The organism is Collinsella aerofaciens (assembly GCF_020709435.1).
Taxonomy (GTDB): Bacteria; Actinomycetota; Coriobacteriia; order Coriobacteriales; family Coriobacteriaceae; genus Collinsella; species Collinsella aerofaciens_AU.
Genome location: NZ_JAJFDP010000008.1, coordinates 1 through 106064, shown reverse-complemented (window position 1 = coordinate 106064; position 106064 = coordinate 1). Strand labels below are relative to the sequence as shown.

86 protein-coding genes and 1 pseudogene are annotated in these 106064 nt (G+C 59.8%); 58 read left to right on the top strand and 29 right to left on the bottom strand.

Annotated elements, in window-relative coordinates; all coding sequences use genetic code 11:
* Positions 1 to 209: 209 nt before the first annotated feature.
* The 4 genes from LK493_RS06585 to LK493_RS06570 form a co-directional block, all read right to left on the bottom strand.
* A complete protein-coding gene (locus tag LK493_RS06585) occupies positions 210 to 668 on the bottom strand; it encodes a hypothetical protein (protein ID WP_227790518.1) in 459 nt (152 codons plus the stop codon).
* A gap of 57 nt (positions 669 to 725) precedes the next feature.
* Positions 726 to 1190, bottom strand: coding sequence for a hypothetical protein (locus tag LK493_RS06580; protein ID WP_138113700.1), 465 nt, complete (start codon positions 1188 to 1190; stop codon positions 726 to 728).
* Positions 1191 to 1274: 84 nt separating this feature from the next.
* Entirely contained in the window at positions 1275 to 1907 is a 633-nt protein-coding gene (locus LK493_RS06575; protein WP_227790517.1) for a hypothetical protein, read from the bottom strand.
* Position 1908: 1 nt separating this feature from the next.
* Positions 1909 to 2115 carry a hypothetical protein gene (locus LK493_RS06570; protein WP_138113704.1) on the bottom strand — a complete coding sequence of 69 codons (207 nt, stop codon included), beginning with the start codon at positions 2113 to 2115 and terminating at the stop codon, positions 1909 to 1911.
* A gap of 116 nt (positions 2116 to 2231) precedes the next feature.
* Between LK493_RS06570 and LK493_RS06565 the strand changes: the two genes are divergently transcribed.
* Positions 2232 to 3662: a DUF2256 domain-containing protein gene (locus LK493_RS06565; RefSeq protein ID WP_227790516.1), complete on the top strand. Its 1431-nt coding sequence runs from the start codon at positions 2232 to 2234 to the stop codon at positions 3660 to 3662.
* Position 3663: 1 nt separating this feature from the next.
* Here the strand turns inward: LK493_RS06565 and LK493_RS06560 are convergent, their stop codons facing one another.
* Positions 3664 to 4956, bottom strand: a complete 1293-nt coding sequence (locus LK493_RS06560; RefSeq protein ID WP_227790515.1) for a tyrosine-type recombinase/integrase — start codon at positions 4954 to 4956, stop codon at positions 3664 to 3666.
* A gap of 863 nt (positions 4957 to 5819) precedes the next feature.
* Between LK493_RS06560 and bilR the strand changes: the two genes are divergently transcribed.
* From bilR to LK493_RS06515, 9 genes are all read left to right on the top strand, one after another.
* Positions 5820 to 7850, top strand: a complete 2031-nt coding sequence (gene bilR, locus LK493_RS06555) for a bilirubin reductase, long form (protein ID WP_227790514.1) — start codon at positions 5820 to 5822, stop codon at positions 7848 to 7850.
* 449 nt (positions 7851 to 8299) lie between these two features.
* The gene (locus LK493_RS06550) at positions 8300 to 8695 is read left to right on the top strand and encodes a transposase (RefSeq protein WP_006235758.1); all 396 of its coding nucleotides are present in this window, start codon (positions 8300 to 8302) and stop codon (positions 8693 to 8695) included.
* Positions 8696 to 8876: 181 nt separating this feature from the next.
* Positions 8877 to 11759: a proton-conducting transporter transmembrane domain-containing protein gene (locus tag LK493_RS06545; protein WP_227790513.1), complete on the top strand. Its 2883-nt coding sequence runs from the start codon at positions 8877 to 8879 to the stop codon at positions 11757 to 11759.
* A 12-nt stretch (positions 11760 to 11771) separates the two neighbouring features.
* Complete coding sequence (locus tag LK493_RS06540; RefSeq protein ID WP_227790512.1) at positions 11772 to 12389, top strand: NADH-quinone oxidoreductase subunit B family protein; 618 nt, start codon at positions 11772 to 11774, stop codon at positions 12387 to 12389.
* Entirely contained in the window at positions 12389 to 13108 is a 720-nt protein-coding gene (locus tag LK493_RS06535) for an NADH-quinone oxidoreductase subunit C (protein WP_227790511.1), read from the top strand. Before LK493_RS06540 ends, LK493_RS06535 begins: the two co-directional genes overlap by 1 nt.
* Before the next feature lie 5 nt (positions 13109 to 13113).
* The gene (locus LK493_RS06530) at positions 13114 to 14202 is read left to right on the top strand and encodes a hydrogenase large subunit (RefSeq protein WP_227790510.1); all 1089 of its coding nucleotides are present in this window, start codon (positions 13114 to 13116) and stop codon (positions 14200 to 14202) included.
* A gap of 7 nt (positions 14203 to 14209) precedes the next feature.
* Positions 14210 to 14551 (top strand): 4Fe-4S dicluster domain-containing protein, encoded by a 342-nt coding sequence (locus LK493_RS06525; RefSeq protein WP_195621573.1) that lies wholly within the window; start codon positions 14210 to 14212, stop codon positions 14549 to 14551.
* A 543-nt stretch (positions 14552 to 15094) separates the two neighbouring features.
* A complete protein-coding gene (locus tag LK493_RS06520) occupies positions 15095 to 16534 on the top strand; it encodes a vWA domain-containing protein (RefSeq protein ID WP_227790509.1) in 1440 nt (479 codons plus the stop codon).
* Positions 16535 to 16594: 60 nt separating this feature from the next.
* Positions 16595 to 22483 (top strand): Spy0128 family protein, encoded by a 5889-nt coding sequence (locus LK493_RS06515; RefSeq protein ID WP_227790508.1) that lies wholly within the window; start codon positions 16595 to 16597, stop codon positions 22481 to 22483.
* A 605-nt stretch (positions 22484 to 23088) separates the two neighbouring features.
* On the opposite strand, the gene LK493_RS06510 is transcribed toward LK493_RS06515, so the two are convergent.
* Together LK493_RS06510 and LK493_RS06505 are read right to left on the bottom strand one after the other, a co-directional pair.
* Entirely contained in the window at positions 23089 to 23718 is a 630-nt protein-coding gene (locus LK493_RS06510; RefSeq protein ID WP_227790507.1) for a response regulator, read from the bottom strand.
* Positions 23715 to 24860 carry a sensor histidine kinase gene (locus tag LK493_RS06505; protein WP_227790506.1) on the bottom strand — a complete coding sequence of 382 codons (1146 nt, stop codon included), beginning with the start codon at positions 24858 to 24860 and terminating at the stop codon, positions 23715 to 23717. Before LK493_RS06505 ends, LK493_RS06510 begins: the two co-directional genes overlap by 4 nt.
* Positions 24861 to 25059: 199 nt before the next feature.
* On the opposite strand from LK493_RS06505, the gene LK493_RS06500 reads away from it, so the two are divergent.
* The 7 genes and pseudogenes from LK493_RS06500 to LK493_RS06470 all read left to right on the top strand — a co-directional run bounded on the left by LK493_RS06500 (position 25060) and on the right by LK493_RS06470 (position 33513).
* Positions 25060 to 25998, top strand: a complete 939-nt coding sequence (locus tag LK493_RS06500; RefSeq protein WP_227790505.1) for an ABC transporter ATP-binding protein — start codon at positions 25060 to 25062, stop codon at positions 25996 to 25998.
* Between the two features lie 9 nt (positions 25999 to 26007).
* Complete coding sequence (locus LK493_RS06495) at positions 26008 to 27195, top strand: ABC transporter permease (protein WP_227790504.1); 1188 nt, start codon at positions 26008 to 26010, stop codon at positions 27193 to 27195.
* Positions 27182 to 28387 (top strand): ABC transporter permease, encoded by a 1206-nt coding sequence (locus LK493_RS06490; RefSeq protein WP_227790503.1) that lies wholly within the window; start codon positions 27182 to 27184, stop codon positions 28385 to 28387. Before LK493_RS06495 ends, LK493_RS06490 begins: the two co-directional genes overlap by 14 nt.
* Before the next feature lie 241 nt (positions 28388 to 28628).
* Positions 28629 to 29089, top strand: a pseudogene (locus tag LK493_RS10415) (ABC transporter ATP-binding protein); the annotation flags it as partial.
* A 102-nt stretch (positions 29090 to 29191) separates the two neighbouring features.
* Entirely contained in the window at positions 29192 to 29353 is a 162-nt protein-coding gene (locus LK493_RS10410) for a hypothetical protein (protein ID WP_227790519.1), read from the top strand.
* 8 nt (positions 29354 to 29361) lie between these two features.
* Positions 29362 to 32028 (top strand): ABC transporter permease, encoded by a 2667-nt coding sequence (locus LK493_RS06475; protein ID WP_227790502.1) that lies wholly within the window; start codon positions 29362 to 29364, stop codon positions 32026 to 32028.
* 279 nt (positions 32029 to 32307) lie between these two features.
* Complete coding sequence (locus tag LK493_RS06470; protein WP_227790501.1) at positions 32308 to 33513, top strand: DUF362 domain-containing protein; 1206 nt, start codon at positions 32308 to 32310, stop codon at positions 33511 to 33513.
* Positions 33514 to 33646: 133 nt separating this feature from the next.
* On the opposite strand, the gene LK493_RS06465 is transcribed toward LK493_RS06470, so the two are convergent.
* Positions 33647 to 34612 (bottom strand): alpha/beta hydrolase, encoded by a 966-nt coding sequence (locus tag LK493_RS06465; RefSeq protein ID WP_227790500.1) that lies wholly within the window; start codon positions 34610 to 34612, stop codon positions 33647 to 33649.
* 186 nt (positions 34613 to 34798) lie between these two features.
* Here LK493_RS06465 and trhA point away from each other — a divergent pair, with 186 nt between their 5' ends.
* From trhA to LK493_RS06425, 8 genes are all read left to right on the top strand, one after another.
* Positions 34799 to 35482 (top strand): PAQR family membrane homeostasis protein TrhA, encoded by a 684-nt coding sequence (trhA, locus tag LK493_RS06460; RefSeq protein ID WP_227790499.1) that lies wholly within the window; start codon positions 34799 to 34801, stop codon positions 35480 to 35482.
* A 113-nt stretch (positions 35483 to 35595) separates the two neighbouring features.
* Entirely contained in the window at positions 35596 to 36969 is a 1374-nt protein-coding gene (locus tag LK493_RS06455; RefSeq protein ID WP_055285343.1) for a hemolysin family protein, read from the top strand.
* 24 nt (positions 36970 to 36993) lie between these two features.
* On the top strand, positions 36994 to 37803 hold the full coding sequence (locus tag LK493_RS06450; protein ID WP_227790498.1) for a cyanophycin synthetase family protein: 810 nt from the start codon (positions 36994 to 36996) through the stop codon (positions 37801 to 37803).
* A gap of 136 nt (positions 37804 to 37939) precedes the next feature.
* Positions 37940 to 38329: a YtxH domain-containing protein gene (locus tag LK493_RS06445; protein ID WP_161160630.1), complete on the top strand. Its 390-nt coding sequence runs from the start codon at positions 37940 to 37942 to the stop codon at positions 38327 to 38329.
* Positions 38329 to 39084, top strand: a complete 756-nt coding sequence (locus LK493_RS06440; protein ID WP_006235736.1) for a PRC-barrel domain-containing protein — start codon at positions 38329 to 38331, stop codon at positions 39082 to 39084. Before LK493_RS06445 ends, LK493_RS06440 begins: the two co-directional genes overlap by 1 nt.
* A 72-nt stretch (positions 39085 to 39156) precedes the next feature.
* Positions 39157 to 40563 carry a polysaccharide deacetylase family protein gene (locus LK493_RS06435; protein WP_227790497.1) on the top strand — a complete coding sequence of 469 codons (1407 nt, stop codon included), beginning with the start codon at positions 39157 to 39159 and terminating at the stop codon, positions 40561 to 40563.
* A gap of 346 nt (positions 40564 to 40909) precedes the next feature.
* Positions 40910 to 42736 carry a magnesium transporter gene (locus tag LK493_RS06430; protein ID WP_425458738.1) on the top strand — a complete coding sequence of 609 codons (1827 nt, stop codon included), beginning with the start codon at positions 40910 to 40912 and terminating at the stop codon, positions 42734 to 42736.
* Between the two features lie 74 nt (positions 42737 to 42810).
* Positions 42811 to 44007, top strand: coding sequence for an Nramp family divalent metal transporter (locus LK493_RS06425; protein WP_006235731.1), 1197 nt, complete (start codon positions 42811 to 42813; stop codon positions 44005 to 44007).
* Between the two features lie 517 nt (positions 44008 to 44524).
* Here the strand turns inward: LK493_RS06425 and LK493_RS06420 are convergent.
* Entirely contained in the window at positions 44525 to 46741 is a 2217-nt protein-coding gene (locus tag LK493_RS06420; RefSeq protein ID WP_227790496.1) for an acyltransferase family protein, read from the bottom strand.
* Positions 46742 to 46928: 187 nt separating this feature from the next.
* Here LK493_RS06420 and LK493_RS06415 point away from each other — a divergent pair, with 187 nt between their 5' ends.
* From LK493_RS06415 to LK493_RS06380, 8 genes are all read left to right on the top strand, one after another.
* Positions 46929 to 47891, top strand: coding sequence for a ribokinase (locus LK493_RS06415; RefSeq protein ID WP_227790495.1), 963 nt, complete (start codon positions 46929 to 46931; stop codon positions 47889 to 47891).
* 30 nt (positions 47892 to 47921) lie between these two features.
* Entirely contained in the window at positions 47922 to 48896 is a 975-nt protein-coding gene (locus tag LK493_RS06410; RefSeq protein ID WP_227790494.1) for a nucleoside hydrolase, read from the top strand.
* Positions 48897 to 49156: 260 nt separating this feature from the next.
* The gene (locus LK493_RS06405; RefSeq protein ID WP_227790493.1) at positions 49157 to 49996 is read left to right on the top strand and encodes a PRD domain-containing protein; all 840 of its coding nucleotides are present in this window, start codon (positions 49157 to 49159) and stop codon (positions 49994 to 49996) included.
* Between the two features lie 70 nt (positions 49997 to 50066).
* Positions 50067 to 51515 carry a PTS transporter subunit EIIC gene (locus LK493_RS06400; protein ID WP_227790492.1) on the top strand — a complete coding sequence of 483 codons (1449 nt, stop codon included), beginning with the start codon at positions 50067 to 50069 and terminating at the stop codon, positions 51513 to 51515.
* 146 nt (positions 51516 to 51661) lie between these two features.
* Complete coding sequence (locus LK493_RS06395) at positions 51662 to 53080, top strand: 6-phospho-beta-glucosidase (RefSeq protein WP_227790491.1); 1419 nt, start codon at positions 51662 to 51664, stop codon at positions 53078 to 53080.
* A gap of 182 nt (positions 53081 to 53262) precedes the next feature.
* Positions 53263 to 54273 (top strand): LacI family DNA-binding transcriptional regulator, encoded by a 1011-nt coding sequence (locus LK493_RS06390; protein WP_227790490.1) that lies wholly within the window; start codon positions 53263 to 53265, stop codon positions 54271 to 54273.
* Between the two features lie 202 nt (positions 54274 to 54475).
* Positions 54476 to 54964 (top strand): S-ribosylhomocysteine lyase, encoded by a 489-nt coding sequence (locus tag LK493_RS06385; RefSeq protein WP_099432485.1) that lies wholly within the window; start codon positions 54476 to 54478, stop codon positions 54962 to 54964.
* 134 nt (positions 54965 to 55098) lie between these two features.
* On the top strand, positions 55099 to 55743 hold the full coding sequence (locus tag LK493_RS06380) for a DUF4867 family protein (protein WP_227790489.1): 645 nt from the start codon (positions 55099 to 55101) through the stop codon (positions 55741 to 55743).
* A 196-nt stretch (positions 55744 to 55939) separates the two neighbouring features.
* On the opposite strand, the gene LK493_RS06375 is transcribed toward LK493_RS06380, so the two are convergent.
* Entirely contained in the window at positions 55940 to 57046 is a 1107-nt protein-coding gene (locus LK493_RS06375; RefSeq protein WP_227790488.1) for an ATP-binding protein, read from the bottom strand.
* 391 nt (positions 57047 to 57437) lie between these two features.
* Here LK493_RS06375 and LK493_RS06370 point away from each other — a divergent pair, with 391 nt between their 5' ends.
* The 5 genes from LK493_RS06370 to LK493_RS06350 all read left to right on the top strand — a co-directional run bounded on the left by LK493_RS06370 (position 57438) and on the right by LK493_RS06350 (position 62999).
* The gene (locus LK493_RS06370; RefSeq protein ID WP_227790487.1) at positions 57438 to 58868 is read left to right on the top strand and encodes a 6-phospho-beta-glucosidase; all 1431 of its coding nucleotides are present in this window, start codon (positions 57438 to 57440) and stop codon (positions 58866 to 58868) included.
* 135 nt (positions 58869 to 59003) lie between these two features.
* Positions 59004 to 60887, top strand: coding sequence for a histidine kinase N-terminal 7TM domain-containing protein (locus LK493_RS06365; protein WP_227790486.1), 1884 nt, complete (start codon positions 59004 to 59006; stop codon positions 60885 to 60887).
* Between the two features lie 2 nt (positions 60888 to 60889).
* The gene (locus LK493_RS06360) at positions 60890 to 61333 is read left to right on the top strand and encodes a hypothetical protein (RefSeq protein WP_227790485.1); all 444 of its coding nucleotides are present in this window, start codon (positions 60890 to 60892) and stop codon (positions 61331 to 61333) included.
* Complete coding sequence (locus tag LK493_RS06355) at positions 61333 to 62382, top strand: sensor histidine kinase (RefSeq protein ID WP_227790484.1); 1050 nt, start codon at positions 61333 to 61335, stop codon at positions 62380 to 62382. The genes LK493_RS06360 and LK493_RS06355 overlap by 1 nt, the downstream gene beginning before the upstream one ends.
* Positions 62379 to 62999, top strand: coding sequence for a response regulator transcription factor (locus LK493_RS06350; RefSeq protein WP_227790483.1), 621 nt, complete (start codon positions 62379 to 62381; stop codon positions 62997 to 62999). Before LK493_RS06355 ends, LK493_RS06350 begins: the two co-directional genes overlap by 4 nt.
* A gap of 108 nt (positions 63000 to 63107) precedes the next feature.
* Here the strand turns inward: LK493_RS06350 and LK493_RS06345 are convergent, their stop codons facing one another.
* From LK493_RS06345 to mgtA, 5 genes are all read right to left on the bottom strand, one after another.
* Positions 63108 to 63950 carry a hypothetical protein gene (locus tag LK493_RS06345; RefSeq protein ID WP_227790482.1) on the bottom strand — a complete coding sequence of 281 codons (843 nt, stop codon included), beginning with the start codon at positions 63948 to 63950 and terminating at the stop codon, positions 63108 to 63110.
* Positions 63951 to 64029: 79 nt separating this feature from the next.
* On the bottom strand, positions 64030 to 65271 hold the full coding sequence (locus tag LK493_RS06340; protein ID WP_227790481.1) for an SPFH domain-containing protein: 1242 nt from the start codon (positions 65269 to 65271) through the stop codon (positions 64030 to 64032).
* Between the two features lie 48 nt (positions 65272 to 65319).
* Positions 65320 to 66642 carry a hypothetical protein gene (locus LK493_RS06335; protein ID WP_227790480.1) on the bottom strand — a complete coding sequence of 441 codons (1323 nt, stop codon included), beginning with the start codon at positions 66640 to 66642 and terminating at the stop codon, positions 65320 to 65322.
* A gap of 24 nt (positions 66643 to 66666) precedes the next feature.
* Positions 66667 to 67404 (bottom strand): DUF4428 domain-containing protein, encoded by a 738-nt coding sequence (locus LK493_RS06330; RefSeq protein WP_227790479.1) that lies wholly within the window; start codon positions 67402 to 67404, stop codon positions 66667 to 66669.
* A 549-nt stretch (positions 67405 to 67953) separates the two neighbouring features.
* Positions 67954 to 70722, bottom strand: coding sequence for a magnesium-translocating P-type ATPase (gene mgtA / locus LK493_RS06325; RefSeq protein ID WP_227790478.1), 2769 nt, complete (start codon positions 70720 to 70722; stop codon positions 67954 to 67956).
* 437 nt (positions 70723 to 71159) lie between these two features.
* On the opposite strand from mgtA, the gene pyrE reads away from it, so the two are divergent.
* Entirely contained in the window at positions 71160 to 71840 is a 681-nt protein-coding gene (gene pyrE, locus LK493_RS06320; RefSeq protein WP_148332521.1) for an orotate phosphoribosyltransferase, read from the top strand.
* A gap of 353 nt (positions 71841 to 72193) precedes the next feature.
* Here pyrE and LK493_RS06315 read toward each other — a convergent pair whose 3' ends face one another.
* Entirely contained in the window at positions 72194 to 73366 is a 1173-nt protein-coding gene (locus LK493_RS06315; RefSeq protein WP_227790477.1) for a Fic family protein, read from the bottom strand.
* A gap of 577 nt (positions 73367 to 73943) precedes the next feature.
* On the opposite strand from LK493_RS06315, the gene LK493_RS06310 reads away from it, so the two are divergent.
* The gene (locus LK493_RS06310) at positions 73944 to 74480 is read left to right on the top strand and encodes a PTS sugar transporter subunit IIA (RefSeq protein ID WP_035136613.1); all 537 of its coding nucleotides are present in this window, start codon (positions 73944 to 73946) and stop codon (positions 74478 to 74480) included.
* A 236-nt stretch (positions 74481 to 74716) separates the two neighbouring features.
* On the top strand, positions 74717 to 75274 hold the full coding sequence (locus LK493_RS06305) for a hypothetical protein (RefSeq protein WP_035136614.1): 558 nt from the start codon (positions 74717 to 74719) through the stop codon (positions 75272 to 75274).
* 478 nt (positions 75275 to 75752) lie between these two features.
* On the opposite strand, the gene LK493_RS06300 is transcribed toward LK493_RS06305, so the two are convergent.
* The 9 genes from LK493_RS06300 to LK493_RS06260 all read right to left on the bottom strand — a co-directional run bounded on the left by LK493_RS06300 (position 75753) and on the right by LK493_RS06260 (position 84305).
* Positions 75753 to 76421, bottom strand: a complete 669-nt coding sequence (locus LK493_RS06300; RefSeq protein WP_227790476.1) for an HAD family hydrolase — start codon at positions 76419 to 76421, stop codon at positions 75753 to 75755.
* Positions 76422 to 76525: 104 nt separating this feature from the next.
* Positions 76526 to 77560: a hydrogenase expression/formation protein HypE gene (gene hypE, locus LK493_RS06295; RefSeq protein WP_227790475.1), complete on the bottom strand. Its 1035-nt coding sequence runs from the start codon at positions 77558 to 77560 to the stop codon at positions 76526 to 76528.
* A gap of 48 nt (positions 77561 to 77608) precedes the next feature.
* Positions 77609 to 78721: a hydrogenase formation protein HypD gene (gene hypD / locus LK493_RS06290; RefSeq protein WP_227790474.1), complete on the bottom strand. Its 1113-nt coding sequence runs from the start codon at positions 78719 to 78721 to the stop codon at positions 77609 to 77611.
* A complete protein-coding gene (locus tag LK493_RS06285) occupies positions 78721 to 78981 on the bottom strand; it encodes a HypC/HybG/HupF family hydrogenase formation chaperone (protein ID WP_006235228.1) in 261 nt (86 codons plus the stop codon). The genes hypD and LK493_RS06285 overlap by 1 nt, the downstream gene beginning before the upstream one ends.
* A 134-nt stretch (positions 78982 to 79115) precedes the next feature.
* Positions 79116 to 81584 carry a carbamoyltransferase HypF gene (gene hypF / locus LK493_RS06280; protein ID WP_227790473.1) on the bottom strand — a complete coding sequence of 823 codons (2469 nt, stop codon included), beginning with the start codon at positions 81582 to 81584 and terminating at the stop codon, positions 79116 to 79118.
* Positions 81585 to 81701: 117 nt separating this feature from the next.
* On the bottom strand, positions 81702 to 82214 hold the full coding sequence (gene nikR / locus LK493_RS06275; protein WP_022094795.1) for a nickel-responsive transcriptional regulator NikR: 513 nt from the start codon (positions 82212 to 82214) through the stop codon (positions 81702 to 81704).
* Position 82215: 1 nt separating this feature from the next.
* Complete coding sequence (locus tag LK493_RS06270; RefSeq protein WP_006235225.1) at positions 82216 to 82464, bottom strand: hypothetical protein; 249 nt, start codon at positions 82462 to 82464, stop codon at positions 82216 to 82218.
* Positions 82465 to 82550: 86 nt separating this feature from the next.
* On the bottom strand, positions 82551 to 83825 hold the full coding sequence (locus tag LK493_RS06265; RefSeq protein ID WP_227790472.1) for an ATP-binding protein: 1275 nt from the start codon (positions 83823 to 83825) through the stop codon (positions 82551 to 82553).
* A gap of 138 nt (positions 83826 to 83963) precedes the next feature.
* The gene (locus LK493_RS06260; protein WP_195192678.1) at positions 83964 to 84305 is read right to left on the bottom strand and encodes a helix-turn-helix transcriptional regulator; all 342 of its coding nucleotides are present in this window, start codon (positions 84303 to 84305) and stop codon (positions 83964 to 83966) included.
* Between the two features lie 149 nt (positions 84306 to 84454).
* Between LK493_RS06260 and LK493_RS06255 the strand changes: the two genes are divergently transcribed.
* The 8 genes from LK493_RS06255 (at position 84455) to LK493_RS06220 (ending at position 93012) form a co-directional block, all read left to right on the top strand.
* The gene (locus LK493_RS06255) at positions 84455 to 86014 is read left to right on the top strand and encodes an Hsp70 family protein (protein WP_227790471.1); all 1560 of its coding nucleotides are present in this window, start codon (positions 84455 to 84457) and stop codon (positions 86012 to 86014) included.
* 9 nt (positions 86015 to 86023) lie between these two features.
* Complete coding sequence (locus LK493_RS06250; protein WP_227790470.1) at positions 86024 to 87133, top strand: J domain-containing protein; 1110 nt, start codon at positions 86024 to 86026, stop codon at positions 87131 to 87133.
* Positions 87133 to 87579, top strand: coding sequence for a nucleotide exchange factor GrpE (locus tag LK493_RS06245; RefSeq protein ID WP_227790469.1), 447 nt, complete (start codon positions 87133 to 87135; stop codon positions 87577 to 87579). Before LK493_RS06250 ends, LK493_RS06245 begins: the two co-directional genes overlap by 1 nt.
* Positions 87579 to 90284, top strand: a complete 2706-nt coding sequence (locus LK493_RS06240) for an FtsK/SpoIIIE domain-containing protein (protein WP_227790468.1) — start codon at positions 87579 to 87581, stop codon at positions 90282 to 90284. Before LK493_RS06245 ends, LK493_RS06240 begins: the two co-directional genes overlap by 1 nt.
* The gene (locus LK493_RS06235) at positions 90271 to 90858 is read left to right on the top strand and encodes a hypothetical protein (protein ID WP_227790467.1); all 588 of its coding nucleotides are present in this window, start codon (positions 90271 to 90273) and stop codon (positions 90856 to 90858) included. The genes LK493_RS06240 and LK493_RS06235 overlap by 14 nt, the downstream gene beginning before the upstream one ends.
* Before the next feature lie 18 nt (positions 90859 to 90876).
* Positions 90877 to 91140 carry a hypothetical protein gene (locus tag LK493_RS06230; protein ID WP_195362198.1) on the top strand — a complete coding sequence of 88 codons (264 nt, stop codon included), beginning with the start codon at positions 90877 to 90879 and terminating at the stop codon, positions 91138 to 91140.
* 10 nt (positions 91141 to 91150) lie between these two features.
* Positions 91151 to 91957 carry an N-acetylmuramoyl-L-alanine amidase gene (locus tag LK493_RS06225; RefSeq protein WP_227790466.1) on the top strand — a complete coding sequence of 269 codons (807 nt, stop codon included), beginning with the start codon at positions 91151 to 91153 and terminating at the stop codon, positions 91955 to 91957.
* A gap of 134 nt (positions 91958 to 92091) precedes the next feature.
* Entirely contained in the window at positions 92092 to 93012 is a 921-nt protein-coding gene (locus LK493_RS06220) for a YARHG domain-containing protein (RefSeq protein ID WP_227790465.1), read from the top strand.
* A 178-nt stretch (positions 93013 to 93190) separates the two neighbouring features.
* Here LK493_RS06220 and trxA read toward each other — a convergent pair whose 3' ends face one another.
* Complete coding sequence (trxA, locus tag LK493_RS06215) at positions 93191 to 93511, bottom strand: thioredoxin (RefSeq protein WP_022093990.1); 321 nt, start codon at positions 93509 to 93511, stop codon at positions 93191 to 93193.
* Between the two features lie 136 nt (positions 93512 to 93647).
* On the opposite strand from trxA, the gene LK493_RS06210 reads away from it, so the two are divergent.
* Positions 93648 to 94223 carry a hypothetical protein gene (locus tag LK493_RS06210; protein WP_227790464.1) on the top strand — a complete coding sequence of 192 codons (576 nt, stop codon included), beginning with the start codon at positions 93648 to 93650 and terminating at the stop codon, positions 94221 to 94223.
* Positions 94224 to 94287: 64 nt separating this feature from the next.
* Here LK493_RS06210 and LK493_RS06205 read toward each other — a convergent pair whose 3' ends face one another.
* The gene (locus tag LK493_RS06205) at positions 94288 to 95565 is read right to left on the bottom strand and encodes a sensor histidine kinase (RefSeq protein WP_227790463.1); all 1278 of its coding nucleotides are present in this window, start codon (positions 95563 to 95565) and stop codon (positions 94288 to 94290) included.
* A complete protein-coding gene (locus LK493_RS06200) occupies positions 95565 to 96287 on the bottom strand; it encodes a LytR/AlgR family response regulator transcription factor (RefSeq protein WP_006235221.1) in 723 nt (240 codons plus the stop codon). The genes LK493_RS06205 and LK493_RS06200 overlap by 1 nt, the downstream gene beginning before the upstream one ends.
* A 292-nt stretch (positions 96288 to 96579) precedes the next feature.
* Between LK493_RS06200 and nadA the strand changes: the two genes are divergently transcribed.
* From nadA to LK493_RS06180, 4 genes are read left to right on the top strand one after another with little or no spacing between them, the layout of a single operon-like run.
* Positions 96580 to 97605, top strand: coding sequence for a quinolinate synthase NadA (gene nadA, locus LK493_RS06195; protein ID WP_227790462.1), 1026 nt, complete (start codon positions 96580 to 96582; stop codon positions 97603 to 97605).
* A 56-nt stretch (positions 97606 to 97661) separates the two neighbouring features.
* Positions 97662 to 99038 carry an L-aspartate oxidase gene (locus tag LK493_RS06190; protein WP_227790461.1) on the top strand — a complete coding sequence of 459 codons (1377 nt, stop codon included), beginning with the start codon at positions 97662 to 97664 and terminating at the stop codon, positions 99036 to 99038.
* Between the two features lie 3 nt (positions 99039 to 99041).
* A complete protein-coding gene (gene nadC, locus LK493_RS06185) occupies positions 99042 to 99902 on the top strand; it encodes a carboxylating nicotinate-nucleotide diphosphorylase (protein ID WP_227790460.1) in 861 nt (286 codons plus the stop codon).
* Entirely contained in the window at positions 99902 to 100447 is a 546-nt protein-coding gene (locus tag LK493_RS06180) for a transcription repressor NadR (protein ID WP_227790459.1), read from the top strand. The genes nadC and LK493_RS06180 overlap by 1 nt, the downstream gene beginning before the upstream one ends.
* Positions 100448 to 100686: 239 nt before the next feature.
* On the opposite strand, the gene LK493_RS06175 is transcribed toward LK493_RS06180, so the two are convergent.
* Entirely contained in the window at positions 100687 to 100938 is a 252-nt protein-coding gene (locus LK493_RS06175; protein WP_227790458.1) for an indolepyruvate ferredoxin oxidoreductase subunit alpha, read from the bottom strand.
* A 530-nt stretch (positions 100939 to 101468) separates the two neighbouring features.
* Here LK493_RS06175 and dnaK point away from each other — a divergent pair.
* The 4 genes from dnaK to LK493_RS06155 all read left to right on the top strand — a co-directional run bounded on the left by dnaK (position 101469) and on the right by LK493_RS06155 (position 105768).
* Positions 101469 to 103361 carry a molecular chaperone DnaK gene (dnaK, locus tag LK493_RS06170; RefSeq protein ID WP_117564548.1) on the top strand — a complete coding sequence of 631 codons (1893 nt, stop codon included), beginning with the start codon at positions 101469 to 101471 and terminating at the stop codon, positions 103359 to 103361.
* 2 nt (positions 103362 to 103363) lie between these two features.
* Positions 103364 to 104206 (top strand): nucleotide exchange factor GrpE, encoded by an 843-nt coding sequence (locus LK493_RS06165; protein ID WP_227790457.1) that lies wholly within the window; start codon positions 103364 to 103366, stop codon positions 104204 to 104206.
* A gap of 107 nt (positions 104207 to 104313) precedes the next feature.
* Positions 104314 to 105279 carry a DnaJ C-terminal domain-containing protein gene (locus tag LK493_RS06160; protein WP_022094000.1) on the top strand — a complete coding sequence of 322 codons (966 nt, stop codon included), beginning with the start codon at positions 104314 to 104316 and terminating at the stop codon, positions 105277 to 105279.
* A gap of 72 nt (positions 105280 to 105351) precedes the next feature.
* Positions 105352 to 105768 (top strand): heat shock protein transcriptional repressor HspR, encoded by a 417-nt coding sequence (locus LK493_RS06155; RefSeq protein ID WP_006235210.1) that lies wholly within the window; start codon positions 105352 to 105354, stop codon positions 105766 to 105768.
* The last annotated feature ends 296 nt before the right edge of the window (positions 105769 to 106064 follow it).

The window sequence follows — 106064 nt, the reverse complement described above, 5'->3', positions numbered from 1 at the left end:
GCGCCGAGCGCAGGAGCGAGCGGATCTCGTCGCTGACGTTGGAACCGTTGAGCTCTGCCCGCGTCTTGAGGGCGGTGTAGAGCTTTGAGTCGAGCTTCACGCTGACGTTCTTTGTTGCTGCTGTCATTCGATCCTCTCTTCGATGCGCGGTGATCGTCGGCCCGAAAGCAGGGGCGGACCGACCGTTGTCGATCCGCCCCGCTTGAGGCCTACTCGTCTTCGAGAAGGACGTTGGGATAGCCCTCGGGCGCCTGGTCTGCCGGGAGGGGAGGATAGGCGACAAGCTTGTTCACGACTCCCAACGTATCGAGGTCCAGGATGCAGTCGATACCGCGGAGGACGCTGTCCGGGGTGTAAGAGCGATCGCCGCTGCGGGCGACCCCGACGATGACCCTGGCGAGCTCGCGGGGGTCGATGCCGGACCAGCGCCTGGCGATTTCCGCGACGATGGCGGGCGCGACGTAAGGGATATTGGGGACGGAGGAGTGGGACGCGATGACGAAGGCGCCGGGGATGCCCTCGATCTTCTCTGCGGGCTCGATAACGATGGGCTGGACGCCGAAGGTGCTCCAGCCGTCGAGCAGGCATTCGGCGTCCGAGGGGATGCGGAAGGAGTGGCCGTTGAGGGTGAGGGGCTTGTGGTTCTTATCGACACTTTTCTTGGGCATGGTTTTCCTTTCGATGTGAGATGGCCGCCGCCCGCTCGGGCGGCGGCGTACGATGGGCTAGTCGTCGATGTCTTCGACGGTGAAGATAGGCCAAGGGGCGCGATCGGCGAGTTCAATGGGGACTGCGCCGAAGACACCGAGTTCCTGAGTAATATTCTCGAGTCGAGCTGCGAAGCGTTTGACGAACGCGTCGTGCGTCGCGCCAGTGCCGTTGACGACATAGGCGCGAGCTGCGATCTTGACGAGCTCGTGGTCGGGGATGCCATAGCACTCGTCGATGGCAGCGAGACAATCCACCGCGTCGGGGGCCTCGTCGGTGGGGCTAAACGCCATGAGGGTGCGGGGAACGTTCGCAATCGCGTGCTTGAACTGCAGGATCCAGGCGCTCTGGGCGTTTTCGGTGTGCTCGAGGTTGAGGACGGGGGTGTCCTGGCCGCCATGGTAGACATAGCGCTTCTTAGCGATGTCGAAGACGAGGGCCGGACCGCTGTCCGTCTGGACTACGACAGTCTGATGCCGCATAAGTACCTCCTAGATGTTGGGATGTATAGAAAAGTTGCCAATGGCGAATGCCGCTGAAAGGCGGAGCCCTCGCCCTCGCGCCGGTCACGACCTCCTCCCCTCGCGCACTCCGGCGCTAATCAGTTCGATGAGCTTGCGCACCTGATCGGAGTTCGATCCGGCCGCCTCCAGCGCCCTGGCGATGCTCTTGCCGGTAAAGGTCGACGCGAACAATGTCGAGCGCTTGTGGCGCCGACGATCTCCGAGCAACTCGATCAGCGCGAGTGCCTCCTCGCGCATACCGCTCGCGCCAAGATCCGCGATGACGAGCACGGGCAGATCGCGATAGCGATCGACGGTGTGGGCCTTCGAGTTGGGGCCGTAAAGTTCGCCGCCGTTCCATGCCGTTGCAAGCTCACATGCCGAGATGAATACAGCGCGCTCGTGGGAGGCCATGGCGGCCGCCGTAGCCACCGCTGCCGCTTCGTCGGCATCGTCGTGCGCGTACCAGATCCATGCGCCGATAGAGAGGCGAGCAGCCTCCTTCTCTTTAGCGTTTCCGGTCTTTGCCGCGAAGATGGCCGAGGCGCGCTCGGCGATGAGCCTGGGAGTGTGCTCGGGAACGCGATGAGCGCGGTTGCCGGGCCCGCGCAACGCCCGCCACGCCTCGGGCGTGATGACGGTGCCGATGGCGCCGTAGTACTCCTTCGAGGCGGGCAGGCCGTCGTAGTCAATCATCCTATTCGCCGCCTTTGCCGCGCAGAGCGCTGAGGTAGACGTCGAGATCGCGCTCATAGATGTACGTGCGGCGACAGAGGTAGATGCCCTTGCCGGTGCGGGCAATCAGCTGGCCGGCGGTGTCGGCGGTGAGGTGAAGCTTGTCAGCGACCTCGTCGCGAGTGAGAAGCGGGCCCGTCTGGATGCCAGGCGTGTCGTTGTCGTCCATGTGTATGCCTCCTTCGGTGTATGTGTTACGGGGCGGGAGCTGCTCCGTGACTACACAATGCCGTCGGCGGGCATAAATCGAGGTATTACATCACCTATTACGGGGGTTTACCTGCGATGATGCTTATCGATAAATTGATAAATAAGATTGAATTGCTGTTGACCGATGCCAAGGGCGGTGAATCGGACTCAAAGGTTATCGATGTTGTGGAGGAGGGGGAGCCGTCTTTGCCGCCTGAAGATGAACGTCGATATTGGCCGATCATGCCGCTTGATCCCGCGACCGGTCAGGTTCAGGTCGGCTATAAGACGAAGGACGGGCTTGAATTTCACGAGAACGGTCGTCTCGTTCCGGACGTAGCGGGCGAGAGTGCAGGCGACCACATGAACTTCACTTATCGCGAAGAATCAATCGGTATGCCGAACAGGCCGTCAAGCGTTGAAACAGACGCACCGGGGGCGGACAAGGACCTTGCTTTCGGCCTGATTCGCTCCGTGGCCCTTGACGGTCTTCTGGAAGGCGTTCTGCCGTCTTGTAAATTGGAAGATTACGGAAGCGTTGATGCGATGCTGCTCGCCCTGTCAGAAGTGCCGGCACCGGCTTGTCGCGTCGACGACGCGCCGCATCCCGGTGACAAGGCCTCCGGCGTCGACCCTCGGGAGAGGTTCGCTGCCGCGGCGCGCGTAACCGGTCCTTTGTTTGGCTTTGTGGGGAGAGTCGGCCCCTATGAAATCGACGAACCGCTTGACGCCTGGCTTTCGGTCGCCGGGGCAATGAAGATCTCTTCCCTGGCTTCATCGGTCGAGATGGGTTCGCCGTCTTCGCTGGGGGTTTTGGATCCCTATTGGCGCGTGTATTGCTTCGGCAACGTTGAGGCAAATAAAACCGCGTACGTGGTTCTCACCAACCTGCAAATCCCTAGCGATCATGAGTTTAGGGATAGCTTCGTGGGCGGGCTTGAGCGCGGTGGCAAGTGGGCGGTGATCAATGAAAGGATTGAGCCCGGGACTGCCATGGTCGAGCGTTCGTTTGTCAGGTGGTGCAAGAACGATACATTGTCCTTTATGGAGACAGTTGGAGAAGCTGACTTTCCAGGTCCGTCTTTTGTTGCAAGGGTGCCTGGTGATACTCTCAGGGGGTTCGACGAGTCTTCCGAGCGCGTTCTCAAGACCGAGGAATCCCTTGCCTCGCATCTGGTGCAGGACATGACGGAGTGGTTCTCGCGCTGCGCGGGTTATGGGTGGAGGAGAATCCTCGAGCCCAAGCGGCAGACTCCGACGCAGATGGCTAATGGCGTCATCGATTATGGCCGCGGCTCTTCTTTCGACCTTTGCGTTCCCGATGCTGCTACGCGCCTTTGGGTCGCGCTTGCAAAGAGTTATTCGGTTGATGTCGTCAAAATATGCGAGCACTGCGGCCGGCCGTTCGCCGACACCGCAAACGGCAAATCGCGATGCTGTTCAGAGGAATGCACGAGAGCGAAGAACGCCAGGAACAGTAGGAAGAGGGCGAACGCGAGGCGAAGCGCATCGAAAGCGAAGAGCTGATTTAATTTGAAAGCAAGTTGCCGATCGTGTTGGCGGCTGCCTGGTCCTTGGCGGCAATTGCGTGTGCATAGGTGTCTAGCGTGAGCTTGACGGTGCTGTGCCCGAGGCGGCTGCTGACGGTTTTGATGTCGACGTTCTCTCCGATCAGCAACGTCGCCTGCGTGTGCCTGAGCATATGCGGGGTCAGGCCGGAGTACTTTGTACCTCGAGCGTACATCTTTCCGTCTCGCTCGATGTAGTGCGTGATTTCTCTGAACTGCCCAAAGCCATAGTCCGAGCACCATTCGCGGAACCATCGCGAAAAGCAGTTTGGGTCCATGTGCGCGATGGCGATTGGCCCCCTCTTTCCTTTTTCGTCATCTTTAGTTTTTGCCCTCGTGTTTCTTTGGGGATCGACTAATGTGTGCACAATCGGGGTGCTGGAAGCCTGTTCGAGGTCGACTTCGGCGAGAAGCGTGCGCTGAAGCTCGCGCCAGGCGGCGAGCCTCTCGAGTGCAAGCGGGCTCAAAGAGACGGATCTTTTCCCCGTTGAGCTCTTTGGGTCTCTGACCAGCTTGTCGGCGGCATACTGTCCGTCGATGCGGACATAGCCGTCGCCAAAATGGACGTCGCCCCATCTGAGTCCGAGCATCTCTCCGCGGCGCATGCCGGTATCGAGCAACAAGAGGGTGCCTATTCTGTGGGAGTCCATCTCCTGTGAAAGGAGGAGGGAGAGAAGCCTCCGGGCTTCATCGAGGGAAAGAGCCTGCCTCTCTTTTCCTTTGGGCCGCGGGATGACGGTGCCGGCGCAGGGGTTCTTGACAATCAGGTCGTCAAGCATGGCGGCCTTCATAATCTGATTCAGTTTTACGCTGATTTTATGCAGCTCAGATTCGGAGAATCTTCCACTTTTGCGGGCTTCAGCATAGCCGGCGTTTATTATGTGGGGCCTCAGGTCTTTTACGGGATAATTGCCGAAAAGCTCCTGTATTTCCTTAACTTCAAGCTCTTCGCGGTCAAGGGCAAGCGGGCTGATGGTCTCGGCGTCCACGCGATCTTTGTGGAACTCTTTGGTGTACTGATAAACGGTCTTATCGGGGTCTTTGATGGTGAGTCCGCTATTGAGCTCAGCCTTATATGCTTCGAGCTCGGCTCTCAATTCCGACTTGTTCTTTGCGTAGACCTTTCGGCGAGGTGAGTACCTATATTTGCCGGTAATGGGGTCTTTGCCCATGTTGTGCCTGATATAGTACACGTTTTTCTGCGTCTTGCTTTTAAGGGCGCTTCCCTTACCAACGACAAGAGGCCTGCTCATGCGCCGATCCTTTGGTCAAATGAATACGAATGTGACTCCATGGCTGCGTGGCATACGCTCGGAGCAGCACGCCCGTGCGGCCCGTGAAGCGGGCGCTTCGGGTGCGCTGCTCCGAGCGTATGCCACGCAGTGGCGAAAGTCAAGATTTCAGTGGTCGAATTTTGGTCGAAATCGAACAGAACCGCTATTTGGTGTTTTTGAAAGAAATGTATATCTACCTGCCTATATAGCGGTGTCAAACAGTCTCAAAGAGTGTCAACAAGTTTAGAAACTACGGGCTCATAACCCGGAGGTCGTAGGTTCAAATCCTGCCCCCGCGACCAAGAACTTGCAGCTCGTCGGCCTAGCCGGCGAGCTTTTTTGTTATTCCGGGATCGTTTCTTCGGTTCAATTCTCGGCCTCTCAAACAAAATCTCGATCTGTAACATCTAGACCCGATTTGGGCGGCTAGGTGTTACAGATCGAGATATACCGGTGGGTTGGGTCGTGTTTGTCTAAATCTGTAACACGAGGGACGGATTTTGCCGAGTTGTTGTTACAGATTTAGATTTTCTAGCAGGCGGGTTTGGTTTGTCTCGATCTGTAACAGGTAGGGGTCAAAAGTGGGCCTAGCTGTTACAGATCTAGATTGTTGAGGATGGGCCGAGAGGAATGTCTCGATCTGTAACAGTAAGACCCGGTTTTGCCGCGCAACTGTTACAGATTGAGATAAACCGGCGGGCAAACCGACGGGCCGCCCCGCCCCATCCACCTGCCGCTACCTGCTGTCCGCCGATTTCCGTTGCGCTGCTGTATTCCCATGCCATATCCTCTAGACAACTACGCGGCATCATCGCCGCCGCGCCTACAAGAGAGGAATGTCCATGACCACACCTGCATCCAAGCTGATCCAGCCCATTACGGTTGGCCCCCTTGAGCTCAAGAACCGCATTATGTTTCCGCCGCTGACCACCGGCTACGAGGAGCGTGACGGTTCCATCGGCGAGCGCAGCCTGGCTTTTTACGAGCGCTTGGCCCGTGGCGGCGTGAGCTACATCGTCATCGGCGACGTCGCTCCCGTCATGACCGCAAGCCCCACGCCCAAGCTGGCAACCGACGCCCAGATCCCCACGTTTAAGGCGCTGGCCGACGCCGTCCACAAGCACGGCGCCAAGGTCGCGCTGCAGCTGTTCCACCCCGAGTACGATGTGCCCGGTGTCGGCCGCATGGTCATGGGATCCATGGCCGCCGCCAAGGCCGCGCAGGAGGCCAAGGCCGCCGGCGACGAGGAGACCTTTGCCGCCAAGATGGCCGAGTCCAACGAGATCCGCAACCAGGCCTACGCCAAGCTGCATCACGACATGCAGCACTTTGTGAACGAGGCGAGCGTAGAGCAGCTCACCCAGATCAAGGAGGCCATCGCTGCCTCGGCCGCTCGCGCGCAGCAGGCCGGGATCGATGCCATCGAGGTCCACGGCGACCGTCTGGTGGGTTCGCTGTGCTCGGCAATCCTCAACCAGCGTACCGACGAGTACGGTGGCTCGTTCGAGAACCGCGTTCGCTATGCGCTCGAGGTCGTCGCCGCCATTAAGGAGGCCGCGCCGCAGCTGATGGTGGAGTACAAACTGCCCGTGATCATGGAGAACCCCGACGGCACGCCGCGCGGCAAGGGCGGCCTGCTGCCCGACGAGGCCTGCGAGTTTGCCAAGCTGCTCGAGGGTGCGGGCATCGACATGATCCAGGTCGCGCAGGCCAACCATACCGGCAACATGGGCGACACCATTCCGCCCATGGGCGCCATGCCCTACAACTGGACGCTGCCGGTGGCCGAGCGCGTCAAGGCCCTGGTCTCCGTGCCGGTGGCAACCGTCGGCCGCGTGGTTTCGGTCGAGGCCGGCGAGAAGATTCTTGAGGACGGCGCGGCCGACATTATCGCCTATGGCCGCTCGCTCATGTGCGACCCCGACATTGCGCTGAAGGCCGCCACGGGCGAGCCCATCCGCGAGTGCCTCAACTGCAACAAGGGCTGCGTCGATGCGATTCAAAACCGCAAGTACATCTCGTGCGTGCTCAACGCCGAGAACGGCGACGAGGCGACCATCGCCATCAAGCCGGGCGAGGGCGACAAGAAGATCGCCGTGGTGGGCGGCGGTATTGCCGGCCTGGAGGCTGCGCGCGTGGCGGCCAAGCGCGGCTACGACGTGACCGTCTATGAGGCGAGCGATCATCTGGGCGGCCAGATTGTGCTGGCAGCCGCGCCTCCGCGCAAGGACGAGATCATGCGCTCGGTTGAGTACTACGAGAAGATTCTGCCCGGCCTGGGCGTGAAGGTTGAGCTCAACCATGCCGCTAGCCCCGCGGACCTCAACGCCGCCGACGCCGCGATTGTGGCCGTGGGCGCGCATGACGTGGTCATCCCCGTTCCGGGCGCCGATTCGGACAAGGTCGTCTCGAGCTGGGACGTGCTGGCCGGCAAGGTGGAGCTCGGCGGCCGCGTCGCCGTCATTGGCGGTGGCCTGGTGGGCACTGAGACTGCCGAGTACCTGCTGCAACACGGCTGCGAGGTGGCGATCGTGGAGATGCTCGACAAGATTGCCGCAGGCGAGTCCGAGACCATTCTGCCGCTGATTATGAGCGACTTTGCCGCCCACAACGTGGAGCAGCACGTTAAGACCCGCCTGACCGCCATTACCGACGAGGGCGTGGAGGCCGTTCGTACCACCGAGGACGGCGCCGAGGAGCCGGTGAAGATCGCCTGCGATTACGTGGTGATGGCCGTGGGCTCCAAGGCCAACGCGTTTGACCTGGATGGCGTGACGGTGCCCGTGACCTGCGTGGGAGACTGCTCGGGCGAGCGCACCGCTGACATCGCGAGCGCCATTCGCACGGCGTATCACGCGGCCAACGAGCTGTAGTTGAACATCGCGGCTAGGCGGGGCGGTAGCACGGATCCGCCTCGCCCGGCTGTGTCCCGTCGGGTGTCAACCGGTGCGGGGCCTGCAAGCGCAGCAGGCCCCGCCCTTTTTGTTTTGCTCCGATGGATAGCAATGCGCGGTAATCATGAGGAGTGAGGACGTCTACTGCCTTGCAGATCACTTAAAATTATTGAGGGAGGGGTTAATAACTATATCCTCTATACCAAAGGACATAAAGAGATGCCAATTTTGTTGACAAGCGAATGACGATTAGCTGCGAGTCAGCTACCAGCGTAAATAATCGATAAAGAAATGTCGTAATTTGGTGCCAAATGCCCAGATAACGCCGCGTCTGTTTTAATTAACTGCTTTGAGCAAACAGTAAAATGCTACTATCTAACTTGCACGTAAGAAAGCAGATTAACGGTTAAGGCTAAGAAGTGGCAGGTATGTCGGAAGCAACTAGGACTCGCACGCATGCGCCCGAGGTTAGGCAGCGCGCCGTCGAGATCCTTCAAGAGGGGGTCGGCCATCGCGCCCTCGCCGCGGAGCTTGGCATTCCCCAGGCCACGGCTCGTCAGTGGGCCCGCGCGTATGCCGTGGGCGGTGCCGACGCCGTTCTCAATGCCGGTTCGCATCATCACACCTATTCGTACGACGTAAAGCTCGCTGTGGTTAAGGACCGTCTGGAAAACGGCTTGACGGTTCGCGAGGCCATGATCAAGCACAAGATTCCCAGCGAGTCTTCGGTCAAGGCTTGGTGCCGTCAGTACCGCGAGAGCGGTGAGTCCGCACTGGTCGATAAGCCGCGCGGTCGCAAGCCGCGCGTTAAAAAGGCGGAATAGCAAACGGGATGGTGCGCCCACAGGGGCGCATTTTTCTTGCCGCCCCTCTGCTCCAATGCAGACAGACTCCTTACCCCGTACACCTAAAACTCCCCAGTTGACCGAAAACCTGCCGCTGCTGCTCCTCAATTGAGCTATAACGTTAAACAATTGCAGCGTTTTTGCATGGGGGAGTGATGGTATGACGCTACTGTATTTCCTTACCCTGTTTCCGCTGGTACCGGCGCTGGGCATGCTGCTCGCGCGCGGTGACCGCGCCCGCGATGCGGTGGGACTCATAGGCTCCGGCATTATTATGGCGGTGACAGTTGTAGTCGCCGTCATGTTTTTTGGCACGGGTCCGCAGAGCTTTGAGGTTGCCCCCGACACCTCGCATGTGCTCTCGATCATCAGCTCCGTCATCGACGTCATCCTGTGCGCCGTAATCCTGTACAACGCGTACAAATATAGGAACGCGCTCACCACGGTGCTCGGCATAGTCCAGCTGGTGGGTTCGCTCGCCTTTGCGGCCATGACGTTGCCCGCGGCCGAGGCCGTCACGGCGACACCGCTCTACCTGGACTACATGAGCGTGATCATGGTCCTCGCCGTCGGCATCGTCGGCAGCCTAATCTGCGTGTATGCCTTGGGTTATATGAAGGACTTCCAGGCCCATGACGAGCACGAGGCCGCGCTGTGCGGGCAGACCGCGCCCGACCGTCGCCCGCAGTTCCTGGCGCTTATGTTCCTGTTCCTCTCGGCCATGTTCGTCATCGTGACGAGCGACAACCTTGAGTGGCTGTTCTGCGGCTGGGAAATCACCACCGTGTGCTCGTTCCTTATGATTGGCTACACGCGCACGCCCGAGGCCATCAAGAACGCCTTTACCCAGATCATTCTCAACATGCTGGGCGGCATCGCGTTTTTGGCCGGACTCATGTATCTGCACGTTAACGGCATGCCGCTGACCATCTCGGGCATGATCGAGCTTGCCGGCGCCGGAACCGCGCAATCCGCGCTGCTGGTGATGCCGGTCGTCCTGCTGTCGCTCGCCGCACTCACCAAGGCCGCACAGATGCCGTTCCACACGTGGCTGTTGGGTGCCATGGTTGCCCCCACGCCCACGAGCGCCCTGCTGCACTCGTCAACCATGGTCAAAGCCGGCGTGTTCCTGATGGTCAAGCTGAGCCCGCTCTATGCCATCTATCCTGTGACCGGCTTTATGGTCACGAGTGTGGGTGCCATCACGTTTTTGCTCGCTGCCCTCATGGCCATCTCGCAGAGCAACGCCAAACGCGTGCTCGCGTACTCCACCATTTCCAACTTGGGCCTCATCAGTGCCTGCTTGGGTGTCGGCGCGCCCGAGGCCGTATGGGCGGCCATCTTCCTGATCCTGTTCCACACGGTGGCAAAGTCGCTGCTGTTCCTGTGCGTGGGCACGGCCGAGCATCATATCGGCAGCCGCGATATCGAGGACATGGACGGCATGTTCAGCCGCATGCCGCACCTGACGCGCCTGATGATGCTGGGCATCATGGGCATGTTTGTGGCGCCGTTTGGCATGCTCGTGTCCAAGTGGGGCGCCCTGGTGGCGTTCGCGCAGACCGGCAACGTGCTCATGATCATGGTGCTTGCCTTTGGCTCGGCCGCGACGTTCTTCTTCTGGGGCAAGTGGCTTGCCAAGCTTTCGGGCGTCGACCCCACGGCTCAAAACGTTGAGGTCAATGTCCATAAGACCGAATGGATGGCCCTCAACACCATCGCCGCGCTGCTGATTCTGTGTTGCGTGGCGTTCCCGGTTATCTCGAGCGGTCTGGTGTCGCCTTACTTGGCCATGGTGTTTGGCCGCGTGCCGTACGTTATTGGCAAGGACGCCATGTATCTGATGGTGGTTATCGTGGCTTTTATTGCCGTGGTGTTGCTGACTTCATTCCGCGTGAGCAACAAACCGCATGTAAACGTATATCTTTCGGGTGTGGGAACCGACAAATATCGCCATTTCCGCGGCTCGATGGGACACGAGGTAAAGGCCGAAAAGCGCAATTGGTACTCGGAGGACGCCCTTGGCGAGAAGCGTATTGGCCCCGCGGGTAGCGTCGTGTGCTGCAGCATTATCTTGTTTGCGCTGCTGTGTTGCGCATGGATTGGGCCCGAGAGACTTGCCATGAGTGCGCCCTCGGTGCTGCGCGGCAAGTATTTTGAAGGTTCGGGTGTCGTGGGCATTTTTATTGGCACCGTGGCGTTTGCCCTGCTGGCGCCGCTTGTGGGCGGCCTGATCGACGGCCTCGACCGCAAACTTTCGGCCCGCATGCAGGGCCGCGTGGGCCCGCGCCTGCTCCAGCCATTCTACGACGTTGCCAAGCTGCTGCGCAAAGCCCCTGCCAGCGTAAACACCATGGACGATACCTATATGGCGTGCGCGCTCATCTTTACCGTGGTGGGCGGTGGCATCTTTGTGTCGGGCTCCAACACGCTGCTGTGCGCTTTTATGGTGACGCTCGCCGCGATCTTTGTGGTGCTGGCGTCCGCCTCGACGCAAAGCCCGTTTGCCCAGGTTGGCGCCGATCGTGAGTTGCTGCAGGTTATGAGCTACGAGCCCGCCGTTCTGCTGATGAGCGTGGGCCTGTATCTTGCCACTGACAGCTTCGATTCCATTGCCGTGACGGGGCAGTCGGCCCCCATCATCGTGTACAGCGCACCCATTTTCCTCGCGCTGCTCGCGGTGCTTACCATCAAGCTGCGCAAGTCGCCGTTTGACCTTTCGTACTCGCATCACGCGCATCAGGAGATTGTCCAGGGCGTCGCCACCGAGATGAGCGGCGGCACGCTGGTCAAGATGACCCTTATGCACTGGTGCGAGACCGTGCTGTTTTTGATGTGGGTGGGCATGTTCTTTGTTTGGGACAACCCGGTGAGCTGGGTGGTCGCCCTGGTCGTGATGGCTGCGACGTACTTTGTCGAGGTGCTGATCGACAACACCTTCGCCCGTAGCACCTGGCGCAGCTGCTTTAGGCTCGGATGGGGCGTGGCGCTGGTGTTTGGCCTGCTCAACCTTATGCCCATCCTCGTCGACGTGTTTATTTAGGAGGCGGCATCCATGGATCATAAAATGTCGCGCTCGCCGTGGGTCATTCATTACGACGGCTCGAGCTGCAACGGATGCGATATCGAGGTGCTGGCCTCGCTCACGCCGCTGTTCGATGCGGAGCGCTTTGGCGTGGTCAACACCGGCAACCCCAAGCATGCGGATATCTTTTTGGTGACGGGGTCGGTCAATGCCCAGAACCTGCCCGTCGTGCGCCAGATCTACAGCCAGATGCTCGAGCCCAAGTGCGTGGTGGCGTGCGGCATTTGCGCGTGTTCGGGCGGCGTATTCCGCGATGCCTATAACGTGATCGGCGGCGTGGACCGCGCGATTCCCGTGGACGTGTATGCGCCCGGGTGCGCCATTCGTCCCGAGACCGTGATCGATGCCATCGTGGAGGCGTGCGGCATCCTTGATCAGAAGGAGGCCGTGATGCGCGCCGGCGGTGACCCGCTTACCGTGGGCGGCGCTGCTACCTGGGATGGCGGCGTCGAGTTGGGCGAGGACGGGTTTGTGGCTGCGGGGACCGGGGCTGACGGTGCCGGTGACGCGCCTGCCGGGAAGTCCGCTGCGCTCGTCGCTGGCGACGCACCTGTTGAGATGCCCGCCGCTGCAAAGGAGGCCGAGTAATGCAAAAGGCTATCTATACCACCGTCGGGATCGATGAGCTCCTGGCGCATGTCCAGGCGCTCAAGGGCGTCGGCGCGCGCTTTGTGCAGATGCACGCCGAGCGCAATGTCGACGACGGCTCGTATCGCTTGGTCTATACGTTTATCAACGTTCGTGCTGCTCAGGAGCGGATCGCTCAGGACGGCAGCTATGCGATCGAGAACCTGGCGGTCGAGGGAATTGATCAGTACCAGGAGATTCCGTCCATCAGCTCGTACTATCCGGCGGTATTCCCGTTTGAGAACGAGGCACACGATCTGTTTGGGCTTGCCATTACCGACATGCAGATCGACTTCAACGGCTTTTTCTACCAGGTCTCGACTGCCGAGCCCATGAGCGTTATCACGCCCGAGGTGAAGGCCGCGCGCGAGAAGGCCATGAAGGTCCGCGCCGCCGCCGAGGCCAAGGCGCGCAAGGCCGCGGCCGAGAAGGCCGCCGCGGCTGCGGCTGCTGCGGGGGAGGGCGCTGCGGGCGCCGACGATGCTGCGGGCGCTGCCGTCGCTCAGCCCGCTGCAGCTGCCGGCTCCGATGCTCAGCATGGCGAGGCTGCCGCAAAGGCGGCGCTCAAAGCCGCCGAGCTGGAAGCGAAGCTCGCCGCCATGGATCCCGAGAAAGCGGCCAGGGTCCGCGCGGCGCTTGCTGCCAAGGCCGCCCGTGACAAGCAGAAAAAGGAGGCGTAAGGTCCATGGCACGTCGCTCCGTTATTCCGTTTGGCCCGCAGCACCCGGTGCTGCCCGAGCCGCTTCATCTGGACCTAGTGATCGAGGACGACCGCGTTATCGAGGCAATTCCGCAGATCGGTTTTGTGCACCGCGGGCTCGAGAAGCTCACCGAAAAGCGCGACATGCATCAGTTTGGCTACATCGCCGAGCGCATCTGTGGCATCTGCGCCGTGGGCCATAGCTGCGGCTACGCCAGCGCCTGCGAGCGCATGCTCGACATCGAGGTGCCTGGACGCGTGCAGTATATCCGCACCATTTTGCACGAGCTGTCGCGTATCCACTCGCATTTGCTGTGGCTGGGCCTGCTCGCCGATGCCTTTGGCTTTGAGGCGCTGTTCTATCGTTCGTGGACCCTGCGCGAGCAGATTCTCAAGATCTTTGAGAGCACTTGCGGCGGCCGCGTGATTCTGTCGATTAATGAGATCGGCGGCCTTAAGCACGATATCGAGGACTCCGAGCTGGCGGGCATTGTCGAGACGCTTGACGCCATGCGCCCCGACTACGAGGCTCTGGTGCATACGTTTTTGGACGATGCCAGCTGCGGCGAGCGCCTGCATGGCGTGGGCGTGATTAGTGAGAAGGATGCGCTGAATCTGTCGATGGTCGGCCCGTTCGGTCGCGCCTCGGGCGTGGATTACGACGTGCGCATGTTCGGCGACGGCGCCTATGCGGATCTGGCTGCGTTTGAGCCCATCGTTGCTACCGATGGCGATTGCTATGCCCGCTGCCAGGTGCGCTGTGCCGAGGTCACGCAGGCCATGGACATCATCGAGGAGCTTGTGGGCAAGATCCCGCACGACGGCATCGGCGGGCGCACCAAGCTCACGCCGGTCGACGGCGCGCGTGGCGAGGTTGTGATTGAGCAGCCGCGTGGCGAGGCGTATTACTATGTGCGCGGCAACGGCACCAAGAACCTGGATCGCTTCCGCGTGCGCACGCCGACGTCGCAGAACCTGGCGGGTCTGACACATGCGCTGCAGGGCGTGCTCCTTGCCAACGTGCCCATGATTATCCTGACCATCGACCCCTGTATTAGCTGCACGGAAAGGTAGGCGCGGCATGAGTTTACTGACATTTGCCAAGACGGCCTTGGGTTCTATGGTCAAGCAGCCGGTAACGGTGTGCTATCCGCAGGAGAAGCTCGCGGCACCCGAGCGTCTGCGCGGACATATCGTCAACGACATGGACGTGTGCATCTGCTGCGGCATGTGCGCGCGCCGTTGCCCGGCGGGCGCACTCTCGGTCGATCGCAAGGGCGGTACCTGGTCGATCGATCCGTACGCCTGCGTGGTGTGCGGCGAGTGCATCGAGAGCTGCCCCAAACACTGCCTGACTATGGACACCGCCCGCACCCCAGTCGCGGCGGACAAGACTCCCACGGTAGAAACCAAGCCGGAGTAGCGCGAAGACGGGGCCGGTGGGGCAAAAATGCCCCACCTGCCCCGCGCTTAAACGCGCGGTTGTGCCGTCGCGAACAAAACTATGCCGGATTACGGGGCTGGATAGCGAATCTCCGACCATACAGAAAATCGCAAAAACAAAACCGCAGGTAGACTGCTTGCCGTTTTTCAAAAAAAGGCTGTATGGATGAGGACTCCGACTTTAGCCCCGTAATCCGGCATAGTTTTGAAATAGCACCATATCCGTAGCAGCCCTTGATCTCCCGTGGACAGAGGGAAACGGATCATTTTTGCCTTGTGAGGGCTGCCGCGTGACCCGTCTGCCACGAAATAGGCCCCCGGAGACGGAGGAAAACGGATCATTTTGGCCTGTCGGCTCCGAGTCGCACCCGTTTTCCTGCGAAAACTCTCGTGTCTCAACTTTGGTGAGACATTTGTCTCACGCCAAAAACCGAATCTGGAACATGTGTCACCTGCCCAAATTGTGTCTCATTTCGTAACTTTAGGCTGTTGCAAGGTCTGAGACCGCGAGAAGGGAGACGCGATGAGTAAGTACACGAGGGGTCTCTTGGCGGTGATACTGGCCGTGGTGCTGGTGTTGCCGGCTGCAGCATTTGCCATGCTGCCCGAGGCCAACGCCAGGTCCAGCACCGGAATGGACGGACCGACGGTGAGCGGAAAGATAGTCGACCCTGACACCACCGGCCGCTGGCAGTACTGGGCGTCGGGCGGCGAGCAGGACCTGACGACACGTTATGTAGGCCGAATCTGGACGGACAAGACGGTCGAGCCAGCGCAGGACGAAAAGTCCGACTTTGTGACGACGCTCTCCACGATGTCTTCGACTTCTGACACAACGTCGCTGGTCACTAAACCGATCGATATCGTGATGGTGCTTGATGCCTCCGGGTCGATGGATAATGACATGGGTGACAGCGATTCGACCAAACGCATCGACGCACTCAAGGCAGCTGCCAGTTCCTTTATCGACACCATCGCCGAGCAAAACAAGAGCATTAAAGATACGAATAAGCGGCATCAGGTTGCCATCGTTAAGTTTTCGGGTGCAAAGAAAAACGAGATCGGCAACGATACGTATCGCGATCGTCAGGGATACACGCACAACTACTCGCAGACCATGAAGAGCCTGACGCCGTGTGTTGATAGCGCTGCGACGGAACTTAAGAATACGGTCGGCTACATCGAACCTGCCGGTGCCACGCGGGCTGATTACGGCCTTGAACTTGCTCGCGACATGTCGGGCCGCGAGGATGCCCAGAAGGTAGTTGTGTTCTTTACGGACGGCACGCCCACAGACGTCAGGAACTTTAACCCTACGGTTGCCAATAATGCCATAGTCGCCGCCAAGAAAATGAAGGGGAAAGGCGCTACGGTCTACACCATCGGCATCTTTGATGATGCGAATCCCGCTGACGAGCCTACGAACTACTGGACGAGCGACGAAAACAAGTTCATGCACGCCGTGTCGAGCAACTATCCAAACGCCACGTCCTACACAACCAATGAGCTTGGTAAGCGCACCGAGAATTCCGATTTCTACAAGGCTGCGTCGAATGCCGATGAGCTCAAGAAGGTGTTTGATGATATCTCGAGCTCTATCACCTCGGGCAAGGGCTCTCCCACTCAGATCGAGGATGGTTACGACGAGAGCAAGTCCGGCTACATCACCTTCAGTGATGAGCTGGGCGACTTTATGCAGGTCGATACGTTTGTCAGCGCTCAGATTAATGGCGTCCCCTTTGATGAAGTGACCAAGACAACCAAGGGCAATACGGACACGTACGAGTTTTCGGGCGTGGCCAAGGACCTGGTCATCACCGTCGAGCGCTCTGCCAATGCGCAGCAGGGCGATATCGTGACGGTTAAGATCCCCGCATCGCTGATTCCGCTGATCCGCTATCACGTGGACATGGAAAACGGGATCTTTGAGCGCACGTCGCTCAATGACATCAAGCCTATTTAGATTAAATACACCTCGAGCGTCAAGGACGAAGCACACAACAACCTGTTTACGCCCGATAAGGTGCTCAAGAAGTATATCGATGACCACAAGGACGCCGACAACCAGACGGTCTACTTCCTGGCCAACAAGTGGTCGGGCGGCGAGCTGGGCGATGTTGTCGCCGAGTTTGAGTCCGCCGATACCAACAGCTACTATTACTTCCAAAAAATCACGCCTATCTACACGGACAAGGAATGCACCCAGCGCGCGACGGTAAAGCCGCAGGGCAACGACGTCTATTACTACAAGGACGAGTTTGTGGCGATGGGCGCAAACGGCAAGCCGAAGGACGACTATGCCGTTGTGGAGTTTGAGGGGCACGAGATCGCCAGCTACGACGGCGCTCTGGTCAAAGATGACGGCTATTGGTCCTTTAATAAGGGAACCGCGCGCTTGGCCTATATCGACCAGCTGCATACCACCAAGGACGATGTGGAGGTGAATGGTAACAAGACCGAGACCGCGCGCGACGTGCTTAACCCCAGGTGGAATGACCTTTCCTCCGTTGCGACTTCCACGCACGTGCATTCGCACCTGGGCAACAACGGCAAGATTATCTTTAGCCTTGCAACCAAGCCGACAACGGTGGATACCAAGACTGACTTTGGTCTGACCAAGGTGCTCGAGGGCCGCAAGTGGGCGGATACGGATGCGTTTGAGTTTGAGCTCTCCGCGACGTCCGACAACAATGCCCCGATGCCCGACCCCGCGACCGTAACTGTGACCAATGCCGATCTCGACAAGGGCAAGGCAGCCATTAACTTTGGCAAGATTACTTATGCCGAGCCGGGCGAGTACACCTATGAGGTCCGCGAGGTCAAGGGCGACGCCGGTGGCATTACCTACAGCAAGAACGTTGCCACGTTCAAGGTGGCTGTGACGGTTAACGCCAAGGGTGAGCTTAAGGCCGACGTTGAAAAGACCTCGGGTGAGACTAAGTTCACGAACATCTATAGCGCCAAGACGGAAACCCCGCTGACTCTTGAGGCTACCAAGACGCTCACGGGGCGCCTGATGGCCGATGACGAATTTAAGTTTGCGCTGAGCTATGCGGGGCACGACGAGGTTCTGCTGGATGCAACCAACAAGGGTGGCAAGGTTGAGTTCGGTCCGCTGACGTACACGACCGAGTCGCTTGCCAAGCTGGTCGAGGAAGACAAGGCGTCGTTTGACGCTAGCTCAGACAAGCCCACGTGGACCATTCGCTACATTGCTGCCGAGCAGACCGGCGAGCTGCCTGCGGGCGTGAGCACTACCACGGCGGCAATTGACGCATATGTGACCGTTGTCGACAACGGCGATGGTACCCTGACGGCGACGGCTGTCTACGGCGATGCCGGCAACGAGTTTGTGAACGCCTACACTGCCGCGCCTGTCGAGGTATCGCTTGTGGGCAAGAAGAATCTGCAGGTTCCTGATGGCCTGACCCCGGCTGACATTGCCGGCAAGTTCACCTTTACCGTGACCGGTGAAGAGGGCGCACCCATGCCCACGAACGCGAGCGCGACCAATGATGCCAAGGGCAAGGTCGACTTTGGCAAGATTACCTTTACGCTCGACGACCTTAACAAGGCTCTGGGCGAGAAGCCCGAGAAGCGCGAGCACACCTTTACCTACACCGTGACTGAGTCCGGCGAGGTCGCTGGCGTGACCAACGACGCCAACGCCACGCGCAAGGTTTCCTACACCGTGACCGATGACGGCAAGGGTAATTTGAGCGTATCCCACAAGCCAGACGGCGATGTGGCATTTACGTTCACCAATGCCTATAACGTGAAGCCTGTCGAGGATCGGATTACCGCGACCAAGGTCCTGACCGGCCGCGACATGGCTGAGGGCGAGTTCTCCTTCGAGCTCGTCGAGGGCGAGGGCAAGGACGTCAAGGTCGTTGCCACCGGCAAGAACGCCGCCGATGGCAAGATCACGATGAGCCCCATCGAGTACACCAAGGCCGGAACGCACGCCTATACGCTGCGCGAGGTCAAGGGCGGAACCACCAGCAAGGGCATCACCTACAGTGACGCCAAGTACACCATCGAGACCACCATCACGGACAACGGCGACGGTACGCTCAGCGCCACGCATGTTCTGAAGGACGTCAAGGTTGCCGAGTTCAAGAACTCCTACAACGTGACCCCCAAGAGCTCCAGCGTCACCGACCTGATCACCGCGGACAAGGTCCTGGACGGGCGCGACCTCAAGGCTGGCGATTTCCGTTTCGAGCTCGTCGAGGGCAATAACGTGGTCGCCACCGGTACCAACAATGCCGACGGCAAGATCGTAATGGATCCCGTCACCTACACTGCGGCTGGCGAGCACACCTACATACTGCGCGAGACCAAGGCCGGCACCACCGAAAACGGCATTACTTACAGCACCGCTGAGTACACTATTGTGACCACCGTCAAGGATAACAACGATGGCACCCTCAGCGTGGAGCACAAGCTGCAGAATGTTGACAAGGCGACCTTCGAGAACGCCTACACCGTAACCCCCAAGAGCTTCAGTGTTACTGATCAGATCACGGCGACCAAGGTCCTGACCGGGCGCGATCTCAAGGAAGGCGAGTTCTCCTTCGAGCTCGTCGAGGGCAACGATGTTGTCGCCACCGGCAAGAATGACGACCGCGGCAAGATCAAGATGAGCCCCATCGAGTACACCGCTGCCGGCAAGCATACCTACACGCTGTGCGAGGTCCCGGGCGACGCCAACAACGGCATCACCTACGACGGCAAGACCTACACCATTGAGACGACCATCACCGACAAGGGCGACGGCACGCTCGAGGCGAAGCATGTCCTGAATGGAGCCGACGAGGCGAAGTTCAACAACAGCTACAAGCCGAATCCTGACGAGTTCAGCGTCACCGACCAGATCACCGCGAATAAGGTCCTGACCGGACGCGAGCTTGCTGCCGGCGAGTTCTCCTTTGAGCTCGTCGAGGGCGACAAGGTCGTCGCCACCGGCACCAACGACGCCAGCGGCAACATCACGATGGGCGCCGTGAAGTACGCCAAGCCCGGCAAGTACCCCTACACGCTGCGCGAGGTCAACGGCGGAACCACCAGCAAGGGCATCACGTACAGCGACGCCAAGTACACCATCGAGACCACCATTACCGACAACGGTGACGGTACCCTCAGCGCTACGCACGAGCTGAAGAGCGCCACGCCTGCGACCTTCGAGAACACTTACAGCGTGACCCCGACCGATGCAGACCTCGACTTTGACCTGAGCAAGGTCATCAGCGGCCGCGACTGGACGGATGGGGACGAGTTCAGCTTTACCATCACCGCCCCCGAAGACGCCCCACTGCCCGATCCCGCAACCGTAACCGTGAGCAAGAAGGACGCGAAGGACGGCATTGCCGCCATCAAGTTCGGCAAGATTCACTACGCTGCCGCCGGAACCTATAAGTACGAGATTCGCGAGAACGCGGGCAGCACGGTCGGCATGACGTATGACGCGCATGTCGCAACCGCCGAAGTGACCGTGACCGAGAACGGCGATGGCAGCCTGACCGCCAACGTCACCAAGAAGGAAAACGGACGCTTTACCAACACGTACCGCACTGAGCTTAACTACACCGCTGCCGGCGGTCTGTGGCTCAGCAAGTATCTGGATGGCCGCCCCATGACCGAGGGTCAGTTCACCTTTACCGTGACACCTGCTGACGACGCTTCGGCTCGCGCGCTCGGTCTGCTGCCCGGGGCTAATAGCTTCAAGTCCCCCGCAGCGGCAGAGGCAACGGTCGGACTGATCGACATTCTGGCTGGTCATGAGGTTATATTTACGCAGGCTGACGCCGGCAAGACCTTTACGTACACCGTGGCCGAGAAGAACGACGGCCAGCCCGGTTACACCTACGACGACGCCGTGCGTACGGTGACGATCGCCATCGCCGACGACACCGCCGGCACGCTCACTGCTACGACGACCGTTTCCGGCGGTCCCGAGGGCACGCATGAGACGATCCACAAGAGTGGCGAGAACAAGGTCGAGAAGGCCCTGGTGCCGTTCCACAACAGTTACAGCGCTACGACCAACACGCCTGGCGGCACCGCCGCTCAGGTCGTTGCCACCAAGACTCTGACCGGCCGCCCGATGGCCGACGGCGAGTTCTGGTTCGGCATCGCCTATCAGGGTGAGCTTGTGGCATACGAAAACCTCAAGCCCAATATCGGCGGGCACGTGAGCTTTGATACGCTGCACTACGACACTAAGATGCTTGCTAATCTTGAGGCTGCTGGGCTTGCTTATCGTACCGATAAGGACGGTAAGCTTGCCTGGACCATTAACTACACGGCCTACGAAGATTTATTCGGGCTGCCGAATGGCGTTTCCGCTACAACGTGGAGCTTTGGCTTTAAGGTTATCGTCGTCGACAACGGTGACGGTACCCTGACGGCAACGGTCGACTACGGCGGCGTCGAGCCCTTGTTCGAGAACGTCTACGGCGCCGAAGCCGTCGATGCCGCGCTCACCGGCACTAAGAAGCTCCAAGCTGCCGAGGGCCTGACCCCGGCTGACATCACGGGCAAGTTCACCTTTACCGTGACCGCCGACGAGGCTGGTGCCCCGATGCCCGAGCGCACGACCACAGCCAACGACGCGGCTGGCAACGTGGACTTTGGCAAGATCCACTTTACGCTCGAGGACCTCAACCGCGCTCTGGGCGTGACGGACGATGCGACCGATAAGGCCGAGGCAGACGAAGCTGACGAAGCCGAGGCCGACGAGGCAGAGGCCGACGAGGCAGAGGCTGAAGAGGCCGACGCCGATGCCAACGCCGACGAGCCCAGCGACGAGCCCGAGCCCGCAGCCCCCACCGCTCCGCGCTCGCACACCTTTACTTACACGGTGACCGAGTCCGGTAGTGCCCCTGGCGTGACCAATGACACCAACGCCACGCGCAAGGTTTCCTACACCGTGTCTGACGACGGTGCCGGGCATCTGAGCGTCAAGCGCGAAGGCGACGACGGTGCTGCCTTCACGTTTACCAACACCTACGGCGTGGCACCTACCGATTCGTCCGTGACCGATCAGGTCAAGACAGTCAAGCGCCTGACTGGACGCGACCTTGCAGCAGGTGAGTTCACGTTTGAGCTGCTCGAGGACGACGTGGTTGTCGCTAACGGCACCAACGACGCTAACGGCACCGTGACGCTGAGCCCGATTCGCTACGAGGCACCCGGCACGCACACGTACACGCTGCGCGAGGCTTGCCCCAACGCGCTCGGCCTGTACAAGGGCGTCACCTATGACGGCACGACCTACACCGTCGTGACCACCGTCTCCGACAACGGCGACGGCACGCTGACCGCGACGCACAAGCTCGAGGGAACCACCGAGTCGGCTGGCTTTACCAACAAGTATCACGCCATGCCTACGCAGGTTTCCATCGGCGCTATCAAGGTGCTCGAGGGACGCGAACTCAAGAAGGACGAGTTTAGCTTTAAGCTCGTTGGCGAGGACATCGAGTCTACGGTTACCAACGATGCCGACGGCAAGATCAACTTTGACAAGTTTGAGTACGACGAGCCCGGTACGCACGCCTACACCATCAGCGAGGTCAAGGGCGACGAGGTCGGTATGACCTACGACAAGTCCGTCTTTACCGTGACCGTCAACGTGGTCGATGACGGCGAGGGCAACCTCAAGGCGAACGTCGCCTTTACCAAGGGCGACAAGAGCGTCGAGGGTATCGTGTTCAACAACACGTACAAGAAGCCCGAGACGCCCGTGCCGACGCCCGATCCCGGCACGCCTAAGACCGTGACGAACATCGTCAAGACGGTCAAGGGTTTCCTGCCCACCACAGGCGACCAGCAGGCTGCCGCTCTACTTATGGCATTTGTCATCGCCATGGCCGGCGTCGGAGCCCTGGTCTGGGGTATCCGTAAGCGCTAGGCACGCTGGCGGCGCCCGGGGCCAAACGGCCCCGGGCGGCTAGCGGGGAGCCAAAACACAGCCCCCACCCCACCCCTGGCCGCCACGGAGGTATCTCCCTCCTCCGTGGCGGCACTTTTGTGTGCCGGGGGAGGAGGGTGCGCCACGAAATCGGCCCATCTACTACGTTTGGCCCCTTACCCCCAACCATGCCGAAAAACGCGAAAACAAAACCGCAGGTAGAACGCCTGCGGTTTTGCTCAAAACGAAGGCATGGTCAGGGGTACCGAGTCAAACGTAGTAGATGGGCCGATTTCGTGGCGGGCACCGTCAAATGATCCCCCGGGGACTGAGGGAAACGGGTCATCTTGGTTTCACGAGGCTTGCGGAGGCGCTCGTACAGGGCCGTCCGAAAAAACTATGCCGGTTTACGGGGCTGAATCACGAGTCCCCAACCATGCCGATATTCGTGAAAATAAAACCGCAGGTAGACGAGCCGTCATCTTGCAGAAAACGCAAGTATGGATGGGGCCCTGAGTTTAGCCCCGTAATCCGGCATGGTTTTGAAATGGCATTAAATCGATAACAGCCATTTTGCTATGCCGGGGCGGTCGGTCGTTGGGTAATTACCCTCGCAGATAGGCGATGGCGATCTGCGTGCGGTTGCGTAGGCCCATCTTTGCCAGGATCGAGCTGATGTGGTTGCGCACGGTGCCTTCGCCCATATAGGCGGTGGCAGCGATCTCCTTGTTGTCGAGACCGCGGGCGATGAGCTCGGCGACTTCGAACTCGCGGTCGGTCAGGCTGGCGAAGGCTGCGGGCCGGCGGGGCGCGCCCGCCTCGACGCCCGTTCCGTCAAAATCGATGTCCTCGATCGCCTTGCCCTCGAGTATGCGTTTGCCGTCCATGACCTGCGCCAACGCTGGCGGAATGGCGGCGACATCGGTCTTGATCAGGTAGCCGCGGGCGCCGAGCTTGAGCGCCGACACAATGTACTCGTCATCCGAGAATGTCGTCAGAAACACCACGCGCGCCGAAGGGTCGCGCTCGAGGATCTCGCGTGCCGCCGAAAGTCCGTCACGCCCCGGCATCTGGATGTCGAGCAGCGCGATATCGGGTGCGTGCTCGGCGTAGAGCGCCACCGCATCGTCGCCGTTGGCACCGGTACCCACCACTTCGATCTGCGGCTGGGCGCCCAGGATAATCTTGAGCGAATCGACCACCAAGCGGTCGTCGTCGACAACTATGAGCCTCATCGGGCGTCATCTCCTTGCTGTTTGGGGACGGTGGCAAACACGCGCCAGCCGGGGGCGCCGGCGCGCAGGCCGGCGGTGAAGGTTCCGCCAAGCGCTTCGACGCGCTCGCGCATGGAGGCGAGCCCCATGCCTTCTACGACGTTGCTGCTGCTCGCCGGGGTCGCGTCCGCGCCATCATCGGTAACGATGAGCTGGTAAAACGACGGATGCTCCATGCACCGCACGGTAATGGTTTTGGCATGGGCGTGGCGCACGGCGTTGGAAAGCGCCTCGCGCAGCACCGCCGCAAAGCAGTTGGCGACGTTGGCGGGCGCATGCTCGGCCAAAACCTCAAGCTCAATCTGCGGACCGCTGTCCGAGCGTGCGCCTTCAACGATGCGCTCGAGCTGCACGGAGAGGTCAGTCGCATTGTCGTTGAGCGCGTGGACGCTGGCGCGCACGAGCTGGAGCGCCTCGTCAACCGTGCGTTTGACGTCGGCGAAATCGGCGGCGACGTCGGGCTCATCGGCATGGACCACGCGCAAGGCCTCGGCTTGAAGCGAAGCGCGCGTGAGCTGGTGGCCCACGTTATCGTGGATTTCGCGCGCGATGCGGGCGCGTTCGGCGAGCGTCGCGAGCTCGACTTCGTAGTCCTGGCGATCGGCAAGATCGCGGTTGCGCGCCTCGAGCGCGAGGGCTCGTTCCTGCAGCTCGTCGCGGGTGCGGCGCATGCGCCGCTGCTCGCGCTCCAACTGGGCGGTGCGTAGCGATAGCAAGGTGGCGGCAACCGAAAGGATGGCGGTTAACAGCAGCGTTCGGGTGGTGAGCACGCCACCACGAAGGTCCGCGACAAGCGCGCAGACAAACACGGCGCCAATCGCCAGCGCGGGCCAGATTCGTTCACGGCGAACGCGTCGCGCGATGTCATAGAGAGCGAGAGGCGCAAACGGCACAAACGGCGGCACGAAGACAGCCGCGATGATGCAGGCGTAGCTCGCGGCCTCGCTCACACGGCGGGCGCGGTTTCCCTGTACGACCTCGGCCAGCGAGGTGGCAATAACGCCAAGGCAAAACGCCGCGACCAGGCGAGCGTCCACAGCAAGACCCATGGCGGCCGCAATACAGCACGCCAGCACGATCGATTTGTCGAAAAGCCTGTTCATACGGGTATTGTACGCGAAGCTGCGCGTGGTGGAGGGGCCGCCTAGCGCAACCGTGACATTCCTCCCGCACGGTGGGGCGGTCGCGTCAGCGTGCCACGCGACCGAGCCCCCGCACTCGTGACAAAGCTCACTGGTGCGCGCCGTCCGCTCCTGCGATGATGCAATCGTACCGGGCCGCAAGCAACAGAAGGGCCGCCTCATGACAGACATCGTCCACGTCGAAAACCTCGTCAAGCGCTACGACGATCTTATCGCGTTCGACCACTTTAACCTGAGCATCGCCCCCGGCGAGATCTTTGGCCTGCTGGGCCCCAACGGCTCGGGCAAGACCACGTCCATCAACTGCATTTTGCAGCTGCTTGCCTACGACAAAGGCACCATCGAGCTGTTCGGCGAACCCATGACGCCCGCCCGCTACGACCTCAAGCGCCGCATCGGCGTGGTGCCGCAGCGGGTGGCGGTATTCGACGAGCTCACGGTGCGCGAGAACATCGACTATTTCTGCAGCCTCTACGTCAACGACCGCAAGCGCCGCCGCGCGCTGGTCGACGAGGCCATCGACTTTGTCGGCCTGGGCGACTTTGCCAAGTTCCGCCCCGGCAAGCTCTCGGGCGGCCTGGCGCGACGCCTCAACATCGCCTGCGGCATCGCGCACAAGCCCGAGCTCATCTTTTTTGACGAGCCCACGGTGGCGGTCGACCCGCAGAGCCGCAACGCCATCCTGGAGGGCATCTGCCGCCTGCGCGACGAGGGCGCCACGGTGGTGTATACCAGCCATTACATGGAGGAAGTCGAGCAGATCTGCAGCCGCATCATGATCATGGACGGCGGCCGCGTGCTGGCGCAGGGCACCAACGACGAGCTCAAACGCATGATTCAGATGGGCGAGCGCGTGACCGTCGAGGTGGGCGCCGTCGAGCCAGCCACGGTCGAGCGGCTGCGCGCCCTCGAGCACGTGCTCAGCGTCGAGCTGTCCGGCGGCGAGCTCGTCTGCACCTGCGAGACGAGTCCGCACAATCTGGTCGACATCCTCGACACGCTGCGCGCTGCCGGCGTTGCGCTCGGCCGCGTGTGGAGCGAGCCACCGACCCTCAACGACGTGTTCCTCGAGATCACCGGCCGCGAGCTGCGCGACTAGGGGGCGGCCATGTTCAACACCATCATCACTACGGTCAAGACGCTGCTGCGCCGGCCGAGCACGTGGGTCTGGGGCGCTCTCTTTCCCATCGCACTTTCCACGATGTTCATGTTTATGTTTGCGAATCTGAGCTCCGACGGCACGGTCGACCCGGTGCCGGTGGCCGTCGTAGCGGATGAGACCTGGGACGCCTCGACCTTTAAGGACGTGGCGACGTCGCTTGCCAAGGAAGGCGACGACCAGCTGCTCGAGATCCACGAGTGCGACGACGCAGCCGATGCGAACCGTGCGCTTAAGGCCGGCGAGGTCGCGGGCATCTATACGGTCGACGCCGAAGGCACGCCTAAACTCACGCTGCTATCGAGCTACGACAGCTCGCGCGCATCATCGGTGCTCACCGATCGCAGCATCCTGGAGACGGTGGCAAGTTCGTATACACAAAATGCCGAGCTCATGTCTCAGATTGCCCAGGACAACCCGGCGGCGCTCGCCGACCCCGAGGCGGTTGCGCGCGCCCTGTCGCTCGAGGGCGGCACCCGTCGCGTGAGCCTTACGCGCACCACGCCCGACGGCACGGTCATCTACTATTACGCGCTTTTTGGCCTGGTCGCGATGATGTCTGCCGAGTTTGCCGCCTTGAGCGTCGTCGACTTGCAGCCCAATCTGTCGGGCCTTGGCGCGCGTCGCTGCGTGGGCGGCCTTTCTAAAACGGCGTCGCTGGCCGGTATCTTTGTGGGCTCGTGGCTGGTCTCCTTTGTCTCGATGGCGATCGCGATCGGCTACGTGCGCCTGGTTGTGGGCGTCGACTTTGGCGGGCGCGAGGGGCTGTGTCTGGTGGGCGGTGCCGCTTCCGCGCTTGCCGCCACGGGCCTGGGGCTCTTTGTGGGCACTCTGCCCGTTAAGGGCGGCAAGGCATCCAAGTCGGGCATCCTCACAGGCTTTGCCACCACGTGCGCTTTGTTCGCTGGGCTCTACGGCGAACCGGCGATGGCGCTTGCCGATGACGTCGCCCGCGCCTGTCCGGCCGAGTGCTGGCTCAACCCCGTCAAGCTCATCTGCGACATGTTCAACCGCCTGTATTTCTTTGAGGACCTGGATCCTTTCGCCGTTCGCGCCGGCGCGCTGGTCCTCATGGCACTGCTGTTCGTTGCCGCCGCCACGCTGATCTTTGGAAGGAGCCGCTATGAGCACCTTTAAGACCGCGCTTCGCATGGCGCTCGCTCACCCGTTCTACCTGCTCATCTACACGGTGTTCATTTCGCTGATGGGCGTATTCATCGCGGCATCTGTGAGCTGGAACTCGTCGCAGCTCACCGAGTACAAGCCCTACGACGCCAACGTGATCGTGGTCGACCGCGATGGCAGTGATCTTTCACTTGCGCTCACCAAGCACCTAGGTTCGCGGTTTGACCTGGTCACGGGCGTCGGCGATGACACGTACGACCTTGCGGACGCGCTCTCCAAGAGCAACAGCGCCAAGGGCAGCGCCGACTGCGTGTTCTTTATCCCGGAGGGGTTCGAGGACGACCTGGTCGCGGCTGCCCGCGCGGGGGAGTCCCTGCCCAAGCTCGATGTGACCTACGGTGCCGGCACCATGGCGGCGGCGCTTTCGTCTGCCGAGGCTTCGCGCTGGATCTCGCTCGCGGGCGCTGCAGCCGCACTTGAGCCCACTGCCTCCAACGGCGACGTTGCCAAGGCCGCCGAACATGCCGCTGCAAAGCGCGCGGAGGTCCAGATCGAGCGGGTCAAGGTCGACTCGGCTGCTGCCGCCACGCTCGAGTCGTACTTCAACTTTGGCGCGTACGCGATTATCTCGTCGGTCATCGTGTCGGTGGGCTTGGTGTTTTCGGGCATGAACGAGCCCGAGCGCGTGCGCCGCATGGATGCCGGCCCAATCTCCGATCGCCAGCGTTCGCTTGCCGTGTTTGCGGCCGCCGCCGTGCTCACCGTCTGTATCTGGTTTGTGTCGAGCATGATGGGCGTCGTGGGCTTTGCCAGCGCGGTTGCCGAGGTCGGCGTGGGCCGCGTGTGCCTTGCGCTGGCGGCAACGTTTGCCCTAGCGCTGACGCCACTGGCCGTTGGCTTTACGCTGTCGAGCCTGGGCGCGCGCGAGGAGCTGCTCAACGGTGTGGGCAACCTGCTTGGCATGCTCATGACGTTTTTGGATGGCGCCTGGATGCCGCTGTCGCTGATGGGCTCGGCCGTGCAGACTGTGGCGCACTTTGTGCCGACATATTGGGTGAACGACGCGATTGGCAAGGCGCTCGCCGCGGACCTGACGTCCACCGTGCTGGGCGACATCGCTTGCGATCTGGGCGTCACAGTGCTCTTTGCCGCGGCCATCGCCGCCGTAGGCCTAGCCCTCGCCCACAACAAATCCCACGCCTAGACACCTACTCATTGGGGACAGACTTAAACGACCAAAAGTATTCATTGGGGACAGACTTAAATGACTAGCCATCGGGGGCAGATAAGGAGCGTCCCCAACTGCCGGGTGGCGAAAGAGCGTCCCTTGTGACTGGTCATTTAAGAACGTCCCCAATGACTAGTCTGAAACAAATCCCCACTCTCGCCCCAAAATAGTTCGCCAAGGTTTACTATTACGTTCATAAAGTAGTACGAGGCTAACAATGGGGGATACCATGGCAACGCAGGAAGCCTACGTCCAGGTTAAGGATCTCAAAAAGCACTACGGCGACGGTGATGCGCGCCTGACGGTACTCGATGGCATCGACGCGTCCATCAACCGCGGCGAGATCTGCGTCATGCTGGGGCCCTCGGGCTCGGGCAAGTCGACCTTTCTCAACCTGATCGGCGGCCTGGAGGATGCTGACGGCGGCTCCATCATGGTGGACGGCTGCGACCTCACGGTGCTCAAGCCTACCGACCTTGGCGAGTATCGCCGCCGTGAGCTGGGCTTTGTCTTCCAGTTCTACAACCTGGTGCCCGACCTCACCATCAAGGAAAACATCGAGGTTACGGCGCACCTGTCCAAAACCCGCTCAATGTCGACGACCTGCTGCGTTCTCTGGGCCTCTACGAGCACCGCAACAAGTTTCCGCGCCAGGTCTCAGGCGGTCAGCAGCAGCGCTGCGCCATCGGCCGCGCACTCGTCAAAAACCCGGGCCTGCTGCTGTGCGACGAGCCCACGGGCGCACTTGACTACAAGACGTCCAAGGAAATCTTGCAGCTCATGGAGGATGTCAACCGCACCTACGGCTGCACCATCATCATCGTCACGCACAACGCCGCCATCGCTCGCATGGCCAACCGCGTGCTGCGCCTGCGCGACGGGCGCATCGTCGAGGATGAGCTCAACGAGTCGCCCATCGCGGCCGCCGAGCTCGATTGGTAGGCGGCGCCATGACACCTCTCGCAAAACGTCTCCCGCGCGAGCTGCGCCGCAATATCGGCAAGTACCTGGGCATCTTTTTGCTTATGTGCGGAAGCATCGCCCTTACCTCGGGCTTTTTGCTCGCGGCGCATTCCATCGGTTGCCTTATCGACGACATGCGCGATGCGTACACGATTGAGGACGGCCGCGTGACCACCTCCTTCGAGGCCACTAAAGACCAGCTCAAGGCCGCCGAGGACGCGGCCGACGACGTCGGCGGCGTCACGCTCTACAAGAATTTCTCCATCGACGCCATCATCAAAAAGACCGCCGGCGACGACGGCACCAAGCGCACGCTGCGCACCTATGCGCATCGCACCAAGGTCGATATCGCGTCCTACTGTGAGGGCAGGCAGCCTAAGACGGACGGTGAGGTGGCAATCGACCGTGTCTTCGCCACCAACAACGACCTCGCCGTGGGCGATAAAGTCGAGCTCGAGGGTCGCACCTACACCATCTGCGGCATCATGACCCAGCCCGATAGCCAGGCGCTGTTCCTCAACAACTCGGACTTTACGGTGAACACCATCACGTACGGCGTGGCCGAAGTGACCGACGCCGGCTTTGCCGCGCTCGAGGATGCCGGCGGCGCGCCTGCCTACACCTACTCCTTCGCCTTTGCCGATCGCGACCTCCCCACCGCGGATCGCATCGATGCGGAGCAGGATATGGTAGAGGCGCTCACCGATGCCGATGCACGCGTGGATGACCTCATCGATGCCGATTCCAATCAGGGCATTGGCTATGCGCGTGACGACGTGGACGGCGACTCCATGATGTGGATGACGCTGCTCGATATCATCATCGTGATCATGGCGTTTGTCTTTGTGGTGCTCACCGACGCCACCATCGAGGAGGAGAGCGCCATCATCGGCACGCTGCTCGCCAGCGGCTATCGTCGTCGCGAGATCGTGCTGCACTACCTTGCGCTTCCCGCCATCGTGGGCGTGGTCGCGGCGCTTTTGGGCACCGCTCTCGGCATTGCGTTCTTTACCGAGCCCATGCGCAGCCTCTATTACGGTTCGTACAGCCTGCCGCCCTTCCAGGTGTACTGGAGCTGGGAGATCTTTGTGAAGTGCGCCGTGGTTCCCGCCGTCGCGCTCATCCTCATCACGCTGGTGGGTCTGCTTCGCAAAATGGGCAAGACGCCGTTGCAGTTCCTTCGTCACGAGGCGAGCGGCAAATCGGGCACCAAGCGCGGCTTGCAGCTGCCGGAGCGCATGGGTTTTGTTTCCCGGTTCCGCCTGCGCATCTTCCTGCGCAACCTGGGCAACTTCGCCACGCTCTTCGTGGGCATTGCGTTTGCCTCGCTGCTGCTGCTCTTTGGCCTGGCGATTCTGCCCACGATGACGCACTACGCGGACAACCTCGAGACGAGCCTGGTCGCCGAGCACCAGTACACGCTCAAGGCTCCGCTGGAGCTCGAGGGCACCGCCGAGGAGCGCGAGCAGTGGTCGGCACTCGAGCGCTTGCAGTCGGTTGACGGCGCGCTGCTTTCCGCCGCCCAGGATGCCGATGACGAGCTTGACGACGCGGCCGATGCGGCGCAGGCGGCAGCCGATGCCGCGACCGCGTCTCCGTCTGCCGAGAGCCTGGCCGCGGCGCAGGATGCGCTTGCCAAGGTCCAGGACAAGAAGGATGCGCTCTACGCGCACCTCGATGACCTTGCCGATGCCCTCGGCTGCAACCGCGACGAGGCTATCGACCTGATTGACAAGGCCTCTAAGGTCGACACTGACAACGACGATATCCACCCGGTTAACACGACCGATAACGGCGCGGGTGCAATCGCACAGGCCGAGAAATACGCCGTTTACCAGCTGCAATACGACCGCGGCGATGGTAATGGGCAGGAGACGATTTCCGTCTACGGCATCTCGCCCGATTCGCGCTACTGGAAAGACCTCAACGTCGGCGACGGACGCGTCGTCTTTGGCGGCGGTCTGCTCGATAAGTTTGGCTGGAGCGAGGGCCAGAAGGTCACGCTCGGCGACAAGTACGAGGGCGAGCATTATTCCCTTGAGTACGCGGGCAAGGACTGTGCCTGGGGCTCAAAGTCGGACATGAATATCTATATGAGCATCGACGACTTTAACGAGCTGTTCGACAACGACGGCGCCTACTTTAACGGCTATGTGAGCGACGAGAAGCTCGACTTCGATGCTCGTTACTTTGCCGGCGACACCACGCCCGACGACATGCGTGCCGTGGGTGACCAGTTCATCGGCATGATGAGCAAAATGATCGGCATGATGGTCGGGCTCGCGGTGTTTATCTTCCTGCTGTTTATGTACCTGCTGACCAAGGCTGTGATCGACCACAGCGCCCGGTCGATTAGCTACATGAAGGTCTTTGGCTATCGCGATAGCGAGATCTCGCATCTGTACATCCGCTCGATCACGCTGTGCGTGGCGGCGTCGCTCGTGCTGAGCCTGCCGGTCATTATTGGCTCGCTCACGGCCATCTTCCGCTCGATGCTGCTCGCCTACAACGGCAATATCGAGATCTATGTGCCCTGGTGGTCCATGGTCGCATGCGTCGGCATTGGCTTTGCGACTTACCTCGTCGTGGCGCTCCTGCACACGCGCTCCATCAAACGTGTGGGCCTGGCCGAGGCGCTCAAGGTGCAGGAGTAGTCATTGGGGACAGTCTTAAACGACTAGTCATCGGGGACAGTCTTTGCTGACTTGCCGGCTCGCCGGCCGTGCTGGCAAGGACTGTCCCCAACTGCCGGCAGGAAAGGAACGTCCCTAGCTGCCAGGTGGCGAGGCACTCATTTAAGTCCGTCCCCAATGAGTGGTTTCAGTCATTTAAGTCTGTTCCCAATGACTAGGTGCCGTACTTGACTTTAACTCTGCTTTAACTGGTACCATCCTCTATGTCTGTAACGCTATATAGACCGAGGGGATAGATCTATGACCGCAACTGCACCCGCAGCACCCGCTAAGGTGTACTTCACCAACCTGCGCACGCATGCTCGCGAGAGCCAGCTCGACAAGCTCAAGCGCCTCATCCGTCACGCCGGTATCGAGCAGATCGACTTTGAGAACAAGTTCGTCGCCATCAAGATTCACTTTGGCGAGCTGGGCAACCTGAGCTTTTTGCGCCCCAACTACGCCCGCGCCGTCGCGGACGTCGTGAAGGAGCTGGGCGGCAAGCCCTTCCTCACCGACTGCAATACGCTCTATGTCGGTAGCCGCAAAAACGCGCTCGAGCACATCGATACCGCCTACCAGAACGGCTTTACCCCGTATGCCACGGGTTGCCAGATCATCATTGCCGACGGCCTCAAGGGCACCGACGAGGCGCTCGTCCCGGTCGAGGGCGGCGAGTACGTGCACGAGGCCAAGATCGGTCAGGCGCTCATGGATGCCGACATTGTGATCAGCCTCACTCACTTTAAGGGCCATGAGCAGGCCGGTTTTGGCGGCGCCATGAAGAACCTGGGCATGGGAGGCGGCAGCCGTGCCGGCAAGATGGAGCAGCATGCCGCCGGCAAGCCGAACGTCGCGACCGAGCACTGCGTTGGCTGCCATGCCTGCGAAAAGATCTGCGCGCACAACGCTATCTCGTTCGACGGCACCCGCGAGCGCGAGCTTGCCAGCGGCGCTACTCGCACGGTGCACGTGGCTGCCATCGACCACGATCGCTGCGTGGGCTGCGGACGCTGCATTGCGGCATGCAACCAGGACTGCATCAAGCCCGGTTATGAGGCCGCGGCCGACGTGCTCAACTGCAAGATCGCCGAGTACACCAAGGCCGTCGTCGACGGCCGCCCGAGCTTCCACATCTCGCTTGCCATGGACATCAGTCCCAACTGCGACTGCCATCCCGAAAACGATACGCCTATCGTCAACGACATCGGCATGTTCGCGAGCTTCGACCCGGTCGCCATCGACCAGGCCTGCGCCGACGCCGTCATGGCGTCTGAGCCGCTGCCCAACACCGAGCTCACCGATAGCGCGGCCAAGATGGAGCATAACCACGAGCATCTGGAGGGCGAGCAGGCCAAGGATCCCTTCTGCATCATGCATCCCGACACCGACTGGCGCGTGTGCATCGCGCATGCCGAGAAGATCGGCCTGGGCACGAGCGAGTATGAGCTCATCGAGGTCAAGTAGCACCTAGCTATTAGACAAAACAAGCGCCTTTGTAGCACAACTGTTAGCAAAAGCCGCCCGTGAGCACAGTGCCCACGGGCGGCTTTTCGGAAGTGCTAGGGGGTCAGATAGGCCAGTAAACCGTACTATTTGCCTAAAAATACTCGTCGAGGAAGTCGTCGACCGTGTTCCAGTAGAGTTCGGGGTCGACCTGCGCGCTCTTGGCGTGGGTGGCGCCATGGACGGTGAGCTTTTGCTTGACCTTGCTGGCGCACGCGTCGTAGTTTTGGTCGAGCATGCTGTACGGCACAAAGGTGTCTTGGTCACCGTGGATAAACAGCATGGGAACCGTCGCGCGCTTGAGCTGTTCCACGCTGCTCGCCTTATGAAAGTCGTAGCCCGCGCGCACGTTGCACACCAAGTTTGCTACATCGAGCAAGGGAAAGCTGGGCAGGCCGAACACGTCCTTGAGCTGCAGAGAAAACTCGTCCCAAACACTCGTATAACCGCAGTCCTCGATAATGCATTTCACGTTTGCGGGCAGAGATTCCCCCGCGACGTTCATGGCGGTCGCCGCGCCCATGGATTCGCCAAAGACCAGGATGCGCGCCTTGGGGTCAGCCTGAACGATTCGCTCGATCCATGCGACGATGTCGAGGCGCTCGGGCCAGCCCATGCCGATATAGTCGCCGCCGGAGCGCTCGTGGGCGCGGGCGGCGGGTGCGAGTACGTTCATGCCACGGTCATGGAATCGTTTAGCGTATCGGGCCATGCCGATGGGCTCATCGGTGTATCCGTGTAGGCAGACAGCGTAATTGTGTGTGGTCTCTGGGGCGGCAAAATACCAGGCGGCAAGCTCGGTCCCGTCGTCCGCGGTGAGGTTGCTGCTCTTGCGGTTCTCTTTAAACCATGCCCGCGCCTCGGTATCCTCGGCATCCGGCTGCTCACCTTCTTTGTCGTTCTTGCTATCCTGCATCATCTTCATGGTGTATGGCGCGCGGGGATTCAGCGCGAAGTCAAACAGAAAGTTGCCGGCAAATCCGAGCAGCGCAACGACAACCACCAGTGCAACGATGCCGGCTATCTTGAGCTTTCGATGGGAACGTGCGTTTTGAGCCATGCGGTATTCTCCTATAAGATGTTAATACATCAACATTTAATGCAAGCGCATTATGGACGTTCGCCGTTGATGCGTCAACAGGCAAAGAATGGGTAAACAAAGGGTCACGTATGGTGCAAATTTCGCACGTACCTAGACGCTTTGATATAGTGTTGAGAACTCTTTACGTTGGAGGATGTAACCGGCATGTCCGATTCGAGCGACAGTTCTAAGCCGCGACCCAAGACCGCGGCCGTTCCACACTACACAGTGGGCGAGGAGATCATGAACTCCGTCACCCATGGTGTCGGCTGCCTGCTGGGTATCGCGGGCCTGGTGCTCCTGATCGTATTCGCCGCCCTGCGCGGCGGAGGCCCGGCCCATATGGCCGCGGCGATTGTCTATGGCGTCAGCATTATCCTCGAATACCTAGCCTCCACGCTCTACCACGCGATTCAGCCCGCGCGCGCCAAGCGCGTGTTTCGCATCATCGACCACAGCTGCATCTACCTGCTCATTGCGGGCAGCTATACGCCGTTTTGCCTTATCACGCTCGCAAACGACGGCGGCCCTGCGCTGTTCTTTGCCGTATGGGCCATCGCCATTATCGGCATCGCCCTCGAGTGCTTCCTACGCGAGCGTCAACCGCACTGGGTAAGCGGCCTGGTCTACCTGCTGATGGGCTGGCTCGTTGTCTTTAAGCTGCCCGAACTTGTGGCGCTGCTCAACCCCGTGGCACTTGCCCTGCTCGCCGTCGGCGGCGTGTGCTACACCGCGGGCGTGCCGTTCTATATCGCCAAAAACGTGCGCTACCTGCACAGTGTGTTTCACTTGTGGGTGCTCGCCGGCAGTATCTTCCAGTTCATGGCGGTGATCCTCTTCGTAATCTAGCGATCGCGCCTGCGCCCGCGGGCCCGTCCGGGCGCCCGCCGGGTGCAACTGCCCTATCCGCCATCAACGTTTTGACCTGACGTCCCGAATCTTGGAGGTTCGAGAAACTCCCGATGGACATAACCATCTCCCTTATCACCACCCTCGTTTTGACCCTCATCAACGGCTACTTCTCTATGTCCGAGATGGCGCTCACCACGGCCAAGCGCGCCGTGTTGGAGCACGAGGCCGAGGAAGGCGACAAGCGCGCCGAGCGTGCCATTAAGCTGGCTGCCGACTCCGACCAGCTGCTCGCCACCATCCAGGTTGCCATTACGCTCGTGGGCTTCGCCTCGTCCGCCGTCGCCTCGACGAGTCTGTCCGACCCGCTCGCCACGTGGCTCATGAGCTTTGGCATCGCGCCGCTCTCCGCCATCGCGCGCGGCCTGGCGCCGGTCATCATCACCGTCGCGGTCGCCTTCGTGTCCATCGTGATCGGCGAGCTCGTCCCCAAGCGCATCGGCCTGGCCAATGCCGAGGGCGTGTCCAAGCAGGTCGTGGGACCGTTGTCGTTTTTCCAAAAGATCGCCCGTCCGCTCGTGTGGCTGACCGGCGCCTGCTCCGATGGCCTGGCCCGCATCCTGCGCATCAAGAGCGCCGACGACCGTCAAAACGTCTCGGAAGAAGAGATCAAGTACATGGTCTCGGAGCAGGACGACCTGCTCGACGAGGAAAAGCGCATGATCCACGAGATCTTCGACCTAGGCGACACCGTTGCCCGCGAGGTCATGGTGCCGCGCGTGGACACCACCATGTGCGAGGACGACGAGACGGTCGCCGACGTGTTGTCCACCATGCGCCAGACCGGCTTCAGCCGCATCCCCGTCTATCACGAGGATCCCGACAACGTCGCCGGCATTGCGCACATCAAGGACCTGATCCAACCCGCGCTCGACGGCAAGGGTGACCAGCCCATCGCCGGCTTTTTGCGCGACGCCACCTTTGTGCCCGACACCAAGGACATCCTGCCGCTACTGTCCGAGATGCAGACCTCGCACGACCAGATCGTGGTGGTCGTGGACGAGTACGGCGGCACGGCCGGCATTATCACCATCGAGGATATCGTCGAGGAGATCGTCGGCGAGATCGAGGACGAGTTCGACCCCGACAACAAGTATCTCACGCGCCTTTCGCGCCGCGAGTGGCTCGTTGATGGGCGTTTTTCGTGCGATGACGCGATTGAGCTTGGTTGGCCGCTCGAGGAAAGCGATGATTATGAGACCATCGCCGGCTGGATTTTGGAGCTTTGCGACTCGGTGCCCGACATCGGAGAGGTGTTTGAGGTCGCGGGGTACAAGTTTAAAGTTCAGTCGATGCGTGGCCAGCGCATCTCGCTCATTCGCGTGATCGCTCCGGCCGAAACCGATAAGAAGGATTCCGAGTCTTCGGTAGACGAGCCGACGACGTCGGGTGCGGGTTCCGCGAATCCGCACGACGGCGACGAGTAGGACAAGGAAGAGTAGGGGAGAGTTATGGCAGGCCTGTTCAACATCCTTAAGGTCACCGTCAGCGAGGACAAGATCTGCGCGCACGTGCTGGTGAACCCCGGCATGCCGCTCATGACCTCGGAGGATATCGAGGCTACGGCGCGCGTGTATTACCTGGTGCCGGCGATTGCCAAGCACCTGTGCCTGGGTGATTCCGGTCGCGAGTTCCAGGACTGCATGGGCCAGACCGAGCTTTGCCATCTGCTTGAGCATGTGACGGTCGAGCTCATGAACGAGACCGGTCTTGCCGGTAGCATCTCGTGCGGCCGCACGCGCGTAAGCGAGCACGACGAGCGCGTCTTTGAGGTTGAGCTTTCGTGCCCCGACGACGCGCTGGCCATCGGTGCGCTGTCTTCGGCCACCTTTATGATGGACTGGGCCTATCTGCACGCCGACCAGCCTGCCCCCGACGTGGAGGGCACGGTCGCGGGCCTGCGCAACCTGGTGCTGGGCATGCGCGCCGAGGCCGAGGGCAAGGATCCTCACGAGGCCGTCGCCGCTGCGAACGGCGAAGATGCTGCCGAGGACGAGGGCGCTGACGAGGGCGATGCGCCGGTCGACGCCGAGCCCGTTCCCACCGAGCCCCAGGGCGTCCCCAACTTTGACGACGAGCCCCAGGTGGCGATTGATACCGAGGGTGCGGTTGCCGAGAACCACGAGGCCTCCGCTGCCGTCTTTGGCGGTGCGGCGACGGTTCCGGCAGGACCTGCGCATGAGGGCGGCCTGCCGCTCGTGGACGGCGCCGGCGAGGACCCGGGTGCCACGGTGGCCATGCCGGCTATGCCCCAGGAGTAGGCCTACGCGTTTATCACCATCACGTACCTGCGCCTTTGCCGTACACAGATGAGCGGAGCGACAAGTGATGCGCTGCGGGTATAATGGACAGCATTCAAACAGTGGGCACCGACGTGCCCGCAGGAGAGGAATGATCATGGGTAAGACTTTCAGCTTTGTCTCCGGCGCACTTTTTGGTGCCGCTGCCGGCGCTATTGCCGGCGTTGCTCTGGCCCCGCGTTCGGGCGCCGAGACCCGCGCCATGGCTGCCGATATCGCCAACGACGCCTGGGACAATATGCGCGACACCTACGAGCACAGCGCCGAGGAGGCCCGTGCTGCGGTGAATGACTTTGGCCCGATGGTCGACGCCAAGACCGATGACCTGCGCGCCAAGGTCGACCTGGCCCGCGAGCGCATGGACCAGCTGCGCGAGCAGCTCAACGACGCCATTTCGGGCGGCAACGTGACGCCTGCCGCCGACGTCGTGGTCGAGAACGCCGTCGAGGCTGATACCGAGGCTGCGGAGCCCTCGACCGAGGCATAATGCGCGCCGGGGATTTTGTCGGCGCCAAGATCTATCGCAAGCCTACCGAGGACAAGCGCACCAAAAAGGACGGCACGCCGCGCAGCCCTAAAAAGCTCGGAAAGATTCACTTTCCGGTCTTTACCCCGGGTGGTACGCGCGTGGTCGGCTTTATGGTCCGCCAGTCCGATATCGCGGGCATGATCGAGCGCCCCGATCGATTCGTAGCGCTCGACGCCATTGGTGTCTACGAGGGCGCCATTGCGGTCGATGACGTCAAGGACACGTACGATGCCGCCGCCGCTAAGCGCCTCGACATCAACCTGGACGATTGCATCATCTGGGTCGGTATGGACGTGCGCACGGAATCGGGCGACGTCGTGGGCTATTGCTCGGATGTGGAGTTCAAGCCACGCTCGGGCATCGTGCAGGCATTCTATGTGACCGCCGGTGCTGCTTCGAGTGTTTTGGTCGGTGACACGCAGGTGCCGCCGACGATGCTGCGCGGTTATGCGGACGGCGCAATGATCGTTTCGGACGAGGTCAAGTCGCTCGGGTATTCGGGCGGTGCGGCTGCCAAGGCCGCCGAGGCCAGCGTCGTGGTGGGCGACAAGGTCAAAAAGGGCGCCAAGGTGCTCGACGACAAGGGATCGGTTGCCGTGGACAAGGGCAGTCGCGCACTGGGCAAGCAGCTCGGCAAGACGCGCGGCATGTTCAAGGCCTTTAAGGACGAATACCAAAAGGCGAGCGGAGGCTCGTCAAAAGCTACAAAATAGCGACGTACCAAATGATGGGAGGCAAGCCGGAGACCTGTTGCTCCGGCTTGCTGTGTTTATGGGGGAGGGCACATGCGCCAAAACGGATCCAACTTAAACGAGCGTTCGGGTGCGCGTCCGACGGCGCGCCGCGACCTGGGGCAGCTGCCCAGCGGTCAGCGCAAGCGTCACCGTAAGCCCGGCGCGATGTACCTCAACCATAGCCGCGGCTTTAGCGACCGCAGTGCGCGCATCGGCAACAGCCGTACGCCCCGTCGTTCGTCTCGCCTGCCCTACGCGCTCATCGCCGTGGGTTGCGCGCTCGTGCTGTTTATCGCTGCCGTCGTGGGCTACGTCAACCGCAGTGTGGACGTGGAGCTCAACGGCCAGAAGACCGCGGTGCGTGTGGGCTCTACGCTGCAGAATCTCATCGACGACCAGGAGTTGACTGACACCTACGACGCAGGCGACCTGCTGGCCGTCGATGACAGCGTGCTCAAGCGCCATGGGGGCGAAAAGCTGTCGGTGAAGGTCGACGGCAAGCGCGTGAAGCAGGGCAAATGGGATAGCCGCGAACTCGAGGGCGGCGAGAAGGTGACGGTCAAGGATGGCCGTAACACTTACGAGAAGCACGAGGTTCAGGCTACGGTTATCGAGCCCAAGCTCAAGGTCGAGGGCACGGGCGCTATCGAGTATGTGCAGACATGGGGTGTCCAGGGCCGATCCGAGGTGTGGGTTGGTGAGCAGTCAGGCAAGACGCAAGACCGCGGCGAGGTTGTGCCCGCCACCGATTGCGTTGTTGCGTGCGCCAGCGTGGCGCCCAAGGGCAACAAAAAGTACGTGGCACTGACGTTTGACGAGGGTCCGAGCGGCGCCACCAAACAGATCTTGCAGGTGCTCAAGGAAAAGGGCGTCACCGCGACGTTCTTCCTTTCGGGCGATGCGGCCGAGGCCTCGCCTGCCACGGCCAAGGCGATTGTCGACGCCGGGTGCGAGATCGGATCCGACAGCTACAGCGACGATTCGCTCAAGGGTCAGGACCGTGAGGCGGTACGCGAACAGATCACGAAAGGCACCGATGCGATTAAGTCGGCGACCGGCGTGAAGACAATGCTGCTGCGTGCTCCCTACGCTGCCTTTGACGAGCAAAACTGGATTGATGCGATGGACCTGGTCTCCGCCGTGGTCTCGTGGAATATTGACTCGGGCGACTGGCTGCTAAACGGTGCCGACGAGCAGGTCTCGACGGTGCTCGATTCGGTGACGCCGGGCAATATCGTGCTGCTCACCGATAGAGACGAATGCGCCGAGCAGACGCTCGAGGCGCTGCCGCAGATTATCGACGGCCTCATTGCCGACGGCTACAAGATCGTGACGCTCAGCGACCTGGTCAAGACGGACACGTCGTTGAGCAAAAAGCTCACCTCGCTGACGAAGGCCACCATGCCCAAGGGCGCCGTGTTCCCCCAACTTGCCGAGGACGACGACACCACAGAGTAGTCATTGGGTAGTCATTTAAGAACGTCCCGAATGGCTATGTCACGGATGCGTCAGCGTTTGGTATGCCTGCAATGTGCAGCGCATTAATTCGATGCCGCAGGGCGATGCTGATGCTATAGTTACTGCGGTTAATGAGGGTCAAGAGAAAGGTTACAGGTGAAATCCAAACCTCGACCATACAGTCGATGACCCCATGCAGGTGCTTTTTGCGCATGCACGGGGTGTAAGCGTCGAGCGGCGTGCCGCCCGCGCATGCGTATACATATCCAGAAGCCCCCGGACGTCGCACATGCGGCCGCGTCCGGAGGAATAATGATGGGGAGCACCATTGAATTATCTGAGTGAGATGCTCAAATTGCCGGTCTTGGACGTCGATGGAGAAAAGCTCGGCGTGGTGAACGATTTTGGTATTGCTACCGGCGAAGTTTTTCCGCACGTGACGTCGCTCGCGTTCCGCGGTCCCGGCAAGACGCCGTTTATGATCAGCTGGCGCAAATGGGTCGACCGTATCGACGAGACGGGTGTACACCTTAAGACGTCGGCCACCGAAATCCGTTTTTCGTACCTGCAGCCGACCGAACTCTTGCTTGCCCGCGACGTGCTCAACAAGCAGATTGTCGACACGCAGGGCATGAAAGTCGTGCGCGTAAACGACATCAAGTTTTCCATGTCGGGCGAAAATCAGCTGCGCCTGCTGGGCGCCGAAGTGGGCGCCCGCGGTCTGCTACGCGCGATCAGCCCCGCACTCGAGCATATCGTCGAAGGCTTTATGAAGCACCTGGGCAAGCCGCTCAGTGAGGACATCATCGCTTGGTCCTACATGGACCTGCTCGATCGCTCGACCAAGAACATTCAACTCTCGGTGTCGCATAAGACGCTCGGCGAGCTGCACCCTGCCGACATCGCCGACATTATCGAGCAGCTCGACCCGCGCCTGCGTGCGCAGGTGTTTGCACAGCTCGATACTGCCCAGGCCGCCGAGGCCATCTCGGAGTTCGATGACGACGAGCTTATGACCGAGATGCTCGAGGGCCTGTCCGACACGGACGCATCGTCGATGCTGGCCATGATGGACCCGGACGACGCCGCCGACCTGATCGACGAGCTCGATTACGAGAAGGCCGAGAAGCTCCTGCGCCTGATGGGCGTCAAGGAGGAGAAGGCGATTCGTAACCTGCTGGGCTATGAGGACAACACCGCCGGCCGCATCATGACCTCGGAGTTTGTCTCGCTGCCCGCCACGGCGACGGTCGGCGATGCCATCGAGGCGATTCGCAAACTCGATGAGGACTTCGAGAGTGTCTATTACGTCTATACCGAGGATCCGAGCGGCATGCTCACCGGCGTGCTCTCGCTGCGCACGTTGATCGTGGCCGACCGCGATGCCACGCTGGGCCAGCTCGCCTATCGCGACCTGGTCTACGTGTCGCCCGACGAGGACCAGGAAGACGTGACGGACGAGATGACCAAGTACGACCTGGTTGCCATCCCTGTCTGCGACGAGAACCGTCATATCCTGGGCATCGTGACCTTCGACGACGCCATGGACGTTATCGCCGAGGAGCATCAGGAGGACCTGCAGATCGCCGGTGTCGGCTCGGGCGATAGCGCGTCGGACGACTCGACGAACGTGCTCAGCTGGTTTGTGCATCGCCAGTACTGGGTTGTCGTGTGGGGCATTGCCTCGTGCATCATGGCAACGGTGCTGGGGACGGCGCTCGGCTCCGCGCATCTGGTGGTGTTCCCCATGTGCGCCATGCCGCTCGTGCTGCTTGCTGCCTCGCGCATGGTGTCGTTCGTCAAGAACTACTTCTTGGAGTATGACGGTCACGACGACGAGCCCAAGCCGTATCTGGGGTTCTTCTTCCAGAGCACGGGCATGGGCCTGATTCTGTCACTCGTGACCTACCTGTGCGCCCAGCTGGTGCGCACCGCCGCGTTCCCCGATGCGCCCATGTTTGAGGAGCAACTCTTTACCGGGTGCTTTAATATCGCTGCCATCATTTGCCTGGTTGGCAACATGAGCGCCGTGATTTACCTGATGGTGCTGTTCTGGCGTGACGAGCATGACCTCAACACGTCGGGCACCGCCATGAACGTTATTGCCGTCATGATCTCGTGCGTAGCGTACTGCGCCGCTGCGGTGCTGCTCACCATGTCGGTCATGGGTTAGGTGGTCGCGTGCAAAATACCAAGCAAAAGTCGGGCACCAAGCAAAAGTTGACCATCGCGGCCATCTTTGGCGCTATGGGTCCCGGTCTGCTGGCGGCGCTTTCGGGCAATGACGCCGGCGGCATTGCAACGTATTCCAGCGCGGGTGCCAGCTATGGCTACAAGATGCTCTGGATGCTTCCCGTCATGACTGTGCTGCTCATCGTGACGCAGGAGACCGCGGCGCGCTGCGGCTGCGTCACGGGCAAGGGCCTGGCATCGCTCATTCGCGAGCGCTTTGGCGTGCGCAAGAGTGTACTTGCTATGGCGGCGCTGTTGATCGCCAACACGGCTGTGACCATTTCGGAGTTTGCGGGCATCGCCAGCGGCCTTGCCCTCTTTGGCGTGCCGGCGAGCATTTCGGTGCCGCTGGTGGCGCTGCTGGTGTGGATGCTTACCATGTCGGGCAGCTTCCAGCGCATCGAGAAGATTCTGCTGCTGGTGAGCTGCGTGTTCGTGACCTATATTGTCGCCGCGTTTATGGCTGGCCCCAACTGGGGTGAGGTCGCGGTCGACCTGGTCGTGCCTAACATTCAAAATGACCCCAGCTACGTGTCGCTCGTGGTCGCAACGATCGGTACCACCATCGCGCCGTGGATGATTTTCTTGGCGCAGAACAACGTGGTCGATAAGAACGCGGGCGAGGACGATATCGTGCTGCAGCGCATCGATACCGTGAGCGGCTCGCTTGCCGCCGATGTCATTGCCGGCTTTATTATCATCACGACCGGTACGGTGTTGTTCCCGGCGGGTATTCAGATTAGCGATGCTGCCGATGCCGCCCGCGCGTTGGAGCCTATTGCGGGTCAGTGGTCCACGGTACTGTTTGCCTCGGGCCTGGTCGCGGCGAGCTTCTTGGCTGCCTGTGTGCTGCCGGGCGTTACGTCGAGCGCTATCTGCGAGGCATTTGGCTGGGAGCGCGGTGCCGACCGCAGCTGGGACGAGGCTCCGGTCTATCGCGGCATCATTACGGCCATCATCGGTATCTCTGCCGTGCTGGTGCTTATGCCCGGCGTCGATCTGTTCCAGATTATGATGACCTCGCAGGTCATCAATGGCGTGCTACTGCCCGTGGTTCTGGTGTTCCAGGTGGTTATTGCCGCTGACCGTCACATTATGGGTGCCAACCGCAACGGCCGCGTGTGGAATGTGCTCACTTGGGCGACTATCGGTGTGATTACGGTGCTCACGGTCGTCATGTTTGTTCTGCAGGCGATGGGCTACAGCGCTTAACGCCCACTTTTGCTTCCGAACAGGCCGCAGCGATGGGCTGCGGCCTGTTTTTTGTCTGCTATAGGGTGTTAGTTATATAGCAATGGACAAAAAATGCCAAATATGAGTACTGTTGCTAAGTGAATAGCATTTACATCCTAAAAGATAATGAACATAGCCTTTAGTATGTTCATTAAAATTGGCTCCAATACGCCTTAAACCAGTCAGGTTGGCTGCTTTAGGGGGTTGTAGGGGTCGCTCGGACGTCATTTTGGGTGGTTTTGCCTGCTACTAAAATGGTAACAGTACTCATATTTGCCCTTTTTTGCCCACAGACCTTTGAGGGTGCGGCGAAAAGGGCTTGTTTTGATTGTTTGGGGCAGGCACGAGGCGCGGAAACGATGTCTGGAGCGACGGAGCGGCCTGGAATTCATCCGTAGAGGTCTTCATTGGCTGCGCCAGGAGTGTCCCTAACTGCCGGAGGGGGTGTCTGCCGTGGCAGACACCCCCTCCGGATGTGGGAAGTTTGCGCTGCAGGTTACTTGTCGGTGCCCAGCTTGTGCGGCTTGAGAGCGAGCGCATTGACGAGTGCGTCGGTGGCAGACTTGACGGCTGCCGGCTGCGGATCGTTGACGTGATCCTCGGGGTGTACGGGCAGGTCCTTCTTGACGGCATCGTGGATCAAGTTGAGGTACTCAGTCACGCCAGTGGTCGATAGGTGCGTGCCATCGCCATCGAACAGGTCGTTGCGGTTGGCACTGTATCCGTACCAATCGATAACGCGCACGTTCTTGTAGCGCGTAGCGGCGTTGGCGATGGCCTGGTTGGTAGAGCCAACCCACGGCTGCGGGCTGCGCGTGTTCACAAACACCACAATACGCTTATCTCCTGCATCGGCCATGATGGCGTCGATCTGGTCGTCGGTTACCAAGCCGTTGGTGCCCAGGGCAAAGACCACGATCTTGCCGGCAAGGTTCTGCTGGATATAGCCCTCAAATGTCGCGCGCCCCGCATCAAACTGGCGGCCCTTTTCGGCATCGATATGGCTGTGCGGGAACACGCCGTCAAAGGTGTCTACGGCACGCAGCGACACGGAGTCGCCGATCATAAGCAGATCGTAGGAGCCATCGGGGAAGCCGTCGTTGTCCTTGTCGGTGTCGTCGGCCGCCTGCTGGTCGGTGGGCGCGGTGTTCTTGGCTTCCTTGTTCAGAACTTCGGCGCCCTCGCCGCTCAGCGCAGACGTCTCGGGCACAAAGATCAGGCCGCCCAGTGCAACGACCAACACGACAGCGCAGGCTGCGCAGACAGGGATGTGTGTGCGTGCCCAGTTGGCGGGCGTGGTGGTGCCATCGCGGAATTCGGCGACGGTGCGCCCAAAGGCGCCCTTCCTAAACGGAGTCTCGATAAAGCGATAGCAGCACTCTGCCACGGCGACCACCAACAACACCTGCAAAATGTACTGCCACCACGGCGTATCGTTGATGTTGGCGACCGGGTTCATGAGGAGCAGCAGCGGATAGTGCCACAGGTAGATGCTGTAGGAGCGCTTGCCAACCCACACGAGTGGCTCGGCGGATAGCGCGCGGGCAACCATTCCCTGGGGCTGCACGCAGGCCGCGATGACCATGAGCGTGAGGATCGAGCACAGCAGCGTGCCTCCGCGATACTGGAAGGCGGTGTAGCCGTTGGTGAGCGCGACCATGGCGGCAAGGCCAACCAGACCCACGACGCCCAACACATCGATGGATGCGGGCGAGGACCAAAAACGCACGAGGGCGCTCGGCTGTGCCGGGGCGGTCTCGGCTGCTTCGTCGGCCTTCTCGCCAAGCTTGCCCTCGGCGTTCTTGCCGTGCTTGGCGGCGCCAGCTAGGCGATTGAGCCCCAAACGACGAGCGAGACGCACCGGCGCCAGGTCGCGATCGGGGATAAAGGCCATCCAGGCACCCAGCAGCAGCGAGAACACACGGGTGTCGGTGCCGTAGTACACGCGGCTGGGGTCGGCGGCAGGGTTATAGGGCACCATCATGGCGATGGCGGAGACAGCAGCTAGGCCCAGAACCACGCGGCGCGTGTTGGGCTTGCTCACATGCATGGATACCATGGCAAACAGCAGTGGCGGCCAAATCAGGTAGAACTGTTCCTCGATGGCAAGCGACCAAAAGTGCGTGAGTGGCGAGGGGTCGCCCAGAGCATTGAAGTACGAGACGTTTTGGGCAATCTGCCACCAGTTGTTGAAGAACAGCAGCGACGGCAGGATGTCGGGGCGCATCTTGGTGAGCATCACGTGGTTAAAGATGGTGCACAGCGCGCAGGTCACCACCACGACGGTCACCACGGCGGGGACCAGGCGACGGATGCGGCGAATCCAGAAGCTCTTGAGGTCGATGCGTCCGGTCTTAGCGACTTCGTTGAGCAGCAGGCGCGTGATCAGATAGCCCGAAAGCACAAAGAAAATCGTGACACCGAGCAGACCGCCCTGCGCCCACGTGAGGTTGAGGTGATAGAGCACCACCGCGACGACGGCAAGCGTGCGCAGGCCGTCAAGGGCAGGGATGTAGCGGGACTTGGGGCGAGCAGGCGTCTGCTCCGCGGCGGGAGTGTTGGCGCGGCCCGCGTTGTTGGCAGAAGCGCGATGGGGGCTCGCGGTGCGTCGCGGCTCGTTGGCACGGCGTTCGCTCTTCACGCGTTCGTGCGGCGCCGGCTCGTTGCCCGTGCGGCGTCGACCGCGCGAGCCCGATTGCGAGAATTGTTCCATAAAACATCATCCAATGACGAGAATAATCAGCACGCCTTCATTGTAGCTGCCTGCTCCTGTGAATGCTTGCTGCTGGCGCAAGCTCAAGCGCGCGTCCACATCAAAGTGAACTAAAGTTATAGGGGGTGCGAGAGTGCACGATCGACGACTGGCGGTGGGTATAAGGCCCGCAGATGAGGAGGTTTCCATGGCAGATCGCGGCATCGTTGCGGTGTTCGGCAGCATGAACATGGACCTTTCGGTGGCGTGCGAGCGCATGCCGCGCGCGGGCGAGACCGTCGGCGGTAGCGGTTTTATCACCAACGCCGGCGGCAAGGGCGCTAACCAGGCCGTCGCCGCCGCGCGCATGGGTGCGCGCACGTGCATGATCGGCGTGGTTGGGCGCGATACGTTTGGCGATGCGCTGGTGGCGGGACTTCAGGATGCCGGCGTGGGCGTTGAGTTTGTGGCGCGTCGCGATGACGTGGAGACCGGTACCGCGACCATCATTCGCTGCGAGAGCGATAACCGCATCGTGCTGTCACCGGGTGCCAACCATGCGCTTGCGGGCGCGGACGTTGCCTGCGCGTTGAGGCGTCTGGTGGCCCATGAGCTCGACGGCGACGCCAGCGAGATTGCCCCGGCTGCCGGAAGCGTCTTTATCGCCCAGGGTGAATGTGACCTTGTAGCGACGGCCGAGGCGCTTGTTTGCGCTCACGAGCTCGGGTTCTATACAGTCTTTAATCCGGCGCCTGCCTGCGATGTGCCTGCGGAGGCCTGGTCCGCGGTCGACCTGGTCTGCCCCAACGAGACCGAGTGCCAGGTGCTGACGGGCATTCTGCCCACGGATGATGCGAGTTGCGTCGCCGCGCTCAATGCGCTGCTCGACAAGGGCGCCGGAGCTGCGGTCATCACGTTGGGCGGCGCCGGGTCGGTTACGCTCGGCGATGACGGCGAGCTGCTGCGCATGCCGGCACTTTCGAGTACGGTAGTCGATACCACGGCCGCCGGCGATACGTTTATCGGCGCGTTGGCGGCGGCTCGCCTAGAGGGCTTGCCGCTCTTTGAGTGCATGGCTGCGGGTGCTCGCGCCTCGGCAGTGACGGTGTCGCGCCTGGGCGCTCAGCAATCGATTCCCACGCGCGCCGAAGTTGAACATTGGTTTGGTTAAACGATAAAGACGGAGAAGCGGAGTAGAACAATGGCAATCAAGAAGCTGATCCTTGATCTGGATATGGGTGTGGACGATGCGATGGCGCTGGCCTATGCCATCGCGAGCCCCGAGGTGGAGCTCGTGGGCATCACCACGTGCTTTGGCAACGTGCGCGTCGAGCAATCGGCGCACAACTGCCTGGCGGTGCTCGATCTGCTGGGTCGCCCCGAGGTTCCGGTGTACCTGGGTGCCGACCGTCCTCTGCAAGCGACTGAGCCCTATACGCCGCCGGCGTCCACCACGCTCATCCACGGCAAGAACGGCATTGGCGGGGCGAGCGTGCCCGCGTCGCCGTATGAACCGGTGGGGGCGACGTCGGCCGACGGTAACGCGGCGGTCGATTATCTGATTGATGCCGCGCGCACCTATGGCCCCGATCTGATCTACGTGGCGACCGGTCCGCTCTCCAACCTGGCACTTGCCTTGGAGCGCGATGCGGCGGCGATGATGTCTATCGGTCGCGTCGTGGTGATGGGCGGCGCCCTTACCGTGCCCGGAAACGTGAGCGCGGGTGCCGAGGCCAACATGGCAAGCGATCCCGAGGCGGCCGATGCCGTGCTGCGTTCGGGCCGCAAACTCACCATGGTGGGCTTGGACGTGACGCATCGCGTGGTGCTCACGCGTCGCGACATTGCCGGCTGGACGGGCTCGGGCACCATGGCCGGTTGCACGTTTGCGAGCATGGTGGAGCACTACATTGGCTCGTACGAGATGAACGCCCCCTACCTGGGTGGCTGCGCGCTGCACGATCCGCTTGCCGTCGCTGTGGCGATTGACCCCACGTTCGTGGGTGCGCTCGGCTGCAATCTGCGTGTTGATCTGCTAGGCGAGTATCGCGGCCGCACCATTTGCGACGAGCGCCGCCTATCCGATCCGGACAAGAGCGCGCTTGTGGCGCTGACCGTGGATGCCCCGCGCTTCCTGTCCGAGTTCAAGACACGCATGGCCCTCGTCCTGGGCTGATCCGCAAGATTGAGACGGCCCCCCAATCGTTTCAACGCTTCCAAAACCGTTCACGGACGATATGCTACCGTTGGTCGGCTGTGGACGGTGCTCCCCGCGAAGATATGGGCTATCATTCTTTGCTGCGCGGATTGTTACTTCTAGGGAGGCATGCCCGCGCCTCGATACAACGGATTGTTACTGGTAAGGCATGACCGCGATAGCTCGGCTATTTGCAGTCATGCCTTTTCTTTTTGATAATTCCGAAAGGAGGTTCAATAATGCTTGCGATTAAAAAGCTCAACAACAATGCCGTTCTTTGCCGCGACGGGCAGGGGCGCGACGTGATCGCCATGGGCAGGGGCGTCGGGTTTGGGGGAGAATTTCCCCGCGAGCTGCCGCTCTCTAAGATTGAGCATACGTTTTATGACATCGACCCCAAAGGGCGGGACGTCATGCGCGACCTTCCTTCTGAGATCGTGATGTTCACGGCCAAGGTGATGGACATCGTCGCCAACGAGCTGCCCTATGATCTGTCGACCAAGGCGACATTGTTCATGGCCGATCACCTGTCATTTGCGGTGGAGCGCGCGCAAAAGGGTTTTCGTATTGCGATGCCTCTCGCCTATGAAGTGCGCGAGACATATCCTAAGGAATACAAAGCGGCGCAGTTTATCGTTATGAGGCTCGAAAAGGAGCTTGGTGAACGACTTCCCAAAGAAGAGATTGCCAGCATTGCCATGAATCTCGTCAATGCGCGGGTTGTTCAGGCCATCGAGACCGCGAGCAAACCCACCAAGCAGTTTGACGATATGCTAGAAGATGTCACTGAGATCGTCGAGAGTGATTTTCGCATCATCGTTGACCGCGATTCCTACGATTTCACTCGCTATGCCACGCATCTGCGGTACCTGTTCAAGCGCATTCAAGCCGGCGAGTCGCTGAACAGCGCCAACATGCAGATGTACAAGAACTTTCGTGAGGAGTTTCCGCAGTTGGCAGAGTGCGTGAAGCATATCGGTTCCTATTGTCGTGAAACGTGGGACGCCACGCTCTCCGAGGAGGAGGAACTCTATCTGATGATCCATCTCAACCGGATCATCTCCAAAAAAGGATTGTAACCCGTAGCCATTCGGGGCATGACCTTTGCCGATTCGAACAGTAAGCCAAGATTGTGCAAAGGAGCCAATGATGGCAAATTACAAAAAGGTGGCAGAACAGATTCTCTCCACTGTGGGCGGGGCGGAAAACGTGGCTTCGGTTACGCATTGCATGACGCGCCTGCGCTTCAACCTCAAGGATGAAAGCCTCTCGAATGATGAGAAGCTTGAGGACATCTCGTCTATCATCAACGTCGTGCACGCCGGAGGGCAGGTGCAGCTGGTGATCGGGCCCACGGTCGACAAGGTCTACGACGAGGTTTGTAAGCAGGGCGGATTCGAGGTCACGGTATCGATTGACGAGGAACTCGATGGCCCTCAGCTTAGCTGGAAGGAGCGCTTGGCACCCAAGCACCTCTTCAATCAGCTGCTCGATGCCGTGAGCGGCGCTATCACCCCGATCCTTCCGATCTTTTGTGTCGCCGGTATCTTCAAGATGCTCGTCATTCTGTTTGGGCCCGAAGGCGCCGGTTTTATGTCCGAAACGAGCGACCTGTATCGGATCCTTTCCCTGGTGGGCGATGCGGCGTACTATTACTTCCCGGTATTTGCTGCCTACAGTTCGGCTAAGAAGTTCAAAACGAGCCCTGTGCTGGCACTGCTCATCGCCGTTGTGATGATTTACCCCGACATGCTCGCTATTGTTGAGGACGGAAAGCCTTTCAGCGTCTTCGGCATCCCCATGCAGCTCGTCAACTACACCCAGGCTGTTCTTCCGGTCATCTTGATCACCTGGGCCCAGTCCTATGTTGAGCGCTTCTTTAAGAAGATCTCGCCTGATATGTTGCGCGTTCTGATCGTACCCGTGGGTACGGTGCTCGTGATGTTGCCGGTCGCGCTGTGCCTCTGCGGCCCTGCCGTCCAATTTGTCATGGGCCTTGTGGCCGATTTCATCATTTGGCTCGCCTCTGTTGCCGGTCCCGCTGCGACCGCGGTTATCGGCGCATTCTGGAATCTGATCATCGCCACCGGCATGCACGTGCCGATCTATACCGCCATATTGCCCGCCGCGCTCCAGAACGGTTACGACGCCATCTTATACCCCGGCGCCGCGGTTGTAGCCTACACCACGCTTGCCATCGCGCTCGCCTATGGCCTGCGCGCTAAGGACAAGGAGAATCGAGCCACGGGCTGGAACTTGTTCATCACCTATGCCTTCGGTCGCGTGAGTGAGCCCATCATCTACGGCATCCTGTTTCGCGACAAGAAAGCTCTTGCCTGGAACATGATTGGTGGTGCTGTCGGTGGTCTGCTGGTAAGCCTTCTTCATGCCAACGTCTATATCTTCACTGGCGTTGGTTTCCCATGGATGAACGTGCTCATGTTTGCTCAGGATATCATCCCCGGCACCATCGGGTGTCTTGCTGGCGGTGCCGTGACGTTTGCGTTGGCGATGGTTTTTGGATTTGAAGGACAGGAGAAGATGCCGTTGAAGTCCAAGAGCGGCGATTCTGAGGCCGTTGAATCCGTCGAGGCATAAGAGGCTACTGCACAAATATGCTCCCCAGCCGTTGCGCGGTCCGACCCCTTGGCCGCGCAACGGTACTGTGCTGTTGCGCGGCACTTGCCGAGTCCGTTGCGTTCGACAGTGTGGGCCGGGAATTTGATAGAAAGGACGACACCATAATGTTTAGAGAAGATTTTTTATGGGGCGGGGCTCTGGCTGCAAACCAGTGCGAGGGAGGATGGAACGAAGGCGGTCGCGGTTTAGCCAATTCCGACATGCTGCCGTTTGGCGATCAACGCATGGACGTCATGCGGGGAGACCTTGATCCGCGTGCGTTGGCACCCGACAGCTTCTATCCCGCTCGCAAGGGCATTGATTTTTACCATAGGTACAAGCAGGATATTGAACTGTTTGCCCAGATGGGTTTTAAATGCCTGCGCTTATCAATCGCCTGGAGCCGCATTTTTCCCAAAGGAGACGAAGCCGAGCCCAATGAAGAAGGCCTTGCCTTTTACGAGGATGTTTTTAGGACGTGTCGCGCGCATGACATTGAGCCTTTGGTGACGCTCAACCACTATGATGTCCCCATGCATCTCGTCGATGCGTATGGCGGATGGCGCGATCGCAGGTTGGTCGACCTGTTCGAGCGATATTCGCGTACCGTGTTCGAGCGCTATCGGGGATTGGTCAATTATTGGCTGACCTTTAACGAGATCAACATCATGACGCAGGCGTGCTTTATGGCGGCGGGGATCATCTTCGAGCAAGGGGAGAATCGCTATGCAACGGTTCACACGGCCGTGCACCATGTATTGGTTGCGAGCGCCCGTGCGGTCGGGGCGTGTCATGAACTGTGCCCTGGGGCGAAGATCGGTTGCATGCTCAACGCAGGTGTCTTCTATCCGGCTACATGTGATCCGGACGATGTGCTGGCTGCGCAGGCTGAGAATCGCAGCCATTACATGTTTACCGACGTCCAGGTGCGCGGTGCGTACCCGAGCTATGTTCTCAAGGAATACGCCCGCCATGGTTTTGAGGTGCCCTATCGGGATGATGACCGCGAAGTACTGGCTGCAAACCTGGTCGATTTCGTCTCGTTTTCGTATTACTCGACGCGCGTCGCAAAAGCGCATGCGGAAGGTCAGCTCGATTCGAACCTTCTTCGCTCGGCGCCTAATCCGTATCTAAAACAGGAGCCTTGGGGGAGGTTTATCGACCCCAAAGGGCTGCGCGTCACCATGAATGAAATCTGGGATCGCTATCAAAAGCCGCTGTTCATCGTCGAAAACGGTTTGGGTGCTCCTGATGTGCCGGAAGATTCGGGTGAAATAGAAGACGACTATCGAGTTGAATACCTGCGGGCCCACATCGAGGCGATGAGGGAGACCGTCGAGCTCGACGGGGTGGAACTCATGGGATATACCTGTTGGGGCCCGATCGATTTGGTTTCGGTCGCCACAGGACAGATGCGTAAGCGCTACGGGTTTATCTATGTCGATCGAGACGATAGCGGTGCGGGCTCGTTTGAGAGACGTAAAAAGAAAAGCTTCGAATGGTACCGACGCGTAATAGCAAGCAATGGCGAAGACCTTGCGTAATAACGTTAAGATGGACAAATGCGCCCGTTGGGGGAATAGTCGTGCCACTTCGCTTGACAACAGGCTAAACTAGCTATTAAACATTTACTATTCTGTTTAGATTGAATTTGCGGTCGTTTAGTTGCCGAGCCACGGGGCGGTCAAGCCACGATGCTCGGCCGCGACCGATGCTAGGGGGAACGATGGCTAAAGCAAGCGTCCGCGAGATCAGCCGCATTACCGGCTTTTCGCCCGCAACCGTGTCCAACGCGCTCAACCGCAAGCGCAGCGTGAGCGAGGAGACCGCCAAGGTCATCCTGGAGTGCGCGCAGTCGCTTGGCTATCAGCAGTCGACGCAGCTCGAGAGCATCCAGTTTGTGCTTGCGCGCAAGACGGGCGCCATCCTGGACGAGAGCACCTTCCATCCCGCGGTCATCGAGGGCGTGGAGCGCCAGGCGCGTCGCCACGGCATGAGCACGAGCTTTGTCTCGCTCGACTTTAGCGACCTGGACGCCGTGCGCCCGCAGGTCGAGGGCCTTATCGCCGATCCGTCAGCCGCTATCGTGCTGATGGGTACGGAGCTGGGCGAGGAGGACTACGCCCTGTTCGCCGACGCTGCCGCCCACCTGATCGTGCTCGACGGCTGGAGCGATCGCCAGTACTTCGATGCCGTAGTCATCGCCAACACCGATTCGGTGCTGCGTGCCGTGGATTACCTTATCGAGAAAGGCCACAGGCAAATCGGCTATCTGGCGGGCGACCTTCGGATCCGCAACTTTAAGGACCGCGAGCGCGGCTATCGCCAAGCGCTTGAGGATGCGGGCCTCGAGGCCAATCCGGCATGGCGTGTCACGCTGGGCACCACGCTCGAGGGCGCTTATCGCGATATGGGCGCGTGGCTCGACAGCGTCTCGCACAACGACCTGCCGACGGCTTTCTTTGCCGAAAACGACGTGCTCGCCGTGGGTGCCATGCGCGCGCTCAACGAGCACGGTATTCGCGTGCCCGAGGATGTCTCGATCATCGGCTTTGACGACCTGTCGTTGGGCGCCTTTTCCAACCCGCCGCTCACCACGGTGCACGTTCCCAAACACGAGGTGGGTGAGATCGCGGTGCGCCGCCTGGTGGGCAACATCCGCAATCCCAAGAGCTATACCTGCAAGACGGCCGTATCGACCTATTTTGTCGAGCGCCAAAGCGTGCGCGAGATCTAGTCGGAACGGCGCCAGACCCCAGAGCGGAAAAGTCCTTCTAGATTACCTAGAATGATTTTTCTGGGACGGGGATTTAAAACTCATTGATCCCCGTCCCGGGTAGCTCATTTGGGACGGGGCTTTTTTGACTGGTATGATTGGTGCGACCATTCGAACCAGCTAAAAGAGCCCCGTCCCAATTTAACTACCGAGAGGATCTGCCATGGAGCGTATCGCGAGTTTTTCCGTTGACCATCTGCTGCTCGAGCCCGGCGTGTATGTGAGCCGCATCGACCGCGATCCGGCGACCGGCGCCGCCGTCACCACCTTTGACCTGCGCCTGACCACGCCCAATAAGGAGCCGGTCATGAACACGGCCGAGTGCCACACCATCGAGCACCTGGGTGCCACGTTCCTTCGCAATCATGCCGAGTGGTCGAGCCGCATTGTCTACTTTGGTCCCATGGGCTGCCGCACGGGCTTTTACCTGGTTGTTTTTGGTGAGCTGACGAGCGAGGAGATTCTGCCGCTCGTGCGTGAGCTGTTCGAGTTTGTCGCCAGCTTTGAGGGCGATGTCCCCGGTGCTGCTCCTGAGGAGTGCGGTAACTACCTGGACCAGAACCTCCCCATGGCAAACTGGCTCGCACGCCGCTACCTTGACCGCGACCTGGCCGATATCGACGAGAAGCACCTGCACTATCAGCAGGCGTAAGGCTGCTGGCAGGAATAGCGTTTGCGCCAGAAGCGCTCCCGCTCTTTGCGGAGCGCTTTTTATACCGAGTGCTCAAAACAGAATGAGATTGTTCTAGAATGTTCATACTGTCACACAAACGAACAGGAGCGAACATGCATATCTACTCTGTCTCTGATCCCGAGTTCAAGTCCTATGGCAACGTTTGGGATAACGTTCCGTCCGAGCTTACGTCGCCCGTGCTCGAGGCACTTGCCTCCACGCCCATCCCCGAGGGCAGCAAGTATGTGGCCTCCGCGCCCGAGCTCGAGGGTGTCATGGATGCCGATAAGCTGGGCTTTCTCATGTTTGGCGGTCGTCCCTTCCAGCTGGGCTGGTGCAACGGCCACAACACGCGTCTCAACTGCCTGGAGTACCACCGCGCGAGCGAGTTCAACCTGGGCGCCCGCGACTTTATCCTGCTCGTGGCGCATCGCTGGGAGATCGAGGACGGCAAGCTCGATACCGCGTGCGTCAAGGCGTTCCGCGTGCCGGCCGGCACGCTTGTTGAGGTTTTCAACACCACGCTTCACTACACGCCCTGCATGGTCGACGACGGCGGCTTCCAGGTGATGGTGGCGCTGCCCGCCGGCACCAACGGCCCGCGCCCCGAGGCCGCAACCGACATGCCTGCCGCCGGTGACAGCTACTGCTACTGGAAGGCCGACAAGTGGGTCCTCTGCCATGCTGACAGCCCCAAGGCTGCCGAGGGCGGCTACGTAGGCCTCATCGGTAAAAACCTCGACATCGCCGTGGACTAGAATCTTCTGTCTCGATCTGTAACATCTAGCGTGCCAAATCGTCTCTACCTGTTACAGATTTAAACAAACTGCAGGGGCCGCCCGAAAAATCTCGATCTGTAACACCAGACCCGGTTTTGGCGGCCTAACTGTTACAGATCGAGACAAACCGCCCCCAATCCACCACAAAGGTGCCTGTCCCCATTGTGGTGGCTGCCTAGAGTTGGCTGCGCAGGTAGTCAGCCATATATGGTACGGCGAAGCGCACGTAACCGCGGCGCGCCTGTTCGATTACGCCGGCGTCGATGAGGCGCCGGCGATACTTTTGCGCATAGTCGGGTGTGACTGACATGCGCTCGGCCACATCGGAAATGCGCGACACGCCGTCTTCGTCATCGGTCATTGCAGCGAGAAACGCAACATCTTGGTCCGATAGCGCGGCGAGCGTCGTTTCGCACACATCGTTTTCGAAATCGGCCTTTGACGCTTCGATTGCTCCGTCGACTTGCTCTGGCGTTACGTGTTCTCCTGCCTGGCAACGATTGGCGATGTTGTAGCCGATGAGCTGCAGCATGTAGGGCGAGCCCTGAGTTGCGCGAGCAGCGTCCAGCCGAAGATTGCCTGGAATATCAAGGTCGAGCTCTTCGAAAGCTCGCTGATAGTAGGCATCCACATCTCCAACTGAAAGCGGTTCGAGCGTGACCTTGCGTGCGCGGTTGAGAAATGTCAGTACGCGGTCGTTGAGTGTCGCGGAGACTGCTCCCGGGAGGCCCGCCATGACGAGCGCGACGTTGAGCCCCTCGCCGACCAGCTCTTGATAGGCGGTGACGAGCTGTCTGATTTCGGGCGAATTGGCCTGGAGCTCATCGATGAGGATGAGGATGCCGTGTCCCTGCTCGGTCAGCTTGCGCGCCAGCTGCGTGAGCTTGAACTGGAAGCTTTTGGTTTCCTGCACATCGCGCGTGAACTCAAGGCCGGCTGAGAAGCCGAAGACGCTCAGGCTGCCGCCCGCAAGTTTGGGGAGACGATGCTTGTTGGCGTAGGGCTCGCCCGCTTCCTGGATCTTCTCAACAATACGCTCGAGCATATCCTCGGAGGCTACGGTGGGCGTGGCGACAACAAAGCCGAGCTTGCGTGCGCGATCGGCAAGTTCCCACAGCAGAACCGTTTTGCCGCTGCCTCGCTGGCCGAGCATGAGCATGGCTCGGTCTCGATTGCCCGGCTCCTGCTCAAGGCCGGAGATGAATGTCGAAATCACGCTCCCGCGCCCCACCAGATAGGACGGGCGATTTCCAAATGAGGGGGAGAAGATGGTTTGAGTCATGAGTCTCCTTTCCTTTTTTTCCTATTTTTTCCTTTTTTTCCTATTCAGTCAAATATCCCGCCGGCGAAGGCGGCTACGTAGGCCTCATCGGCAAGAACCTCGACATCGCCTGCGACTAGAATCTTCTGTCTCGATCTGTAACATCTAGCGGGCTAAATCGTTTCTACCTGTTACAGATCAAGACAAACCGCCCCCAACCACCACAAAGGTGCCTGTCCCCTTTGTGGCGGTTGGTGGTTTGGGCAGGCGGGTATCAAAAAGTGTCAGACGGGGGTGGCTCCCGGGCGCCTGCGCGCGAAAAGAAGTGTCGACCTGCGCCGTTGCCGTTGAGAGACGCGCTGTTTGCAGGGATACTGAAATCACGACAAACAGCGTGTGAAAGGATCGATGTATGGCTTTCCGTAAAGACTTCCTGTGGGGCGGCGCGACGGCTGCCAACCAGTGCGAGGGTGCCTACGACGTGGACGGCCGCGGCCTGGCTAACGTGGATGTAGCCCCACACGGCCCCGAGCGCCGCGCGGTGGTCTCCGGCCAGCGTAAGATGCTCGACTTTGAGGACGGCTACTACTATCCCGCACAGACCGGCATCGATTTCTACCATCACTACAAGGAGGACATCGCCCTCTTTGCCGAGATGGGCTTTAAGACCTTCCGCATGAGCCTGGCATGGACCCGCATCTTCCCCAACGGCGACGAGACCGAGCCCAACGAGGCCGGCCTGGCTTTCTACGAAGATGTGTTCCGCGAGTGCCAAAAGTACGGCATCGAGCCCCTCGTGACCATCACGCACTTTGACTGCCCGATTCACCTCATCAAGGAATACGGCGGCTGGCGCAACCGCAAGCTCATTGACTTCTACAAGAACCTCGCGACCACGATCTTCACCCGCTACAAGGGCCTGGTGAAGTACTGGCTCACCTTTAACGAGATCAACATGATCCTGCACCTGCCGTTTATGGGTGCCGGCCTGGTTTTTGAGGAGGGCGAGAACAAGGAGGCCGTCGAGTACCTGGCCGCCCACAACGAGCTCGTCGCCAGCGCGTGGGCAACCAAGATCGCCCACGAGATCGACCCTGAGGTCAAGATCGGCTGCATGCTCGCCGCGGGTAGCTACTATCCCTACAGCTGCCGTCCGGGCGATGTGCGCCAGGCTCAGCTCGACAATCAGGACAACTACTTCTTTGTCGATGTCCAGAGCCGCGGCTACTACCCGGCCTATGCCGTTAAGAAGCTCGAGCGCCTGGGTATCGATGTGGACATGACCGACGAGGACCGCGAGATCCTGGCCGCCAACACCGTCGACTTCATCAGCTTTAGCTACTACTCCACCCGCTGCTCTGCCGGGGCCGACAACCCCGAGGTTGAGAAGACCCAGGGCAACGCCTTCGCTGGTGCCAGGAATCCGTATCTGCAGCAGAGCCAGTGGGGTTGGGCCATCGATCCGCTGGGCTTCCGCATTACCCTCAACGACCTGTACGACCGCTACCAGAAGCCGCTGTTCGTGGTCGAGAACGGCCTGGGCGCCAAGGACGTTGTCGAGGAGGACGGCTCCATCAACGACGATTACCGTATCGACTACCTGCGCCAGCACATCCAGGCCATGCGCGACGCGGTGACCGAGGACGGCATTGACCTGCTGGGCTACACTACCTGGGGTCCGATTGACCTGGTCAGCGCCGGTACGGGCGAGATGTCCAAGCGCTACGGCTTTATCTACGTCGACCGCGACGACGCGGGCAACGGCACCCTCAAGCGCTCCAAGAAGAAGAGCTTCGACTGGTACAAGAAGGTCATCGCCTCGAACGGTGAAGACCTGTCCTAGGCCTCTCCAACAATCGTAGTCTCCTAACCAAGGCGCCCGGCGAGCAGTTCATGCTCGCCGGGCGCCTTGCCGTCTGCGGATTTTGGGACATGTGGCCCGTTTTTTGAGCCCATCTGTCGGTACACTAAAAGCACTATGGGTGCCCGTGAGCGACATATCGGCCATGCGGCCGCCCGGTCCGCGCCGGTCGTGGATCCCAGGGGCGGCAGGCTGTTCGCCATGCCGCGATTCCTCGTCGACATAACGCACCATGCGTATCGTCACCGCGTGCTTGCCGTTGCCGGCGTCATTGCGGCGCTCTTTCTCGTACTCTTTGTAGCCTTACCGGCACTGTTTGCCTCGGACCCCGGTCTTTCCAACACCGTGCCCGTCAACAGCAAGGTGTGCGAGGAGGTCGTGGATAGGCTCATCCATTCGAGCTACCTCCCGCTGCTCATTGTCGCAATTGCATTCTCAATTTGGGGCGGGCTGGCGTACCTGCGCTGCCTAGATTTCGTCTTGCGCCGGCGCGTTGTTGCCATCGCCGCCATTTGTACCCTGTGGATGATCGAGGTCATTCTTAAGTACAAGTCGTTCACGCCCATCTACGCCACAATCCTGTGGTACCTGTACTACGTGCCCATGACGCTCATTCCGCTGCTCTACCAGCTGTGCGGCCTTCGTCTTGCGGGCTTGGAACAGCATCGCGTGGGACACCGGTACCGTACCGCGTTATGGATCGCGGCTTTCCTGCTTATTGGCTTTGTGCTTACCAATGATTTCCATCGGCAGGTCTTTCACTTTGATCGTTCGAGTGGAACCTGGAGCAACGATTATACATATGGCTGGGGCTACGCTGTGGTGCTGGTTTGGACGGCATTTAACTTCGTGGCGTATTTTGTTCTGGTGGGGCGCTCCTCGTCCTTTCGAATCCAGCGCTTTACGTTTACGGCGGCGTTCGTGCTGATGGGCGGTGCGTTCTTTGCCATCTCGTATGCCTTGCGTGTGCCATGGGCATGGAGACTCAACTTCTCACTCGTCTACTGCGTCTTGTGCGTGGTGGCGATGGAAATCTGCCTCGATTGTGGCGTTATCCCGTCGTATCACGGTATTGCCGGCATCTTCGATACCCTGCCGCTCGACCTCAAAGTGTTGACGCGCGACTTGCAGGAAGTCTACGCCACGCCGGCGTCGCAGCCGATGCCGGAGGGCGTGCGCGAGGAGCTGCGGGCTCAAGAACACGGGCATGCCCATGCCTTTACCGTGCCGTCTGCCCCCGACGTTATGTACCGAGCCTTTTCGCTGCTGGGCGGATCTGCCTTGCTTGCCCAGGATGTGTCGGAGCTCAACGGGCTCAACCGCGAGCTGGCCCATCGCCGCATGGAGCTGCAGCGTCAAAACGAGCTGCTTGCGGCCGACTACGACTTAAAGACGCACTTGGCGGACCAGGAGGCCGAAACCCTACTGGTGCAAGACGTGGACAAAGCGCTTGCCCGTGCGCTTGATGAGATGTATGGCGTGCTGAGCTCGTTGCCGCCGCTGGCCGACGAGGCGTCTTCGCGCGAGCGCTTTCGCATGCTGCAATGCGCCAAAATGCTCGTCGCCTATTGCAAGCGCAAGGGGTCGCTTACTTTGGCACAGCACGGGGAGAGCGGCTTTGATCGCGACCGCATCCAGCTGATCGCTAACGAGCTGGCAAGTGACCTGCGCACCATCGATGTTGATTGCGCCTCGATTATCGCCATACGACGCCCGATGCATGCCAGCGCGGTAAGCGCGCTGTATGACTGCGTGTACGACTTTGCGTTTTTCGCCTACACCACCGATCATCCGGCGCTCATGTACCACTTGAGCGATCACGATCCGTGCAGTGTTGAGCTGCGTGCCACGCTCTTCTCCGATGACGAGGAAGACCTGTCACGGGCGCCTGCCGCGCATGAACTCGAGCGCGAGTTGCAGGGTCGCAACGTCGCGTATCGTCTTGAGGGCGAGCCTGGCCAGCTGCGCATGATCGTCTTAATGCCGCGGGCAGGTGAGTGACCATGCAGATACCGCTCATTCTTCCCCAGATTGTCGCGCTCGACGTCGTCTCTGCCCTGACTGCGTGCTTGCAGATGATTCACGTTCCGCTCATCGTGTCGCGCCGCTCATCCTATAACCGCAAGGTAATCTGTGCCTACGAGGCGAGCCTGGTGCTTCACCTGATCATCTCGGCGCTTATCTTGTTCGCATCGAGCGGCTCATATCTGGTGGCGCCGCCCTACGTCGTCGCCAAGGCGGCGGGTGCGCTGCTGTGGATCAACGCTGCAATTGTTATCTATGGCGTGGTGCTTATGGTGCACTATCGTCGCCCCGTCATGTTAGTCGAGCTGCTGCTCGCTGCCGCCGCGACGCCGCCTGCCGTCCGCGCCATGGGTCCGGCATGGACGGCGGTTCTTGTCGCAGAGCCGCGTTCTTCCTATTCCGCTCCATCGCGGCGCTTTTGATGGACGTCCGCAACCGCCAAGAGGACATCACCGCGTTTTCGACCATCGAGACCATCAACGTGATTCCCGTGCGCATTCTGTATCTGGACCCAAAGGGTCGCCCGCTGCTCATGAATCGCTGCATGCGCAAAAACCTGCTGGAGCTTCATATGCCCACCGACCTGCGCGATATGAGCGGTACGTGGGGCAGCTTGCGCCAGCTGGGCATGCAGCCGCCCGAGAGTAGCAAAGACCGCGCCCTGATTGACTTGGGTCGCTTTGGCGAAGATCGCGCTGTGGTCGAGGTATCCCCGTCCGAAATCCGCCTGTTTGCACGCGATGCCGTTATGGTTTCGGGTCGTCCGTTCGAGCGCGTTATCGGCTTAGACGTGACGGAATACGCGCACGCCTATGATCGCCTGGCACAGGCTAACCACCTGCTCGAGCTTGCGGGCCGGGAGCTCCAGACGCAGATCGAAGAAGTGAAGAAGGTTGCCGACAATGCGGCCTACCTGCGCATGCGCGCCCGTGTGCACGACGTAATCGGTCAGCGTCTGTCCATCCTCCATCGCTATTTGGAGGAAGGCCGTCTGGACGACGAATCCCTCGAACAAATCGACCCGCTGCTTCGCTCAATCGCTGCCGATCTGCGTAGCGATGGTGCCAGCGAGCCCAAAGAGCAGTTGGACGATATCGTTCATGCCTTTGGTCTGGTGAGCGTGCAGATCGATGTAGAGGGCGTGCTCCCTCGGGACACGCGCGTTGCGGCTGCCTTTTTGCAGATTATCCGCGAGGCCTCGACCAATGCCACCAAGCACGCCCAGGCACACCAAGTCCATGTTCGTCTGTGGCAGGAGGGACCGGTCGCCGGTGCCATTGCGCATATGACGATATCCAACGACGGGGCGCCTGCTCCCGTATCGTATCGAGAGGGAACGGGTATCCCAGGCATGAGGCATGTCGCACAAGATTTGGGCGGCAGCCTGGAGGTTCACGCCACTCCGCCCTTCACGCTTGCGGTATCCATTCCGCTGAGTTCCAACGCCACGGTTCAAAGGAGAAGCTCATGATCCGCGTTTTGATCGTCGAAGACCAGGCCATCCTGCGCGAGAGCCTGGCACGCTCCGTTGGCGACCAGCCCGATATGACCGTTGTCGCCGCCATTGCCGATGCCTCCGAAGCCTTGGACGTTGTGCTCAAGGAGCGTCCCGACATGATTTTGATGGACGTGTGCACCGAGCATGATTCCAATGGCATCGTGGCGGCGGCGCGCATTAAAGAGCAGCTTCCCGAGTGTCGCATCATTATCATGACCGGCATGCCCGAGATCACCTTTGTCGATCAGGCTCGCGAGGCGGGCGTCGATAGCTTTGTGTACAAGAACGTCGGTATCGACGAGCTATTCGCCGTGATGCGCTCCACGCTGGCGGGCTATTGCACGTTTCCCAAGCCGCCCGATAGCATTTTTTCGGGTACGGCGGCGCCCGATGACATGGAGCTATCGATCTTGCGCCTTGCCTGCGAGGGCAAGAGCCGCCGCGAGATCGCGGCCGAGCTGTTTATGAGCGAGGGCACCATCAAGCGCCGCATCTCGGAGATCCTAAGCAAGACCGGCTACGACAACATCATGCGCCTTGCCGTGCATGCGGTGACCGAGGGCAGCATCGTTCCCAACATGGAGCGCTAGCGCTCGTTACTCATCGGCATAAAGCGGCGGGGCCGCAGGATTATCTCCTGCGGCCCCGTCTGGTGTGCGCGGATGTGTCCGCCAATCCGCGGCTAATGTTACATGCCGCTACGCGATGGTTGCGCTGTAGGAGGCGACGTCCTCGTAGGAATCGGTCAGATAGGCGTCGATGCCGATGGTCGTGTTGACCAGGTCGTCAAGGCTGCCAAGCTCGCCGTTCGAGAACGTGAATTCCTCGGTGGCGTTGGTGCCGGGCATCAGGTGAGCCGAGAACCAGGGGTCCTTCATGGTGCCGTTGACATTGGTCTTGCCGGAGGGAGCGTAGAAGGTCAGGTCCTTGTCGCTCTTGTTGGTGATGTTAACGACAAAGCCGATGTCGCCCCAGTCGTCCTTGAACTTCTCGGTGATGGTGATGGTGCACAGATCGTCATCGGCGACGGTGACGGCGGGGGAGATTTCGACGCTCTGGACATCGTCGTCTTCGACGGCCTCATCGATCTCCTCTTCCTTCTCGGCCGCCTCGCGATCCTTCTTCACCGTACCGGACAGATCCTTGTCGGACTTCGTAAAGATAAGCTTGTCGCCATCCACCTCGAGGACGAGCTTGTCGTCCTTGAGCTTCAGGTCGTGCGACTCATCTTCGGCGGTAATCGTTACGGTGGTGGCGTCCTTGGCCTCCCATTTCAGGTCGGCGACCTCAAGGAACATGTCGAGGACGCCCGTGCCGTCTTCGTCGAGGATCAGGATACAGTTGAGGCCCCACTCCTTGAGCATATCCATGTACTCATCGGTGAGCTCTTCGCCGTCCAAGGTTCCACCCGAGTACTGCCAGCTGCCGACGAAGTTGGCCTTGGGGTCTTTGCCGCCGCCGCTGCAGCCCGTCAGGGCAAAGGCGAGCGCCAGGACGCATGTCAGAAATGCGAGTACGGACTTTTTGAACGTTGTCTTCATGGTGTCCTCCTTTATCGAACGAAACCCATAGAAGCAAATGCGGGGGTGGCGGACCCCCGCCAATTACCAGATAGAGGGGCTAGGGCCTGGGTGTTCCGCAGTTGCTGCAGAACTTGCCGCCGTTTTCGCTGCCGCAGTTGGGGCAGAACCACTTGGTCGGTGCCGGGGCGGGTGCGGGACTGCCACACTCGGGGCAGAACTTGCCGGTGTTGGTGGCACCGCAACTGCAGGTCCACGTGCCGGCCGCGGGGGCAGCGGCAGGAGCCGGTGCGGGGGCGGGTGTCGGAGTCGGCTGTGGGGCAGCTTGCTGCTGTGCCTGGCCGGCGGCGAACAGCTGGCTGGCATTCATGCCGCCCATGCCGCCCGCCATGCCCATGCCCATGAAGCCTGCCATCGCGCCGTTGGGGTTGGCGGCTGCTGCGCGCATCGCATCGCTCTGGGCGCTGGCGATGTTGGCGGCTGCCATGGTGGGATCGCGCATGACCGCGGCCTTCTGCAGGTCCTTGATCATCTGCTCGTCTTCTTGCGAGGCGGCGATGGAGTTGACGCCAAAGCTCACGATCTCGACACCGCGCAGGTCGCGCCAGTCGGCAGAGAGGACCTCGTTGAGCGCGCGGGCGAGCTCGGTGGTGTGGCCGGGGATGGCGCTGTAGCGAATGCCCATCTCCGAAATCTTGGCAAAGGCGGGCTGCAGGGCGGTGAGCAGCTCGGACTTAAGCTGGCTGTCGATCTTGTCGCGCGTATAGCTATCGGTCACGTTGCCGCACACGTTGGTGTAGAACAGCAGCGGGTTGGTGATACGGTACGAATACTCGCCGTTGCAGCGAACGGAGATGTCGACATCCAGGCCAATGTTGTTATCGACCACGCGGAAGGGCACAGGCGAGGCGGTGCCGTACTTGTTGCCGATGATCTCCTTGGTGTTGATAAAGTAGACGCGCTGGTCCTTGCCCGCGTCGCCGCCAAAGGTAAAACGGCTGCCGATATTGGCGAACGTCTCCTTGATGGAGTCGCCCAGGTTGCCGCTAAAGACGCTCGGCTCGCTGCCGGTGTCAAAGACAAACTCGCCGGGCTCCAGCGCAACCTCGATGATCTTGCCGTTTTGCACCACGAGCATGCCCTGGCCGTCGTTGACGGCGATGACCGAGCCGTTGGAGATGACGTTGTCCTCGCCGCGCGTGTTGGAGCTGCGGCCGCCGGTGCGCTTGCTGCCCTTGCAGGCCAAGACGTCAGCGGGCATCGATTCGCAATAGATAAATTCTTTCCACTGGTCGGCCATGACGCCGCCGGCAGCTCCCAATCCAGCTTTCAAGAGTCCCATGGTGATCTTCCTTTCTCGTCAAAGGCCGGGTGGTATTGGTCAGAATGGCTAATCGTCCTTGTTGTCCTTCATGACAACGGTGGTCTCGGTGTGGCTGAAGGTGTCGTGCTTCTCGGTCAGGTTGAGCTCGCCACAGTAGCAATCGGCGTGGGTGGCCTCGTTGGCCGTCTTGAGCTGGCCCACCAGCAGCACGTCTGCGATGACCACGATGATCAACGGCGCGACGATGTTGATGAGGATGCCCTCGACATCAAAGGTGAGGTAGTCCGGATCGAAGGCATTCCCACCCATAAAGAGAATCTGGGAGAGGACAAACCCGATCACAAAGAACAGCACCGAGGCGATAGCGAGCTTGGGCTTGGAGCAGGGGAGCTCGCCAACCATGCGACCGGTCTGGCCGTTCATGGCAAACAGATAACTCTTGCCGTTCCACGAGGTGGAAAGCATCCACACGGGGAACAGGGCGTAGTCGCTGTCTTCCCAGGTGTAGTCGAGCTGCTTGCTTTCGACCGTGGCGTCGTCATACTCGTCGACGACGGTCTCGCGCAGGGCCGAAATCGTACTTTCTTCCATACGACGCTCGGCGCGCGCCTTGCAGGTCTCGCAATCCTCGTCGTAGCGGTTGGCGATGTATCCGGGCATATAGGCGACCGAGAACGGGCGCAGCGCGTCGTAGTCAAACGGCTCGATGGCGTCCATGTGGCCGTCGGGCATCTTGGACGATCCGTCGACGGGCACGCGCTTAAACGAGATGTTTCCCTTGCGGTAGGCATCGTAGTGGTCGGTGGTCGTGACGGTGCGGTCGGATTCCTCGGTTACGGTCTCGTTGGTCGCATCAAAGCACGCTTCGCCGTCCACGCGGGCGCCGTAAAGCCAAAACGGCACGTAAACGCCTTGGACTTCGTCGATATGGTTGCCGGTGACAAAGCTCTTGGGCAGTAGGATCTTGCCCTTGTAGTGTTCCTTGAGTGCGGCCGTGACATCGTCGCGCCCGAGCTTAAACGGAATCACCAGGTCGGGCGAGAAGTCGCCCGAAAGCTGACCGGGCGCTACGGCGGGGTTGCCGCAGTACGGGCAGGTGGTCACGGCGACAGTGCCGTCCGAGACCAGCTCGGCACCGCACGACGAGCAGATGTAGCCGGCGTTTTGAGCCAGCTCCTGCACGGCATCGTCGACAGCAGGCTTGGGGGCCGCGGCTGCGGCATCGGCTTTGGCATCTGCCTTGTCCTGGCGCTCGCGATAGAGGGCCTCGACTTCTTCGACTTCAAAACGCGAATCGCAGTAGTCGCAGACGAGCTTTTGCTCGGCACTGGCAAAGTGAAGGGGGCCGCCACACGCGGGGCACTGATAGTTGACGCTCTCGAAGGCCATGATCGGTCCTTTCCGTGCCGGAGGCTATGCGCCGATGGCGCCACCGCAGTATTCGCAGCGCCCACTGGCATCGGGAATGGTAGTTGCACCGCAGAAGGGGCAGGTGACCGCGGTCTTGGGGGCCTTGGCGGCCACGACGCTGTCGCGCGTCTCCTGGCGCAGCTGCACCAGCGCGTCGCGGACCTCGGTTGCCTGGCGCTTGGCCTCGCGGTATTCGATGGAACCGCGCTGATCGATGGTGGAGTCGTTCACGCGCAGGTTGATCTCGGTAAAGTACGGCGTGTTGACGTGGATGGTCAGGTTAAAGTCGTAATCCAGGTCGTAGCGCGGCGGGTCGTAGCTCTTGCGCTCGCCGTCCTTGGTCTCGCGATAGATCTCGGTGCGATGCTCGTCGATATCCATATCGCAGCCGAGTACCTGCGAGAACTCGATGATGTCGGGGTTGGCATCGCGCCAGCGGCTCTGCGAAGTGATGATCAGCAGGCCCGCGTCTTCGTCGAGCATGATGTTGGTACGCCCGGCCGAGAGCGTACGCGTGGGGTTGAACGAGGCCAGGCGCTCGGCATTGGCCTCGCGGTAGGCGAGCTGCTCGCGGATGTCGTCCGCGGTGCTGGAGCGATAGCCGTGGAAGAAGGGGGAGAGCTTGCCGACGCACTCTTTGCACAGGTAGCCTTCGTTGATCTTGGTCTTCCCCAAAAGCCCCAGCTCGGTACCGCAAATCGCGCACTCTTTCTTCTCGAACATCTTGTCAAAGAAGCCCATGGCTGCCTCCCATCAACAGGTAGCGTGTGTCACTTTTGATGATGGGGGAGTGCGCGATCTTTCACGATACCTAGGCGGCTCAACGAGTCTCCACAACTGGGACACATGGCCCATTTTTGACTAGTCGCTGGGGGCCACTCATTGGGGACGTACGCTACTGGGGCAATTGGGGCGACGAGCCGATGGTGTCGTGATGCGGGATGGACTGGCACTTGCTACCGACGATCTTGGTGGGGATTTTGCATCCGTATGTTCCGATTCCGCGCTCAACGCTCAACCGTCACATTTCCTCGATCAACAAAAAGACCGGCACCACCTCACGTGTGGCCCTTATCAACTTCTTCTGGTCCTGGACACCAAATGACTAGCTAATCCCCCAATAGGTTGCGGTGGAATAGTCCCTAAATTAAAGTCATGGGGCTTTAAACAGGAACTATTCCACCGCAACTGCTGAGGGGATAGACTGCGGCGGCGGCAGGGGCAACGGCAACGGCGTCGGCAGCTGCGGTAGTGGCAACGGCAGCTGGCAGGGTGTTTTCCGTCTACTTGCTACAGCAGCTCGCCGTGGCGGGCAATGTAGCGGCGCTTTGCCAGCTGGGTGAGCGCGATATAGGCGGTAACGATGCCAATGAGCAGCCCAAAAAAGCTCGTGGGCAGCGGCATGAGGCCGAGCGCATCGGCGATGGGGCTTGCCGGCAGCCAGGTGACGAGCGCCAGGCCCAGCACGGTAAGAACGCACAATGCGGGCGCGGCGTGGTCGCGCGGGCTCGGCAGATTCGGGGAGCGCAACATGTGGACCACGAGTGTCTGCGACCACATGGACTCGACAAACCAGCCGCTCTGGAAGAGCGCAGCAAAGGTCGCCATACCCGCGACGTCGCCCGCGGCGGCAAGCTCGGACCAGCTTGCGTCCACGGCGGCGGGGCACACGACAAAGAAGAGCGCGGCGAAGGTCACGATGTCAAACAGCGAGCTCACGGGGCCCAGCTCGAGCATAAAGCCCTTGATGGACGCGGCGTCCCAGGCACGCGGGCGGGCAGTCCAGGCGTCATCGACGGTGTCCCACGGCAGTGCGATGCACACGATCTCGTAGACCAGCGACAGCAGTACCAGCTGCAGGGCGCTCATGGGCAAAAACGGCAAGAACAGGCTCGCGACGGTCACGGACAGCACATTGCCAAAGTTGGAGCTCACCGTGGTCTTGAGGTACTTGAGCAGGTTGCCGTAAGTGCGGCGGCCTTCGATGATGCCGCGCTCGAGCACGCCCAGGTCCTTCTGAAGCAAGATGATATCGGCGGATTCCTTGGCAATATCGACGGCCGAATCGACCGAGATGCCGCAATCGCTCGCACGCATGGCGGCGGCGTCGTTGATGCCGTCGCCCATAAAGCCCACGGTGTGGCCGAGCATCTCGCGCATGACACGTACCAGGCGCGCCTTCTGCAGCGGCGAGAGCTTGGCGAAGAGGTGGGTTTTCTCGGCGCGCTTGGCAAGTTCGGCGTCATCGAGCGCATCGATCTCGGAGCCGAGCAAGACGTTGCTCGCATCGATACCAATCTGCTCGCAGACGGTGGCGGCGACGCGGTCGTTGTCGCCGGTTAGGACCTTGACCGCCACGCCCTTGGCCTCGAGGGTGGCGACGGCGCCCGCGGCACTTGCTTTGGGCGGATCGAGGAAGGCCAAAAAGCCCATCAGCACCATGTCGCACTCGTCGGCGATGCCAAACTCGCCCACGCAGCGCGGATTGGTCTTCTGCGCCACGGCAATTACGCGTAGGCCCTCGGCGTTAAGTCCGGCGATCTGCTTGCGAATCTGGGCGAGCTTCTCGTCGGTGAGCGGCTGAGCGATGCCATCGATCTCGACAAAGGAGCAGATCTCGAGCATTTCCTCGGCAGCGCCCTTGGTAACCATCTGGGTTTTGCCTTGGGCGTCGGCGACAACTACGCTCAGGCGACGGCGCGAGAAATCGAAGGGAACCTCGTCGACCTTGGTGTAGCGGTCGCGCAGGCTCTGGCCCAGCATGGAATCGGGTGCGACGGTCGAGGGCGTCACATCGGCACGGTCGATTACGGCCAGGTCGATAAGATTTTTGAGGCCGGTCTGGAAGAAGCTGTTCAAAAACGCATGGCGCAGCACGCGCGCGTCCTCGTTGCCATCGGTGTTGAGGTAGCGCTCGAGCACGATGCGGTCTTCGGTGAGGGTGCCGGTCTTGTCGCAGCACAGGACGTCCATCGCTCCGAGGTTTTGAATCGCCGGCAGCTCCTTGACGATAACCTGGCGACGGGCGAGGTCCTTGGCGCCCTGCGACAGGCTCGTGGTCACGATGACGGGAAGCATCTGCGGCGTGATGCCCACGGCCACGCTCGTGGCGAACAGCAGCGCGTCGATGACGTTGCCCTTGGTGGCGGTGTTGATGGCAAAGACGGCCGGCGCCATAACGAGCATCAGGCGCACCAGCAGCATGGAGACGCTCGAGACGCCGCGGTCAAACGCGCTCTTTTCGCCGCGCCCGTTGAGCATCTTGGCGATGCCGCCCAGGTAGGTGTCCGAGCCGGTGGCAACGACAAGCGCCATGGCGGCGCCGTTTTGCACGGAGGTGCCGGTAAAGACGATGTTCTTGCAGGCAGAGAGTGGCAGTGCGGAGCCGTCGGCGCCCTCGACGACGGTGACGGCGGTGGTCTTCTCGACGGCCTCGCTCTCGCCGGTGAGTGCGTACTCGATCACAAACAGGTCGCGCGCGGTGATGATGCGGGCATCTGCCGGCACCATATCGCCGGCAGAGAGACGGATTACATCGCCGGGGACGAGCTCGTCGAAGGGGATCTCGATGCGCTCGCCGTCGCGCAGGGCGGTGCAAGTGTTGGAGACCAGGTCCTTGAGGGCCTCGGCCGCATTGCCGCTGCGGGCTTCCTGGATAAACTTCATGCCGCCCGATACCAGCAGCATGGTGCCGATGACGATGACCGTGGAGGGGTCGCGCTGCGGTTCGGGCACGGCGAGCACGTCGATGTAGAGCGAGACCAGTGCGAGCGCGGCGAGGATGCCGGCGAAGGGATCGATGAACGCGTCGGCGATGCGGCGGGCGAGCGTTTTGGTCGTTGCCTCGATGGTGTTGGGGCCGACGGCGTTCAGGCGCTCAGTTGCCTGCTCGACGGTGAGGCCGTTTGCCGTGGCGTCAAGCAGTACGAGGGCGTCCTCGGCACTATGGGTGGCGGCGAATATGGTGTTCTTGGACAGGCCGGTATGAGCGGCAGGGCGCGCCGTGCGGCGGCGCTTGGAGATGGCTTCGAGTACCGTGACGGTTTTGAGCATCAGCATAGGGTCCTCCTTGTTGAGGGGAGTTAGCGTACGTGTCGTATTTGCTTCAAAAAACCTAGATGTCGCTCACGTCAAGCTCTTGAGCCCACAAAGGGTGCAGCGCGCCTTTGCGGTGGTTTTGGCGATCTGCCGGTGGCGTTTATGCGTGTGCGGAGTCCTCGCGGCGTGCCGAGGGCGACATGCAGGTTTTTCGACTAGGACTGCCTTCCATGGCACACCTCCTAAAGGCTGAGCGCAGCGCGCTTTGGGTATCTCGTACCCCTTTTTAATCCGCCCGTATTCTTGATGAGGGGGTTTGACATGTCAACCCCATTGTTCGGAAAACCATTCCCCCTGACAAAGCCTTTACAGAATGCCGTGGCCCCAAAGCGCGCCCGCACCGACGCTTCGCCTGCGCTAAACTGGAAGGCACGTACGCGATTACGAGAGGAGCCCGCATGGAGGCTTACAAGCAAGAGTTCATCAAGTTTATGGTCGAGTCCGACGTCCTTAAGTTCGGCAGCTTTACGCTCAAGAGCGGCCGTCAGTCCCCGTTCTTTATGAACGCCGGCGCTTACGTGACGGGCTATCAGCTCAAGAAGCTGGGCGAGTATTACGCCCAGGCCATCCACGATAACTTTGGCGACGACTTTGATGTGCTGTTTGGACCGGCCTACAAGGGTATTCCGCTGGCCGTCGTGACCGCAATTGCCTACCACGAGCTGTACGGCAAGGAGGTCAAGTACTGCTGCGACCGCAAGGAGGCCAAGGACCACGGTGCCGATAAGGGCAACCTGCTGGGTTATGAGCCCAAGGACGGCGACCGTGTGGTCATGGTCGAGGACGTTACCACCAGCGGCAAGTCCATCGACGAGACCTATCCCAAGGTCAAGGCTGCTGCCGATGTCGAGATCAAGGGCCTGATCGTGTCCCTCAACCGCATGGAGGTCGGCAAGGGCGGTGTGACCACCGCGCAGAAGGAGATCGAGGCCAAGTACGGTTTCCCCGTCGCGAGCATCGTCTCCATGGCTGAGGTCGTCGAGACCCTCTACAACCACGAGATCGACGGCAAGGTTGTCATCGACGACGAGCTCAAGACCGCCATCGACGCCTACTACGAGCAGTACGGAGCACGTTAGTTACGGCGTTTTACCAAACGCCGTAACTGCTCGACGCTGCGCGGGCCGCATTTGGACAATCTGACGTTCAACTTCAAGGGCGCGACCAGAAGGTCAGCGCCCTTTCGTTTCACGTCACCTTGTCTCAAATGCGACCCGCTCGCTGTCCGTTCTCTACCTGCGGCGTCGTCTTGCTCCGAATGCGGCTCGCTCGCTGTCGTTGCCGAAACATCGGCGTTGCCGGACTAGTCATTGGGGACGTTCATAAATGACTACTCAGGAATGAGCGTGGATAATCTCCCGTTTTTGGCCTGTGTGCAGGCTCAAAGTGGGAGATTATCCACGCTCGCTTTAATTTGCCTGGGTTGCGATGCCTATCTAATCGGCTCGGCGTCTTCCCTGAGAATCGAAAGATACTCTTCATACCCGTACTGCCGGTATCTCTGTCTTGACTCGTCGAGCGGACGGAGGATACCCAATTCTTCAAATGATTTGACGAGCGAGCTCGCGGTACTCCTGCCGATATCGAGTTGGGCAGCGATGAATGCGGTGTCGACGATGGGGTGCTCTTCAAGAATGCCCAACAGCCTTTGCCCGTTTGCAGCAGTCCTTCCGAGATTTTCGGTAATGGTTGCTGTGGAACGGTTATGGAGGTCAACAAGGTTTTTTAAAGACCCTACCGAGTCCTTCGCACTTTCGAGAAGACTGTTGCAGAAAAACTCTATCCATTCCTCGTAAGTGCCTCTCTCCCTTACGGATGTGAGTTGCCGGTAGTACTCGCTTCGATTTTTCTTGAACTGGAACGATGGATAGAACAAGCAAGAATGAAGAACGCCATCATTGATGAGCATAAGTGCAATGAGAAGCCTGCCCAGGCGACCGTTTCCGTCTAGGAATGGATGGGCAGTTTCAAATTGGTAATGGACGAGCGCCGCCCGCACAATCGGATCCATTTCGACTTGAGGCTCATTGATAAAGCGTTCGAGGTCCTGGAGCGTGTTACTCAAATCTTCAATGTTTGGAGGGACAAACGATGCGGTTGCAATGGTGCAGCCTGAGGGGCCAATCCAGTTTTGTGAGGAGCGCAGCTCGCCTGGATTCTTCTCCGTTCCGCGCACTCCGTCCAGCAGGACCGCATGAACTTGCCTAAGAAGTCTCGTGCACAAGGGCATCTTTTTGAGCAGTTCTACGCCGCGGTCGACAGCACGGACGTAATTCACGACGTCTGCGACATCTTTATGATGGAGTTGTGTTTGCGATGGACTAAGTAGGTCGTCAAACGTGCACTGGGTTCCCTCAATTTGCGAAGAAAGGAGTGCTTCTTTGCGCACGTACATTGTCAGATACATATCGGCGTTGGGAACAAAGTAGAGCATGCCTTCAAGCTCTCCAAGCTTTCGTGAGCATGCGGAAAGCGTGCGATAGGTTTCCTCGGTGAGGTTTAGCTGCCTCAATGATTGCAAGGGCGTTGGAAAAAACGAATAGTAAGCCAATTTCCCCGATAGATTATTGCGGAGCGTTCCCTGGCCGTTCTCCTCGATTTGCATCGCGCCCTCCATATCTTTAGTGCCGGAAACTCGTTATTAGGCCAATCATATCAATTCTAATAACGAGTTTAAGGATTAAATAGTTATTAGAATTGATGTAAACAATCTAATGATGAGAAGTCGTTATTACTTGACCATGGAGCTCGGCTTGGTACAAGGGGGGTTATCCAAAATGAGAGCGGATAATCTCCCGTTTTTGGCTCGGTGACGGCCTCAAAGTGGGAGATTATCCACGCTCGTTAGTTAAGCGTCCGAAAATCCACACTCGCCAAACCTACCAAAAAGGGACAGGTTTATTTTGGCACGTTTCGGTCGGTATCAGGAAGTGTCAGGGACGGGGCGGCGGCAGGACTCGAGAGCGAAAAGAAGTATCGGGTTTGGCGTGCCCGCTTCTGCCCGTCCCGCGCGTGGGCGATACTCGGCTTATCGAACCGCGATGCAAAGGAGATGCTCATCCCACGAGCACTACCGAGAAGGGCTTGCGATTCGAGTCCCCACCTTAGCATTTGAACCATTTGGCACTATAATTACCGTAGGCATGCGCACAACGTTGCGCTTAATCAAGAGGAGAAAACGTATGGGTCTGTTTGATATGTTCAAGAAGAAGGCTGAGCCCGCGGCTGCCGCTGCTCCGGCCTCCATCTCTGCTTCTGCCGGCGCCGACGTGCTGTGCTCGCCCGTCAAGGGCAAGGTCATCAAGATGGCCGACGTGCCCGATCCCGTCTTTGGTGGCGAGGTTCTGGGCAAGGGCTGTGCCGTGTGGCCCGAGGACGATCTGGTCTACGCTCCCTGCGACGGTAAGGTGACCGTCACCATGGGTCACGCCGTGGGTCTGCAGTCCGATAGCGGCATCGAGGTTCTGGTGCACGTTGGCGTCGATACCGTCAACATGAACGGCGATGGCTTCGAGGGCTTCGTCAAGGCCGACGACGTTGTGAAGGCCGGCCAGCCCATACTCAAGATCGACCGCGCCAAGATCGCCGCTGCCGGTTACAAGGACTGCGTCGTGGTGGCCGTGTCCAACACCGCCGAGTTTGCCGACGTCGAGCTCACCGTTGAGGCAGAGTCCGCCGTCGCCGCCGGTGACGCCATCGTTAAGGTCGTTCGCAAGTAAACTGCGGCGTTCAAAGGATGTGCAAGGGTGGTCGGGTTTTCCGGCCACCCTTTTTATTGCACCGTGGGGAAGCGTTTTATTGCGCGTTGGGCGGGCTTGCAAACCGTTCGGACGCTAAAACGAACCGACCGCGCCTTCGCGTTGCCGAGGGTGTTCATAAGTGGATAGTATGGGCTTACTTATTACAACGTGTGCCGCGTCCGGGAAGCGCGGTGCCGCTCATTGGGAGGAACAACATGAAAAAGAAGCTGCTGCTTGCGCCCCTCATGGCCGTCTTGGTTGCATGCGTGGTCGTGCTTTCCGGCTGTGGAGGTCCTTCGGTTGAGGAGCTCATCACCGAGGATCTTACGACGCAGTTTGACGAGGTCAAGAACGGTGGCGACGACTTCCTTTCTGGTCTGGAGGAAGCTTCGGGCGACGAGTTCGAGCAGCTGGGTATCGATCCCAAGGAGTATGCCAAGACCTATCTCGAGGGCTTTGACTACAAGATCGGCGACGTGACGGTCGACGAGGACAAGGGTGTCGCGACCGCCGAGGTCTCTATCACCTGCAAGTCTATGAACAAGATCGTCGAGGACTTCTCCACCCAGTATCAGGAGAAGGTCGCCGCGCTTGACACGGTTCCTTCCGATGACGAGCTGTACAAGATGGCCGGTCAGGTTATGGTCGATGTGACCAAGGCCACCGAGCCCAGGAAGACCACGGTTATCTTCAAGTACACCTGCAACGACGACGGCGAGTGGTCTGCCGACGACTCCGTCAACTCCGAGATGATGGATGCAATGCTGAGCTAGGGGGTTACGCGGTTCTACGAACCGCGTAACCAGTTGACGCTGCGCGCCGCCCAGGACGACAATTTGTCATTCAAAAGGCGAGGCATGACCAGAAGGTCTATGCCTCGCCTTTTTCATGCCAACTTGTTCGTCCTGGACGTCGCTCGCTGTCCATCCTCTACCTGCGTCGTTGCCATGGTGCGGCACTTGTAGTCATTGGGGACGTTCTTAAATGACCAGGCGGCAGTTGGGGACACTCCTTGTGCCAGCGTTGCATCGAGTGCTTGGGAAACCGCGACCCGGTTTTTGCCCGAATAGTGGGTCGCATTTTCCGGATGGGGTGGGTTGCGGAAAGTGCGACCCGGAATATTGCTCTGAAACGGGATGCGGTTTCCCTGATGCGCCTCAAACGGAAAGCATATCCCATTCCGGAGCTCCAAAACGGGATGCGCTTTCCGCGCGGAAGAATTGTCGCAGCTGCGTTAAGCAGTGTCGCTCGTTACTCGCCCAGAATCAGCGCCGCTAGCTCGTCCTGGGTGTCCACCACGTAGTCGGCGCCGGCGGACTCCAGCTCTGCGCGGCCGCGGAAGCCCCAGCTGACGCCCGCACTCTTAAGGCCGGCGTTGTGACCGGTCAGGATATCGACATTGGAATCGCCCACATAGAGCGTGGTCGACGGATCGGCGCCCAGCTCTTCCATCACATGCAGCGTAACAGGCGCCTCGGGCTTGGGGGGAAACGCATCGACGCGGCCCTGTACCAGCGCAAAGCGCTCGGAACCAAAATACTTCTCGATAAGCGGGGCCGCCGAGATGTGGTCCTTGTTGGTGAGCACGGCAAGCTGCACGCCCGCGGCACGCAGGCGGTCGAGCATCTCGATCGTGCCGGCATAGGGAGCGGTGTGGTCCTCCTTGTGCTCGCCGTAGTAAGCCCTAAACTCGGCAAGCGTTTGCTCAAACATACGGCTGTCGCCCGCATACTCGGCAGGCATAAAACGCTCAACCAGCTTGAGCATGCCGTTTCCCACCTTGTAGCGGTACTCGTCTACGGCAAACGTGGGCCAGCCGTGCATCTCGCAGGTATGGTTGCCGGCGGCCGCCAGGTCCTCGAGCGTGTTGAGGATGGTGCCGTCCAGATCAAAGATCACATGGGAAAAAGCTGCTGCCATGAAAGCTCCCGTCATTGGGTTTCAAAACGCACCTCATAATACTGGGCATGCGTGCCGGGCATGTTTGGAATCTGAATATCATTAATAGCCCTGAGCCTTTGTCGTTAGCAAATCCTCGGCAGCTGCTCTCCCACGAGCATGTCGAGGATGCGGGTCGAACCCCAGCCGGTGCGCACGCGCACGGCGGGACGGGCGCCCTCGGCAAGCGGCAGCACGCGACCGATGACGGCGGCATTCTCGCCGTAGCGGGCGGCGCGCATGGCGCTCAGCGCGACATCGGCTTGCTCGGCCGGCACGACGGCAACCATCTTGCCCTCGTTTGCCACCTGCAGCACATCGTAGCCGAGCATCTCGCAGGCGGCCTGTACGTCGGGACGCACGGGCACGGCATCTTCGTCGACCTCCATGGCAACACCGCTGGCCTGGGCAAACTCGTTGAGTGTGGACGCCAGGCCACCGCGCGTGGGGTCGCGAAAGCAACGCGTGCCGGGCGCTGCGGCCAGAACGTCGGCAATCAGGTGGTTGAGCGGCGCGGCATCGCTTTCGATCGTGCTCGAAAACGCCAGGCTCTCGCGTTGGCTCATGATGGCGATCCCGTGGTCGCCCAGTGTGCCTGACACCAGGATAACGTCGCCGGGGCGGCAGTTGGCGCCGCTGAGCGCCACGCCCGTGGGAACCTCGCCCACGCCGGCGGTATTGATGTAGACGCCGTCGGCCCCGCCGCGCTCGACCACCTTGGTGTCGCCCGTGATTATGGACACGCCCGCCTCACGTGCTGTCTCGGCCATCGTCTGCACAATCTGGTGGAGCTTATCCATGGGATAGCCCTCTTCGAGGATAAAGCCACACGACAGGTAGCGCACGTTGGCGCCCGAGGTCGCGACGTCGTTGACGGTTCCGCACACGGCGAGGCGGCCGATGTTGCCACCGGGGAAGAACTGCGGCGAGACTACAAAGCTGTCGGTCGACATGGCAATGCGCCCGCTCGTGGGCAGCGTGGCGACGCCGGCGTCGTTGCCCTCGAGCAGCTCGGGTGACCCAAAGGCATCCAAAAAGACCTCATCGATGATGCGTTTCATCATCTGGCCGCCGGAGCCGTGGCCCAGCAGGACGGTGCTATCGGTAACGCTATGGGACATATCGAAAACTCCAATCGTGGGAGGTGTCAGCGCGCGGGGGCGTTTGGGCTAGACTCGGTAACGGTAGTACGCCGCGCAGCTGCCTTCGGAACTTACCATGCACGGGCCGACGGGGTGCTCGGGCATGCAGGTGCGGCCAAAGAGCGGGCAGCTGCTCGGCGTAATGGCCCCGCGCAGCACGTCGCCGCAGCGGCACCCACGCGGCTCGACCGTCTCCTCGACGGGCACGTCAAAGCGGGTACGGGCATCAAAGCGCGAGAACTCGGGGCGGATGGAAAGGCCCGAGTTGGCAATCGGCCCCAGTCCGCGCCACGTGGTGTCGCATGGCTCAAACACCTGCTCGACCAGCTGGCGCGCCACGGGGTTGCCGTCTGCGTTAACGCCACGGCGGTAGGCGTTGTCGATCGCGGGCCTGTCCTCGACAACCATCTGGATCAGCATGCAGATGCCCTGCAGGATATCGACCGGTTCAAATCCCGTGACCACGCCCGGGGTATCGAACTCGTCGACCAAAAAGCTAAAAGGCGCCAAGCCCGTGATGGTGGCGACGTGCCCCGGCAGGATAAATCCGTCGATGGCGGTCTCGGGATCGTTGGCGATGGCGCGCAACGCCGGCGGCGTGGTCTTGTGGGCGCAATAGACCGAGAAGTTCTGGAGCCCGCGTGCATCGGCCTCCAAGATGGCGGCGGCGATGGTGGGCGTTGTGGTCTCAAAGCCCACGCCCATAAAAATGACCGGGCGATCGGGGTTTTGCTCGGCAATGTCGAGCGCGTCGAGCGGGGAATAGACGATGCGGATGTCACGCCCTGCCGCTTTTTGCGCAGCGAGCGAGGTGGACGATCCGGGCACGCGCATCATGTCGCCAAAGGTGGTGATGATGGCGCCGTCTATGTTGGCGAGCGCGATCGCGTGGTCGATGTCGCGGTTGGCGGTGACGCAGACGGGGCAGCCCGGGCCGCTCAGCAGCTTGAGTCCGGCCGGCATAATGGAGCGAAAGCCATAGCGCCCGATGCTCACGGTATGCGTGCCGCAGACTTCCATAAGGTTGATGGCACGGTCGCCGACAAGCTCATGAATGCGCTCGATGAGCTCGCGAGCCAGCTTGGGATTGCGGAATGCCGAGAAGTCGATACCGGAGCGAGCCGGTTGTTCGGGCGCCACTAGTAAGCCTCCGCCGGGTTGGTGGCAAGCTGGTCTTCTTCGACCAGCTCGGACATGGCATTAACAAGCTCGAGCGTTTCCTGTGCTTCCTGCTCGTCGACGATCTGGATGCCAAAGCCGGCGTGTACGAGAATATAGTCGCCAACCTGCGCCGTCGGCACGAGTCGCAGCGACACGGGGCGCTCGATGCCCATCATGTCGACGGTGGCCTTGAGGTCGTCGTCGCGTTTGACTACTTTGCCGGGAACGGCAAGGCACATATTGTTCCCCTTTTATACGCTTTGCGCTGGATGGGCGCTTAATAATCCATCAGTTGATGGTAGCGCTCGCGGGGTTCGCGGGCAAACGCGTTACGCCTGTGAGACGGCTGGGCGCGGCGGCGTGCGAGGGCAAGCTACTGTGATGCGGTCTGCGCAAGACGAGCGCTTGCGACCGCCGCCTGACCGTAGGCGATGCAGCCGTCATTGACGGGTACGGTGTGGGGGACCAAGATAGCAAGGCCCGCGCTTTTGAGCTCGCGGGTGAGGAGCTGAAGCAGAAGTCGGTTCATGAACACGCCGCCCGAGAGCGCGACGGTGTCGATGCCCTCGCGCACGCAGATATCGCTGGCGATGCGCGCCGAGGAGCGCGCGACGGCGACATGGAAGTCGAGCGCGAGCCTGTCGGCGGGCGCTCCGGCTTCAATTCCCTCCAAAAGTGCCACAAAGAGTGCTTTCTGGTCCAGAACATAGGAGCCGTCCAACCACGATGGGCCAGATGCGAAATAGCCGGCGTTATCGTCGGAAAAATGGGCGATTTCGCTGTCGAGTGCGCGCCAGGCGGCGGCTTCGAGCTCGATGGCGGGTTCGCCCTCGTAGGTTGCCTGGCCGCAAATGCCCAAAATCGCGGCTGCGGCATCAAACAGACGACCCATGCTGCTGGTGCGCGGACTGTTGATGCCGCGCTCGATCATCGTTGCCGTTATGCTGCGCGTTTGCTCGTCAAGGCTGTTCAAAAGCCGAGCGGTACCTGGGTGCTCGAGCAGACCGAGCTCACTGATTAGGGCAAAGGCGTTGCGGCGGGCGTCGCGCACGGAGGCCGCCCCGCCGGGGAGCGCCCAGGTGCGCAAATGCGCGGCGCGCTCAAAGCCGCCAAGGCCGGCGACAAGAAACTCGCCGCCCCAAATGGTCCCATCGGTGCCGGCGCCGGTGCCGTCAAAGGCGATGCCAAGGACGCGCGCGTCGGTTGTAAGCTGGCCCGCGGCGATGGCCTCGGCCATTACGCTCGCGATATGCGCATGATGGTGCTGCACCTCGACGAGCGGCAGATTGCATTTTCGCGCCTGCTCGCGCGCCCACTGGCCCGATAGATAGCTGGGGTGTAAATCGCAGGCCAAGGCGGCGGGCGCCAAGTCAAAGAGATCTTCCAGGCGCGTGCGCGCGGCGTTCCAGGCATCGAAGGTCCCGCCGTTTTCAACATCGCCGATATGCTGCGACACAAAACAGGTTGCCTCGCCGTTCGTCCCTTCACGCGTGAGCGCAATCGTGGCCTTTTGTTGTGGCCCGCAAGCGAGCACACAGGACGGAGCGCCCTCGAGCGCCGGCAACGGCAGCGGCTGGGGTGCATATCCGCGAGCGCGGCGAACGGGCATAACGATGCCGTCGACCACGCGTACCACGGAGTCGTCGTAGCGCGAGAGGATCGCGCGGTCGTTACCGAGCAACGCGTCGGCGATGCCGGCGGCAACGAGGTGTTCCCAGGCAAGGTCGTCGTCGGTCTCGATGGGTTCTTCGCTCAGGTTTCCGCTGGTCATGACGAGCGCGTACATACCGCGGGCTTCTGCCGCGGCAAGCAACAGATACTGAAGCGGGGTGTAGGGGAGCATAACGCCAAGCTCGGGCAGGTCGTGCGCGACGGACGGCGCGAGCGCGAGGGCGTCGGGGGAGCCGTCGCTCCCGCAAACAGCACGCCGGCGCAGCAGCACAATGGGGCGGATACTGCCAGCGAGCAGATCGCGTTCAGCATCGTCGATATGACACAGGCGCTCGGTATCAGCAAGACTGCGCACCATGACGGCAAGTGGTTTGTTGCTGCGGCGTTTGCGACGGCGCAGCTCGGCCACCGCCTGCTCGTTGGAGGCGTCGCATGCCAAGTGAAATCCGCCCAGTCCCTTGATAGCGACGATACCGCCGTTGGCCAGCAGCTCAACGCAGCGCTCGATAATGGCGTCGCTGGCCTCGCGTGTGGTGCCGACGGTCGGTGTCGCGGACGAATTCCCGCACGCATCGCCGTTTACAGCCTCGCGCCACGTAATATGCGGCCCGCAATCAAAGCAGGCATCGGGTTGCGCGTGAAAACGCCGGTCGAGTGGGTCGGCATACTCCGCGGCGCACTTGGGACACATGGGGAAACGGTCCATCGATGTGGCCGCTCGGTCATAAGGCAGCGATCGGATGATGGTAAAGCGTGGGCCGCAGTTAGTGCAGTTGATAAAGGGGTAGTGATAGCGTCGGTCGGCGGGATCGAACAATTCGCGCAGGCAATCGTCACAGGTAGCGATGTCGGGCGAGACGAGCGTCGTGTGTGCGGTCTGGTTCTGCGATGCTACGATGCGAAAGCCCTGTTCATCGGCGGCATCCCAACCGTTGGCTGCCAGGTCCACAACCTCGACATACTCTATGCGGGCTGCTGCAGGTGCATGCTCAGAAAGCGCGGCAACAAAAGCATCGAGCGCATCGGCCGGAGCGTGCGCCTCGATATGCACGCCGTCGCCCGCATTGAGCACCCATCCACAAATGCCATGTGCCATGGCCTCGCGATACACAAACGGTCGCATGCCAACGCCCTGCACAATGCCCGTCACATGAATATGCACATGCCGCATGCGACACCCCTCATCAAAACCGACCAAAAAGGGACAGGTTTATTTTGGTAGGTAAAACTTCTAAACCCGCCAAAACAAACCTGTCCCTTTTTGGCAGGTGCGCTGCGGGAAATCCCGCTATAGCCCCAGGCTCTGCTTGGTGGCGGCGCAGGTGAGCTCGCCGTGCTTAACGCCACGCAGGCCCAGCAGGCGGTCGGCTAGTTCGTAGACGCGCTCGCCGCGACCCTTGAGCGCCAGAATCTCCAAACAGTTGTGGTGATCCAGATGCACGTGCATGGTCGATACGATCTCGTCGGTGTAGTCGTGCTGCACTTCGTCCAGACGGCGCGTCAGGTCACCGGTATGGTGGTCGTAGATCATGGTGAGCGACCCGATAACGTGCTCATCGGGCGTGCGCATCTGCTCCTTGGCGATCGAGGCGCGAATCAGGTCGCGCACGGCCTCGGAGCGGTTGGCCACGTCGCCGCGGCGTGCGATCTGCTCGTCAAAACGGCGCAGCAGGTCGTCGGGCGCGGTAACCGAAAAACGGACCAGCTCGGAGCCGGAACCACTACAGTGGCAGCCCGCGTCACCGTCCGCCCCGTGCGGATGCTCGTGCTCGTACCCGCAGCTGTGCTCGTGTTCGGCCACCTTACACCAGCTTCACGGAGCCGACGGAGTTGTGGTCGGCCTCGATGGCTTCCTCGTAGCCCTCGAGCGCGTCATGCGCCTCGTGCAGCGCGGCCATGGCGGCCTCGAGCTTGGCGCCGATGCGCTCCATGTCAAAATTCTCGGTCGCATGCAGCAGCTGATGGCTCCACTCGTGAGCGAGCTCGATGGTGTCGTCGACCTGCTTGACGCTCATGGCAAGCTGGCTCATGTTCATTCCGACATCATGCATGGGAAATCTCCTTTTGTACGGGTCTAATCAGTGGTTCAGATTCTACTACGGAGGGCTCCCGCGCCCGCCGCTGTATGCCAGCTGTCCTACGGTGCCAGTGAAGCAAGTGGCGTGACTACGACACCGTCTTCCCGTCGGTAGGCAGTCGCGGTTCCAGTGAGAACGAGCAAGAAGGACGCTTCGCCTTGGTGGGTCGCATCGATTTTAGATGCGAGTTTCTTGAGATTGGCGGCAGCGGTGTCTATAGGCTTTGAGCCAAGCTTGACCTCAACCAGAGCGTACCTGCCGTCATCTAGCACGAGTACGGCATCGGCTTCAAGGTCGGTCTTGTCCCGATAGTGGTAAACCTTGCCGCCAAGTAGATCCATATAGGTGCGCAGGTCACGGATGCACATCGATTCAAACAGAAGCCCAAATGTTTCAAAATCTTCCAGGAGTTTTTGAGGCGTTGCCCCCAGGGCTGCGACCGCAAGCGATGGATCGCAGAAATGGCGCGTCGGACTTGTCCGTACGGCGGTTTTTGAGCGGAGCCGCGGGGCCCATGCCTCGAGATCTTCGAAAACGCAGGAGCGGGTCAAGGCGTCGACATATTCAGAAACGGTATTTCTTGAGGGAGGTTCTCCTTGCATGTCGGCGGCGATTGTTGCGAGCGATGCCTCTGTTGAGATGTTGCGAGCGTAGCTTCGAATAATCTGGGCCATCCAAGTCTTATTTCTCCGCAGTCCATCAATCTCGTCGATATCGGAATCAAGCAGTTCCGAGATGTAATCAGGGGCCATGGATAGCGCAATCCCATGGTTTGGCTCGATAACCGCTTCAGGCCAACCTCCTCGGCAAAGTGAGTAGACGATACGTTCGATATCGAAGTCGACCATATCGGCAACATCGGTGTTTCCATCAAACAGGCTTGCCAGCGAAACTGATCCTGTTGACTCGCGTGATTCAAAAAGTGACATCGGGCGCATGTTTATACGTGCTATGCGGCCGACTCCTGAGTGTGCCGGCATTTCGCTTGCCCGAGGCGTTGCGGAGCCGGTGAGGATAAACCTGCCTCGTCCTTTGCCGCGGTCGATCGCGAACCTTACGGCGTCCCAAAGCTGTGGGGCCATTTGCCATTCATCGATGAGGCGTGGCTCATCTCCTTTGAGCAGGAGAGAGGGCTTCGAATCGGCAAGCTGGATGTAGCTCGGACCGTTATCGGGGTCTTGCATGTAGATGCTGCTTGCGGCTGCCTGTTCAGCCGTTGCGGTCTTGCCGCACCATTTTGGCCCTTTGATTTGGACAGCCCCAGAAGATTTTAGTTTTCTGGCGAGCACTTTGTCCGCGACTCGTGGTAAATAACCGTGTTGAATTGAACCCATGTCACCCTCCTTGCTAGTAGGGTATTATACCGTTGATTTGTGCAAGTTGGACGATTTAGATTGTGCAAGTTGGACGATTTAGATTGTGCAAGTTGGACATTATATCTAGCTAACATTCATGATGCCAAAAGAGAAGCCCTAGAGTCTCCAGGCCTTTGTCGTATAACGCATGATGTCAAGAATGTCGGCCTTGATGTTTGGCGGTAGGGCTTTGAAGAGCGATAGATATTCGTCTTCCTGAGCGGTAAAAAACGCAGGGCTTCCGTCTGGATCTTTGGTATAGCCAAGGATATCGTTGGGCGTGCATCCAAAGAGATCGCACAATGCAACAATGCGGTCTTCTCCTAGTTTTGCTCGACCTGTTTCCCATGCACTATATGTCGCCTTGCTAACGCCAAGACTGTCCGCAATTTGAAGCTGAGTAAGCCCTGACTTTTTGCGGATTCTGGCGAGTGCGGTATGTCTACTAGTCTCATCCATGTCGCTCCCGTCTGAATAATCAAGAGCAACTTTGCATTTCAATGCCGGTCAAATGTCTAACTGAATTGTTCTTAGGTGCAATAATTGACATAAAGTCTAATATGAATAAACTCAAAACCAATAGAAATAGACATCGAGGAATGGTGGCTATGGGGAGAGTTGTTGGAATCGATCTTGGGACGACCTATTCGGCCGTCGCTGTGTTGGGAGACGATGGACTTCCCGAAATACTGAAGAATGCGGACGGAGAACCGACTACACCTTCGGTTGTTTTATTCCAATCATTTGACGGAAAAGACGAGCCGCTTGTTGGAACGATGGCCAAGCATTCGGCGGCAAGTGATCCCGATAATGTTGTCCAGTTCGTGAAGCGGCAGATGGGAAATCCGGATTGGAGATTCGACTCCGACTCGGGCGTTTCCTACTCTGCAGAAGAGGTTTCCTCCCTTATTATCAAAAAATTATTGCAAGATGCCGAGCAGGCACTTGGAGAAGAAGTATGCGGAGCCGTGATTACGGTTCCCGCATATTTTGATGATGCAAGAAGAACTGCGACAAAGCAGGCAGGTGTAATTGCGGGCACCAAAGTGCTTCGCGTGTTGAATGAACCGACGGCCGCAGCCCTTTCCTTTGGTCTCGATACCGAGAAGAACGGCGTCACGCTTGTCTATGATCTGGGCGGCGGAACGTTCGACGTGACGCTTCTTAAGATAGAGGACGGTTGCTTTACGGTTATCGGAACCGATGGCGATAGAAACCTGGGAGGATTCGATTTCGATAACGCTCTAATGTCGTTTGTGGCAGAAGAACTCTCGAAACAGGGTGCCGGTAATGTTCTCGATGATTATCTGATAAGTGCCGAGCTTCGAGAGAAATGCGAAATGGTTAAGCGCACTCTTTCGAACGTGCCAAAGGCAAACCTCCATATTTCGAAGAACGGAAAGCCTTATCGTGTGGCTATTTCTCGCGAAGATTTCGAGCGGGCGAGTAGGTCGCTCCTGAATCGAACGCAGGAGCTGGTCGAGGACGTGCTCGAGGACACCGGTTATTCATGGGGTCAAATCGATCATGTGGTCCTTGTTGGTGGCTCAACGCGTATGCCAATGGTGCACAAGCTAATCGAAGACATTTCGGGGATGAAACCCGAGCTTGGGGTAAATCCCGATGAGGCTGTCGCCATGGGGGCTGCCGTTCAGGCCGCAATAGAAATGGAATCGAGCATTGACGTGGCAGGGTCGGCAGAAAATGGTTTGCCGGATATGCCCCTCTTTACGGCTCCGAGCGTAGTCATTGCCGATGTTACCTCGCAACCTTTGGGGGTTGTGATGCTCGGGAAAGACGGCAAAGACTACAACAATGTCGTGATTCCGAGGAATTCACCGGTGCCGGGGAGTTATTCACAGGACGCAGCAACGGTGAGTGAGAACCAGTCGTACGTCGATGTCCAGGTGACACAAGGCGATGACCCAGACTTGAACTATGTGGTCATTATCGGTTCAAAGGAAATACCGCTTCCGCCCGGGTTGCCCAAGGGATCTCCCGTCCGCGTGGTTTACGAATACGACAGAGAACAAACCGTGCATATCCGTCTATATGCCGGGGGGAGCGGCCAGCTGTATGGCGAGTTCGAAATCGACCGTGTGGCGAATATGGATGAACGGCAGCTCGATACTGCCGTTAACAAGATGAAGAACATCGAAATTGGATAGGGGACACTGATGGAAGAATTTGTTGACTACTATGAAATTCTCGAGCTGGAAAAGAATGCGCCGATTGAGGAGATTGAAGAGGCGATTAAGAAAACACGAAAGCGCTTCAGGCGTCTCGAAGGATCTCCGGATGCTATGCAAAGAGCGAACGCCGAAAGGATGATGCAGCTCTTAAATGAAGCAGATTCGTTGTTTCACAACAGTTCAAAACGCTTGGAATACGATGCCACATATGATAGCGGGAAGAGTGACAGCAAGAGGGACCTGGAAAAAGACGCCCGTGCTGCAACCGCCGAGAAAGACTGGACATCAGAAGCGAAAGATTATTTCAAAAACGGTCAGAGTGCCAACGCTTGTTTTGCCGCTAGGGAGGCAACAAGGAGTTGCTCAACCGATGCGGAAGCATGGCTTGTGTGGGCTCTGGCAGCATATTCGATGGACAAGTATGACGAATCCATTTTTGCTGCATCCGAGTTGCTGAAGCTTGGCTCGAATCAGGCGACCGCTCATAGGCTGTTGGGCGACTCGTACATAATGATTGATAAATACGCAGACGCCGAGGCTGAGTTTCTGAAGGCCCAGCAGATTGATAAGAGCGACTATACGATTATGGCGCGCTTGGTTGATGCGCGTTATCTTCAGGGGAAATTTGACCAGGCCCTCACTATGGCGCGCAATCTTCATGAGGCACATCCGGATTATGGACCCGTCCTAAGCTCGTTATGCCGGTGTCTAGAGACGGATGTCGAGAACAAAATGAGCTCAAAGGATAATGCTGGCTATTTCACCAATATGAAACAAATCCAGCATGCTGAACTTGTCGTTAGTGAAATGCGCGCGTTGGGAAATATCGACAAGGCTGATGAGGAATGGATTGAGAAAATGGAGGGCCTTATCGACTGGGCGCGTAAAAGGCACTACATTGCACCGGCCCGATGGTTTTGGATTCTCTGCGGCTTGACCTTCTTATTTATGATAAGCGGGTCAAGTGGCGCTCCCTTGACGCTCGTTCTGTTCTTTGGGCTGCTCCTGTATGCATTCTTCTTTGTTGTACCGACCGGATGGATGATCAATGCCCGTAAATTAGGAGAGCTTGCAAAGAGGACAGGGCTCCAATAATGGACGTGCGCTGGGACCAAGCACTTGACAGCTTGGAGATGGATCGCCAAGCAATTATTGACTGTACAGAACGGCTCAGAGCGTCTCTTGCTTCTCTCAAATCAGATTCAAGAAAAATCAAAGACTTGGCCACTGGCGAAGCTTATGCAGGATTATTCAGTGAGCTGCTGCTTGCCGTTGATAGAGTCAAGAATGAGCCGCTGTCAGAGGACTTGAGGTCTTCGATTGTGGATGAGATTATCGAGGTTTGTAGCCATTACGGGCTTGAGCCTGTTCTGTGTGACGAGACGGTTAATCTACATGAGCATGAAATCGTTGGATTGATTAAGACAGACGACGCCTTCAAAGATGGAAAGGTGGCTCGAGTAGAGCGAGACGGTTACAGGATTGGCGGAAGACTTCTCCGCCCAGCGCGAGTGGTTGTCTTTCGGCACGAAGAGGACTGATGGCCAATATGTCGCTGGAAGAGACCTATGCCGAAATGAGGCAAGCGCTCAGCGAGGTCAAGGAATGCCAGGCTCATCTGCTGGGAGCTTGTGAATCCCAATCTGCCTCCGTTGACACGTGGTTGAAGATGACGCTGAAGGAGAGACAGGAGGCAAAAACACGAGCGCTCAATAAACTCAGCATCCGGGAGAAGCGCCGCAACGCCCTTTCGAAAAAGCGGGTGCAGGATACCGTTGACGAGTTGCTGGCGATCGAGGAAGGCTCGGCCCTCAATGCCGCCGAGTATATCCAGATTGGATCGATGTCGAAAACTTCAAAACGTGACGATTTGTTTACGGTGCCCTTTATCGTTCCGTTGCTTGGTCACGGCAATATCGTGATGTCGGTTTCAGGCGAGGGCTGCATTTCAGACGGGGTAGTGCGCGAGGTAGAGGCCAAGACGCTTTTATCGACTTCAGCGTCGCAAGTTGAAATCATTAGTTTTGACCCGGCACTAAAAAACATCGAGGCTCCTTTTTCGACGATTGGCCGGAACGGGCAAGGCGAGGCAGCGGTCAGGTATTTGCATTCGAGAGGCGAACTCGATGCCTTACTTAACGAGCTGACCGACCGTGTGACGCAAATCAACAACGAGTTGCTGTCAGACGATGAGAGCCTGGCGGTATATCACCAACGGGTCGGAATGCCGGTCGAGAAGTACCAGCTCGTTGTGATCCACGATATGCCGATGGGAATGGCTGCCGAGCAATACGACCGTATCTGCTCGCTGATGAAGGCGGCCCCAAAGGCAGGCACTTCTTTCCTAATGATACAACCTAAGATGGACGACTTGCCCAAATGGTATTGCGAGAAGAAACGTTCCTATCCTGTTTCGGAGCGTCTCGAACTATTCTCGGGCAGTCATGCCCGATGGCTGGGTCACGATGGCTATGATGTTGAGCTCTATGAGCTTGACACGATTGAATCGGCGCAAGCCGCCGAGCGGATGGCCCGATCAGCGGCAGAGCTGCGGTTGCCCGAAGTAAAGATCGAGTCGGTGCTTCCCGCGGAGTATTGGATGGAGACGAGTGAGGACGGAGTCACGTTCTCGCTGGGTCTGCGTGGAACCCAGACGGTTGATGTCACGATTGGCTCGAATGAGACTCAAAGACATAATGCACTGATAACCGGCGCGGTCGGACAGGGTAAATCGAATCTGTTGAAAGATATCATCTACGGTTTGTGCGCCAGGTATTCTCCCGACGAGTTGGAACTCTATCTGTTTGATTTCAAAGAGGGCGTTACCCTGTTTCCCATGGCTCCCACGCCGGATTCCCCCGAGTACCTACCGCAGGTAAAGGCATTTGGGCTTGAGGCCGATGAAGACTTTGCCATGGATGTGCTGAATTCCATAGCCGCCGAGGCCAAACGGAGGGCCGCTGCGATCAAGCCTTACGGAGATAATCTGCTCAAGTATCGGCGCAATAGCGGGAATAAGATGCCGCGTATCGTTGTGGTCATTGATGAGTTCCAGCTATTTTTAGAAGGCGCAAGAGGCAAGGAAGCCTGCGAACTTTTGGAACGCATCGTTCGCCTCTATCGTGCATACGGTATTCACGTGATATTGGCGTCACAAAGTATCGGCGGGATAACCAATCTTGCCATTTCCCAGGGCAAGTTCTTCGCACAGTTTCCTATCCGTATCGGACTGAAAAACTCGCCGGCGGAGTCGCGGGCGACTTTCGGACCCTTTAACGAGGCGGCTGCTAGCCTAAGGTTCAGGGGACAGGCAATTCTGAACGAAGATTACGGAAATCCGAGCGCAAATGTGACGGTGCTTACGCCGTTTGCTGAGGATGCCACGTTGGACAGTCTCAGGAACAAGTTCTATACAATGCCAAAAGGGCACCTTGATGAACCGGTGGTTTTCGACGGAAGCACTCTGCCGGAGTTGACTGAGGCCCTCCTTGAGCAGAACGACATAGATTCAGGTAACGTGCCGAGCGCCTTGCTTGGCCGGGGTGTTTCTGCTGGGTTGGCACCGATATATTTCCCGTTTGAAAGAGCTGCGGGAAGCAATATCGCTCTTGTGGGCAGGGGAACGCTGCCAGGGCTCGGTGATCTTCCGAATTCTGTCGATCTTGCGGCGTGTGTTATGGAAACGCTTGTTTTATCGCTTGCACGCTATGAGCGAGGCGCTGAGTTTGCTGTAGTGGAGGATGGCGCGCGCCATGTTTCTAATTCGACTCTGGAGATATGCGCTCGTGCGGGGGTTTCTCCGGAGGTCGTGCCTTCGGACGAAGCGGCTGCATGGATTACCAATTGTCTTCAGAGAAATGATGTCGGGGAAGAATGTGGGCGGGAGCGGTTTGTGTTGGTGCCGAATGCGGACTCACTAGGATCTTTCGACTTTGGTGCTCAGCAGAAGATTCAAAAGGTATTCCGCGAGGCTCCTATGCACGGAATCCACTTTGTCTGCCATTGGCAAAACCCCGTAGCGCTTTCAGCGCAGTTGGGTTCATCGGGACTGTCGTCTTTTGACGGCGTGGCGTGTCTGTTTGGCTCGAATGTCGCAGCGAAGCAGTTGGATGGCCCGCTGTGCCAGTGGAACGGGCAAGAGAACCGGGTCCTTTACAAGGAGGCTTCTTCGGGACGTCCCTCAATGAAGCTCATGCCCTTTGTCGCAACGCGATTATGGAGGAGGGGCGACGATGAGCAGGGATGATTTGTACGAAAGGTATTTGTCCGAAGCAGAACGATTTCTGAAATCGGAGGCGTCGACCGCCCAGCTTGTTAAGCAGGAGTGCGATCGTTGTGATCGGGAGTCGATTTCTGCGAGGAACATGGCGGGCAAAAAGAAAGCGGAGATAGATCGCCTGGCGCATCAAGCACAGGAGGCTTTTTCGCAATTGTCTAAACGACTTGCGGGGAGTCACGCGAAGGACGTCGGCGCTGCGCTTCCGAACATGGTAAGACCGATTGCGTCGAATGAAGACGCTGCCGAGCTTGCCTCTTCGTTATCAGGGCTTATCAAGAAAATCGATTGCTATATCGAGATGATTGAAAAAGATACGTCTGTGGACGAGTTGAGTCAGCGATCTTCAAATGCACTGGATGCTCGACGGGCGGCTCTTGACCGGAAGCGTCTTCTGATGGAAGAAGAGAAGGCGATGCTGGATCCTCTTCCCGTTAAAGCCGAGGAGTCGAAAGGCGGCTGCCTTTCTCAGGCGGCGATTCTATGCGCGTGCTGTATTGGGGTAATTTCGCTTATTGCGAATGCGCTATTTGGGTTGTTGTGACAACGGAAAGGAACAGAAATGAGTCAGAACATCGGCCAGCTCGTTGCAGAGCTGAACGCGTTGGTGTCGAAGATGGAGACGCAGCGAGGTGTGTGCGTCACGGTGGCGGACGATCTCGATTCACTGCACGACATGCTTAACGCGGCAATGGAAGGAACAAATTCGACCGCTCAAAATGAGGCGGTTGGGCAGCTTGGAGCGGCAGCGGCAAAGCTGCTCGAGGCGGGTGGCCTTATCAGTACGGCATGCGATGTGGTCAGCACGTATGCAAGTACGCTCTAGGCGTTTATGGGTGGCGCGGGGGCTCGTCTCCGCGCTTGCCGTTTTCTTGTTCGGCTTGGGAATTGTTCTGGTCGGTCGTATTGGCGTGAGAAAGGTCGTGAAATCCAGCGGAAGCAATTGTGTTCTGGCGGCTTGTGCAGATGGTGTTGGAGATGTGCTTGATATCTGCAACGCGAGAGTTGCTGACGCGGTTTCAGGGGTTGTAGGGCAAGACGAATCCCGCTCTTCGTCCATCGATGGGAGCTCGGAATTTCAGCCAAGCATTCAAGAACGGTACTACGCCGACTTGGCGCATGGGCCTAAGGGTCCTGAGTTTCAGAAGTACATCGTTTTGCACGATACGGAGGGCGATTCTTCCCCTGAAAGTGTCATCGATTGGTGGGAGTCCAACGGCAATAAGGTAGCGGCTCATTTTGTTGTTGGAAAAGATGGGTCGATCGTTCAATGCGTGCCTCTCGATCAAATCGCGCACCATGCCGGTTTTGGCGATGCTGGGAAGAACGAGCAGTATGGAACAATCGATGATTCGAGAGATGACAAGGTCGGAACGTTACCGATAGGGGGAAGCTATCCCGATTACGGCATGAACTCTTATTCCGTTGGGATTGAGATGGTTCATGTTGGAGGATCGGGCGATTACCCCGAAGAGCAGCTTATCGCTGTCGACGGTCTAATTGCGTATATCGATGAGTACTACGGGTTCAAGAGCCAGATTATCGACCACAAGGCGTGGCGGACGGGAAATTCGGATACATCGGCGGAATTCTCATCATATCTGTCGAACTATCAAGAATATCGGCGTCATGTTGATGGCTAAAAGACAGCTTGAAAGGGGAGACAGTGAAGTGTCCCAAATGTAACGCAGAGATAGAAGAGGGGACAGTTTACTGCCCCTTTTGTGCTGCGAAAGTATCTTCTGGCGTGGGTCGGTCGACCACAGAGAATGAGCGGATGCCATTCGATGTCAAGGATAATGCGAAGGGGAAGGCGGCGGCGGAGGATTCTGGCAACGAACTAGGTAAAAGAGTAATTGGGTTAATTGGCGGATTCGATTCAAATAAAATCGTGATAATTGGCCTGGTGGCCGTCATCATTGTTGGCGGCTTTTATGTTTGGAATCGATTCGGGAGTGGGCACTCATCACCAGAAATCACTCAAACCTATCAGCATACGATGTATAAATCGGACGTCGATGAGTTTGAGTCGGAAAACTCAGATGAAAAGGACGAGGCCGACGATGAGGACGCAACTGAATTAATAGTGGTATCAAATAACTCCGCCGGGTTTCCAGAGATGGTGGTGAATGTCAAGGTGACCGGCTCTTCGACAGAGGCGTTGTCGAAGCCGGAGAATTGGTCCCTGAAAGAAGCGGGTACGAACGGTGAGCAGGCTTCGACTAACCCCCGGAGTGTTGTAGTTGGTTCGGACGGAGTTTGCAAGCTCGCATATCGGTCGACGCTCGGTAGCGATTCGGGTGATAGCCGTACGGTTGTCGTGTCATATATTGATGATCAATCACATAAGGTTATGGATAGCTTTTCCTATTACTGTGATGCGAAGAGTTCGACGGTAGACGGTTACTTACTTTCTGAAAGCGACTCATGGCGTTATACCGAGGCGGAGATTGAAGAAATGGGTATGAGCACATGGGAGCTTTGCTTGGCAAGAAATGAAATATATGCACGCCATGGTCGCAAGTTCAAGAATGAGAAGATTCAAGAGTATTTCGACAATAAGGATTGGTATGAAGGCATATACTCGCCTGAGGAATTTGATGCGATGACATCACCGCTTAATGATATCGAGAGGGCAAATGCCGAAACGATCCAGTCTTACGAACGTGCTATCGGATCTGAGTTTTTAAATCCATAACAAAACTTGTGGCAAAGACTAGGTAAATGAAGAAAACGGGTGCGAGTCTGTGCGACCCGCACCCGTTCACTGGGGGCTGTTTGTGACTACCATACTATCCGTGGCTGCACTCGGTGCATCCAGAAGTCCGGCGAGCGGTGCAAAAGCGCTCATAGACGGCGGGTAAGTAACAAGCGTATTACAGATGCTTCTCCAGCAGCGCCTGCAGCCTCGCCTTGGGCAGAGCGCCAACCGAGCGGTCAATCTCCTCGCCGTTCTTAAACACAATCAGCGTGGGGATGCTCATGACGCCATACTTCATGGCCAGGTCCTGGTTGTCGTCGACGTTGCATTTGGCAACGGCAAGCTTGCCCGCCAGCTCATCGGCAACCTCGTCAACGATGGGCGAGAGGGATCGACAGGGCCCGCACCACGGTGCCCAAAAATCGACCAGCACGGGCAGGCTGTCGTTAACGATGGAATCGAAGTTCTCGGGGGTAATCTGATTAATGTCAGCCATGGTGACCTCCATAATGTGACGCGGCTCAGCCGCGTAAAACTCAGTACGACCGTGCTTATACCCAGCCGTCCGCAAAGCAACCACTCGCGGGCAGCTCTTTTATATAATGGTGGGCACGCAAACGATTGGAGAGCGCATGCCCACGTCACAAAGCCAGAAAAAAGAAGCCATCGCCCAGGCGGCCGAGCAGGAGCTCACATCGCTTGCGGTCCGTGGCGTGCGTATCGCGGGCAACGCGTGCTCGCCGATCGTGCTGGTCAAAGGCGATTTGGACGAGGCCGAGCGTTCGGGTGGCGAGCTTGCCGCCGGCCCGGATGGCGCGGCGTTGCGCAAGGCGCTTGGGGCCATCGGCTACGCGCCCGAGGATTTTTGCGTGCTGGCAAGCGTCGCCGGCGTGGGTGACGGAGCGGTCGCGGTGGGCGAGACTCTGCCGTGCGAGCTGTTCCGTGAGGCGCTTGAGGCTTTGGACCCCGAGGCGGTGCTACTGCTGGACGATCGCGCGGCCGATACCATGCGCGAGACCTACGCCGATATGCTCGTGGCGATCGATGACTTCGACACCGCCATGCTCAAGCCCGGCCTGATCGCTCATGTGCAGGGCCGCCGCGTGCTCGCGCTCGACGGTTTTGAGGCGGCGCTCACTGACAAAGCCGCCAAGCAGCGCATGTGGGCATACATCAAGCAGCTGACCCCGGCGGCCGCTCCGCTGTAGCGGATTGGCGCCGGCGAGCGATTGTCTGGCGGGCAAGGCACACCTCGAGATCGGCGCCGCACTTCTACATCACAGCGCGCAGCTCAAACCGATCGCCGTTAATGCGGAACTGACAGTTGCCGTTCATGCGCTCCACGGCAAGTTTGATGCTCCTGGTGCCAAAGCCGTGGCCCGCATGCCGGGTCACGGGCATGCCGTCGACCATGCGCGGCGCGCGGTCAAACGTGTTGGAAACTAACAGCAGCAGCTGGCCGTCCTCTAATCGCAGGTCAAAGTCGACGAATCGCTTTCCTTGGGGTGCGGCGCTTGCGGCGGTGATAGCGTTTTCCAAGGCATTTGAGAGCACGCTAAACAGGTCGGCGTCACCTACGTGGATGGTTTCGGGTACGGCGGCGCGCAGGTTGGCGGTAATGCCGTTTCTATTGATTTCCGAGTTAAATGACGAAAGCGCGATGTTTACGGTCTCGTTGGCGCAGAAGCGGCGTACGGCGGTGCGATCGCCGGCTTCGCAGAGTTCATCGATGCGTTTGAGCGCCTCGTCGGTGTGGCCCTCCTCAATTAAAGCGGCCAGGCCGCGTAGGAAGTGGCGCATATCGTGGCGAAGAATCGACAGCTCGCGCCCAGATTGACGCCAAGCCTCGAGCTCTTTGATGGCGGCGCTGTCGCGGGTTTCGAGCATCCAGCGCTCTCGCTCGGCGGTTTCCTTTTCTTCGTATTCGCGCAGGTAAACGGCAAGAAACATAAGATAGAAGGCACAGAGCGCAAATGCCAAAAACTCAACCGTCACCACCGAGCCCGAGTGGAACAGCGTGGTGTAGACGTTGGTGGCATAGTCAAAGACGTAATAGACGAGCGGCAGGATTAAAAGGATGCCCAGCTCGGTGGTGCTTTTAATCGCCAAGCGCGGACCGATGTCGCCGGCCCAATGCAGCAGGACGGCAAAGACGGCGAGTGTGGTCGCGATGCGCGCCAGATAGTACGCGATCTGAGAATCGGTTGCGGCAAATGCGGCGATGCCCATCCAATTGCTGAACTGGCAGCTCAGATAGGCACTCGTAATGCCGAGCACGGCAAGCAGCGGGCTCAGGCGGTAGCGCGCGCACAAATAGATGATGAGCGGCAGATGCACGACGAGCGGATATACCTGGCGGGCGAAAAGCTCTCCGCCGACGGCATTGGCGAGGCCAAATGCGCATCCGGTTACGGCACCGACCAGCACCAGTTCAAGCGCATGACGCCGGTTGATCTCGATACCGCACAGCGCCGCCGAGGCAAAGACGCCAAAGAGTAGCGTTGTGGCGTGGTGGATTGCCCAAAGGACCATTTCGACCGAGGAGACCATCAGTGTCTCCCAGCCTCAAAGCGCACCGCAAAGTAGGCGTCTTGGAATCCCTGCTTGCAACTGCGCGAAAGCGGGATGCACGCGCCCGAGCGCATGACGATGTCCGTGCGGTCAAAGTGATCGATGTTGCGCAGGTTGACCTGGTAGCTGCGGTGGCATTTAAAGAAGGTGGCATTTTGCGCCAAACGGTCCTCGACGCTGCGGAACGACTCGAGTGCCTCGATGTCGCGTCCGTCGCGCAGGTGGAAGACCACGTGCTTGTTGCGCGCCTCGGCATATTCGATGTCGGACAGGCGCAGGGCGTGGTAGCCAAAGGAAGTTTTGATCACGAGCTCGTCGGTTGCCGCCGGGCGCATGCTCGAAAGCTCGTTAAGTAACTGCGCCAGGCGTTCGTAAGTCACGGGCTTGAGCAGATAGTCGAAGGCGCGGACCTCGTAGGATTCCAGCGCGAACTCGGGCGACGAGGTGAGGAACACCAGGCGCACGGCGGTGTCGGCCTGGCGCAGTTCGCGTGCGGTGTCCATGCCGTTGACGAGCGGCATGATCATGTCGAGCAGAATGATGTCGGCGCGCGATGCGGCATGGCGGGCCAGCAGGTCCTCGCCGCGCGTGACGAGCGCAACATCGACCGCCGTGCCCGTCTCGGTCGACCAGCGGTCGATCATCCGGTGCAGTCTATCTAGAAAAGCGACATCATCGTCGCAGGCAATAATCTTGAGCATTCGGCCCCCTTAAGTAGTTCGATTTTGCCACATCGGGCACGCGCCGCTTGCGGGGGTGCGGACCGTTTGCGCCCCACGGCGTGCAGCTCGCGCCAAGCGGTGTTGCGGTGGCGAAAGATGCCTCCTGCGCCATCGAGAGCTCAGCTATCCTCAGCTTGCCAGTTCGAAAATGGACCCGACCCAAGATTGAATCTTTATTTCAACTTTACACCTAGGTTTACAGCTGTCTTGTCAGCTGTAAACCTAGGTGTCATACTAAAGCCCCAAGATTCGCCAAAAGAGAGGGGCCTTGATGGCACAGAGCGCGAACATGGATGCGTCGGAGCTTGCACGCGATATCGCGGCCGGCCTAGCATCGGCAACGACGGCAACGGAGCGCGCGGCACTGGTGCCCGCAGAGCTCGTCGAGGCCATTCAGCAGCTAAAAACCCAACGTGACGCGGTGATCCTGGCGCACTATTACGTGGCGCCCGAGGTGCAGGCCGTGGCTGATTACGTCGGCGACAGCTTCTACCTGGCAAAGCTCGCCAAGAGCCTGCCGCAGCAGACTATCGTGCTGTGCGGCGTGGAGTTTATGGGCGAGAGCGCCAAACTGCTCAATCCCACTAAGACCGTGCTGCTGCCCGAGCCGGGCGCGGACTGCCCCATGGCGCACATGGTCAAGCGCGAGACAGTCGATGCAGCGCGCGCCGAGTACGGTGACGACCTTGCCGTGGTCTGCTACGTCAACTCCACGGTCGAGATCAAGAGCTGGAGCGACGTGTGCGTCACCAGCTCCAACGCCGTTAAGATTGTGTCCGAGCTGCCGCAGCAGCATATCCTGTTCATTCCCGACCAAAACTTGGGCCGCTTCGTAGCCGAGCAGGTGCCGCAAAAGCACGTCATCCTCAACAACGGCTACTGCCCGCGCCATCACATCATCACCGTCGAGCAGATCGTCGACGCGACGGAGGCCCACCCCGACGCGCTCGTGCTGGCGCACCCCGAGTGCAAGGCCGACGTCCTGGCCGAGGCCGACTACATCGGCTCCACCGCCGGCATCATCAAGTATGCCGAGAAGTCCGACGCGAGCGAGTTCATTATCGTGACGGTTCGCGGCGTGCTCTACGAGCTCGAGCGCCGCTGCCAGGGCACCGGCAAGAAGTTCTACTTCCCCGCGGTGCAGCCCACCTGCGTCAACATGGACCTCATCACGCTCGAAAAGCTCGTGCGCTGCCTGGAGACGGGCGAGGGCGAGGTGCAGATCGGCGTCTCGGACGAGGCGGCAGACCAGGCCAAGCTCACGCTCGACCGTATGCTCGAGTACGCAGCGCGCTAGAACAATGTGACATGAGGGGCAGTCCCTTATGCCACATTACAAGGGAGAGGATTCCTGTGGAAACCAAGCAATACCCCGATATGGAGTGCGACGTCGTCATTGCCGGCTGCGGCGTGGCGGGCCTGTACGCGGCCCTCAATCTGCCGACGAGCACGCGCGTGATCATGCTTTCCAAGGGCGCGGTCGACGAGTGCGATTCGATGCTCGCGCAGGGCGGCATCTGCGTGCTGCCCGAGGGCTCGGACTACGATGCCTTCTTTGAGGACACCATGCACGCCGGCCACTACGAGAACCGCCGCGAGAGCGTCGACATCATGATCCGCTCGAGCCGCTCGGTCATCAACGACCTGCTGGCCATGGGCGTGGACTTTGAGCGCAAGGCCGACGGTAGCCTCGACTTTACCCGCGAGGGCGCGCACAGCCGTCCGCGAATTGCCTTCCATGCCGACATTACGGGCAAGGAGATCACGACCAAGCTGCTCCAGGCCGTTCGCAAGCTGGATAACGTGCAGATTTTGGAGCACGTGGCCATGACCGACATTCTAACGGGCGAGCGTGACGGCGCCACGGTGTGCACCGGCGTCGTCGCCGCAGCCGTGGACGAGGACAACTCGGTTCGCCCCGCCGACGAGCTGGCAAATGCCGTTGAGGGCGTGCATGCCGGTAAGCCGTTTAAGATCCATGCCCGCCACACGCTGTGGGCGACGGGTGGCATTGGCGGCGTGTACGACCACTCGACCAACTACCCGCAGCTCACGGGCGACGCCTGCTACATCGCTCAGGAGCATGGCATTAAGATGGAGCACCTGGACTACGTGCAGATCCATCCCACGGGTCTGTTCTCGCCGCAGCCGGGTCGCACGTTCCTGATCAGCGAGAGCTGCCGCGGCGAGGGCGCGATTTTGCTCAACGCCGCCGGCGAGCGTTTTACCGACGAGTTGCAGCCGCGCGACGTTGTCGCCGCCGCCATCCGCGAGCAGATGAAGCAGGACGGCACCGAGCACGAGTGGCTGAGCTTTGCCCCCGTCGAGCGTGACGTGGTGACCGGGCACTTTGCCAACATTCGCGCGCGCTGCCTGGAGGACGGCCGCGACATCCTGGACGAGCCCATTCCCGTTACACCCACGCAGCACTACTTTATGGGCGGCGTATGGGTCGACAAGGACGGCCGCACCTCGATGCCCGAGCTCTACGCCGCCGGCGAGACGGCCTGCAATGGCGTGCACGGCAAGAACCGCCTGGCTTCTAACAGCCTGCTCGAGGCGCTGGTCTGGGGCCGCCGCGCCGCGTGGTACATGCGCACCGGCGAGTCGCTGGCCGTGGAGCAGGCCGGTGAGCCCGCGCTTGACGGGCGTCACCGCGCCCTGAGCGCCGATACCCTTGCAATCGATGATTTGGCCCGTGCCGCCGGCACGCAGGCCGTAGAGGAGTAGACCATGAATCCCATTACCATGAAGCTCGTCGTCGATGATCTGATTTTGCAGGCTCTGCGCGAGGACATCACGTTTGAGGACGTGAGTACGGCGAGCGTGTGCCCCACGGCGCGCCCCGCTACCGTTGAGCTCATCGCCAAGGCCGACGGCATTATCGCCGGCCTGGACGTATTCGCCCGCACCTTTGAGCTGCTGGATCCGCAGAGCTCCGTGTTGTTCGATGTCGCGGACGGCGACGAGGTACACGCTGGCGACCATGTGGGCCAGGTGCGCGGCGACGCGCGCGTGCTGCTTTCGGGCGAGCGCGTGGCGCTCAACTATCTGCAGCGCATGAGCGGCATCGCCACTTACACGCATCGGATGGCGGCTGCGCTCGAGGGCACCAAGACCGTGCTTGTCGACACGCGCAAGACCACGCCGGGCATGCGCGTCTTCGAGAAGGCCGCAGTCGAGATCGGCGGCGGCAGCAACCACCGCTATAACCTGTCGACGGCTGTCATGCTCAAGGACAACCACATCGACGCCGCCGGTGGCGTGGCGCGCGCGATTGAGATGGCGCGCGCCCATGCGTCGTTTACCACGACGGTCGAGATTGAGTGCGAGAACCTGGACATGGTGCGCGAGGCCGTGGAGGCCGGCGCCGATATCATCATGCTCGACAACATGACCCATGACGACATGGCTGCCGCGATTGAGCTTATCGCCGGTCGCGCCAAGACTGAGTGCTCGGGCAACGTGGATGCCAGCAATATCCGCGCGCTCGCCGACCTGGGCGTTGACTTTATTAGTTCGGGCGCTCTGACGCACTCTGCGCCGATCCTCGACCTTTCGCTTAAGCACCTGCGTCTGCTGGACGGTAAATAATGAATGCCCGCGAGCGTCGCCGTTCCATCATGGCCGTGCTCGAGAGAGCCAAAGATCCTGTCTCGGGCAGTGCGCTTGCCCGTGAGGTGGGCGTGAGCCGTCAGGTCGTGGTGCAGGACATCGCCCTGCTGCGCGCCGACGGGCACGATATCGTCGCCACCAATCGCGGCTATGTACTACAGGAGGCCCCCAGCAGCCCCGCCGTGCCCACGCGTCTGGTCAAGGTTCGCCACGGCGTGGAGCAGGCGGGCGATGAGCTCACGAGCATCGTCGACGCGGGCGGCGCCGTGCTCAACGTAATCGTCAATCACCGCGTATACGGCAAGATCACGGCCGACCTGGACATCCGCAATCGTCGCGATGTTGAGCGCTACCTGCACGATATCGAGAGCGGCAAGAGCTTTCCGCTGCTAACGGTAACCAGCGGCTATCACTTCCACCGTATTGCGGCAGAAGACGAGCAGACTCTCGACGAGATCGAGGCGATGCTCAAGGAGAAAGGCTACCTAGCAGACCTGATGCCCTACGAGGACGATCTATCGTAGCCGACGCTGCAAACGCCCCTAAGCGGCAATCTGACGTTCAATCGTCGGTTGCGTACAAAAAGTACGCTTCCCTCCTCTTTCACGTCACCTTGCTCGCTTAGGGGTGTTTTCGCTGACGTGAGCTCAACCTGCGACGGTGCCAAATTAGTTATCCGCACAAAAAAGGAGGCCTCCGCGGCGATGCGGAGGCCTCCTTTTTTGTGCACGGTGTACTTTTGAGTGTGCAGGTGGGGGAGTTGTTACTCCTCGACGATCTCGGTGATCGCGCCAGCGGGGCAAGCGTCCTGGCAGACGCCACAAGCGACGCAGGAGTCCTCGTCAGCGACGGTAGCGACGTCCTGGAGCTCCAGAACGCCAGCGGGGCAGGAGTCGACGCAAACGCCACAAGCGATGCACTCGTCGGCATCAATTACGGGATGAGCCATGGTAGTTTCCTCTCTGTTGACCGACGCTACAGGCGATGCGCGCCGGTTTGATTCGGGCAAAAACATACCACGGGAGCGACCGTTTGCAATACCCTCTGGCCGGCATCTTCATACCGTTCGCCGAGTATGCCGCGGCTTACTAAAAAACATGCAGGTGAGGCCGTTGAGCTGCGCAAATGTTAGCTATAGGTGACTTGAAGTATAGGGCGATTGAGCGTGCTTGCGGAAAGGGCATCCCGTTATTTGGCCGAAAACCGGGTCGCAGTTTCCGGCTGGGCCCGCTAGAGGAAACTGCGACCCGGAATCCACGCTCAAACCGGGATGAACTTTCCGCAAGACGGCCCCCAGGCACCCCCGGACGCAAACCTCAGTCAACTCTACATAGATCTCAATAGATCTACCGAGAACTCAAACAGTGCATCTACCTGCGCATTTGAGAACCTAAACTCTCAGAGATAAGAAATCTTATATGAATTGACTTAGATTTTGTATATTCCGGCCCATAAGGGGATACACTACATCCTGAAAGACAAGCCGAAGCGCCGCGCGGCAGACCGCCGAGTCGGCGCGAACGCACAAGAGAGAGGGAATTTCTAATGAGTAAGATTCTTGGTATCGACCTTGGTACTACTAACTCCGCTATGGCCGTCCTCGAGGGCGGTTCTCCGACCATCATCGTGAACGCCGAGGGCGACCGCACCACCCCGTCCGTTGTTGGCTTCCGTGCTGACGGCGACCGTGTCGTGGGTAAGGCCGCTAAGAACCAGGCTGTCACCAACCCCAAGAACACCGTGTTCTCCATCAAGCGCTTCATGGGCCGCAAGTACTCCGAGTGCACCTCCGAGATCAAGACCGTGCCGTATGAGGTCAAGGAGGGCCAGGGCGGCCGTGCCGTCGTCGATATCGAGGGCAAGGATTACACCGCCGAGCAGGTGAGCGCCATGACGCTCGCGAAGATGAAGGCCGACGCCGAGAAGTATCTGGGCGAGACCGTCACCGACGCCGTCATCACCGTCCCGGCCTACTTCAACGACGCCCAGCGTCAGGCCACCAAGGATGCCGGTAAGATCGCCGGCCTCAACGTCAAGCGTATCGTCAACGAGCCGACCGCTGCCGCTCTTGCCTATGGCCTGGACAAGCAGGGCACCGACCAGCGCATCCTGGTCTTCGACCTGGGTGGCGGCACCTTCGATGTCTCCATCCTCGACCTCGCCGACGGCGTGTTTGAGGTTCTGTCCACTTCGGGCGACAACCACCTGGGCGGCGACGACTGGGATCAGCGCGTCATCGACTGGATGGCCGACAAGTTCCAGCAGGAGAACGGCGTCGATCTGCGTCAGGACCCCATGGCCCTGCAGCGTCTGAAGGAGGCCGCCGAGAACGCCAAGAAGGAGCTCTCCGCGGCGCAGCAGTCCACCATCAACCTGCCGTTCATTACCATGAACCAGTCCGGCCCGCTGCACCTCAACTACACGCTGACCCGCGCCGAGTTCGAGAAGATCACCCGCGACCTGCTCGAGCGCTGCAAGCAGCCTGTCACCAACGCCCTGCGCGACGCCAAGCTTAAGCTCTCCGATCTGACTGAGGTCATCCTCGTCGGCGGCTCCACCCGTATGCCCGCTGTCCAGGATCTGGTCAAGACCATGACCGGCAAGCAGCCCAACATGTCCGTGAACCCCGACGAGGTCGTTGCCGACGGCGCTGCCGTCCAGGGCGGCGTGCTCACCGGCGACGTCGAGGGCATCCTGCTGCTCGACGTAACCCCGCTGTCGCTGGGCGTTGAGACCATGGGCGGCATCATGACCAAGATGATCGACCGCAACACCACGATCCCGACCTCCAAGACCGAGGTCTACTCCACCGCTGCCGACAACCAGACCAGCGTCGAGATCAACGTGCTCCAGGGCGAGCGCGAGCTTGCTCGCGACAACAAGTCGCTCGGTAAGTTCCAGCTGACCGGTATCCCGGCTGCCCGCCGCGGCGTGCCGCAGATCGAGGTCACCTTCGACATCGACGCCAACGGCATCGTCAAGGTCTCCGCTAAGGACAAGGGCACCGGCAAGGAGCAACAGATCACCATTTCCGGCTCCACCGCTCTGTCCGACGACGAAGTCGATCGTATGGTCAAGGACGCCGAGGCTCATGCCGAGGAGGACAAGAAGCAGAAGGAAGAGGTCGAGGTCCGCAACCAGACCGACAGCCTGTGCTACTCCACCGAGCAGACCCTCAACGAGCTGGGCGACAAGGTTTCCGCCGACGTGAAGTCCAAGGCCGAGGCCGCTATCGCCGACGCCAAGAAGGCGCTCGAGGGCTCTGACGTCGAGGCCATCAAGGCCGCTGGCGAGTCCCTGCAGTCCGTGGCCTACGAGCTTGCCCAGGTTGTCTACGCCGACGCTCAGCAGCAGACCGACGGTGCCGCCGGTGCCCAGCCTGCCGACGATGACGTTGTCGACGCCGACTACGAGGTTGTGGACGACGAGGACAAGTAATCATGTCCGCCCGTAAAGCTCGCACGGAGGCGGCTGCCGCTGGCGCCGCCCCCGTTGACTCTGAGGAGAAGGACGTGAAGATTCCCGTAGAGGCCGTCGACGATACCGAGGTCAACGAGACCGAGGCCGCCGAGGCTGCCGAGAACCAGGTAGAGGATTCCAACAAGGAGGCGACGATGACCGAGGACGAGATGGTGGAAGCTGCTATCCGCGCCGGTGAGGAAGCCGCCGACAACGACTTTAAGCTCAAGTTCGAGCAGGCCCAAAAGGAGCTTGCCGACGTGCGCAGCGAGCTCGATGCTGCGGCAGAGGCTCAGAAGGCCGCCGAGGACAAGGCAAAGGACGCCACCGAGCGCACCGCCCGTCTACAGGCCGACTGGGAGAACTTCCGTCGCCGCACCGCTAACGAGCGCATCGCCGAGCGCGAGCGCGCGACCGAGAAGCTCGTCACTGCGCTGCTGCCGGTGGTTGACGATATCGAGCGTGCAATCGACCATGCCCGTAGCCAGGAGCTTTCCGACGATTTTAAGCAGTTCGTCGATGGCGTTGACGCGGTGCATGCCAAGCTGCTCGATGTGTTTGCGCACGAGGGCGTTGAGCCCATCGACCCCAAGGGCGAGGCGTTCGATCCGCTCGAGCACCAGGCCGTGGGGCGTGTCGAGGACGCATCGCAGTACGACGAGACCGTCAACGACGTGTACCAGAAGGGCTACCGCATGGCGGATCGCATCCTGCGTTCCGCGATGGTGACGGTGACCTACGGCGGCGAGAAACGCCCCGCACCGGAGCCCGAAGCGGCGCCCGAGGATGCTGCGGCCGATACGGCCGAGAGCACCGAGGAGTAATTGAGAAGGGCCCCGGGGCGACACCCGGGGCCCTTTCTGGCCTAGTGCCATATGAAAGCATGAGCCGCCGCCCGCTGGGCGGCGGATGAAACAGGAGAGGAGCTACGATGGCTGCAGGCAAAACCTTCTATGACATCCTGGGCGTATCCAAGAGCGCCTCCGACAAAGAGATCAAGAGCGCGTTTCGCAAGCTCGCGCAAAAATATCACCCCGATGCCGGCGGCGACGAGGCCAAGTTCAAGGAGATCAGCGAGGCCTACGAAACGCTTTCGGACGAGAAGAAGCGCAAAGAGTACGACCAGATGCTCATGTTTGGCGGCATGCCGGGCGCAGGCGGCGCGTATGGCGGCGGCTACGGTGCCGGCGCGGGCGCCAGCGGCTGGGGCGACATCTTCGACAGCATCTTTAGCGGCAACGGCGCCTGGGGCAGCGATTGGGGCTCGGGCTTTGCCGGGGCTGCGGGCGCTGCCGGTGCCGGCGCGGGTCGCAGCCGCGCTCGCAAGGGCGGCGACCTGTCGCTGACCGTCGATGTGACGGCTGAGGACGCGTTCCGCGGCGTGACGCACAAGGTCACTTACCGCATTCCCTCGACGGGCGAGCAGCAGACCATTACGGTCTCGGTCCCCGCGGGCGCGGTCGACGGCGGCAAGCTACGCTACAAGCGTCGCGGCGAGTACGGCGTTGCGGGTGGCGAGCGCGGCGACCTGGTCGTGACCACGCATGTGGAGGAGCACCCGCTGTTTAAGCGCAAAGGTGCCGACGTGACCATGGAGGTACCGGTCTCGGTCTTCGAGGCGGCGCTCGGCTGCACGGTGGACGTGCCGACGCCCGGTGGTGCGACGGTTCGTCTGAAGGTGCCCGCGGGTACCCAGACGGGCAAGAAGTTCCGCTTTAAGGAGATGGGCGCGCCCGACGTTAAGCATCGCGGGCGCACCGGTGCGCTGCTTGTCGAGATCAAGGTGCAGGTTCCCACGAACCTGTCTGATGACGAGCGCGATGCCATGACCAAGCTGCGCGAGGCCGACACGCGCGACTACCGCGAGAAGGTCAACCGTTACAAGGCGACGTACTAGGGCGGTCGCGGCGCACGCCCACGCCCGCGGGCTTATGATGGACGATAACGAGACGGAAAGGGGTCAGGTAGCATGGCCGAGGACAATAGGAACAAACCGCTGTACATGATTAGCGTGGCGGCCGAGCTGACCGGTATGCATCCGCAGACTCTGCGCGTCTACGAGTCCAAGGGCCTGGTGAACCCCCAGCGCTCGGGCGGCAACACGCGTCTGTATTCGCGTGCCGATATCGAGCGCTTGGAGCTCATCAACCAGCTGACCGACGAGGGCATCAACCTTGCCGGCGTGGTGCGTATTCTCGATATGAAGGAGCGTGCTGAGGAGCGCGAGCGCGAGAACGAAAAGCTCCGTGCCCGCGTGCGCCAGCTCGAGGACGAGCTGCACGAGTACAAGATGCAGAAGAAGATCACCGCCCTGGCCCCGCGCGACGGCTCGGTTAACCCCGAACAGGTCATGCGCAAACTTTTGGGCGCAGGCGGGGATCTCTAGGTTACGCCGTTCTGCCGAACGGCGTAACGGCTCGACGCTGCGCGACGTCCAGAGCGACAATTTGTCATTCAAAAGGCAAGGCATGACCAGAAGGTCTATGCCTTGCCTTTTTCATGCCAACTTGTTCGCTCTGGACGTCGCTCGCTGTCCGTCCTCTACCTGCGGCGTTGCCTTGCTCCGGATGCGGTGGTCATTGGGGACGTTCTTAAATGACTAGTTAAAGGGGACATTCTTGCGGCACTTGGCACTTGGGGACGTTCCTTTTAATATGAGCAGGACATTGTCAAGAGGCAAAA

Coding starts and splice junctions, on each gene's coding strand:
- LK493_RS06350 (WP_227790483.1), top strand. CDS start 62,379: ATGATCCGCGTTTTGATCGTCGAAGACCAGGCCATCCTGCGCGAGAGC.
- LK493_RS06210 (WP_227790464.1), top strand. CDS start 93,648: ATGCCCACGTCACAAAGCCAGAAAAAAGAAGCCATCGCCCAGGCGGCC.
- LK493_RS06435 (WP_227790497.1), top strand. CDS start 39,157: ATGCGCCAAAACGGATCCAACTTAAACGAGCGTTCGGGTGCGCGTCCG.
- LK493_RS06235 (WP_227790467.1), top strand. CDS start 90,271: ATGAGCAGGGATGATTTGTACGAAAGGTATTTGTCCGAAGCAGAACGA.
- LK493_RS06265 (WP_227790472.1), bottom strand. CDS start 83,825: ATGGGTTCAATTCAACACGGTTATTTACCACGAGTCGCGGACAAAGTG.
- LK493_RS06200 (WP_006235221.1), bottom strand. CDS start 96,287: ATGCTCAAGATTATTGCCTGCGACGATGATGTCGCTTTTCTAGATAGA.
- LK493_RS06300 (WP_227790476.1), bottom strand. CDS start 76,421: ATGGCAGCAGCTTTTTCCCATGTGATCTTTGATCTGGACGGCACCATC.
- LK493_RS06365 (WP_227790486.1), top strand. CDS start 59,004: ATGGGTGCCCGTGAGCGACATATCGGCCATGCGGCCGCCCGGTCCGCG.
- LK493_RS06585 (WP_227790518.1), bottom strand. CDS start 668: ATGCCCAAGAAAAGTGTCGATAAGAACCACAAGCCCCTCACCCTCAAC.
- LK493_RS06340 (WP_227790481.1), bottom strand. CDS start 65,271: ATGGGACTCTTGAAAGCTGGATTGGGAGCTGCCGGCGGCGTCATGGCC.
- LK493_RS06160 (WP_022094000.1), top strand. CDS start 104,314: ATGGCTGCAGGCAAAACCTTCTATGACATCCTGGGCGTATCCAAGAGC.
- LK493_RS06405 (WP_227790493.1), top strand. CDS start 49,157: ATGCTTGCGATTAAAAAGCTCAACAACAATGCCGTTCTTTGCCGCGAC.
- LK493_RS06385 (WP_099432485.1), top strand. CDS start 54,476: ATGGAGCGTATCGCGAGTTTTTCCGTTGACCATCTGCTGCTCGAGCCC.
- LK493_RS06180 (WP_227790459.1), top strand. CDS start 99,902: ATGAATGCCCGCGAGCGTCGCCGTTCCATCATGGCCGTGCTCGAGAGA.
- LK493_RS06510 (WP_227790507.1), bottom strand. CDS start 23,718: ATGAGGCTCATAGTTGTCGACGACGACCGCTTGGTGGTCGATTCGCTC.
- LK493_RS06240 (WP_227790468.1), top strand. CDS start 87,579: ATGGCCAATATGTCGCTGGAAGAGACCTATGCCGAAATGAGGCAAGCG.
- LK493_RS06285 (WP_006235228.1), bottom strand. CDS start 78,981: ATGTGCCTTGCCGTTCCCGGCAAAGTAGTCAAACGCGACGACGACCTC.
- LK493_RS06245 (WP_227790469.1), top strand. CDS start 87,133: ATGGACGTGCGCTGGGACCAAGCACTTGACAGCTTGGAGATGGATCGC.
- trxA (WP_022093990.1), bottom strand. CDS start 93,511: ATGGCTGACATTAATCAGATTACCCCCGAGAACTTCGATTCCATCGTT.
- LK493_RS06465 (WP_227790500.1), bottom strand. CDS start 34,612: ATGGCTCAAAACGCACGTTCCCATCGAAAGCTCAAGATAGCCGGCATC.
- LK493_RS06505 (WP_227790506.1), bottom strand. CDS start 24,860: ATGAACAGGCTTTTCGACAAATCGATCGTGCTGGCGTGCTGTATTGCG.
- LK493_RS06330 (WP_227790479.1), bottom strand. CDS start 67,404: ATGGGCTTCTTTGACAAGATGTTCGAGAAGAAAGAGTGCGCGATTTGC.
- LK493_RS06355 (WP_227790484.1), top strand. CDS start 61,333: ATGGACGTCCGCAACCGCCAAGAGGACATCACCGCGTTTTCGACCATC.
- LK493_RS06205 (WP_227790463.1), bottom strand. CDS start 95,565: ATGGTCTCCTCGGTCGAAATGGTCCTTTGGGCAATCCACCACGCCACA.
- LK493_RS06165 (WP_227790457.1), top strand. CDS start 103,364: ATGTCCGCCCGTAAAGCTCGCACGGAGGCGGCTGCCGCTGGCGCCGCC.
- nadC (WP_227790460.1), top strand. CDS start 99,042: ATGAATCCCATTACCATGAAGCTCGTCGTCGATGATCTGATTTTGCAG.
- LK493_RS06500 (WP_227790505.1), top strand. CDS start 25,060: ATGACAGACATCGTCCACGTCGAAAACCTCGTCAAGCGCTACGACGAT.
- trhA (WP_227790499.1), top strand. CDS start 34,799: ATGTCCGATTCGAGCGACAGTTCTAAGCCGCGACCCAAGACCGCGGCC.
- LK493_RS06220 (WP_227790465.1), top strand. CDS start 92,092: ATGCCATTCGATGTCAAGGATAATGCGAAGGGGAAGGCGGCGGCGGAG.
- LK493_RS06470 (WP_227790501.1), top strand. CDS start 32,308: ATGACCGCAACTGCACCCGCAGCACCCGCTAAGGTGTACTTCACCAAC.
- LK493_RS06425 (WP_006235731.1), top strand. CDS start 42,811: ATGGGTCCCGGTCTGCTGGCGGCGCTTTCGGGCAATGACGCCGGCGGC.
- LK493_RS06475 (WP_227790502.1), top strand. CDS start 29,362: ATGACACCTCTCGCAAAACGTCTCCCGCGCGAGCTGCGCCGCAATATC.
- LK493_RS06540 (WP_227790512.1), top strand. CDS start 11,772: ATGGATCATAAAATGTCGCGCTCGCCGTGGGTCATTCATTACGACGGC.
- LK493_RS06575 (WP_227790517.1), bottom strand. CDS start 1,907: ATGATTGACTACGACGGCCTGCCCGCCTCGAAGGAGTACTACGGCGCC.
- hypF (WP_227790473.1), bottom strand. CDS start 81,584: ATGCGGCATGTGCATATTCATGTGACGGGCATTGTGCAGGGCGTTGGC.
- LK493_RS06395 (WP_227790491.1), top strand. CDS start 51,662: ATGTTTAGAGAAGATTTTTTATGGGGCGGGGCTCTGGCTGCAAACCAG.
- LK493_RS06230 (WP_195362198.1), top strand. CDS start 90,877: ATGAGTCAGAACATCGGCCAGCTCGTTGCAGAGCTGAACGCGTTGGTG.
- LK493_RS06455 (WP_055285343.1), top strand. CDS start 35,596: ATGGACATAACCATCTCCCTTATCACCACCCTCGTTTTGACCCTCATC.
- LK493_RS06390 (WP_227790490.1), top strand. CDS start 53,263: ATGGCTAAAGCAAGCGTCCGCGAGATCAGCCGCATTACCGGCTTTTCG.
- LK493_RS06315 (WP_227790477.1), bottom strand. CDS start 73,366: ATGCAAATCGAGGAGAACGGCCAGGGAACGCTCCGCAATAATCTATCG.
- LK493_RS06335 (WP_227790480.1), bottom strand. CDS start 66,642: ATGGCCTTCGAGAGCGTCAACTATCAGTGCCCCGCGTGTGGCGGCCCC.
- LK493_RS06380 (WP_227790489.1), top strand. CDS start 55,099: ATGCATATCTACTCTGTCTCTGATCCCGAGTTCAAGTCCTATGGCAAC.
- LK493_RS06565 (WP_227790516.1), top strand. CDS start 2,232: ATGATGCTTATCGATAAATTGATAAATAAGATTGAATTGCTGTTGACC.
- LK493_RS06490 (WP_227790503.1), top strand. CDS start 27,182: ATGAGCACCTTTAAGACCGCGCTTCGCATGGCGCTCGCTCACCCGTTC.
- LK493_RS06550 (WP_006235758.1), top strand. CDS start 8,300: ATGTCGGAAGCAACTAGGACTCGCACGCATGCGCCCGAGGTTAGGCAG.
- LK493_RS06535 (WP_227790511.1), top strand. CDS start 12,389: ATGCAAAAGGCTATCTATACCACCGTCGGGATCGATGAGCTCCTGGCG.
- LK493_RS06255 (WP_227790471.1), top strand. CDS start 84,455: ATGGGGAGAGTTGTTGGAATCGATCTTGGGACGACCTATTCGGCCGTC.
- LK493_RS06310 (WP_035136613.1), top strand. CDS start 73,944: ATGGGTCTGTTTGATATGTTCAAGAAGAAGGCTGAGCCCGCGGCTGCC.
- LK493_RS06360 (WP_227790485.1), top strand. CDS start 60,890: ATGCAGATACCGCTCATTCTTCCCCAGATTGTCGCGCTCGACGTCGTC.
- LK493_RS06580 (WP_138113700.1), bottom strand. CDS start 1,190: ATGCGGCATCAGACTGTCGTAGTCCAGACGGACAGCGGTCCGGCCCTC.
- LK493_RS06560 (WP_227790515.1), bottom strand. CDS start 4,956: ATGAGCAGGCCTCTTGTCGTTGGTAAGGGAAGCGCCCTTAAAAGCAAG.
- LK493_RS06270 (WP_006235225.1), bottom strand. CDS start 82,464: ATGCATGATGTCGGAATGAACATGAGCCAGCTTGCCATGAGCGTCAAG.
- LK493_RS06440 (WP_006235736.1), top strand. CDS start 38,329: ATGCGCGCCGGGGATTTTGTCGGCGCCAAGATCTATCGCAAGCCTACC.
- LK493_RS06155 (WP_006235210.1), top strand. CDS start 105,352: ATGGCCGAGGACAATAGGAACAAACCGCTGTACATGATTAGCGTGGCG.
- LK493_RS06525 (WP_195621573.1), top strand. CDS start 14,210: ATGAGTTTACTGACATTTGCCAAGACGGCCTTGGGTTCTATGGTCAAG.
- LK493_RS06430 (WP_425458738.1), top strand. CDS start 40,910: ATGCTCAAATTGCCGGTCTTGGACGTCGATGGAGAAAAGCTCGGCGTG.
- LK493_RS06545 (WP_227790513.1), top strand. CDS start 8,877: ATGACGCTACTGTATTTCCTTACCCTGTTTCCGCTGGTACCGGCGCTG.
- LK493_RS06445 (WP_161160630.1), top strand. CDS start 37,940: ATGGGTAAGACTTTCAGCTTTGTCTCCGGCGCACTTTTTGGTGCCGCT.
- LK493_RS06495 (WP_227790504.1), top strand. CDS start 26,008: ATGTTCAACACCATCATCACTACGGTCAAGACGCTGCTGCGCCGGCCG.
- LK493_RS06520 (WP_227790509.1), top strand. CDS start 15,095: ATGAGTAAGTACACGAGGGGTCTCTTGGCGGTGATACTGGCCGTGGTG.
- LK493_RS06370 (WP_227790487.1), top strand. CDS start 57,438: ATGGCTTTCCGTAAAGACTTCCTGTGGGGCGGCGCGACGGCTGCCAAC.
- LK493_RS06400 (WP_227790492.1), top strand. CDS start 50,067: ATGGCAAATTACAAAAAGGTGGCAGAACAGATTCTCTCCACTGTGGGC.
- pyrE (WP_148332521.1), top strand. CDS start 71,160: ATGGAGGCTTACAAGCAAGAGTTCATCAAGTTTATGGTCGAGTCCGAC.
- LK493_RS10410 (WP_227790519.1), top strand. CDS start 29,192: ATGGAGGATGTCAACCGCACCTACGGCTGCACCATCATCATCGTCACG.
- LK493_RS06420 (WP_227790496.1), bottom strand. CDS start 46,741: ATGGAACAATTCTCGCAATCGGGCTCGCGCGGTCGACGCCGCACGGGC.
- LK493_RS06250 (WP_227790470.1), top strand. CDS start 86,024: ATGGAAGAATTTGTTGACTACTATGAAATTCTCGAGCTGGAAAAGAAT.
- dnaK (WP_117564548.1), top strand. CDS start 101,469: ATGAGTAAGATTCTTGGTATCGACCTTGGTACTACTAACTCCGCTATG.
- LK493_RS06410 (WP_227790494.1), top strand. CDS start 47,922: ATGGCAATCAAGAAGCTGATCCTTGATCTGGATATGGGTGTGGACGAT.
- bilR (WP_227790514.1), top strand. CDS start 5,820: ATGACCACACCTGCATCCAAGCTGATCCAGCCCATTACGGTTGGCCCC.
- hypE (WP_227790475.1), bottom strand. CDS start 77,560: ATGTCCCATAGCGTTACCGATAGCACCGTCCTGCTGGGCCACGGCTCC.
- LK493_RS06530 (WP_227790510.1), top strand. CDS start 13,114: ATGGCACGTCGCTCCGTTATTCCGTTTGGCCCGCAGCACCCGGTGCTG.
- LK493_RS06570 (WP_138113704.1), bottom strand. CDS start 2,115: ATGGACGACAACGACACGCCTGGCATCCAGACGGGCCCGCTTCTCACT.
- LK493_RS06375 (WP_227790488.1), bottom strand. CDS start 57,046: ATGACTCAAACCATCTTCTCCCCCTCATTTGGAAATCGCCCGTCCTAT.
- LK493_RS06415 (WP_227790495.1), top strand. CDS start 46,929: ATGGCAGATCGCGGCATCGTTGCGGTGTTCGGCAGCATGAACATGGAC.
- mgtA (WP_227790478.1), bottom strand. CDS start 70,722: ATGCTGATGCTCAAAACCGTCACGGTACTCGAAGCCATCTCCAAGCGC.
- LK493_RS06260 (WP_195192678.1), bottom strand. CDS start 84,305: ATGGATGAGACTAGTAGACATACCGCACTCGCCAGAATCCGCAAAAAG.
- LK493_RS06305 (WP_035136614.1), top strand. CDS start 74,717: ATGAAAAAGAAGCTGCTGCTTGCGCCCCTCATGGCCGTCTTGGTTGCA.
- LK493_RS06450 (WP_227790498.1), top strand. CDS start 36,994: ATGGCAGGCCTGTTCAACATCCTTAAGGTCACCGTCAGCGAGGACAAG.
- LK493_RS06175 (WP_227790458.1), bottom strand. CDS start 100,938: ATGTTTTTGCCCGAATCAAACCGGCGCGCATCGCCTGTAGCGTCGGTC.
- LK493_RS06345 (WP_227790482.1), bottom strand. CDS start 63,950: ATGAAGACAACGTTCAAAAAGTCCGTACTCGCATTTCTGACATGCGTC.
- nadA (WP_227790462.1), top strand. CDS start 96,580: ATGGCACAGAGCGCGAACATGGATGCGTCGGAGCTTGCACGCGATATC.